Source organism: Sphingorhabdus contaminans (assembly GCF_007280415.1).
Lineage (GTDB): Bacteria > Pseudomonadota > Alphaproteobacteria > Sphingomonadales > Sphingomonadaceae > Sphingorhabdus_B > Sphingorhabdus_B contaminans.
The window spans coordinates 1,425,763-1,539,804 of the sequence record NZ_VKKU01000001.1; the positions used below are offsets into that span (position 1 = coordinate 1,425,763).

The window sequence follows — 114,042 nt, forward strand, 5'->3', positions numbered from 1 at the left end:
CTGGCGCCAGATCGAACGGCTGATCATCATGCTCAGCATCGAAACGACATTGGGCACCATTCATTAAACGGCACTTCTGGCCGGACCTTTAGCCGTCCGGTTTCTAAACCTCATCCTCCAGCGACAGAAGCGAGGCGTTACCGCCGGCGCTTGTTGTATCCGTGCTGGTCGTGCGCTCGGCGCAGAAACGGTAAAGATAGTGCGGACCGCCGGCTTTCGGGCCGGTGCCCGATAGCCCCTCCCCGCCAAAGGGCTGACTGCCCACGACCGCGCCGATCATGGAGCGGTTGATGTAGAGATTGCCGACCCGCGCCATCTGCTCGACGGCTTCACTGCTGCGTGCGATGCGGCTGTGAAGGCCCATGGTCAGGCCGAAGCCCTTGGCATTTACGCGTTGCACCGTTGCGTCCAGCGTTCCGGCCTTCCATGTCGCCACGTGAACGAGCGGGCCGAACCATTCATTCTGCAACTGGTCAAGGTCATCTAGCCGGATGACCGTGGGCGGAACGAACAGGCCCTTGGCCGGAACGGTCACGCTGTGGAAGATGCGGTCTTTCACGCTTTGGCGATAGGCCATCAATTTGTCGTACGATGCCTGGTCAATGACAGGACCGATATCGGTCGCCGGATCGGACGGGTCGCCGACATTCAGGCAATCCATCGCACCGCGCAGCATTTCGAGCGTATGGTCTGCAATATCTTCCTGCAACAGCAGCAGGCGCAGCGCGGAACAGCGTTGTCCAGCAGACTGGAAGCCGGAGATGATGACATCGCGCACGACCTGCTCCGACAATGCGGTGGAATCGACGATCATCGCGTTCAATCCGCCCGTTTCGGCGATCAGCGGCACCAGAGGCCGGTCGTCGTCGAGCAAGAGGTTGCGGGCAATGGCCTTGGCCGTCGGGACTGACCCTGTGAACACGACACCGGCAATCCGGTTGTCCGAGGTCAGTTGCGCACCGACATCGCCCGCGCCGGTAACAAGCTGCAGCACGTCGTCGGGCACACCCGCCTGATGCGCGAGTGAAACGGCAAAGGCAGCGATGGCGGGCGTTTGCGGGGCGGGCTTTGCGACCACCGCGTTGCCCGCCACGAGCGCCGCGGCGACTTGCCCCAGAAAGATTGCAAGCGGGAAGTTCCACGGGGCAATGGCGATCCAGACCCCGCGCCCTTCATGGCGCAGCACATTGCGTTCGCCCGTCGGCCCGGGCAGCTCGACCGGCACCAGATCGGCAACTGCGCGGGCAGAATAATAGCGGCAAAAATCAATGGCCTCTCGCACTTCGGACAGCGCGTCGGGGATGGTCTTCTTCGCCTCCTGCACGGCAAGCGCCATCAGCTTGCCCCGGTTTTCCTCCATCAGATCGGCCAGGCGGTCCAGACATTCGGCGCGGGTGTAGAGCGATGTCGACGACCATGCTGGATAGGCGGCGAGCGCACGGCTGACAGCATCATGGGGGCCGGGTCCGGCGGCTATGGCAAGCTTTGCAGGGATAGCGATTTCGCTGGCGGTTGCGGCCAATATGGCGGCATCGTCCAGATCGAGGCCCTGGCTGTTCATCCGTTCGGGCTGGAACAGGTCTGCGGGCAAGGCGATGGCGGGGTGGCGCGTGCCGCCGACCGCCATGACTTTTTCCACCGGATCGGCGAGCAATTCGTCTTCGCTGACCGACTGGTCGGCGAGCTGGTGGACAAAGCTGCTGTTGGCGCCATTTTCCAGCAGGCGGCGGACGAGATAGGCGAGCAGGTCGCGGTGGCCGCCGACGGGGGCGTAAGTCCGGCAATGATAGCCTTCCTCCTGCACCAGCCGCTCGAATAGCCCCTCGCCCATGCCGTGCAGCCGCTGGAATTCAAAATCCCGCCGGTTGCCGGCCCAGTGCACGATGGTCGCGATGGTCAGCGCATTATGGCTCGCCAGCGCCGGGCGGATATGCGCGGCGTCGAACATGTCGCGGGCGCAGGCAAGGTAGGACACATCGGTCGCCGGCTTGCGGGTGAAAAGCGGGAAATCGCTGAGCCCGCGTTCCTGCGCATGCTTGATTTCGCTATCCCAATAGGCGCCCTTGACCAGCCGCACCTGCATGATCCGCCGCGTCTCCGCACCCAGCGCGTTTGCCCAGGCAATGGTCGGCCGCGCGCGCTTGGAATAGGCCTGTACCGCCATGCCCAGCCCGTCCCAGCCGTTGAGCGCAGGATCGCGTGCGACGCGCTCGATGATTTCAAGGCTCATCTCCAGCCGCGCCGCCTCTTCCGCATCGACCGTCAGCTGAACACCCAACGCCGCCGCCTGCCCCGCCAGTTCGCGGACCATCGCGGCAAGTTCGGGCACACAGGTCGCCGCCTGCGCGGTTTCGTAACGGGGATGCAGCGCCGACAGCTTCACCGAAACGCTATGCCCGCGCTGCGCATTCTGCCCGACCGAGGCAATGGCATTGGCATAGGCGTCGAAATAGCGCTCGGCATCGGCCCGCGTGCGCGCGGCCTCGCCCAGCATATCGAAGCTGGCGGTAAAGCCCCGGTTTTCCTTGGTTTCCATCCGCTTCATGGCTTCGTCGATGGTCCGGCCCATGACAAAAACCTGCCCCATCAGCCGCATCGCCGCGCCCACGGCCTGCCGCACAAAGGGTTCGCCAGCCCGCGCGATGAGGCGTTTCAGGCTACTGTTGCTGTCACCCAGCACCGCCTTGCCCAGCACCAGCCCCCAGGTCGCGCTGTTGACGAGCAGGCTCGACGACTGCCCCTTATGCCCGCGCCAGTCCGCATCGGTCAGCTTGTCGGCGATCAGCAGATCCGCCGTCTCCGGGTCCGGCACGCGCAAAAATGCCTCGGCCAGCGACAGAAGCGCCGTCCCCTCTTCCGTCCCCAGCCTGTATTCCTGCAAAAACTGGTTCACCCAGCCATCCGACTGGGCTGCGCGCAGGTCCTGCAGCAGGTCGCGGGCAATCGCCACAATCGCATCCCGGTCCGGCGCCGCCATTTGCGCGCCGACAACCAGCGGCGCCAGCACCTCGGGCTCCGGCATACGATGAAAGGGGCGGATGGCGGCGCGGGCGGAGTCGAGTGTCAGTGTCATGCCCCGCGCTTTGCCGGATTATGGCAGGCCAGACAAGTTTCAGTTGTAACGAAAAAGGCCAGCGCCGCCTGACGATGCTGGCCCACCCCCGAAGAGGTTCGGTTTCACCCCGCGGCTGAGAAGGTTCAGGGACGCCGCGGGGTGAAATTCTTAAGGTTTAGCGGTAACGACGGCGGCAGTTGCTATCAGCCTTGTCGATCGCACGACCGGCCAGCGCACCTACAGCGGCACCAATGATGCTGCCCTCGGTCTTGTTACCGCGACGGGCGACTTCGTTACCCAGCAGGCCACCTGCAACCGCACCGATGATTGTACCGCCTGTACCCTTGTCGCAACGTGCGTTGCCACGGTAATAACGGTCACCCCGGCGATAATCGCGGCGGTCGTAACGGTCATAGCGGTCGTCGCGGCTGTAATAGCCATCGTCGTCATAGTGGCGACCGGCCTGTGCAGGGGTTGCGGCAAAGCCGGTTACGGCAGTGGCTGCAAGCACCAGTGCGCCAATGCTCTTGCGAAATTGTGTCATATCTGTTCTCCAGCTTTTAACGTCAGGGGCAATGTGTTTTCCCAACGATGCTGTTATGCAATGCCGGTCTTGAGCCTAATCTGAATGCGTTTGTTATCATTCGTTCATGTTTATGCCGTTTAAGATTAACAACCTTGGAGTCCTATGATTTCGCGACTGAAGCGCCCGCTCATCCTCGTTTTGCTGGCCATTTTGTCGGTCGCGGGCGTCCGCACGATCACCATCAATAACAGCCAGGACATCGCGTTCCGGCCGTTGGACCTTGACCCGGCACACCCCGGACCGCGCCGAATCGGGGAGCTTGTTTTCGAAAATGCATGGCAACTGGATAGCCCGAATGAAAATTTCGGCGGCATATCCGCCCTGACTCGGCTGCCGGATGGCCGATTTATCGGTGTCAGTGACGCAGGAACGCTGATCGGATTCGGCCTTTCCAATGATGAACGGATGGATCGCCCCTTCATCGCCCCCTTGCCCGGTTCCACAGGACCCGATCTTGATTACAAGGATCGCGACACCGAAGGAATCACCTACGACGCACAAAGCGGGCAGTTTTGGGTGAGTTACGAGGTAAATCACGCGATTCGCCGATTCTCCCGCTCCTTTTCGCGTGTAAGCGGAGTTGCCCGCCCTGCGGAAATGCAGGACTGGCCCGCAAACCGGGGGGCGGAGGCGTTGATTCGCCTGCGCGATGGCCGGTTCATCGTCATTGCCGAAAGTGTCGATGATGGAATTCATCCGGCGCTGCTGTTTTCCGGTGATCCTGTGGAAAAAGGTTCGGTTGTCAGCCGCTTCACCTATCGCCCACCCGCAGGCTATCGCGTGACCGACGGTGTCCAGTTAGCCGACGGCCGCCTCGCGATGCTGCACCGTTCGATCAGTCTGCCCAATGGCTTTGCGGCCAAGATCGGCCTGCTCCCCCTTGCATCACTTGCCCCGGACAAGACGGTCGAAAGCCGCATCATTGCAACATTAGCGTCACCGCTGCTGGTCGATAATCTGGAAGGGATCGCCACCGAAGAAAAGGACGGAAACAGCTTTATATGGCTGATTTCCGACAATAATTTCTTCGTTTTACAACGGACAGTCCTGATGAAATTCCGTCTGGCGGAAAGAGACAAAAAGAAAAAACCGGAGGCGGAACCCGCCCCCGGTTTTGAATCTCTGTAAAAAACAGCCGCCGAAGCAGCCGTCCGAAATCAGGCCGCAGCCTTCTGCTTCTTGGCGATTTCTTTCTTCACCTTGCGGGCGTTGGCCGAAAGCTTCTCGTCCGAGGTTTTCAGCAACCAGTTGTCGAGGCCGCCAACATGTTCAACTGAACGCAGACCGTGGGTCGATACCTTGAACTTGTAACCCTGCTCCAGCGTATCCGACAACAATGTTACATTCTGCAGATTCGGCAGGAATGTACGCTTGGTTTTGTTGTTGGCGTGGCTCACATTGTTGCCGACCAGACGGCCCTTGCCGGTGAGTTCGCAAATGCGCGACATGATATCTATCCCGTTAAAAAAGATGTGGTGCGGAATCACTGTCCCGCGAAAGTCGCTGCCCCTAACCTTCCGGGCCCGAAAGGTCAAGTCGCAGATATAGCCAAATGCGCCATTGTCGGGTAGCGGAAGGACATGTCTTTGTCCAATGCCCGCAAAATGATGGAAGAAGCACTGGCCCTCGCCCGTCAGGCCGCGCAATCGGGCGAGGTTCCGGTGGGTGCCATCGTGGTCCGGGACGGGCAGATCATAGGACGTGGCGCAAACCGCCCCCTTGAAAGCCATGATCCCACTGCCCACGCCGAAATCATCGCGCTGCGGCAGGCGGCAGCAGCGATGGGTAACGACCGGCTGACCGGATGCGAGCTATGGGTCACGCTTGAACCCTGCGCCATGTGCGCCGGCGCAATCGCCCACGCCCGCATCGCCCGCCTTTATTACGGAGCCGACGACCCCAAAGGCGGAGCCGTCACCCACGGCCCCCGCCTGTTCGACCAGCCAACCGTACACCACCGGCCGGAAATCTACGCCGGCATCGCCGCCGATGAGGCAGCGGCGTTGCTGAAAGCCTTTTTTGCGGAGCGGCGGTAGGGCGGCTAACGTGGTGTTTGCGGAAAGGTTGGGCCGATTTTTTCGCTATAAGGAAAAAGGGAAAAAATGAAGAAGGCGTCGTTTACGCCCAACCCGTGACCCTGAATTTAAAAACCCCCGTCACCCTGGGTTTCAAAGCCTCGTCACCCTGAACTTGTTTCAGGGTCTTAGTTTTCAACGTCGCAGGACTAAGACCCTGGAACGTAGTCACCGAAGGTGAAACGAGTTCAGGATGACGGTTATTTTAAAGCTGAAAAGCCTCTCTCCCAACGGGAGAGGGGCCGGTTCGACGAAAAAGAATGACCCTGCACAAATTGCCTTGCGCTGGTGGATGGGTCGTGCCGATTTTTTCGTCAGAAGAAAAAAAGAGAAAGAAGGAAAAAAGCAGGTTGAAATGCATCCCGCATCCCACATCCGGCTCGCCTTTCTTCTTTCTCTTCTTTCTTCCAGATAATCCTCTGGCACTAAGATTTGGTCAGACTTGAGCTGAATGGATGACCGCTTTCATTGTACTGGGCGGGCAGCGGGAATGTCTGAAATGTTGCGGGAAGCGGACATTAGCTTGCGGCGCGTTCAAACTGTGCTGTGAACGTTTGAAATGCGATGCCGATCATCTGTTGATCTAGTTTGTCCCAATGTTCCTGATAAATCGGTTCGACAAATGCCCCATCCACATTGCAAAGGTTTGCCCACTCCGCATCGGCGCATCCATTTTCCCAAACCGTGAGCCTCCCAAACTCCTCCACATCGCCACCAATCCAACCGTTCGATTCTATTCTCGGTCGCTCAACGGTGAAGGTAACTGCTCTGTTATTTGTTGCCTTGCACACTTCCACTCTAGTCACGAGCGCGCTGCCTTGATGCAACAATTGTTGCTGCTGTGAGCATGCCCAAGCTACAAACGCTGAAAGCAAATGATTGGGTTCCTTGCTCAACACTTAATCCTAAAAATTGCCTGGTCAGCTTAATACGCATATGTTGGGAAACCTACTTATGTCGGCAATGTTATCGTTTCCTAAACGTCTGACTCAAACGCCAAAGAACCACGGTCATTATGACCATAATGTTGTGGGAAGCTGACATGCCGTAAACTTATCGGCAACCAACATTCTGATACCATTAACTCTAAAGACCGGTCAGGATATCCAGATTTTCAGTGGAGTAGGTCGATGAAAAATGCAAGTTCCGACATAATCTTCACGCACGTCCATCCGGCTTGGAAAGACAAAGCTGATTATATTTTTCGATGCAAGATCCCTACTGAATGTGAACCCGATGAGTGGGAGCAGATGTGGGGTAAGGTAGTAAGCGAAAATACTTTTATAGTCTGTTGCATACCTTTCTTTTTATACGGGCTCTCGATTGGTGATAAGATAGTTGTCAGCGACGCAAAAGACATTGAAGTTGTTGAAAAATCCGAAAACACCACGATACGCATCTGGACTGGCAAGACCGAAACAGATCTGGATGAAGAATTTATGTCTAAGGTCCTTCGTATTTGCGATGGCGCTGAGAGGCATTCGGATCAACTGGTAGCCCTCTACGTCACGAGGTTGCGCTATCCCAATATGCTCGGTTTGTTAGACAGCGAAGCAGCAAGAGCGGGTATTTTATACGAAATAGCGGAAAGCCGATTTTAAGTTCAAAACTTCAAGCAACGGCAGGTAAGTTGTCGTGTCCTGAAGGTCCGCTTTAGTTGCATATTTCCCGAAAGCCGCCGACGTACAGCACAATAGGATTTAGTTCAGTATCTTCCCCCGACATCCCATCCGGTGAGATTCAGCGCGAAGTCGCCAAAGGCACGGACCGGCCCTATGTCCGGCGAAAAGCGATTGACGAAAACATAGCCTTTGGAATCGACGCCTTCCACGATCCACTGGCTACCATCTGTTCCGAGATCGCAGTTTGTTGCCCGCAGTTCGAGAATTTTCGTTTTGGATAAGATTAAGTCAAGTTTCGCTAACTCCAAAGATGTAAGGGGGCGATCTATTTCCCGCTCGATGGTTCCCGGTTCATATCCGCCTTGACCAGACAGCTTCTTCGCAACCAATCGGGCGTTACTGCCCGACCGCTCTATGCGGACAATCACAGGATGGTCAAAAGTGGGCAGCCAAGTAAACCGCAGCGTCGATGCTTCTGCCGAAATAGTTTTGGTGGATCGCTCGTAAAGCGAAGGCTCGCCAGCCGCATCCCAGTGCTTGGAATACCATTCATTTTCGAAATCATAAATTGTAGGGAAACACTCGGGGTAACCTTTGTGTTCGCAAACCTGTGCTGGCTTCCCAAAGGACTCTGGAAAATAGTTTGTCCCGCCTTTGGAAGGCTTGATGGCGAAATCCTCCCCCGGAAGCTTCGCACAACGGCGATCAATTGCAGGCAAACGTTGTTCAATATTTTGCGGTAAAACTTGTTCAGCAGTTGGCGGCAGGACCTTATCGGAACCGCAGCCGGTCGAAAACAATGTTAAAATGATCGCTGCTGATCTCATTCGTAAGGTTCTATGCTTCAACAACATTTGGTTCAAGCAGCTATGAGGGGCGACAGGCAAGCGTTCGCATCATGTAAATACAGGCGCTTTCAAACCGCTATTCCTATGTCCGCAATGTTGTCGTGTCCTGATAGTCCAGTTTCGATTTGGATTTCCCGTTAACAGACATCATTCCCTTCTCTCCCTTAATGGAGAGAGGGCGTCTTTTTCCTTATTCCCTTTTTCCTTCTGACGAAAAAAGAAACAGGACGCCTCACCCGCTCAAATTCGCCTTGAAAAAGGCCAAAGTCCGCGACCAGCTCAGCTCTGCCGCCGCTTTGTCGTAACGCGGCGTGCTGTCATTGTGGAAACCGTGCTGCGTGCCGGGGTAGAAATGCACTTCATAGCGTTTCTGGTTGGAAATCAGCGCCGCCTGATAGGGTAGCCAGCCTGCGTTGATGCGTTCGTCCGCTTCGGCATAATGGATCAGCAACGGGGCCTTGATGGCGGGGACTTCTTCGGCCTTGGGCTGGCGGCCATAATAGGGGACCGATGCGCCGAGGTCGGGATAGGCCACGGCGAGCGCATTGCAGACGCCGCCGCCATAGCAGAAGCCGACGGCACCGACCTTGCCCGTGCTATCCTTATGATCGCGCAGATATTCAAAGCTGGCGAAAAAATCCTCCAGCAATTTGGCGGGATTGAGCTTGGCCTGCAATTCCCGGCCCTTGTCGTCATTGCCGGGATATCCGCCGACCGAGGAAAGGCCATCGGGGGCGAGCGCCAGATATCCGGCCTTGGCCAGACGCCGCGCGACATCCTCGATATAGGGGTTGAGGCCGCGGTTTTCGTGGATGACCAATACCGCAGGCAATTTGCCCTTTGCCTTGACCGGCCGGGCGAGCAGGCCGTTGATGCTGCCATGGCCCTCGGGGCTGGGCACCGTCACCCGCTGTGTGACGATCGCCGGATCATCGGCCTTTACCTGCTGCGCCAGCGCATAATCGGGCGCGAGTTGCTGCAGGATCATCAGGCCGGTGACACCGGCGGCGGCGAACTTGCCCGCCTCCCGGATGAATTCGCGCTTGGTCAGCTTGCCATGCACATAACCGTCAAAAATTTCGAGGATATAGGGATGGAAGTCGCTGGCTTTCATGCGCGGTGACGCGTCGGCTTCGGCCATCCCTATTCTCCCTTTTTAATGTACGAAACGTGCGACAACGTCGCGGTAGGACCGGCTGACCTTCACCTGCGCGCCGGATTCAAGCACGAGGAAACATTCGCCATTGGTGTGCGGTTTGACCTGACGCACCTGGTCCAGATTGACGATGGTGCTGCGGTGCACCCGCTGGAACGTGCGGGGATCGAGGCGTTTTTCCAGATCCTTCATCGTCTCGCGCAGGATCAGCGAATTGTCCGCGGTGTAGATGCACATATAGTCGCCCGCGGCGTCGATCCGCTCGATGCTTTCCACGTCGACACGGAAAATCTGGCCGCGATCCTTCACATTGATCAGCTTTTCAAAGCGCGTGGACGATACATCGTCATCGATCGGTCCCAGATTGTCGGCGGCATTGGGCGCAACTTCGTTGATGACAGTGCGCAGCCGTTCCAGCTCGTCCGTATTGCGCTTGTTGGCCAGCCGGGTACGGACGCGTTCCATGGTGTCGGCCAACCGGTCCGGCTCGACCGGCTTCATCAGATAATCGACCGCCTGCGCCTCAAAGGCCTTGATCGCATGTTCCGAATAGGCGGTGACGAATACAAAGAGCGGGGGATCGATGTCCATCACGCCCTGCACCACCGAAAAGCCGTCAAATCCGGGCATCTGGATGTCGAGAAAGACCAGATCGGGCTTCAATGTCTTGATCTTCCGGATTGCCTCACGCCCGTTATGGCATGTGGCAACGATTTCAATATCGTCAAACGCCTGAAGCCTCAGTTCGAGACCCTGGATGGCCAATTTTTCATCATCAACCAATATTGTACGAATGCTCATGCGGTTTTCATTCCTTGTAATGTTGCCCCCGCTTGATTGTCTTCGACCGGTATAATGCGCGTCTGATAAGGCAGTTCCAACAAAACCTCAAATCCGCCGCTTGCTTTCACATAATATTCAAACCGCTGGTCGTCACCATAGGCCTGCGAAAGCCGCTCGCGCGTGTTCGCCATGCCCACCCCTGTGGACAGGCTGTGATCTTGCTGCCCCGGCTGCAAGCCCGGGCCGGTATCGGAAACGGTGATGCGAACCCTTTGGCCGACGAGTTGAGCGGTGACCGAAATGTCCGCGCCCTCTTCTTTCGGGGTCACCGCGTATTTGATGGCATTTTCCACCAGCGGTTGCAGCAAAAGCGAGGGCACCAGCGCGTTTTCGACCGCCGGTTCAATGTTGAAAAAGGTGCGCAGCCGTTCTTCGAACCGCATTTTTTCGATATCGAGATAGAGTTTCAGCGTCTCGATCTCCTGTGTCAGCGGCACCTTCGCTGCCGCCTCGTTGATGAGGGTGAAGCGCAGGAAGGACGACAGGCGCGACAGCATGGCGTTCGCCTGCTCGGTCTGTTTGAGGAGGACCAGCGTGGAGATGCTATTGAGCGTGTTGAACAGGAAATGGGGGTTGAGCTGATACCGCAGCATCGTCAGCTGCGCGCTGGTCGCCTGCGCCTCCAGCCGCATCATCTGGTCCGCCTGCTCTTCGGCGCGGACGAAATAGTTGATCGCGTAATAGAGCGCCGACCATGCCCCTACGAGAAGGCCGTCCTTGAAGATCGCACCCAGCAACAGTTGCGCAAACGGTGTATCATCTGCTCCCCCACGAATGGTTTGAACCACCCAAGTATCAAGATAGGCATACACTAATGAAGCCAGCACAACTGAAAGTAGGGTGGCTCCCCAAGTAACGATTGGTTGCTTTTCAATTACATAACGATAAACTACCGACAATATTAGTGTGATTGAGTATCCAGTTACGGCAGAAATCAGCACGGGAACTAGGAAGCTCAAAGGCTGTCCATTGGCAATAACGGTTACTGCATACAGTGCAGTCGCCCCGCCCCAACCAGCTGAATGCAAATTCCAGAATGCACGGTTCTTGTTCGAAAAGAAAGGTTGGTCGGACAACTCTAGGACAGCCATGGTCAGGTATCTAGCCGCATTTTGCGCCCGCATGAAGCCCTTGTTTCACACAAAAGGCATGATAGCATGGGAAAGGAGAGGAAGAGTCACATGGATAATCAGGACGATCGCGCCACTTTTCACGACATGTCGCAAAGCACGCAGGAAGATTGGCAGATCATCATGCGGCACAATATCCCCTTCGCCCAAAATGGCGGAAAGCGGATATTGGACCATTTGAAGCTGCTCGACGGCGATTTTGGCGGCTTTGCGGTGGACCGGCTGACCCATTCGCTGCAAACCGCGACCCGCGCCCATCGCGACGGGCGGGATGAGGACTATGTCGTCATGGCCCTGCTGCACGATATCGGCGACACATTAGGCGCGGCCAACCACCCCGATATCGCGGCGGCCATCCTGAAACCCTTCGTGTCTGAAAAGCTGCACTGGATTGTGCAGCATCACGGCATCTTCCAGGGACATAATTTCTTCCACCATCTCGGGCTCGACCGCAATATGCGCGAACAGTTCCGGGGGCACCAATGGTTTGCCGACACCGAAGAATTTATCGACAAATATGACTGCCCCGCATTCGACCCGGATTACGATACCCTGCCGCTCGAATTTTTCGAACCTATGGTGATGAAGCTGTTCAAATATCCGCTGAACAGCATCTACAAACGGGCGATGGAGAGCGAAGCGGCGGAATAATCCTTGCCGATCACCCCGCCGTTCGGCATCTCCAGCTTATCTTCCCAGCAGGACCCGCGCCTGTCCGGCGATCTGCGCGAGCATGGCGGGCGTTGGCATTCCGGCCATACGGGCGCGATCAACCATCGCCTTGAACGAGCGGACGCGGCTTTCGTTATCCGCAACCCAGCCCTGCGTGTCGGCCAGCGGCTTCTTCGCGGCACGGCGGCGCAGGAAGTCGAGGCGCATGGCCTGGAAATCACGCGCCAGTCCGGCGACGAGCAGACGCTCCCACGGGTCATGCGGATCCATCTGCATCGCGGTCCCCTGCGCCCAGCCAATGCCCAGCGCGTCGCCCAGCGCGGTAAAGGCCTGCGTCAGTGCGGTAACATCAGCCTTCTGCGTCGCCGACAGCGCGGCAAGTCCGATCGCGCCGTCAAGCTGAGCCAGTTGCACCAGACGGTCCACAATCTTGCGGGGCGCGCCATGGTCGACCAGCCGTGCACCAAAGCTTTCGGTCTGGTGGCGGACATCGGCGGGCAGAAGGCTATCGAGCGACCCCGACAATTTCTGAACAACCGGGCTGTATAGCGCGGTTGCCGCACCCACATCGCGTCCCTCGGCCGCATTGCGGATCAGGTCGGCCATTTGCGCGCGTACCTCGACAGCGGTCTGGTTGAACAGCAGCAGACGGGTCGATTCCGGCATTTCCGCCGTATCAATGGCCTGCCACAACGACGGCAGGTCGTAGATCCGCTCCGCAATGGCAAAGGCCGCCGCGACTTCACCAAGGCCGCAGCCTTCCTCTTCCGCCAATTCGAACGGATGGAGCAGACCGAGACGGTTGATCATGCGGTTTGCAAGCTTGGTCGCGATGATTTCCTTGCGCAGACGGTGCGCCGAAATCGCCGCCTTGTGCTTTTTGACCATAGCCTCGGGGAATGCCGCGAGCAGTTCGCCTTCCATCGACGGGTCGAGAGCAAGCGGCGCGGCCTCAACACCATCCTGCGCCGCCAGTTTCGCGGTGGACAGCAATACGGCCAGTTCGGGCCGGGTCAGACCCTTGCCCTCGCTTGCGCGGCGGAAAAGCTCGTCATTGGGGGCGATACCTTCGACAACACGGTCCAGACGGCCTGTGCTTTCAAAGGTTTCGATCAACCGGACATAAGCGGGCAAATCGCCTGCCCCGCCGGTTTCGGCAATGGACAGCGCCAGCGTCTGCAGGCGGTTATCCTCCAGCACCAGATGCGCGACCGCATCGGTCATATCGGCCAGCAATTTGTTGCGGACCGGTTCCTTCAGCTTACCGGCACGCATTTCGGCGTTGAGGGCGATTTTGATGTTCACCTCATTATCGGAACAATCAACGCCGGCGCTGTTGTCGATAAAGTCGGTGTTGATACGCCCGCCGCGCAAGGCAAAGCCGATACGTCCTGCCTGCGTCACACCCAGATTGGCGCCTTCGCCGATAACCTGCGCCCGCACGTCGGCACCGTTGACGCGGATGGCGTCGTTTCCGGGATCGCCCACGTCCAGATGGCTTTCGCTCTTGTCCTTGATATAGGTTCCGATACCGCCAAACCACAGCAGTTGGACAGGCGCCTTCAATATGGCGGTCATCAGTTCCGAAGGTTCGATTTCCTTGGCATCAATTCCCAGTAGGGCGCGTATTTCCGGCGTTGTCTTGATGCTCTTTTCGCTGCGGGCAAAAACACCGCCGCCCTTGGAAATCAGCTTGGGATCATAATCCAGCCAGCTTGAGCGCGGCAGGTTGAACAGGCGCTGACGCTCTTTCCAGCTTGCTGCAGGATCGGGATCGGGGTCGAAGAAGATATGGCGGTGGTCAAATGCCGCCACCACTTTCAACGCCTTGGACAGCAGCATGCCATTGCCGAACACGTCGCCCGACATGTCCCCGACACCGGCGACGGTCACAGGTTCCTTCTGCACATTGATGCCCATTTCGGCAAAATGCCGCTGTACCGAAAGCCAGCCGCCCTTGGCCGTGATGCCCATCGCCTTATGGTCATAACCGACGGAGCCGCCGCTGGCGAAGGCATCGCCCAGCCAGAAATTACGCTCCAGCGCGATGGCGTTGGCCGTGTCGGAGAAGGTTGCCGTTCCCTTGTCGGCCGCGACCACGAAATAGGGATCTTCACCGTCATGGATGACGACCTGGTCGGGGTGCACCACCTTGTCGTTCACGATATTGTCGGTGATCGACAGCAATGTGCGGATGAACAGGCGATAGCTTTCGGTGCCTTCCGCAAACCAGGCATCACGGTCAACCCGCATATCGGGAAGCTTCTTGGGATAAAAACCGCCCTTTGCCCCTGTTGGAACAATCACCGCATTCTTGACGCGCTGTGCCTTCATCAGGCCAAGCACCTCGGTGCGGAAATCATCGCGGCGATCGGACCAGCGCAGGCCGCCACGGGCAACCGGACCGGCGCGCAAGTGGATGCCTTCGACGCGGGGCGAATATACAAAGACTTCGCGCCAGGGGAGCGGCGCGGGCAAGCCCGGAACCTTCGCACTGTCGAGCTTGAACGCAAGCGCATCGGCGCCAGCAGGTGCAAAGGCGTTGGTCCGCAATGTCGCACGCACCACGCCCAGATAACGGCGCAATATGCGGTCCTCATCAATCGCAGAAACTGCCGAAAGACCTGATTCTATCGCCTTGATATATTTAGCCGAATCCTTTTCCCGGTCGCCCGACAAGGCGGGATCGTGCAGTGCATGGAACAGGTTGATGATCGCGCGGGTAATACCTGCATTTTTGGACAGGGCCGCCACCGCCGTCGGCATGCCGTAGGTCACACCGGTCTGGCGCAGATAACGGTACCAGGCGCGCAGCAGGATCACCGATTGCGGCAACAGCGCAGCCACGGTGACCAATTGGTTGAAAACGTCATTCTCGGCCTTGCCGTCGAGAACCTGGGTCAATGCACCTTCCAATATGGAGGCGCGTTCCATCACACTGGCGACATCACCACCGCGCAGGCCAAGACGGAAGTCATGAATATAATTGCCGTCGCTCAGGGCCGTTGGCGATTCTTCCAGGACGTCGAAACCGAAATTTTCCAGCGCAGGCACCATATCGCTCAACGGCATGGCACCGCCCTGGCTGAACACTTTCAGACGCAGCATTTCCCCGTCGCTGGAAAGGCGGGTGACTTTGCTATGGTCCCGTTCCATCTGCAACAGGCCGAGCATATCGCGGGCCGCTTCGTCGGAACTGTAGCTGGTACGGTAATTATTGGGGAACAATGCCCCGTAACGGACGATCATCGCGGCAGCGCGCTTTTCGTCGGTCAGGCGGGCAAGCGAGGCCTCAACCGCAGGTTCCCATCCACGGACCATCAATTCCAGCTTGTCGTCAAGCTTGGCTTCGTCGACCTTCTGGTCGCGGTCCGGAAGGTCGAGCGTGTAGCGCAGCAGCGCGATGCCGCCATCTTCGAGGCTGATCGACCAGCCCAGCAGCCCGCCCCCCGTGGCCCCGGTGAGCATATCTTCGATCTGTTTGCGCATTCCGGTCGACACATCGTCGCGCGGCAACCAGACGAAAATATAGAGATGCCGTCCCAATGGCGAACGGATCGCGAGCAATTTGGGCCGTGGCCGGTCGGTCAATGACATGGCGGTGAGCGTCACGCGCTCCAACTCCGCCAGCTTCAGCGACACCAGCAAATCATGCGGCAGCGACGTCAGCACATGCGTCATCGCCTTGCCGGCATGGCCCGACGGGTCAAAGCCGAAGCGTTCCATCAACGTAGCAAGATGGGTGCGCAGGACAGGGATACGGTCAGGCGCGGTCGCGAGCGCTGCGCTGGTCCACAGACCTGCGGTAATCGACAGACCAGTAATCGTGCTTCCCTCGCGCACCGGAACGACGACCAGATCCAGTTGCACATGGCGGTGCACGCTCGATACGCGGTTGGCCTTCAGGATCAGCGGCGCGCTGCCGCCTTCTTCAAACCATTTGATGGCAAGGCCGATGCTCTGTTCCGACAGGATCGCATCGTTGCTGACGCGCGAAAGACCCAGACGCTTCGACCGTTTGCCGTCCCGCGAAAGATTTTCATGACCAAGCACGGTCATGTTGTTTTCAAGGAACCAGCGGACAAGCGCTGCGCCTTCGCCATCGGGCAGACTGTCGGCATCTTCGGACATGGCGCCCAACATCTTGCGCCAATCGGTCACCGCGCCGCGCACATCGCGCAAAACGGCGTGCAGATTTTCTTCAAGCGCGCGACGTTCCTTGGCATCAACGCGGTCCGTCTCGAGATAGATGAACGATTCGCGGGTGGCCGACGAATCGCGTTTCCGGCTGACCGATTGCAGCACGGCCGCATCGTCGCGCACCGTGCTCAGCACCGGATGGATCAGCCGCTTAACACCGATAGCCTTTGCCGCGACCGCCGCGGAAATCGAATCCACCAGAAATGGCATATCGTCATTGTTTATCGCGATGCGCATCGTCAGACGGCCATGTGGATCGGTAAAGCTGTCGAGCGCGAGAGCGGCATTGCCCACCTTGCGTTGCTGCGCAACCTGCAAGGTGAATCGCGCCGCTTCTTCGCAGGCTTTGGCATCAAACCCTTCATTCTCTCCCGGAAGGGCGCTGTCCGCGAAGGCGGATGCCATCGCTTTCAACAAGGTGGCATCTGTTTTAGCGACAGTTTTTGATGCTTTGGCAACAGCCATGAATTCTACTCCTGAGCCCACGAAATTGGGGATTGGTCATGGTTAATACGACGCAATCCATTGTAATTTTATTTCAACGCTTATGCCTTCGTTCGTCGGGCTATTCAAGTTACGTCGGTAGCGGGTTGCGGTCACCAATTTGCCTGTGTAGCGTCGCCCCATGTCAAAAGGGCCGGAGGGAAGTATATGGATAAGCGTCTGACATTATGGATTTTGGTCGGGATGATCCTGGGTATCATCGTTGGCTATGCCGTCCATATTGGTGTCGCCCCCGACAGCGCAGCCTTCGAAAATCTCAGCAAAACCTTCAAATTGCTGTCGGATATTTTCCTCAATCTCATCAAACTTCTGGTCGCGCCGCTGATCCTGTCGACGATTGTCGTGGGTATTGCGCATATGGGCGACAGCAGTGCGCTGGGCCGGATCGGATTTCGTGCGATTACCTGGTTCATCATCGCCAGTTTCATCTCCATCGGGCTCGGGCTTTTGATGGTCAATATCTTCCAGCCCGGCATCGGCGTGCCCGTCGGGCCCGCGGCCGACGCGGCCGCAGCGGTTGGCGAGGTGAAGAAACTCGACTTCTTCGAATTCATTCTGTCCATCTTCCCCAAAAACGCGTTCGAGGCGATGGCCACGAACAATATTTTGCAGATACTGGTCTTCTCGCTTTTTGCAGGCGTTGCCCTGTCGGCACTAGGTGAAAAGGGTGCGCCGCTGATCCGCGCGGCCGACGCGCTAGCCGAGATGATGCTGCAGATTACGCATTATGTGATGCGCTACGCCCCGGTCGCCGTGTTCGGCGCATTGGCAAAGGTGGTTGCCACCAGCGGTCTTGCGATCCTTGGCAGCTATCTCGAACTTCTCGCCGAATTCTACATGTCGCTGGTCATTCTCTGGGCGATCCTGCTCTTCATCGGCTGGATATTCCTGCGCAAACGGATCTGGACGCTTATCCGCTATATCCGCGAACCGCTGCTGATCGCCTTTTCGACCGCTTCGTCCGAAGCTGCACTACCCAAGCTGTTCGAACAGCTCGACCGGTTCGGTGTGCCGCGCCGGATTTCGGGCTTCATGCTGCCGCTGGGCTATAGCTTCAACCTCGACGGATCGATGATGTATATGAGCTTCGCGACGATTTTCATCGCGCAGGCTTATGGCATCGACCTGCCGATTATGACGCAGATCCTGATCCTGCTGACGCTGATGATTTCGTCCAAGGGCGTGGCGGCGGTTCCCCGCGCGTCGCTGGTCGTGATTACCGGCACGCTGGCGATGTTCGGATTGCCGGTCGAAGGTGTGGCGTTGATCCTGGCAATCGACCAGTTCCTCGACATGGGCCGCACTGCGACCAATGTGGTCGGCAACGCCGTGGCGACGTCGGTCATTACCAAGTGGGAAGGCATGCTGGAGGTCGAAGAGCCGGAATTTGTCGAGCCGCCACACGCCCCTGCCCATACGGCAGCCGCCGGCAAACGCGGGCTGGACCTCGCCGAAGATATGGTCAGCGATACGCGCAGCAATAAAAGCTGAGTTCAGGCGGGCAGCTTGTGTCCGATGAGGGTGCCCTTCGCACCCCTGCTGTCGAGCGTGAAGCGCATCATATGATGTTCCCGGCGCCAGCGTCGTGCCACAACGCGCTCGCCCGGGCGTGCCGCATCGTCCAGCAACACGCGCCCGCCGGGCCGGATGCGCGGAAACAGGCTCGCCGCCGCACCGCGGACATAGGGGTGTATGGCCCAGGGCGGGCCGTCAACGATGAGAAGGTCAATATCGGCAGGCACATCGCTTAACTGGTACCAATGCCCCGGCCAGCCGGCGGGCGATGGGCCCAGCGGCGCATGGCGGATATCCACCGACAGGCCGTTTTCGCGTACCCATTGCTGCGTCACCGAGGCGAACTCGCCATGCTGGTCATAGCTGACCAGCGATCCGCCGCCGAATTTTTGCAAGGCGCGGGCGATGATGAATGTCGACGCGCCGCAGCCCAGCTCGACCACCTGATTTGGCCGCATTTCTTCGATGGCGCGCGTGATATGCCACAGGAAATGGGTATCGGCTTTCCAGCTTCCCAGATTGGGCAAAGCATCGGCCGGCAGGTCGAGATAGGCAAGCAACGCCGCCTTATCCTCTTTGCGCCCGCCATGCAGGCTGCGCAGCAGCCACGGCCACTGGATTGCACCATAGGCGGTCACCATGGCACGGTCACCCAGGCTGAGGTCGAGCCCAATATCGTCAAGCGGCATCAGGGCCGTAGTTTCGCGCGTAGTCATGTCCCTCGCACATGGGCGCGCGGAGGGCTTGGGACAACACGCCATTTCCGTCCTGCCGCGTTTAAAGAACGGTTCAAAGCGGATGCATTCCGAATATTTCGGGCAAGGCCCCGACTTTTGTCGCGAACGCTTTGACAAAGGGAAAATTTGCCCGATAAACGGAAGGAGAGAAGAGGAGAGATGAATGCGTGATGCAGCGTCGCGAGCGGGCGAGAGCAGTTTCGATTCGGGGGCTTCCCCACTATGATCGCAAAAGCATCGACCACCCCCCGCCTGATGCTCTGGACATTATTGATTGTCTACACTTTGAACTTTCTGGACCGCCAGATCGTCAACATTCTCGCCGAGCCGATCAAACGCGATCTGCAACTGAGCGACACCGCGCTTGGTCTTCTGGCCGGCCCTGCCTTTGCCGTCTTCTACGCGGTGCTCGGCATCCCCATCGCCCGCTATGCCGACCGCGCCTCGACCAACCGCGTGACGCTGATTTCCGTTTCGCTCGCCCTCTGGTCCGCCATGACCGCGCTGTGCGGCGTGGCCCAGAATTTCGTGCAGCTCCTGCTCGCCCGCATCGGCGTCGGCGTCGGCGAGGCCGGATGCACACCTGCCGCCCATTCGCTCATCACAGATAGTGTACCGCCTGAAAAGCGGTCGTCGGCTATCGCCTTTTTTGGCCTCGGCGTTCCCATTGGCAGCCTGTTCGGCCTGATCATCGGCGGCATCGTCAACGATCTTTACGGCTGGCGCGCCGCGCTCTTTCTTGTGGGCGCGCCGGGACTGCTGCTGGCGCTGGTCCTGCCCATGATCATCCGCGAACCCCGCCGCACCGACGGCCCTGTTCGCGACGCGGCGCAGAACGGACCAAAGAAGGCCGAGCTGCGCGTCGGTGAGGCGTTCCGCGAAGTCTTCACCTCCCGCGCCTATCTCTACATCTTCATCGCCGCGTCCTTCACCGCCTTCTTGAGCTACGGCAAGGGTCTGTGGACGATCAGCTTCTTCATCCGCAGCCACGGGCTGTCCACGACAGAGGCGGGGCTGTCCATGGCGGTCGCGCTGGGCATTGCCGGGGTTATCGGGACCCTGCTCGGCGGGAAAATGGCGGACAAATTCGGTAAGGAAGACAAGCGCCACCTGCTCACCTTCCCCGCCTTCGGCATGGCTATTGCCGCACCGATCCTGTTCCTGGGCTATTGGGTGGATGACTGGCGGGTGGCAGTCGCGCTGCTGATCGTGCCTACTATCCTCAACTCCGCCTATTACGGACCGGCTTATGCCTGTGTGCAAGGCCTCGTCCGACCGGAGGCGCGAGCCATGGCCGCATCCATGGTGGTGTTCGGACAGAATCTCATCGGCCTTGGCATGGGCCCGTTGCTGTTCGGCATGCTGTCCGATGCGCTGATCCCCCTCGCCGGGCAGGACAGCGTCCGCTGGGTCCTGTTCGGCGCAGCCTGGCTGGGGATCATCCCCGCCTTCTTCTTCTGGCGCGCAAGCCTGCGTCTGAAGGCGGAGTTGAAGAGCGGTTAGTTAGTCCGCAAAGGGATCGCGCACCAAAATCGTGTCCTCACGCTCAGGCGAGGTGCTGACCAGTGCGACCGGCGTTTCGATCAGTTCCTGCACGCGGCTGATATATTTGATTGCCTGCGCCGGAAGGTCCGCCCAACTGCGCGCACCGGCGGTCGTTTCCTGCCAGCCGGGCATTTCTTCGTAGATCGGCTCGACAGAGGCCTGATCCGCGGCATGGGCGGGCAGATAGTCATAGACTTTGCCATTGAGGCGATAGCCGGTGCAAATCTTGATCGTATCAAAGCCGTCGAGCACGTCGAGTTTGGTCAGCGCAATGCCGGTCACGCCCGAAACGGCGCAGCTTTGCCGCACGATCACGGCGTCAAACCAGCCGCAGCGGCGCTTGCGTCCGGTGACGGTACCAAATTCGTGGCCACGCTCGCCCAGACGCTGCCCGGTTTCATCCTCCAGCTCGGTCGGGAACGGCCCGGAACCGACACGCGTGGTATAGGCCTTCACAATGCCCAGAACAAAGCCGGCGGCACTGGGGCCCAGACCCGATCCCGCCGCCGCCGTGCCAGATACGGTGTTGGAACTCGTGACAAAGGGATAGGTGCCGTGATCGACGTCGAGCAGGACGCCCTGCGCGCCTTCGAACAGGATCCGCGCACCGGCCTTGCGCACCTTGTTCAGCCGCTTCCACACCGGTTGCGCATATTCAAGAACGAAGGGTGCGATTTCCTTGAGGTCCGCAATCAACCGCGCCCGGTCCACCGGCGGTTCACCAAATCCGGCGCGCAGCGCATCATGATGCGCGCACAGGCGGTCAAGCTGCGAATCCAGTGCATCGAGATGCGCCAAGTCACAAACGCGAATGGCGCGGCGGCCGACCTTGTCTTCATAAGCAGGGCCAATGCCCCGTCCGGTCGTGCCGATCTTGCCCGAACCCGCCGCTGCCTCGCGCAAACCGTCAAGGTCGCGGTGGATCGGAAGGATCAGCGCGCAGTTGTCGGCGAGCGCAAAATTTTCGGCGGTAATCGTAACACCCTGCCCGCGCAGCTTCGCCATTTCATCGCGCAAGGCCCAGGGGTCGAGCACCACGCCATTACCGATGATCGACAATGTGCCGGTAACAATGCCCGAGGGCAGCAGCGACAATTTATAGACATTTTCGCCGACCACCAAAGTGTGTCCGGCATTATGGCCGCCTTGGAAACGGACCACGGCATCGGCCCGTTCGGCCAGCCAATCAACAATCTTGCCTTTACCTTCGTCGCCCCATTGGGCGCCGATCACGGTTACGTTCGCCATTCAAAATTCCCTGACTGAAGGGCCTTTTTCTGCGCAGAAGGATTTTTCTGCGAAGGGATTCGCCGTGCGTCCCGTTATGACTATGGACACAAAACGTCCACCCTAAAGCGTCAATGGAGGCAAAAGATGCGTAAATGGATTTTTGGTGGTGTGGCACTGGCTATGGTGGGCACCTGTGCAGTCGCCCAACGCGGACAGCGTCTGCCGACGGAATGCCGTCAGGAAGTCGTGCAGCTCTGCGGTATCAACCGCGATGCGATGCGCGGATGCCTGCGCGAAAAATACAGCCAATTGTCGGAAAATTGCCAAAGCGAATTGCGCGCCCTGATGGCGCAGCGCGGCGAAGGCGAAGCTGCCACTGCCCGCGCGACCGGCGGCACCGAACTGGCCTATGGCACCCATGAATTGCAAAAGCTCGATTTCTGGCGCGGGCCGCAGGACAAGGCGCCGCTTGTCATCTTCGTCCATGGCGGCGGCTGGAAACGCGGCGACAAGAACAACGCCACCGGCCAGAGCAAGGCTCCGCACTATCGCGCACAAGGCTATGCTTTTGCCAGCATCAACTACCGTCTGGTCCCCGATGCGACGGTGGAGCAACAGGCAAGTGACGTCGCGGCCGCCATCGCCTATTTGCGCAGCAATGCACGGCGACTGGGCATCGACCCCGACCGCATCGTCCTGATGGGCCATAGTGCCGGCGCGCATTTATCGGCACTGGTGGGCACAGACCCTGCCTATCTGCAAAAGGCAGGCCTGCCGCTATCCGCGCTAAAGGGTGTCATCCCGCTCGACGGCGCGGCCTATGACGTGCCTGCACAGATGAAGGACGGCGCGGCGATCATGCAGGATACGTACAAGCAGGCCTTCGGCCTCGACCCCGACCGGCAAAAGGCCTTGTCACCCTATTGGCATGCGCCTTCCCCCAATGCGCCAGCCTTCCTGATCCTCCATGTCGACCGCGAAGACGGCGCCCGCCAGTCCGCCGCCCTCGCCGACGCCTTGCGCAGAAACGGAACGGCGGTGAAGCTTCAGGCGTTCGAAGGAAAGGGCCTGCGCGGACATATGGAAATCAACCGCAAACTGGGGGATACGGATTATCCCGCAACGGCGGTGGTGGATGCGTGGTTGAAGGAGGTTTTCGGGGGGTAAGCGACGGATTGACCTCCAAACAATCGGGGCATCCTTCGTCACCGGCTTTCGCTAAATCTGATGCGGCTATGGCCGCATCAGTCCTTTGAAAAAGCGCGTGTCACGATGAAGTCTATTACCTTATCGCCCATTTCCGTCCCAGGTGTAACTATGTCGAAATGGTCATTTCCGCCTTGCAATACCTCAACATGGTCACCGGCCGCTTTTGCTTGTTCGGCATAGGGTGACATAAAAGGCGTGAAGGCACCCTGTACCAACAACTGCCGAATACCGAGCGGCAATTGGCTGGCTGGCGAAGCGAGTTTATACTCGGCTGCGCGAGCTTCCGGTGCGCCACCCATTAGAGCGGTGATAACGGGCTTTCCACATGCCTGCGCGTCTACGCCAATAAATGGTGCAAGTGCCGCCGGGCCGTCGATTTGCACTGCTGATACCGGCATTACCTTGGGTGCAAAAGCAGGTCCAAGCTTTGCACGCGAAGCCCCCCAAAGCGCCAGATGCGCGCCCGCGGAATGTCCGACGATTGTGACCTTCTTCAAATCCAGCGGGTGAGTTTTTGCCAGATCGACAAGGTGGTCGATACCAGCACCCACATCTTCAAAGGTGCCGGGCCAGCCGGCACCTGCATCACCCAGCTGCCGGTACTCGATATTCCAGGTTGCAATACCCCGCTTTGTAAGTGCTTCGGACACGGCGGCCATGCCTGCCAGCGTATCAAAACCTTTCGTCCAACAGCCACCGTGAATGACAACGGCGACAGGGAAAGGGCCTTTGCCCTCGGGAAGGCGCAGCTGTCCGCTGCGTAAGTCATCAGAACCGTAGCGCAATGTGGAGGTCGGTGCCTTTGCCTTGCTGGCGGCGAGTTTATATGCTGCCTGCGTGTCGTCCTGTGCTTGAACCATTACGGCCGGCGAAATCATCATCAGGCCACAAACCATTAACGTTCTTATACTCACGACATCCTCCCCAAAAATGCGCCATCGATTTCGGCAGATTTCAAATTCCTAAGCAAGCGGCCGATAATTGCCAAGACCGAACCGACTGCTTCAACGGGAACTGCGCGCACGGATTTATATGGCCGCGTCCATGTTCCGTTGCAACACTCCATGAACAAAATCCCGCTTCGCGCTCCTGTCAAAGGGCGATACACAACCCTATGCGAATCGAGGGTAATTATCGTGAAGACGGTCACGCCACCATAAGGGGTCTGATCCCGCCGGAAGTGGCGGCGAACCTGTTTCGGCAGATCCAGATCGACCTTGAAGCGGCCGGAAAGAACTTCAACAGCTTTGCCAAGGAACACCAGCTGTCCAACCGGCATACGGTGGATATTTCCGGGCATTTCTATCGTCCGCTGACGACTTTTTTGTGGGGCCTGACCCCGATTATGTGCGAGTTGACGGGCGCCGATCTGCTGCCGAGCTACGATTATTTCCGCATCTATCAAAAGGACGATGTCTGCCGCATCCATTCGGACCGCCCGTCGTGCGAACATAGCGTATCGCTGACACTGGTTTATAGTGATGACAAAGCCTGGCCGCTGGAAGTCGGTTCGATCCCCGTCGCCGGTGAAGGGCCTTGCGTCGATGATTTCGGCGACGAGCCCTATAGCGCCGTCGCCATGCAGCCGGGCGATGCGGTTCTTTATCGCGGCATGGATTTGCGCCACGGACGCATGACGCCTAACCCCAATCGCTGGTCCGCGCATCTCTTTCTGTTCTGGGTCGAACGGAATGGCAAGTTCAAGCAGCACGCCTTTGACGAGGAACGGCTGCGTTCGGAACTGAAGCGTGTCAGCAATCTGGACGTGTGACCAACCGGGTGCGTCCCTGCCCTTGGGTGGTCAGACCGGCTCCGCCCGCCCATTTGTAAGCACATAGGCACAATCAAGCGCCCGGGCATTGTCGGTCTCGTCAAGGGCCGCGACCGTGATCCAGCCTTCGCCCCGCATCTGCGCCGCTTTCGACGCCAATGTTCCCAAGGGTAGGAACAGGCGGCGGTTTTCGTCCTTTTCGGCAACGATGTCGATCAGCGGATCGGGGTAAAGCGAGAAACCGGTGGCGACTTCGACACCGCCGCCGGTGCGGGTTATCGCATAGGTGCCGCCGCGGCCAAGTGCGGCGGTGTAGCCCTTGGCAAAAAGGGTGAAGCCGAACCAGCTTTGATATTCAAAGCCATGCCGTTCGGTGGGGTCGAGTGTGATCGTGGCCCGATCGCCGAGCGATTCCGCGATGGACTCCAGCGCCCCGATCCGCGACGCGAGTGCGCCGCCCGCATCGATAGCGCGCAGTTTTTGCACCGCTTCGGCAAAAGGACCGGTCGCCGCCAGCAAGGGCAGATAGGCATCCGCCCCCAGGGCGCTCAACCCGCCTGCATCCTTCATATCCAGTTCGGACCGCACCGCGTCGATCTTGTCGGGGGACAAAGGCAGGGCCTTGGTGGCGAGTGTTTCGACAAGGTCGGGCAAGGTGAAATCGACGGTGATGTCCTTCACCCCCGCCGCCTCCAGCGCCTCGACCGCGACGGTGACAATTTCCAGGGCAGCGGCCACGCTTTCGTTGCCGATCAGCTCGGCGCCCAATTGCGTAATCTCCCGCTCGGGCCGCAACTGGCGGGCGCGTAGACGCAGTATCTGGCCATGATAGCACAGGCGCAGCGGACGCGGGGCATCGGCCATGCGGGTGGTGGCAATACGGCCGACCTGCACAGTGATATCCCCCCGCAGGGCAAGCGTATGACCGGAGACGGGGTCCGTAAAACGCAACAGGCTGTTGCGCGTTGCGCCCCCGCTGCGTGCGGACAGGCTGGCCTCGAACTCGGCAATCGCCGGACTGACGCGGCCATAACCGTGCGACGCCATGACGTTCAGCATGGCGCGGGAAACCCGAATGGCAGCCTCCGCCTGCACAGGCAGGCGGTCGCGGAATCCTTCGGGTAAAAGATCGGGCGATATGCTGGTCATGCGGGCTCTTTACGCGAAAACGCCGATGGGAAAAGCCCCGATCAGAATTTAAGCGCCTTGACCGTTTTCACACCGGGCAATTTGCACAATTGCCACAGCACCGGCTCTTCGATTTCGGAGTCCATCGACAACAGCAGCACCGCCTCGCCGCCGGCACTGCGGCGGCCGAGGTGGAAGGTGCCGATGTTCAACCCCGCCTCGCCCAGGGTCGTGCCGACGCGGCCGATGAAACCGGGGGCATCTTCGTTGACGATGTAGAGCATATTGCCCTCCAACTCCGCCTCCAGGCTGATCCCGAAAATCTCGACAAGACGCGCTTCGCTGTTGGCAAAGAGGGTTCCTGCGACCGAGCGGGGTCCCTGGCTGGTGTTGACAGTGACGCGGACAAGCGTGTGGTAGGCACCGGGCTTGTCATGGCGCACTTCGCGGATGTCGAACCCTCGTTCCTTGGCAAGATAGGGCGCGTTGACCATGTTCACCGCGTCGGAGAAGCGGCGCATGAAGCCCGACAGGACAGCGGCGGTAATCGGCTTGATATTCAGCTCCGCCGCCGCGCCTTCGACTTCGATCGCCATATTGTCGAGATCGTCATGCGCCAGCTGGCCGACCAGCGAACCCAGCTTTTGCGCAAGGTTCATATAGGGCTTCAGCTTCGGCGCTTCTTCGGCCGACAGGCTCGGCATGTTGAGCGCGTTGGTGACGCCGCCATTGACCAGATAGTCGGCCATCTGTTCAGCGACCTGCAGCGCGACATTGACCTGCGCTTCGTTGGTCGACGCGCCCAGATGCGGGGTGCAGATGAAGTTGGGTGTACCGAAAAGCGGCGATTCCTTGGCGGGTTCGGTGGCGAACACGTCCAGCGCCGCGCCCGCGACATGGCCGCTGTCCAGCGCCTCTTTCAGCGCCGCTTCGTCGATCAGGCCACCACGCGCGCAGTTGATGATGCGCACGCCTATCTTGGTCTTGGCCAGATTTTCCTTCGACAGGATATTGCGCGTCTGATCCGTCAGCGGCGTGTGCAGCGTGATGAAATCGGCCTTTGCCAGCAATGTGTCGAGGTCGGCCTTTTCCACACCCATTTCCACGGCACGCTCGGCGGTCAGGAACGGGTCGAAAGCGACAACCTTCATCTTCAGGCCCAGCGCGCGGCTGGCGACGATGCTGCCGATATTGCCCGCGCCGATCAGGCCCAGTGTCTTGCCGGTGACTTCCACGCCCATGAAGCCGTTTTTCGGCCAAAGGCCCGCCTGCGTCTGGGCATTCGCCTCGGGCAATTGCCGCGCAAGTGCGAACATCAGGGCGATGGCGTGTTCGGCGGTGGTGATTGAGTTGCCGAACGGCGTGTTCATCACGACGACGCCCTTGGACGATGCGGCGGGGATATCGACATTGTCGACACCGATGCCAGCACGGCCAATGACCTTCAAATTGGTGGCAGCATCCAATATGGCCTTGGTAACCTTGGTCGAGCTGCGGATAGCAAGGCCGTCATAGTCACCGATAATGGCCGCCAGTTCTTCAGGCGTTTTGTCGGTGATCACGTCCACATCACAGCCGCGTTCGGCAAAGATCTTGGCGGCGTTGGGGTCCATTTTGTCGGAAATAAGTACGCGAGGTTTTGTCATGTCATGTTCCTGATTTTGGGTCGTCGTCATCCCCTGCCTAAACAGGGGAATCGGTATTCCCGCTCTTGCGGGGACGAAAATGCGCGAGGGTTAAGCCTTGGTCTCTTGAAAGGCCCAGTCGAGCCACGGGCCGAGCGCCTCGATATCGGCGGTATCGACGGTTGCACCGCACCAGATCCGCAGACCCGGTGGCGCGTCGCGATAGCCCGCAATGTCATAGGCAGCGCCCTCGGCTTCGAGCAGCGCGGCGAACTTCTTGATGAATGCCTCGTCCGCGCCTTCGACAGTCAGGCAGACCGAAGTTTTCGACCGTGTCGCCTCATCGGCGGCAAGATGGCCCAGCCAGTCCCGTTCGGCGACGATCTTGCCAAGCGCGGCGGCGTTGGCGTCCGAACGGCGCATCAGACCTTGCAATCCACCGACGCTTTTCGCCCATTCCAGGGCAAAAATCACATCTTCGACGGCCAGCATCGACGGGGTGTTGATGGTCTCGCCCTTGAAAACGCCTTCGGCCAGCGCGCCTTTTGACATCAGGCGGAAAACCTTGGGCAATGGCCATGCGGGCGTGTAGCTTTCCAACCGCTCCACCGCGCGCGGGCCGAGGATGAGAACGCCATGCGCGCCCTCGCCGCCCAGAACCTTCTGCCAGGAGAAGGTCGTTACATCGAGCTTGTCCCACGGCATGTCATAGGCAAACACCGCCGAGGTCGCATCGTTGAAGGTCAGGCCTTCGCGGTCATCGGCGATCCAGTCGCCATTGGGAACGCGTGCGCCGGATGTCGTGCCATTCCAGGTGAAGACGACATCATTGCTGAAATCGACCGCCGACAAATCGGGAATTTCGCCATAGGGTGCATTCAGGACGGTGGCGTTCAGCTTGAGCTGTTTGTTGACATCGGTAACCCAACCTTCACCGAAGCTTTCCCAGGCAAGCATTGTAACCGGCCGTGCGCCGAGCATGGTCCACATGGCCATTTCGATGGCACCGGTATCCGAACCGGGCACAATGCCGATCCGGTGCGTATCGGGTACCTGCAACACGTCGCGCATCAGATCGATGGCAAGCTGCAGACGCGACTTGCCGATCTTGGCGCGGTGCGAGCGGCCCAGTGATTCGGTTGCTAATTTGGAAGCTTCCCAACCCGGCGGCTTTGCGCAGGGACCGGAAGAAAAATACGGACGCGCCGGCTTTGCGGCGGGTTTACTGATAGTCATGTAAGCATCTCCTTGCAGAGAGCAGCGCGGCGTTGGGACCGCGTGGCCCGGAGCCGCGTTTAAGCGCGGCCCCGGTTTTGTCAATGACTATCGACGTGCGGGTATCAATATCCCTGCTTACGGAACAGCACCTCACCGCGCCGTGCAACATAGAGTTTTTCCAGTGTGACGGGGTGGAAATAGGCCTCGACACGGTCACCTTCGGGGGTGCTGCCATAGACTTCATAGCAACCGCCATCGACCTTGGACTTGCGGACGGTCCAGCCTTCCTTAGTCAGCTTTTTCGTCAGTTCGTCCTGCGTTTTCCAGCCTGATACTGGGCCGGCTTTGCATTTGATGACGCCGGTCGCCGAAGCGGGCACCGACACCAGCGCAACGGCAGCAGCGGCGGCAAGCGAAAGGGGGATAAAGACGCGCATATTCATGCTCCTTTGGGTTGGGGTTTGGGGGAAAGAAAAAAGCGTGCGGCCACGAGTAGCACCAGTGGTACAAAATGCACCAGAGCCGGGACCAGGTTGTTGTGGATGAAAATCCAGTGGACAAGAACAAGGACTGCCGCCGGGTAGACCAGACGCTGGAGCTGCTTCCACCCCGCTTTCAACCGCCGCATCGATGCATCGTTGCTGGTCAAGGCCAACGGTACGAACAGCAGCATCGCTGCCCATCCCGTCCAGATTCCCAGTGCCCAGAATTCGGCAAGGATATCGTCCAGATTTCCCATATCTATCAGATAGAAAATCAGATGGAGCACCGAATAGGCAAAGGCCGCCACACCCAGGGCACGGCGGCGTTGGACGAGCCAATTGAGCCAGGGTTTAGGCCCCAAAAGAGAGACAAGCGGGCTCAATACCATCGCAAAGATCATCAGCCGCGCCGCCCATTCGCCTGTGGGATGCAGCATATCCATCGCAATCACATCGCCGCCCACATAGCGGCGCAGCATCAAAATTGCCGGGATCGCCAGCAATAACCAGAAGGTCGGCTTCTTATTAAGAATGATTCGCAACACTCAACCCCGTTACGGTGTGCCCTCTGGGCTGGCAATGGCCAATTTGTAACAAAGCTTATCCCCCAAGGTGCGGCCAATGGTTCGTTTCCCGCGCCCGCATACCATAGGACCACCATTTTCCGGTTCGCCTGAACGGGTAATGACGCTAAATAGCGTCACAATGCAAAAGCGCTTTACTCTTCCTCTGGTCGTGCTCCTCGCCACCCTAACGCTTTCGGGGTGCGGCGGCCGGGAAGAACGGGATATTCCCCGCGTGACCAACGACAGCTTCAGCAGCGCCGAGTCCCGCAAATGCCTTGCCGATCTGAAAGCGCAGTCGGTGCGTTTCCAGGTCCTGCCCAACCAGTTGAGGGGCGGCGGATGCCGGACCATCGACACCATCAAGGTTCTTGATCTGGGCACCGAGACTGCGAATCTGGGCCCGATGACCTGTCCTTTGGCGGCAAATTTCGCAGCATGGGCGCGTTATGCGGTTCGCCCCGCCGCCAGACAATATCTGGGTTCGGATGTGGTCCGCATCGAAACATTCGGCACCTATAGCTGCCGCAATGTAAATGGTGGACGTTCGGGTAAATTGTCCGAGCATGCCTTTGCCAATGCGGTCGATGTCTCGGCCTTCATCCTGCGTGACGGACGGCGGATTTCCCTGCTGAACAACTGGAACGGCCAGCCGCAGGAACGGGCCTTTTTGCGCCGCCTCCACCAGTCCGCCTGCAAGCGGTTCGGCACCGTTCTCGGCCCCGAATATAATGCACAGCACGCCAACCACTTCCACTTCGACATGGCCAAATCGATGAAGGATGGCTCTGCCTTCTGCCGATAAGGGGTGGCAAAATGCCGACGGCGCGGGTAAACCCGTGCTAATGAACGATACAAAAATAACCGACCGCCGCTTCTACAAAGCACAGCAAGAAGCGGATTTCGCGGAACAACAGCTTTCCACACCCCAGACACGCAGCAAGTCGTACCGGCTTGCCTTTCAAGACACCGATTTCCTTCTGCGTGAGGATTTGCGTCCGGTACGGTTCCAGCTGGAACTGCTCAAGACCGAGATGCTGCTTGACGAAGCCAATATCGGATCAATGCTGGTGATTTACGGATCGGCGCGCATCCCTGAGCCGGAAAAGGCTGACGCCCTTTTGGCCAATGCGACCGATGACCGCGCGCGCATTATCGCCGAGCGAATGAAGGAAAAGTCGCGTTTTTACGAAGAAGCACGGACTTTGGCGCAACTTGCGAGCCAGGCAAATGTGACCGATGAAGCGGGACGGAGGCATTTCGTTGTCTGCTCGGGTGGCGGACCGTCCATCATGGAAGCGGCCAATCGCGGCGCGCACGATGTCGGCGCCGAATCTGTTGGCCTGAACATAGTTTTGCCGCACGAACAGGCACCCAACCTTTTCGTTACCCCGCGCCTCAGCTTCCAGTTCCACTATTTTGCCTTGCGCAAGATGCACTTCCTGCTGCGCGCCCGCGCGGTTGCCGTGTTTCCGGGCGGTTTTGGCACATTTGATGAATTTTTCGAACTGCTGACACTCGTCCAGACCGGCAAGATCAAGAAAATGCCGATCCTGCTGTTCGGCAAGGAATTCTGGAATCGCGTCGTTAATTTTGAAGAATTGATGCTCGAGGGCGTAATCAGCCCGCCAGACCTCGAACTCTTCCGCTTTGTGGAAACTGCGGATGAGGCATGGTCGGCAATTTGCGAATTTTACGAAGTGGGATTTTAGGGTCAGGGCCCCCAAACCCCATTTCGTTTATTTCAATGTCGCGAGATATTCGACCAGCGCTTTGCGGTCGGCGGGATCGCTGATTCCGGCAAACATCATTTTGGTTCCGGGTGCCCATTTGGCGGGCGCCGCTATGAAAGCATCCAGAGCGGCATCATCCCAGACACCGCCCTTTCCTTTCAGGGCGTTGGAATAGGTAAAGCCCTGCACCGAAGCAACGGCCCGTCCGCTTACACCGTGCAAGCCCGGACCGATGCCGTTCCGGCCATCGGGCGTGACGCTGTGGCATGCAGCGCATTTTTTGAAGACGTCGGCGCCCGATTTGGCAACGGCTGTGGCAGGTGCGGCGGCAGGAGCAGCCTCTGTGGAAGCCGATTCGGATGCAGCAGGGGCCGGCTGGCTGGATTCGCCACAAGCCGCCAGAAGCCCGAAAGCTGCTGTTAACAGAAACGCATGAGTCTTCATGGGCGTAATCCCTGCTATTTTATTTTGCGGGGGCAGCGGCTGCATCGGCTGCAGGCGCTGCGGCGTCTGCTGCTGGCGCAGTACCAGCGGCAGCAGCAGCTTCATCCGCAGCTGCATCCGCCACGGCGGCCTCGACCGGTGACGGCAATGGCAGGTTTGAACCTTGGCTGTTCAAGTAGAGCAGCAACGCTGCGCGTTCTTCCGGATTACCCAAACCGGCAAAAGTCATTTTGTTGCCGGGTGCATATTTTTTTGGATTCGTGAGCCACTCGTTCAACGCTTCAAATGTCCAGGTACCACCCTTCGACTTCAGCGCATCGGAATAGGCAAATCCGGCATGGCTGGCGAGCGGCTTGCCAACAGTTGCCCACAGATTAGGTCCAATACCGTTAGGGCCGCCCTGCGCGATCGTATGGCAAGCGGTGCATTTTTTGAAAATGGCTTCGCCTTTGGTCATGTCGGCAGTTGCCATCATATTGCCAATAGGAACCGCCGCTTCGCCGCCGCCTTCACCGGACTCAACGCCTTGTATCGCATAGCCAGGCTCATGCGGCGCGGGGCTGTGAAAATACATGCCCGAAGCGATGCTCAATCCCAGCGCGGCGATACCACCTGCCAAAACCCAGCCTGCGATTGTGTTACTGCGATCATCCATCGATTGTCTGCCCTGTTATGCGGTTTGATGCATGCGGCTATTGAAGCCGCCAGATTCCCTGCCCCTCTAATAGCGCAAAGGGAGCCGTGCAAGAGCGGAAATCCGGTCTTGCCCGATATGATTCCGTCCCGTAACGCCACGCCATTATGGATAGCTATCCCGCCCCTGCCCTCGCCAAGGTCAAAGAGATGACCGCCATTGCCACCGCAGACCCTGCGCGCGCCGTCGCATTTCAGGGCGCGCCGGGTGCAAATTCACATCTGGCAGCATTGGAATATGACCCCGAATGCCATCCCCTTCCGTGCTTTTCCTTTGAAGATGCGATCGACGCGGTGAAGGACGGGACAGCCGCCCGCGCGATCATTCCCATTGAAAATTCGCTGCATGGCCGCGTGGCGGATATCCATTTCCTGCTGCCCGAATCAGGACTCAGCATCATTGCCGAACATTTCATGCCGATCCGCCACTGCCTTATGGCCAAGACGGCAGATGCCAAACTGACCACCGCGATGAGCCATCCGCAAGCCTTGGGTCAGTGCCGCCACTATTTGCGCGCGCATGACATCATTCCTGTGGCCTATGCCGATACCGCTGCGGCAGCCGCCTTTGTCGCCGCCAATGACGACCCGTCCGCAGGCGCAATCGCGCCGCCTATTGCCGCCGATATGTATGGCCTTGTGGCTATCAATGACGGTGTGCAGGACGATGCCAGCAACACGACACGCTTCGTCGTGCTATCGCGCGAGCCTGCAACACTTTCCGCAACCGACGGCACGTTGATGACAACCTTCATCTTTGAGGTGAAGAACATCCCTGCCGCCCTCTACAAGGCGATGGGCGGTTTTGCGACGAATGGCGTCAATATGACGAAGCTCGAAAGCTACCAAAATGGCGCCAGCTTTGCCGCGACCGAGTTTTTCGCCGACATCGAAGGTGCGCCCGGCGACGCCGCCGTCGACCGCGCGCTGGACGAGTTGCGTTTCCACTGCAACTCGGTGCGATTGCTGGGAACCTACAGACAGACCCGCAAACGCGGTTAGGCGCGTTCGAGCGCCATTTCGCGCGCTGCATATAGGGCGGCCAGAAACTGGTCGGCGGCACGATCCCAGGTGAACTGCGCGCCATAACCGGCCGCGGCCGTTCGGCTGCACCGCAACGCCCGGGTTATCGCATTTGACAGCGATTCCGATACGGCCCCGACTGGTTCCGCAAGGTCGTCAAACGGTCCGAAGCCATCTGCCCCGATGATATCCAGCGGACCTGGCACCGGATAGCCTGCCACCGGCACACCGCAAGCCAGCGCCTCGATCATTACCAGTCCGAACGTGTCGGTTTTGCTGGGGAAGACGAAAACATCAGCTGCGGCATAGGCCTGCGCGAGTTCCGTGCCGCTCAAGCTGCCCATGAACAGGGCATCGGGGTAGCGCCGTTTCAACTCTTCGAATGCCGGGCCATCGCCCACGACCACTTTGGTCCCTGCAACCGCCGCGCCGAGAAAACTCTCAAGATTCTTTTCGATCGCCACGCGGCCGACGGAAAGCAAAATGGGCTTGGGCAATGCCGAAAGCACCGGATGCGGGGTAAGGTTAGGCTTGAATATCGCCGTATCAATACCGCGCGTCCACGGACGGGTATGCGCTATGCCTCGGCTTTCCAGCTCTGCACTCAAACGCGGCGTCGCCGACAGAACGGCGCGTGACGATTTATGGAATATACGCATGACCGGCCAGAAATAGTCGGGCGACAGACCCGTGCGCACCGATGCATAATCGGGAAAGCGGGTGTGGAAGGCCGTGGTGAAAGGTATTTTGTGCACCATGCACCAGCGCCTTGTACTCCAGCCAATCGGCCCTTCGGTCGATATATGGACGATGTCCGGCGCAAAATCGGCCAGTTTCTTGCGCAGGCCAAAGCGCGGCGCGACGGCAAGGCGTATCTCACCATAGCCGGGACAGGGAACGGTGCGAAACTGGTCGGGGCTCATGACGCACACTTCATGACCGCGTTCGCGGAGCAGCTTTACAGTCATCTCCAACGTGCGCACCACGCCGTTGATCTGCGGACGCCAGGCGTCCGTTGCTATCGCGATCCTCATGCCAGGGCCTTTTCGCGCCGTGCTTTCTGTTGACGCTGGCGATTATGTTCGGCCCAGTCGACAATCGACATGTTCCCGAACTTGTCTTCGACCAATGCGGTGCAGCTTTCGACCCAGTCGCCGTCATTATAATAAGTGACGCCATCAAAATCGCGGATTTCGGCATGGTGGATATGGCCGCATACAACGCCATCGACGCCCCGATCCAATGCCGCGCGCGCCACCGCCTCTTCATATTTGCCGATGAAGGACACCGCATTTTTGACACGCATTTTCAGATAGGAGGAAAGCGACCAATAAGGCAGATGCAGCCTGCGCCGGACCGCGTTCAGCCACACATTGGCCTTGAGCAGAAAAGTGTAAGCGGTGTCCCCGAGAAAGGCCAACCATTTGGCGTAAAGGACGACGCTGTCGAACATATCGCCATGGGTGACCAGCAACAACCGGCCATCGGCGGTTTCATGAATGGCCTCATGCACCAGTTCGACCCCGCCAAAGCCAAGCCCCACATAATCGCGGAACATCTCGTCATGATTGCCCGGCACATAGACAACCCGCGTACCCTTGTGCGCCATCTTCAATATGCGCCGCAAAACTTCATTGTGGCTTGATGGCCAATACCAGCCTTTGCGCAGCCTCCAGCCGTCGACAATATCGCCAACGAGATAGAGCGTATCGCACTGGATGCTGTGCAGAAAATCGAGCAGCAATTCCGCATTGCACCCCGATGTTCCCAGATGGACATCCGATATCCAGACGGTGCGATATTTCTGTTTGGGTTGGAAACTGCGCGGTTCCTGTTCGTGAAACCAATCGGGCATTTTCGGATCGAAGATGCCGCCCAGCGGGTTTTTGGTCAAAACGTCTGTCATGATTTTCCCAGTTTTTGCCTTAACTGGAACTGCCGGATAGCCGCCATGCATTACGCGTTCACGTCGTCAGCATGACAGTTTCGAGTCAGTTCCAGTTTTTCTGTGACAATCAGAACCTGGCGCCGACCCGGATGCAGAAGACGATCTGCCGCCGCGGCTATGCGAATGCGTTTCGCCGAGGGACCTTCTGCCGTCTTTTAGCGTTACGCTTTTCCCCACTTCAGGAGAAAACAAATGGCAGACCTTTCCCAAATTCAGGAACATGCGGAAGTTATCGGTGCGGACGGTGTTCATGTCGGCACGGTGGACCGCGTTGTCGGAAACCGCATCAAGCTGACCAAAGACGATAGCGGCGAAGGCCGGCATCAGGGGCATCACCACTATATCAGTGGCGGCCTTGTTGCGGCGGTCGAGGATGGCACTGTGCGCCTGTCGGCAAATGCCGATGTGGCGGTGACGTTTGAAGAAGAGGAAGGCGAAGAAGCCACGTCCTGACAAGCGTCGGGGCGCGGCTTGTATCTACCCTATGTTAATGCGCTGCGCCCCAGCTTGGACCTGTCCCGATTTCCACGCCGAGCGGAACCGTCAGTTTGACCAAAGGTTCGGCGGCATTGGCCATCACCGCCTCTATCACCTTGCTGGCGGCGGCGACGTCACCTTCGGGCAATTCGAAAACCAGTTCGTCATGCACCTGCAGCAGCATCTTCACATGGGGCAATCCCGCCGCCTCTAACGCGGGGCCCATGCGCACCATCGCACGCTTGATGATATCGGCACTGGTACCCTGGATCGGCGCATTGATCGCGGCGCGCTCGCTTCCCTGCCGCTCCGCCTGGTTTGCGGATTTGATCCGCGGGAACCATGTCTTGCGCCCGAACAAGGTGGTGGAATAGCCACATTCGCGGACCGTAGCCAAAGTCTCCTGTATATAGTTGGAGATTCCCGGAAAGCGTTTGAAATAGGCGTCGATAAGCGCCTGTGCCTCGTCCGGTGTGGATTCAAGCCGCTTGGCAAGGCCCCAGCGCGAGATGCCGTAGAGGATCGAGAAGTTGATGGTCTTCGCGCGGCCACGGGTGTCGCGGTTCACCTCGCCAAACATTTCCTGCGCGGTGCGGGCGTGGATATCCTCACCCTTTTCAAAGGCGTCACGCAAAGGTGCGACATCGGCGAAATGCGCGGCAAGGCGCAGTTCGATCTGGCTATAGTCGGCCGACAGGATGACATTGCCGGGCTCCGCCACAAAGGCATCGCGAATCTGACGGCCCATTTCGGTGCGGATCGGGATATTCTGCAAATTGGGATCGGTCGACGACAACCGCCCGGTCTGCGCGCCGACGAGTGAATAGCTGGTATGGACGCGACCGGTTCTGGAGTTGATCTGTTCCTGCAGACTGTCGGTATAGGTCGACTTGAGCTTCGCCAATTGCCGCCAGTCCAGCACCTTGCGCGCGATTTCCACGCCCTGCCCCGCCAGATCCTCCAGCACGGTGACATCGGTGGAATATTGGCCGGACTTGCCCTTTTTCCCGCCCTTGAATCCCATTTTTTCGAACAGGATATTGCCCAGTTGCTGCGGGCTGCCGATCGTGAAGGGCTGCCCTGCCAGTTCGTGGATTTCCTTTTCAAGGCTTTCCATCTGCGCGGCAAATTCGCCGGACAGGCGGGCGAGTACGGCCCGATCAACCTTGATACCCGTGCATTCCATTTTCGAAAGGACCGGCACCAAAGGCCGGTCGACCAGTTCATAGACGGTCGTAACCTTGTCCGGGCTGAGCCGCAATTTCAGATGGTGCCACAGGCGCAGGGTAACGTCCGCATCCTCCGCCGCATATTTTGTCGCTTCGGAAAGCGGCACGGCGGCGAAACCGATCTGGCTTTTGCCGGTGCCGGTCACGCTTTTATAGCTGATGCATTCATGCCCCAAATGCAGCCGCGCCAGTTCGTCCATGCCGTGGCCATGGTCACCGGCGTCAAGCGCGAAGCTCATCACCATCGTGTCGTCATAGGGCGAAATGGTGAGGCCGTGCTGCGCCAGGACGCTGATGTCATATTTGAGATTCTGGCCGATCTTCAGCACGCTCGGTTCGACCAGCAGGGGTTTCAACCGCGCGAGCGCCTCGGCAAAGGGAATCTGCTCGGGGTTCTCGGCCAGTAGGTCGGTGCCTCCGTGCCCCAGCGGCACATAGCAGGCCTCGCCCGGCGCCACGGCAAGGCTGAACCCGACCAGTCGTGCCGTCACCGCCTCCAGACTGTCGGTTTCGGTGTCAAAGGCGACCAGTCCCGTTTCCATCGCCCGCGAAATCCAGTGATCGAGCCGGTCGGCTGTCGTCACGCATTCATAGGCATTTACATCAATGGGCGGCATCGCAGGTGGCAACGCGGCCTGTCCTGCAACCGGCGCATTTGCCGCGCCATCCCCCTTGTTCGTTGCCTTGGGGTTTCCGGCAATGGCCTTGTTGGCGGCGGCCGTATTGGCCACCTGACCGATGCGTTTCAGAAGCGAGTTGAAACCGTGATGCTGCAAAAAGGCAGCCAGAGGCTCTTCGGGAATAGCGCCCAGCTTCATATCCTCCAGCGGGATCGGCAAGGGGCAGTCTTCTTTAAGCGTCACCAGCACCTTTGAAAGCCGCGCCTTTTCCGCATGCTCGATCAGATTGTCACGCATCTTCGACGGCTTCATATCGGGAGCAGCGGCAAGGACGCTTTCCAGATCGCCAAATTCCTGGATCAGCTTGGTCGCGGTCTTTGGCCCGACGCCGGGGACGCCCGGGACATTGTCCACGCTATCACCCATTAGCGCCAGCACATCCCCCACCTTTTCCGGGCCGACGCCGAATTTTTCGAACACCTCTTCAGCGCGGATGCGCTCATTCTTCATGGTGTCGAACATGTCGACACAGGGTTCGACAAGCTGCATCAGGTCCTTGTCGGACGATACGATGGTCACATGCCAGCCGGCAGCGCAGGCTGCCTTGGCATAGCTTGCGATCATGTCATCCGCCTCGACATTCTCCTCCTCGATCAGGGGCAGAGAAAAGGCGCGCGTGGCATCGCGGATCATGGGGAATTGCGGGCGCAGATCCTCCGGCGGTTCCGGCCGGTTGGCCTTGTACAGGTCGTATATTTCGTTGCGGAAGGACTGCGAGCTTTTGTCCAGAACCACCGCCATATGGGTCGGGCCATCGGCCTGATGCAGATCGTCGGCAAGCTTCCACAACATGGTTGTGTAGCCGTAAACGGCTCCCACAGGTTCCCCATGGATATTGGTCAGTGGCGGCAGGCGATGATAGGCGCGAAATATATAGGCGGAGCCATCAACGAGGTAGAGATGCTTCTGTTCGGACATAGCGCAAGCGATAGCAGCGGCATGCCGCCGCGACTATCGTGAAATGCGCGCCATGCACCCAAAAGCTGTGGTAAAAACGGATTTCAGCGCGGACAAAGCAGCGTCCGAAGGTCAGGCGCAGAAATTTGGCGTCGCGGGGCTTTCCATGCGCAAGTCGGCTGCCTTTCCACCGTGCATGCGGACAAGCCGGGGATGTCCTTCGGCCATATAATGCCAGCGGAAAAAGCGGAATGTCATGATCCGGCCCACCGTCACGGCCCCCATGCGTTTGTGCGACAATATGGATGGCAGGTTGTAATCGGCGATCCAGCTCATCGACCAGCGCCGGTCATGGGCCTGCAACCATTGGGCAGTCCCCGCCCACAGCGCGGCAAATCCCCTGCCCATCCGGAACTGCGGCTTAATCCATAGCCCAGCATCCCACCCCGCATCGGCGGGCACATGAAAGCGGATCGGCATCGCGTCTTCTTCAAACGGACCGGCGCCCACCCAGGTTACGCCGACCAGTTCGTCCTTGCGGTTGAACGCGGCGAGACAGGTCATGCCCTGTGCAAAGCGGAGGCGCTGGACCGCCGGGCTGATGTCGATGCTGTGCTGTTCCAGTTCGGCGGCGGACATGGGCGCTACCCTGAACCCGCGCGGCATTTCGGGCATGCCGGATACGGGTACGGCAACCAGAAGCAGGCGGCTATATCCGATCATGCCCGCCTTCGCCGCAAGCCGCGCGGCTGCGTAAGACAGGATGCCGGCGGCACCTAACAACTTTAAACTGCTTATGTCCGGCACAAGGGGCTCCGTCGGTGGTGCCGAAAGGCCATAATAGGATTTTGAAAATAAATTCTGAACGCGGCGGCATCTGTCTGATTTCGAAATCAGCTTGTCGCAATGCGTGCTTTGTGAGAGCGATGCACCCCGATGGATGATTTCAACCATATCGACATGATGGCGCGTGGGGGTGCCATTTCCCTGTTCATGCTCTGGAGCTGGATTTTGCTCCGCGATCATGGCCAGTCCCTTGCGGCCCGCCTTGCTGTCCAGATGAACGCCGCGATCTGTTGCTATTTGCTCGTCACGACGGGCTGGTACCGGGAACCCAGTTTGGTGGGGCTGTTTCTGGCCCTTGGCGCAGGGGCCACGCCCGGGCTGTTCTGGCTGTTTACGCGCGCCTGGTTCAGCGACGAGGACAAGGTAAAGCCGGGGGCGGTCTTTCTCGTCATATTATCCGTTATCAACACGGGCGTCACCCAAATGACATCGGCAGAAGACGGCGCGATCAATATGGTGTCGGGCGTCCTGTTTCGTATTGCCATGCTGGCCTTTGCCGCCGCGGCGTTCTGGGAAGTATGGCGCAGCCGCGAAGGCGACCTTGTCGAACCACGGCGAAAAATGCGCCCGCGCCTTATCGCAGTGGTCGGATTTTACGTCATCGTCATCGCCTTTACCGAGGTCGCGACGCATAACGGCCTGGCGGACCGGGTGATGATCCGTATTGTGGGAAGCACGATCATTTTGGTGGTACTCGCCTTTTGCGCCGCCCTGTTCCAGATGCGTCAGGCGGACCTGTTCGGCCCCAGCCTGCCGGTGCAACGGAGCGCCGCGGCAAAAACGCATGCCGATGACGGATTGTCCGAAAAATTGCTGGCACATATGGCGCGCGAAATGGCGCATCGGGATGAAACCATGTCGATCGCCAAGCTGGCCCAGCAACTGGGCGAGCAGGAATATCGGCTGCGCCGGACAATCAACCAGCAACTGGGCCACCGCAACTTTACGTCATTCCTCAACGGTTATCGCCTTGCCGAAGTGAAGGCGGCGCTTTCAGATCCTGCGCAGAAAGACGTGCCGATCATCACCATCGCCCTGGACGCGGGCTTTGGGTCCCTGGGGCCATTCAACCGCGCCTTTCGCGAAGCAGAAGGCATGACGCCCAGCGCCTATCGCGCTCAAAAGGCTGGTTGATTTCAAAATCGGCTAGTCACATTCGGAATATGAAGGGCATAGTCGCCGCCGAACGGGCAGATGGCCAACATCAATTGCCCAAGGATAAATGAATGAACACCGGAATTCCTCCCCTCGATATATTGCTGACCAAAGGCCAATATGTTTTTGCCTTTGACTTTGGACGCTATCTGATTGCCGCAGCCGTCACATTTTCCATTGTATGGTTGCTGCGCCGGACCGCATTGCGGCAGCGCAAGATCCAGTCGCGGGAGGCAAATGCTGCCGATATGCGGCGCGAGTTTTTGCAATCCATGCAATCGGCAGTGGTATACACCATTGGCGCCGCGTTCCTGATCTGGGGCAGCCAACATGGCATCTTTAAAAAGTTCGACGGCAGCTTCGGGCTCGGCACGGATTTGCTGATCCTCGCCGCGATTATCATCGCGCATGATGCCTATTTCTACTGGGCACACCGGTTCATGCACCATCCCAAATTGTTCAAGCATTTCCACCATGCCCATCACCGGTCGATTACCCCGACCCCCTGGGCGGCTTACAGCTTCGCCATTCCGGAGGCTGTTGTCATGTTCATGTTTGTGCCCATCTGGCAGTTTTTCGTGCCGACGCCCGGCTGGGTCATGTTTACATGGCTGAACTTCCAGATCATCCGCAACGCCATGGGCCATGCCGGTTTCGAATTTTTCCCGCGCTGGTGGCTTGCGACGCCTTTGACGAGCTGGATCAATACGACTGTGCACCATGACTTGCACCATCATGGCGGTTTCAACACCAATTACGGTCTGTATTTCACCTGGTGGGATAAATGGATGGGGACGGAACACCCCAAATATCACGCGAAATTTGCCGAGGTTGTAAACCGTGGCAGGGAAGTTGCGGCCCATTCCGACCCGATCCAGCCGGACGCGGTCCGCGCTTAGGGTGAGGACCTAGGGTCGAGACCTAGGGCGCTTCGTCACCCCAAAGACGGTCGGTTTCAATAAAGCCGTAGCGCCCTGCATTATCGAAGCGGCACCAACCCTTGTCGCATTCGTCAATTGTGCCGACAACACCGGGTTCCACGCGCCATGCGATGCGCGCGGTGGGTTGCGGGGTTTCGCGCAAGGCGGCGATGCTACTGCCGACGACAAGCGCGGTGCGCTTCGGGCTGAGCAAACGGACATGCATCCAGCCCTGATCGCCGTCGGGATCTTCGACCTTGCGCCAGACGCTGTGCACGGCAACAACCTTAACCGGCATATTCTGGCGCTTATAGATCCATTTCACCGGAAATTCGGTGCTCGGTCCCGTGCGCATCCGCGCCTCGGACTCTTCAATGGAGGCCCAATAGGGTGTCTTTTGCTGCGCCTGTGCATTCAGAGCCACCGCACCGAAAAATGCCGCGCACAGAGCAACACCTTGCCAAATGATTTTTGCCTGATTTGCCATTATCTTACCCCAGTGCCGTACTCTATACTGTAAGGTACACCGACAGTGCAACCATCCTGTCTTGACGTCAGCGCGAAATCCGCTTTACTCGCCGCATGCCCGAACTCAGCCGCATCGAACGACCACGTGTCCGTGTCACCCGAAAGCTACTGCCCGCTGTTGAACAGCGCATGGCCGAATTGTTCGACGCGACCTTCAACGCAGACGACACGCCGATGACCCGGGCAGAGCTCGCGTCTGCCATGGCGGATTGCGATGTGCTGGTGCCGACGGTGACCGACCGGATCGATGCCGACCTGATTGCCGCAGCCCCGCCCCGGTTAAAACTGATCGCCAACTATGGCGCGGGCGTGAACCATATCGATTTGTCCGCTGCCAAGGCCAAAGGCATCATGGTGACCAACACGCCGGGTGTCTTTACCGACGATACCGCCGACCTCACCATGGCACTGATCCTCAACGTGCCGCGCCGTCTGGGCGAAGGACACCGCCTGATGCGCAGCGGCGCATGGCAGGGCTGGAGCCCGACCGGAATGCTGGGCCACCGTATTGGCGGCAAGACGTTGGGCATTATCGGCTTTGGCCGGATTGGCGAGGCGGTTGCCATACGCGCCAAGGCCTTTGGCCTGAATATCATCTACAACAAACGCCACCGTCTTCCCGCCAGTGTCGAAGAAGAACTGGGTGTCAGTTTTGAACCCGATCTCGACCGTCTGGTGGGCCGTGCCGACATCATCTCGCTGCACTGTCCACTGACATCGGAAACCGACAAGATCATCAATGCGGAGCGCATCGCGTTGATGAAGCCGGACGCCTATATCATCAACAGTTCGCGCGGCGAGTTGATTGATGAAGTGGCATTGATGGACGCATTGGAATCCGGGCGCATCGCTGGGGCGGGGCTTGATGTCTACACCCACGAACCGGCGGTTGACCCACGCTTGTTTGCCATCCCGAACGTCGTCCTCCTCCCCCATCTGGGCAGCGCGACTATTGAAGGCCGCGGTGCCTCGGGGGAACGTGTGATTGCCAATATCCGGATGTGGGCCGACGGCCATCGGCCGGCTGATCAGGTTCTAGAAGGCTGGACCTGAGCAATTTTCGTTCTCGAACGCGGCGTTAACCGTAATTTTTGGCATTGAGCATCCGTCCCGCCTGTCTTAGGACGCGCTACAGAAAAAAAGGGGTGGAGCGGACATGGCCAATAAGATTCTGAGTGCAATATGTGTTGCCGGTGCTTTTTTGGCAGCGCCTGCCTTCGCCCAAGATGCCGTCATCGCGCTGCCCGAAGCCGATAGCGGCGACAGCGCATGGATTTTGACCTCGTCCGCCCTGGTCCTTTTGATGACCCTGCCCGGCCTCGCGCTCTTTTACGGCGGCCTTGTCCGCGCCAAGAATTTCCTGTCGGTCCTGATCCAGTGCGGCGCCATCGCTGCGCTTGCCTCGGTAATCTGGATTGCGGTGGGATACAGCCTCGCCTTCTCGGTCAACGGCAATAGCTATATCGGCTCGCCCGAAAATTTCATGTTCAACGGCCTGCTCGACTCAGTCCGTGAGGACCAGACAATCGGCGAACTCGCCTTTGCGCTGTTCCAGATGACCTTTGCGATCATTACCCCTGCCCTGATTGTCGGGTCATGGGTGGAACGGGCGCGTTTCGGTTGGGTCGTTGCCTTCAGCGCGCTCTGGTCATTGCTCGTTTACATCCCCGTCACCCGTTGGGTCTGGGGCGGCGGATTTCTTGCCGAACAGGGCGTGATCGATTTTGCAGGCGGCATTGTGGTGCACACCACGGCCGGCATCTCGGCGCTTGTGGTGGCATTGATGCTGGGCAAGCGGATCGGATTTCCCAAGACCCTGATGCTGCCGCACAGCCCTGCACTGACGGTGGCGGGTGCGGGTCTTTTGTGGGTGGGCTGGTTTGGTTTCAATGGCGGATCGGCGCTCGCCGCCAGTGACGCAGCGGCCAGCGCGATCATCAACACCCATGTTGCAGCATCGGTCGCGGCGCTCGTCTGGATTTTGATTGAGCGGTTCAAGGTCGGCAAATCGACAGCGGTCGGCTTTGCCACAGGTGCAGTCGCAGGGCTGGCGACCATCACGCCTGCCGCCGGAACCGTCGGCCCCGGCGGTGCCATCATCATCGGGTTGCTGGCCGGCCTGGTCTGCTTCTGGTGCGTCGGCCTGGTGAAGGGGACGTTGAAGATCGACGACTCCCTTGATGTCTTTGCCGTCCATGGCGTCGGCGGCATGCTCGGCTCGCTCCTGCTTGCCGTCTTTGCCAGCGAAAGCTTTGGCGGTGTCGGCTATGCCGAAGGCGCAGGCATGGCGACTCAGCTTTGGGTGCAGCTAAAGGGTGTCGCGATTGTTGCGGTCTATTCCGCGGTCGTCACCCTGATTATCGGCTATATGGTGTCGATGGTCCTGCCCATGCGGGTCAGCGACGATCAGGAACGCGACGGGCTGGATATTTCCAGCCACGGCGAACGCGCATGGGATCTGGATTGATTTTGAACGATCAGCAGGTTTGAAGGGTTAGCTGCCGGAACAGCGTCCGGTCCAGCATTTCGTCAAATTTGCAGCCGAGCCGGTTGCCCTCCGCCCAGACTGCCGTTGCGCTGATGGGCTGGCTTCCGGCCAGACGCAGCCAGATCCGGTCGCCGACATCGATACCCCCGTCGATCAGGACGCGGCAGCCATAGACCGACAGATCGACAAGGCTGGCCTCAAGCGGGGGCTTTGAGCGGTTGCGGACGGTTGCCTTTCCCAGCAGCACAGGATGACGCTGCGCCTCCCGCTGCTCCAAGCGCGCGGGCGCTACCTTTCGATATTGCGACGTCATGTACCCCATCAACATCCCCTTGCCGCAAAAAATAAGCGAACAAGGTCAATAATCGGTAAATGACCGCCGAAATTAATCCCCGGTCAGGATGCGATCCACAAGCTGTTTCACCGTCGGAACGAAGCCGTTGGAATAAAATGGATCCTTCCCGAACAAATAGGCACTGTGCCCTGCGAACATCAGATTTTCGTCGATGGGCGCGCCATGGACGATGTTCTGAAGCGCCTTCTGGATACAGAAACTGCGCGGATCGGCGAGCCGGCCGGTGCTGTTATTGTCATGGTCCTTCCACGACGAGAAACCGCAATGCGATAGACAGCCCATGCAATCCTTCTGGTCCTTGCGGATAACCTCGCCTGATTCCGGGGTTACAAAGACCAGCGTGTCGTCCGGCGTCTTCAGCGCAACGGTAAAGCCCCGCGCATGCCATTCGCGTGCCTTCATCAGATCCGCCGGTGTCACCCAGAAATTCTTGCCCTTCACCCCGACATCAAGCTGGAGCGTGTGGTCAAGATCGGCTGCCTGCGTATAGGAAATCTGGCGGTCGGACCGTGCCTGCAATTCACGCAAAAACGGATTGATGACCGCGCTCGAATAAAATCCGGTTGGCGAGAATTGGTGCAGCAAAACGCCATCTTCGGGGATTTGCGTCAGCGCATCTTTCCACCCTTGCGGAATGGGGCTTTCCTGGGTCAGCAACGGACGCGTGCCGAACTGGAATGCAATCTGGCCGAGCTCGGGATTGTCGATCCAGTCGTTCCAGTCACGCAAATACCAGACGCCGCCCGCCATAACGATGGGCACCTCGTCGGAAATGCCCTCTGCCCGCATGACATCGCGCAGCGCTTTCACCCGCGGATAGGGATCTTCCGGGCTGCGCGGGTCTTCGGCATTGGAGAGGCCGTTATGGCCACCTGCAAGCCAGGGATCTTCATACACGACCGCACCCAGCCATTCGGGCACCTTGTGATAGGCGCGTTTCCACAGGGCACGGAACGCACGGGCGGAACTGACGATAGGCAGATAATAGACGCCATATTGCGCAGCAATTTCGGACAGCTTGTACGGCATGCCCGCGCCGCATGTCACGCCTGTCACCATGCCGCGCGTTTCTTCGAGAACGCCGTGCAGGATACGCTGGGCACCGCCCATTTCCCACAAAACGTTAATGTTGATGGCACCCTTCCCGCCGGAAATTTCGTGCGCCAGCTTCACCTGGGCTATACCGCCCCTGATGCCATAGGCGACCAGCTCTTCGTGGCGTTCGGCGCGTGTTTTGCCCAAAAAGACCTGCGGAATCATATTGCCGTTTTCGTCATAGCTGTCGGCGTTCACAGCCGACACCGTACCGATACCGCCAGCGGCAGCCCAGGCACCCGAACTTGCATGATTTGTTGCAGCGACGCCCTTGCCGCCTTCGACCAGCGGCCAAACTTCACGGCCACCATATATAATGGGTTTCAGACCCTTGAACACAAACACAACCCCTATGTATTGCAATCGGCGCACGATAGCGCCTTCCCCTTACTCCATTCATTCGCCGCTAACTGAAACATTCAGGCTTGTCGCGCAAAATCGGCGCGCCTCATCGCAGAGCCGTACAGCTGCCTGTAGCGGGCGAACATCGTATCCTCATCATATTGCGAACAGGCGATAAACCGGTTCGCCTCCCCCACTTTGCTGCGCAGCACGGCGTCCTGCGCCAAAGCGGAAATGGCGTTGGCCAATCCTGCTTCATCTTCGCGGTCCACGATAAACGGACGATTTTCCTTTGAAACCATGTTGCGCACATCCCCGACATCGGTCGAAACGGCGGCGATACCGCTCGCCATCGCTTCAACCAGAGAAATCGGATATTGTTCACTGTCCGAGCTTAACGCGAATATGTCGAACAGACGGATGTAGCGCGCCGGGTCTTTCAAAAAGCCCGGCATCATGACCCTGTCCTCAATACCCAAGCGCTGGGCCTCGGCCATGATGGACGCGCGTTCCGGTCCTTCTCCGGCAATGGCGAGGCGTATATTGGGCCCTGCGGCAGCAACCGCACGGACGAGGCGCGGCAAATTCTTGACCGTCCGAAGTCCCGCAATCGTGCCCACCACAATCTCGCCTTCGCGTTTTTGAAAACCCGGGAAAGATCCGCGTTGCGGGCGGCGGTTATAATGGTCGGTGTCGATACCGTTGGGAAAGCGGCAGATTTTGTCGAGCGGCTGGTGCCATTGCGTGCGCGCGATTTTTTCGAGTGTCCGCGACGGTACAACAAGCGAATTTGCGCGCTGCAACGCAATGGTGCGAAACCAGTTACGCCGCTTTTTCAGACGATCGATCTCGTCATGGTTGAAGCCGTCTTCATGGTGGATCAATTGCGGCAAACCCATGGCCTGCCCCAAAAGCGTGCGCGCCATGACCCCGTCCATCGAACCCCAATTATAGCTGAGCACCAGATGGAATTTCTTCATATAGGTGGCCAGTTTGCGGTACCGGCCCATGCCGGGCATCCCGGCCAGCGATGGTGCAGCATCTTTGGGCAGGGTAAATTTGATCCGCTTGTCAATGGCATCCGCTGCGCCATAGGCGTCGGGGACCGCCGACAATATGGTATGTTCCGCCTGATCGCCGAAATGGTTGATCAAGCGTACCGTGCGCGATTCCTGTCCGCCCAGATTGAAACTGCTGTGCAAATGAAGGATGCGTACTGCCGCCATGCTTGCCTTTCCCGTGCGTCCCGCCCAAACGGGACCGATGCATATTAACGTCCTGCCCTCCCCCTATCGCCCCGATCCAAAAATCGCCAGCCTTGGTGCAAAAATTGGTGATCCCGTCCGATCTGCCGACTTTCCCCGGACGATCCTTAGGTACCGCAACGATCTGTGGGCATCGACCGTCGGCCTGGATTCGCTGAGCGACGATCTGTGGGTGCAGCATTTTGGCCGGTTCGTTCCGCTTCCCGATAATATGCCCGAACCGCTGGCGCTGCGGTATCATGGGCATCAATTCCGCGTCTACAACCCGGAAATCGGCGATGGCCGGGGCTTTCTGTTTGCGCAGTTACGCGACGGACTGGACCGCTTGCTCGATTTCGGCACCAAGGGTTCGGGCACCACGCCCTATAGTCGCCGCGGTGACGGCCGGCTGACGCTAAAAGGTGGTGTGCGCGAGATATTGGCGACCGAAATGCTCGAAGCCCTCGGCGTCAACACATCCAAAAGCTTTTCGCTTATCGAAACCGGCGAGGAACTGATGCGCGGGGACGAACCATCGCCAACACGCTCTGCAGTGCTCGTCCGCCTGAGCCACAGCCACATCCGGATCGGGACCTTTCAGCGCATGGCAGCCGAAGGTGACAGCGAAAGCATGGAAAGGCTGGTCGCCTTTTGTTTGACGATTTTATACAATGAAACGCCCGGCGATAATCCAGCGGCGCAGTTGCTCCACCTTGCTGTCGAGCGTATCGCCGATCTTGCCGCATCCTATATGGTCGCAGGCTTTGTGCATGGCGTGCTCAACACCGACAATATTAACATCACCGGCGAAAGCTTTGATTACGGGCCCTGGCGGTTTACCGAATTTTGGGACCCGCATTTCACCGCCGCCTATTTTGACGAAACCGGACTTTATGCCTTTGGACGCCAGGCAGAGGCGATGCACTGGAATCTCGGACAATTGGCCGTCTCGCTTCGGCTGCTGTGTGAGGCACCCCCATTGATTGAGGCTTTGGAACGTTATCCTGCCCTTTTCCAGGCGGCGATCATCAGGCGCTTTTTATGGCGGCTTGGCCTTCAATCCCGAGGCGATGAACGCGACCGCGAGCTGGTCGAGGCTGCGGAACGGGCAATGGCACGCGGCAAAATACCGATCGACATTTTCTTTCACGGCTATCGTGGCGGACGGCTGCCCGATACGCGCCAAAGCGGCGAATTCAGCGACGCTTTCGAAGCCATATTGGCCGACTATCGTCCGGCGGTTGAGGATACACACCCCTATTGGACTGCCTCCACGCCGTGCTCCATGCTGATTGCGGAGGTTGAACAAATCTGGTCGGCCATTGCCGAAAAGGATGATTGGGACCCGTTGATGCAGAAAGTCGAAGCGATTAGGACAATGCGGGAGGCACTGTCGGCAGTAAAGGGATGACGTATTTTGCCGTCTTGATTTACCCGATGTAAAACTATTTCAGCCATTTCATGGTAAACCGGTATTAACCATCATAGAACAAGGCGCATTTTGTCCGAATTAATATCCTTTGAACCCGCAACAGGTGCCGAGCTTTGGCGCGGGCAGACAAGTGATGTCGACACGGAAGTGGCAAAGGCGCGTGCGGCATGGTCAAAATGGGCCGCTGCGCCTCTATCGGAACGTATCGAACGCATCCGGATTTTTGCAAACCGGGTTCGTGCAGACCTCGAACAATTCGCCGACACCATCGCGCGGGAAACCGGAAAACCTCTTTGGGAAGCGCGCACCGAGGTCGAATCGGTCGTCAACAAGGTCGATATTTCCGTCCGCGCCTATGCCGACCGGACATCGCAACGGCGGCTGGACGGCAAGGTAGGCACGCGCACCGCGCTTCGGCACAAGCCGCACGGGGTGCTGGCCGTATTGGGGCCCTATAATTTTCCGGCGCATCTGCCGAACGGGCATATCGTTCCTGCGCTGATCGCGGGCAACGCGATTGTATTCAAACCGTCCGAAAAGACACCTGCCACCGGCGAAATGCTGGTCGATTATTATCATAAGGCCGGAATACCCGAGGATGCGGTTCGCGTTGTGCAGGGCGGTCCCGACATCGGCAAAGCGCTGTCCGCCCATGCCGACATTGACGGCCTGCTGTTCACAGGTTCCGCACAGACGGGCATTGCCCTCAACCGTCAGTTTGCCCATCGCCCTGACAAAATTCTCGCGCTCGAAATGGGCGGCAACAACCCGATCATCGCGTGGGACACCCGCGACATCCACAGCGCCGCAGTTTTGATTATCCAGTCCGCATTCCTGAGCGCAGGGCAACGCTGCACTGCCGCCCGCCGCCTGATCGTCAAGGATACCCTTTATGACCAGCTTGTCGGTGAAATAAAAAAGATCGCGGACCGTCTGATCATTGGTGACCCGCATAGCGAGCCGCCGCCATTCATGGGGCCGGTCATCGACAAGGATGTGTGCGACAATCTGATTGAAAGCTATCTCGCGCTGATGAGCAGGGGCGGTCGCCCGATCAAGCATCTGAAGGTCGCCGAACAGGGACGTCCCTTTCTGACACCCGGTATCATCGACGTTACCGATATGGACGATCGCCCGGATATCGAGCTGTTCGGGCCGCTTTTGCAGGTCATCCGGGTTCCTGATTTTACCTCGGCGATTACCGAGGCGAATAATACGCGTTTTGGTCTTTCCGCGTCGCTGATTGGCGGAACGCCCGAACAATATGACGAATTCTGGGCGAATAGCCGCGCGGGTATCGTCAACTGGAATGCCCCCACCAATGGAGCATCCTCCTCCGCACCCTTTGGCGGGGTCGGACTGTCGGGCAACCATCGGCCGAGCGCTTATTATGCCGCCGACTATTGCGCCTATCCCGTTGTTTCTTCGGAAAATGATGTGCCCAAAGCGATGCTTGGAATTGGCCTGAAGGACGAGGAAGTCGCACCGGTCCTGATTGAGGAATAAGGCGATCACACCGGGTCCCTAAAGTTCTTCTAGGGTGAAGCCAATATATCCTGATTTGATGCAGTGCATCCCAAACGCCATCTTGCGGCAATGGAAAAAGCACATGTCTATCTGGTCGGCGCGGGTCCCGGTGACCCTGAACTGCTGACACTCAAGGCCGCGCGCCTGATCGCGACTGCGGATGTGGTCGTGCATGATGGTCTGGTTGACGATGCCATTATGGCGATGATCAATCCGGCTGCCCGTCTGATTTCCGTTGCCAAGAGCCGGTCGAAGCACACGGTTCCGCAGGACGGAATAAACGCCATTTTGGTGCGTGAGGCCAAGGCGGGGCATATGGTTGTCCGGCTTAAAGGCGGCGATCCCTTTATCTTTGGCCGCGGCGGCGAAGAAGCCGAAGCCTGCCGCGACGCAGGCGTGGCCGTGGAAGTCGTTCCCGGAATCTCGGCGGCGATGGGCGGTGCGGCAGCATCGATGATGCCCCTCACCCACCGCGACGCATCCAGCGCGGTGACCTTCGTTGCCGGACAGTGCAAGGGCCTGACGGACCAGAATTGGGCGGGCCTTGCCGGAAAAGGCCGTACGCTTGTCATCTATATGGGCATCGCGACCGCCGCGGACATTACCGAAAAGCTGATTTCGGATGGCCTGTCCCCCGACACGCCGGTTGCGGTCCTTGAACGCGTTACGCGGCCGAATTCGCGCGCCTTGCGGACCATCCTGACCGATCTTGGCGACATGATTGCGCGCGAAAAGGTCGCCTCGCCGGCGATCATCGTTGTGGGTGATGTCGTCCTGAAATCCGATGCCGAAGACCGGCTTATCCATATTGCTCAACAGGCGGAGGCACTGGCGTGAAATTACTGACCGGAAATGAATTGGGATCGGGTGCCGTCACCTGGTGGACCGGCAATGGATGGTCCATCCATGTCGAAGACGCCGTGGACGTCGGCGAAGGCGGCGAATCCATTCTGCACGCCGAAGAAGGCGCACGGCGGGTGAATGCGCCTTACATCATTGATGCAATAGCCACACCCGAAGGTCCGCGCCCGGCCCATATCAAGGACCGCGTCCGCGCCCTCGGCCCCACGGTCCGCCCCGACCTCACCCTCAAGCCCGCCGACCCGGCGGCAGGCGACTGGATCATCTGACATGTATAAATATGACAATTACGACCAAGCCATCGTCGACGCCCGCGTGGCGGAGTTTCGCGATCAGGTGAACCGCCGCATGGCGGGCGAGATCACGGAAGACCAGTTCAAGCCCCTGCGGCTGATGAACGGCCTTTATCTGCAACTGCACGCCTATATGCTGCGCGTCGCCATTCCCTACGGCACGCTCGACAGCCGCCAGATGCGGATGCTGGCGCATATCGCGCGCAAATATGACCGGGATTACGGCCACTTCACGACCCGGCAGAATATCCAGTATAACTGGATCAAGCTGGAAGAATGCGCCGACCTTTTGGAAGAATTGGCGAGCGTTGAAATGCACGCCATCCAGACCAGCGGCAACTGCATCCGCAACATCAGTTCGGACCAATATGCAGGCGCGGCGGCGGACGAGGTTACCGACCCGCGTCCCTGGGCGGAATTGCTGCGGCAGTGGTCGACCTTCCACCCCGAATTCAGCTATCTGCCCCGCAAGTTCAAGATCGCGGTAATTGCATCGCCCGAAGATCGCGCCGCGATGCGTCTGCACGACATCGGCCTGGAACTTGTGCGCAAGGATGGCGAGCTCGGCGCCCGCGTGTTTGTCGGCGGCGGCATGGGCCGGACGCCGATGATCGCCCCGGAAATCAACCCCTTTGTCAAGGCCGACGATCTGCTGAGCTATATCGAGGCCTGCCTGCGCGTCTACAACCGCTATGGCCGCCGGGACAATATCTACAAGGCGCGGATAAAGATCCTTGTCCACGAAATCGGTGCCGACGAATATCGCCGCCAGGTCGCCGAAGAATTCGCCCATGTCAAAACGCTGGGCATCGACCCGCCCCTTGCCGAGCTGGAGCGGATCAGCGCCTTTTTCGCAGCCCCCGCCTTCGACGCGGCGGATGTGGAACCGGACCGCAGCGACCCCGATTTCGCTGTCTGGCTGGACCAGAATGTAAAGCCGCACAAGCAAGCTGGCTACGCCATCGTCAATATCAGCCTGAAGCCCATTGGCGGCATTCCCGGTGACGCGTCCTCTGCGCAGATCGACGTGATGGCGGACCTGGCCGAAAAGTACAGCTTCGACGAACTGCGCGTGACCCATGCGCAGAATATCGTACTGCCGCATGTCGCCAAGCGCGACCTCTATGCGGTATGGCAGGCATTGCGTGACGCCGATCTGGCCAACGCCAATCTTGACCTCATCAGCGACATCATCGCCTGCCCCGGTCTTGATTATTGCAGCCTCGCCAACGCCCGTTCCATCCCCATCGCCCAGAAAATTGCCACCCGCTTCGCCGACGCCGAGCGGCAGCGTGACGTCGGCGAGCTGAAGCTTAAAATCTCCGGCTGCATCAACGCCTGCGGCCACCATCATGCCGGTCATATCGGCATATTGGGCGTGGATAAGAAAGGCGTCGAAAATTACCAGCTCACGCTCGGTGGATCCGGCGCAGAGGATGTGTCGATCGGCAAGATCACCGGCCCCGGATTTGACGAAGACGGCATCGTCGATGCGGTCGAAAAGGCGGTCGAGAAATATCGTGAGCTGCGCGAAGGCGACGAGCGTTTTGTCGATACCTACCGCCGCGTTGGCATGGACCCGTTCAAGGAGGCGATCTATGGTTGAGTTCCGCTATCGTGACGATGAAGTCACCGAACAGCCTTCGGTCACACTGGATGCCTTTCTGGACCAGTCGAACGCCTCGGCCGTGCGGCTGGAACCCGATGACGATGCGCGCAAGCTGATCCCTTTTCTGGACCGGCTGACCCTGATCGAAGTCGCCTTCCCCAAATTCCGCGATGGCAGGGGCTATAGCTCCGCACGGATCCTGCGCGAGGCTGGCTACACCGGCGAATTGCGTGCACAGGGCGATGTTCTGGTCGACCAGATCGCGTTCATGCGCCGCTGCGGTTTTGACAGCTTTGCGCCCGAAGGTTCGCTGAACCCCGAGGCGGTCGAGCGGGCCCTGTCGACCTATGACCAATATTACCAGAAAGCCGCGGACGCAGCCGTACCTGTGTGGAAATTACGGCATGGGTGAGCAGGTCCGCATCATCGACCGTATCGACACGCGCCCCCGTTATACGGAGGCCGATGCCGTTCGCCTGAACAACATGTTCCGGGGGCGCGATACGGTGGAGATGCTGACCGTCCTGCTGAAAGAAAATATGCTGGGTGACGCGGCGATCGTGTCCAGCTTTGGCGCGGAAAGCGCCGTGTTGCTGCACCTGATCGCCAGTATCGATCCGACCGTACCGGTCCTGTTTCTCGATACCGGAAAGCATTTTCCCGAAACCATCAGCTATCGCGAGGAATTGCAGGAGCTTATCGGCTTTACCGATCTCAGGAACCTGACGCCCGACCCTGCCTTGCTGGCGGAACGGGACGGCACCGGCCTGCGCTGGTCCTATGATCCCGACGGTTGCTGCGAAATCCGTAAGGTCTTACCGCTCAAGGCTGCGCTTGCCGGTTTTGATGCGCAATTTACCGGCCGCAAGGCGTTTCAGGCCGCCACCCGCAAGGCATTGCCGCGCTTCGAGATTGAAGAAGGCCGCCTGAAGGTCAATCCACTGGCCGATTGGGACAAGGCCCGTCTGGATGCCTATATGGCCGAACATAATCTTCCGCCGCATCCGCTGGTGGAACAGGGCTATCCTTCCATCGGCTGCTCGCCTTGCACCAGCAAGGTTGCACCGGGCGAAGACCCGCGATCGGGCCGCTGGAAAGGCTGGGACAAGGTCGAGTGCGGCATCCACAGCGATGTCTCGTCGATAGATGATGGCGGAGCGAACGATCCGATATTCTGATGGGTGGTTGGGGGTGCACAGTCCAGAGGTACCCCAACCCTTTACCCCTCATCCACACCGTCACCCTGAACTTGTTTCAGGGTCCATTTGTCAGTCCATTCCCGCCCTGTCGTGACACGCCATACAGTTCCGCTCGGCTGGTTTTTCCTTAACACAACGGGTGCAATTGCGCGATGGACCCTGAAACAAGTTCAGGGTGACGTTATCTATTAAGAAAACATTGGCCGCCAGGCCTAGGCGGAGTTGGAGAGGGGCATCTCCAACACTTCAATCCTTGGGAAAGAAATATTCCTGAATTTCCGCGGCAATCCGCGCGGGGCGCAGCGTCTTGGCGTCGATGCAGCACCAGCTTGATTTGACTTCGGCCAGAACTTCCTCGCCACGTTTGATCACCGTGTCGTAAAAGGAACGGGCACCCTGCACCTTTTCCAGGACAACCGTGGCAATCACATCATCTTCCAGGAACGCAGGCTTGCGGTACGTGATTTCGTGCTTCAGCGCGACCCACAAATATTTCGCCGCCGTCTCGGGCGGCGCCAGTTTGTTCCAATGTGCCAGCACGGCTTCCTGTACCCAGTTCAGGTAGCGGGCGTTATTGACGTGCCCCATGAAATCAATGTCAGCGGGCAAAACACCAATACGGTGCAAATGGGGGAGAGCGTTTGGCATATTGTCCCTGATATGGCGGTTTTGCGCCCGGTTTAAAAGGGCAATGAGGCCATCTTCCATGAATTTGCTACGAATTGTTTACAGTGTTGTAAATTTGTACGCCTTCGCGTGCCGATTATTCCCGAAATCCGATGGGAACTTGCAAGTCGGACACTGCCAACCCACATCAGGGCCATGACCGCACCCCAAAAAACCCGGTGGACCGATTCATCCGCATATCGATGGGCCATGGTGATTCTGGGCTGGGCACTGGTTATCTCCGCACCGCTGGTCAGCTGGCTGCCGGGCCCGGGCGGACTTGCCCTGTTCGTCATTGGCCTGGGTGTAATTCTGAAACATTCACTCTGGGCAAAGAAGCGGTATTCGCGCCTGTCCAAACAGCATCCCGAATATGGCCGGTGGGCCGACTGGGCCTTGCGGCGGAGCAAGGTGCAACACAGGCCTCCTTTTCCCGATATCAAACGCGACATCATGCACCTGTGCCGACGCGATGATATTGGTATGAAACTGCCCTGAGCGTGTTGACTTTTGCTCGCCCCACGCATAATGGCCACGTCAACAAAGGCGGTCGCTGGACAGATTCGGCGGCCCTTTTCATTTCATACCGACTAAAAACTAAGGATTACAGTCATGAAGCGCACTTTCCAGCCGAGCAATCTCGTGCGTGCCCGTCGCCACGGTTTTCGCCTGCGCATGTCGACCGCATCTGGCCGCGCCATCCTGAACGCGCGCCGCGCACGTGGCCGCAAGAAGCTGTCGGCCTGATCCAGACGACGGCGGACCGCGATATGCGCGGTTACAGCGTCATTAAAAAACGGTCGGATTTTCTGGCCGCCAACCGGGGGAAGCGTTACGCAACTCCCGGTTTTGTTTTACTGGTAAAGGACCGGCAAGACGATCAGCCTGACATTCGCCTCGGCATCACCATCACCAAAAAGGTGGGAAATGCCGTCGTTCGCAACAGGATGCGCCGCCGTTTTCGCGCACTGGCCCAGGAAATGCTGGCCGAAAAAGGCAAGCAGGGCGCTGACCATATCCTGATCGGACGCGATGGTGGCATTGAACGCGATTTTGCAGCGCTGCGCGCCGATATGGCAAAGGCGCTGGAAAAGCTCTGCGCATGATTGCACGGGTCCTCATATTGGTCGCGCGCGGCTGGCAATTGGGACCGTCGCGCATCCTGCCGCCAAGCTGCCGCTACAGCCCGAGCTGTTCGGCCTATGCGATAACGGCGCTTCAAAAATATGGCGCAATTAAGGGTGGCTGGCTGGCCATCAAACGGCTATTGCGCTGCCAACCTTGGGGCGGTCACGGGCACGATCCCGTGCCATGAACCGCCCAAAAGCTAGAATAACGGGGAAAGTTAAACGTGGACGATAAGCGTAACCTGATAATTGCCGTATTGCTGACGGGCCTCATCCTGTTCGGCTGGCCCTATGTCGCCAGCACGTTCTTCCCGACTGCTGTGGCACCGGAACAGAGTGTGACGCAAAAGGCGGCACCGGCAAATGGTTCAGAAACGACCCCTACGGTGATTGCTTCGGCCGCTGCCCCCAAAAATCTGCCACTCGGTACTGCTCTGCGGAACAGTGCGCGTATTTTAATCGAAACACCCAAGCTCAAGGGCTCGGTCAATCTGGAAGGTGCCCGCATCGACGACCTTCAGTTGCTGACGCACCGCACCGCATTGCCGAAAAATTCACCGCCGGTACGCCTGCTCGCGCCGTCCGGAACGGCAAAAGCGCATTTTGCCCGCTTCGGCTGGGTCGGCAAAGGTGTCACAGTACCGGACGACAAAAGCATCTGGACACCCAGCAGCAACATGCTGACACCCGAAGCGCCCGTCACACTCAGCTGGGTAAATCCTGAGGGCCAAAAGTTCGAAATCGTCCTCTCCGTTGACAAAGACTATATGATTACCGCCGAACAACGTTTCACCAACGGATCGGCGACGGAAGTCGAGGTCGCACCTTTCGGCCTTCTGAGCCGGAACGGCCAGTCACCGGACCCCGATTCATGGAACATCCATGTCGGTCCGATGGGTGTGTTTGACGGCACACTGACCAATGTAAATTATGACGAAGTGATTGAGGCACCAAAGGGTGAACTGGATTACCAGACCACCGGCGGCTGGCTTGGCGAAACTGAAAAATATTGGCTCGCCGCACTCATTCCCGACCAAAAGGTGAAGATCAATGCCTCGTTCAAGACCAAGGACGGCTTTTACTGGTCGCAAATGGTCAATGCGAACCAGACCAAGGTAGCGCCCGGCGCGACCTTTACCCAGAAATCCCGCCTGTTTGCTGGCGCAAAGGAAGTCGAGACACTCGACATGTATGCAAACAAGCAAGGCATCCCCTTGCTGGATTACTCCATTGACTGGGGCTGGTTCTGGTTCCTCGCCATTCCTTTCTTCTGGATCTTGCACTGGCTGTTTGGCCTGTTCGGTAATTTCGGTGTGGCCATTATCGGCCTGACCATCATTGTCCGCCTGTTCATGTTCCCAATCGCGCAGAAACAGTTTGCGTCGATGGCGCAGATGCGTGCCGTACAGCCGAAGATGAAGGCTCTGCAGGAACGCTGGAAGGATGACAAACCCCGTCTGCAGCAAGAGATGATGAAGCTGTACAAAGATGAAAAGGTCAATCCGCTCGCCGGATGCCTGCCCATCTTGCTGCAGATTCCGATCTTCTTCGCCCTGTACAAGATTCTGATGCTGTCGATTGAAATGCGGCACCAGCCTTTTGCCCTGTGGCTCAAGGATTTGTCGGCACCCGATCCGTTGACCCCGGTCAACCTGTTCGGCCTCCTGCCCTTTGATCCGCCAACATTCCTGGCAATTGGCGTGCTGCCGATCCTGCTCGGCGTAACAATGTGGCTGATGCAGAAGCTCAATCCGCAGCCCATGGACGAAGTGCAGAAGCAAGTCTTTGCGATCATGCCCTGGTTCTTGATGTTCATCATGGCGCCGTTCGCGGCAGGACTTCAGTTATACTGGGTGATGTCGAACCTGATTTCGATTGCGCAACAGAAATGGCTCTATTCCCGCCATCCGATCCTGAAGGAACAGATGGCAAAAGAAGCCGAAGAGAAAGCACGCGAAAAGGCGAAGGCATCGACGTGAGAGACACTGTCCACGCACAAGCTGTCACGCTGAACCGGGTTCAGGGTGACAACCTGTGGGTGCAGGCTGGCGGCATTTGATATGAACGACATGACGTCCAAAATCTTCTCCGGACCCGTTACCTTTTTGAAATCCGCCCCAAAGCTGGAATTTCTGCCGGATCCGGTCGTCCCTGAAATCGCCTTTGCCGGCCGGTCCAATGTCGGGAAGTCCAGCCTGATCAATGCGCTTGTCAACCGCAAGGACATGGCGCGCGCCTCCAATACGCCTGGCCGCACGCAGGAACTGAACTTTTTCGATGTGGGCACACCGCCCTTGTTCCGGATCGTCGACATGCCGGGCTATGGCTATGCCAAAGCACCGCTGAAGACCGTGCAGCAATGGCGCTATCTGATAAATGATTATCTGCGTGGTCGCACGGTGCTCAAACGGGTGTTTCTGCTGATCGACAGCCGTCACGGTATAAAGGAAGTCGACCATGAGATCATGAAAATGCTCGACACCGCAGCAATCAGCTACCGCATCGTGCTGACCAAGACCGACAAGATCAAGGCGAGCGAGCGCGAGGCGGTCGAGGCGGACACGCTGGCGAAACTGCGCAAGCATGTTGCCGCCTTCCCCGCCCTCTCGGTCACCTCTGCCGAAAAGAAGGGCGGGATTGAAGATTTGCGGGATGCGGTGTTAGAAGCAGTCGCATCATGACGCTCAAACTGGTTATCGGTAACAAAGTCTATTCAAGCTGGTCGCTCCGTGGCTGGCTGGCGGTCAAGCAATCGGGACTGCATTTTGAAGAGGTCGTTGTCCCCTTATATGATGCCAATTGGGATCAACGGAAGCGCGAGGATGATGTGGCACCCTCGGCCGGCAAGGTTCCGATTCTGTGGGACGACGATGTGGTCGTTTGGGATAGCCTCGCGATCATCGATTATCTCGCCGACAAGGTGGGCCGCGACCGCTATTGGCCCAAGGACAATGCAGCGCGCGGAATGGCGCGTTCGCTATCGGCCGAAATGCACAGCAGCTATCTGTCGTTGCGGCGCGAATGTCCGATGAATACGCGCAAGAAATTCGAAAATATCACCGTATCCGCCGAAACCCGCGCCGATGCCGTCCGCATCCTGCAAAACTGGGCCGAGGCACGTTCCCGCTTCGGTCAGCAGGGCCCCTATCTGTTCGGGACATTCAGCGCGGCGGACATCATGCTGGCGCCTGTGGTGACCCGCTTTGTAACCTATGGCTTCACCCTGCCCGGTTTTGCCCAAAGCTATGTCGATGCCATGATGGCGCATCCCTGGATGGAAGAATGGTATGCAGCGGCAGAGCAGGAAAGCTGGGTGATCGAGCGGATCGAGACAGCGGTAACCTAAATTAGCCGCGTCGTGGGATAGGGCGTACCGTCCTTGTGGAAATAACCTTCATCGCTGAAGGTCATGTCGATATCCGAATAGCCCCCGCCTTTACTCCGGTCACCGGTACCGATGGCGATGAAAACGCAATCCTGATCGCTGCGGTTGACCAAATGATGGCCGTTGCGGACACCTGCAGGCCAGGCGGCAACATCGCCCGGGCGCATCGGGGTTTCGCCGTCATCTTCGATCAACACCGCTTCGCCCGAGAGCATGATAACAAGCTCATCCTCACCCTCGTGCCAGTGCCGTTGCGATGACCATCCGCCCGGCTTCAGAACAACGTGGCTCGCGCCCATCTGGGTCAAACCCGCAACCGGGGCAAGCCGGCGCCACCAGCGGCCTTCGACTGCTTGGTTAAAAGGTTCGGGGTAGCCCGTCGCATTGCTTTGCGGGATGCTGTCGATATCGAGCTTAGGCATGTCCTTCTCCTATCCGCACTGGGCGCGGTGCAGCAGTTTCTGGTCGGCAAGTACCAGCGCCATCATGGCCTCCACCACCGGCGCGCCGCGAATGCCGACGCAAGGGTCGTGGCGGCCCTTGGTGACGATATCGGTCGCCTCGCCCTCGCGCGTGACGGTCTCGACCGGGGTCAGGATCGACGAGGTCGGCTTGAACGCGACCCGCACCACGACGGGCTGCCCGGTCGATATGCCCCCCGCAATTCCGCCGGCATTGTTGGCGAGGAATTCAGGCTGGTTGGACCCGGCCGTAGAGGGCCGCATCCGGTCGGCATTTTCCTCACCCCGCAGGCGCGCGGCTTCAAAGCCTGCACCGATTTCCACGCCCTTGACGGCATTGATGCTCATCATCGCGGCGGCCAATTCGCTGTCGAGCTTGGCGTAAAGCGGTGCGCCCCAACCGGCGGGGACACCTGTCGCGACACATTCGATCACAGCGCCCAGCGATGAACCGGCCTTGCGCGCCTCGTCCACCAACTTTTCCCAGCGGGCAGCCGCAGCCTCGTCGGGGCAGAAGAACGGGTTCTTGGCGATCTGCGTGACTTCGAAATTGTCGCGGTTAATCGCATCGCCGCCGATTTCGGCGACATAGGCGATGATTTCGACATCAGGGATAACCGCCCGCGCCACCGCGCCCGCAGCCACCCGCGCCGCCGTTTCTCGCGCGCTGGACCGGCCACCGCCGCGATAGTCGCGGAAACCATATTTGGCGTCATAGCTGTAATCGGCATGGCCGGGGCGGTACGCCTTGGCGACGTCGGAATAGTCCTTGGACCGCTGGTCCACATTTTCGATCATCAGCGAAATTGGCGTGCCCGTCGTCCGGCCTTCGAAAACACCCGACAGGATACGCACCGCATCGGGTTCCTGCCGCTGCGTCGTGAAACGCGAGGTTCCGGGACGGCGCTTGTCCAGAAAAGGCTGGATATCCGCCTCGCTCAGCGCCAGGCCCGGAGGGCAACCGTCGACCACCGCGCCCAGCGCGGGCCCATGGCTTTCCCCCCATGTGGTAAAGCGGAATACGCGGCCGAAGGTGTTAAAGCTCATGTATCATTCCATTTGCGCAAAAGCGGATGCATATTCTGCCTTGCCCCTTTGCGGCAGAGCGAGGCCGCTGTCCAGATGCACCGCCATGAAATGCGGGCCTGCGAAAGGTGACATATAGGGCTTGGCAAGATCCGGACAATAGCCGAACCGGGGATAATAGTCTGCATGTCCGAGCACAAAACTGATCTGCACTCCCTTTTCGCGCAACATCGTCAGCCCTGCGCGGATCAAAGCGGCACCGATGCCGTTTCGTTGCTGATCCGGCCGGACCGCCAACGGCCCAAGTCCCGCCGCTCGCAACCGATTACCGTCGGCTTCTACACGCATGCAGCTAAATATTACATGACCCAAAAGATCGCCGTCCCGTTCCGCGATCAGACTGGCGACCACATCATCTCCGGCGTGAAGTGCCCGAACAAGGTCCGCTTCACCATGATACCCCATGGCCGTGGCCGAAAAGGCAGCCCTGTGCAAGTCGGCGATAATATCCAGATCGTCGTCTTGTGCCGAACGAATGATCATCGGGAGCCGGAAGAATCGCCGCTTCGCGTCTTGCGATACTTCACCTGTTCCTTGCCAATCCATGTCCGCACCGCGCGGTAGAGGATCAGGGTCACGGCAAGGGCTAGCACACGCGCCGCATGTGGATGGCCCAGCGTGGAGCCGATGCGTCCGCCCCAGACAAAGGCGCCAACCACCGCACCGAAACCGGCCATCGACACAAAGGCATCAAGGATCGGGGGCAACCCTTCCCAATAATGTCTGGCATGCCAATATCCGTGCACACCCACCAGCAACGCACAGCCAACAAGCAGGAGAACCAGCTCGTTGCTATGGCCGGTGATTATCACGAAAGAGCGATATCAGGAGCATCCTCCTGCTTCATACCCACGGTGTGATAGCCTGCATCGACATGGTGCGTCTCGCCGGTCACGCCCTTGGACAGGTCAGACAGGAAATAAAGTGCGGAGGCACCCACATCGTCGATGGTCACATTTCGGCGCAGCGGCGAGTTATACTCGTTCCATTTCAGGATATAGCGGAAGTCGCCGATACCCGATGCGGCCAATGTCTTGATGGGACCAGCCGAAATCGCATTCACGCGGATACCGTCAGGACCCACATCATTGGCCAGATATTTCACCGATGTTTCCAACGCCGCCTTTGCAACGCCCATGACATTGTAGTGCGGAACGACCTTTTCCGCGCCATAATAACTGAGCGTCAGCATGGAGCCGCCGCCCTCGCCGGTTTCCGGGTCAAAGGGTTTCATCAAGGCCGCAGCCCGCTTGGCAACCGCGGTGAAGCTGTAGACGCTGATGTTCATCGTCATCAGGAAATCGTCGAGGCTGACATCGAAATATTTGCCGCGCAGGGCTTCTTTGTTCGTAAAACCGATGGCGTGGACGACGAAATCGATCGTCGGCCATTTGTCGGCCAGCGTCGCAAAGGCGCGGTCCAGATTGGCCATGTCGGAAACATCACAATCGATCAGAAAATCGCAGCCCAATTGTTCGGCCAGCGGACGGACCCGCTTTTCCATGACTTCGCCCTGATAGCTGAAGGCGAGTTCGGCACCTTCGGCCTTCAATCGTTGGGCAATACCCCAGGCCAGCGACTTGTCATTGGCAAGGCCCATGATCAATCCGCGTTTGCCTGCCATCAATCCGCTCATAATATCCTCATTTATCCAAGAGTTCGCTTTGGCGCCCTCTTAATCCATTTTCATGCGCGTTGGCCAGAGCCGCATTCAATTGTGCGCCAGTTACCATCCCCAGTCCGATCAAATAAAAGAAGATCAGCGCCACCATCACGCCGGCAAGGCTGCCATAGGTCACGTCATAGTTGCTGACCGTCGACAAAAACACAGGCAGCAAAGCCGTACAGCCCAGCCACCACAGGCTGACCAGCGCCGCCCCCGGCCATTTGGGATAGATCGGATCCCTGTATTTCTGCGGCGTCAGCCCGCGGAAGATAAGGTAGATTGCCACAAACAGGATCAGGAACGGCACGAACCGACCCAGCGCAAAATATCCCGCGACATTCTGGGCCTGCGGAATGAAGCGGTAGACCAGTTCCTCTATTGCCGTCACCAGAACCTGCGCACTGAATGCGATCATCGCCAGAAACACGGCGACAACTACCGTCCCGAGCGACCCCAGCCGATATTGCCAGAAATAGAGATGCGGCTGCGTCCCGTAGGAACGGTGCATCACGTCGCGGATGGTTTCGATCAGGCTCGCCGTTGTCCAGAGGCTGACGGCTGCGCCGAACCAGAGCAAGGGGCCGGAGCGCGCTGTCATGGCGCTCTCGACCGGACCGCGCAGGGCATCGGCGACGCCCGGTGGAACTGTCTGGAAAAAGGCGTTGATCAGCGCAATCCCCGACTGCGTCTGCCCGAAGGCCCCTGCAATTGCGGCAGCGACAATGCAGAAGGAAAAGAGGACAACCAGCGACAGATAGGCAAAATTGCCCGCATGGACAAAGCCTTCGCTATAGACACCGACGAAAACGCGCTTCGCCACCTCCCGCACCTGTTGTGGAGTGTTGAGATGCGAGAACCATCGGGCCTCGCTTTCACCATGCAACGAAGGACTATGCGCACGGGCCTCTGGTGAGAGGGGCGAGTGCTCAGACACCCATATCTACCCCGACCGTTTCGCCCGAAACACATTCCGCCAATTTGGCCAGTTCTGCAGGATCGGTCGGCAGATGGATCATCAGGCTGACAAGCTGGTCGCCGCGGTCGCCATTTTTGGTGGTGAAGCCGCGTCCCTTGATACGCATTGTCGTGCCGGAATTGGTCTTGGGCGGAACAGTCAGCATGACGGCCCCATCCACGGTGGGCACCTTTACCTTGCCGCCATTGATTGCGACCTTCAGCGATATGGGCAAATCAATACGGATATTGTCTTCGTCGCGCACCAGATGCGGATGACGGCCGATCTTCAGGGTAACCATCGCATCGCCATTGCCGCCAGGCCCCGGCTGTCCCCGTCCCGGAATGCGGATCTGCTGACCTGCGACAACACCCTTGGGCAATTTGAATTCAACCGTCTTGCCATCCCGCAGGGTAATCCGCTGCGGCGTCAATGTTGCTGCGTCGGTGAAGGAAACAAGATGTTCATAAGCGATATTCGCGCCCCGCGCTGGCTGGGCTTGTTGGGCGCGTCCTGCACTTCCCGGGCGGGCACTGCCGCGCGGAGGCGGGCCGGAACTACCGCCAAAAATGCCATCAAAAATATCACCCAGATCTATGCCGCTGCCGCCAAAATCGAATGTTGCGCCCGTGGGGCCCCGGCTGCTGCCGCCGAAATCGCTGCCGCCAAAACCGAATGGCGCGCGAGGCTGGCCGTTTTCGTCGATTTCCCCGCGATCATATTGACCGCGTTTTTTGGCGTCGGACAGCAGGTCATAGGCACGCGTTACTTCGCTGAAACGCTCGGCAGCTTTTGGATTATCCGCATTTTTGTCTGGATGCAGTTCCTTGGCGAGCTTGCGGTAGGCGCTTTTAATCGCCTTTTCATCCGCGCTCTTTGAAACGCCCAAAATGGAATATGGATCGGCCATGCTTGTCCCTGTATTAGCTATCTACCACTCTAAATCGGCATTGTTGCCAATAAGTCAACTCGGGACCGTTGAATTTTCGGGCCTTCCTTTACATGTGGCGCGCAATATCAGGTATAAAAGCAGCCCCAAGGGACCAACCATGAGGACGAAGAAGAGGATCGGAATCTGGACCAGTCGGGAATAGCCATGCCGGTCGGCATTGCGCGCAACCCACAACCCTACGAACAGATCAAAGGCAAGATAGTGGATCCAGCCGATTGTTGTCCCGCCCGGACTGGAAAACAAAGCCATAACGCCTGCCAAGGTGGTCAAACTGGGCTGGGGCCCGCTGGCGGTTCCGCCATCGTCAATCCATCCGGCCATCAAAGGCACGATTAGCGCCGCATAGGTCAACGCAAGCAATCCGCAGCCCATATAGAAGACATAAGGCAGCACCCTGTCCCGCTGCGGCGCGAATGCGAGTATCAGCCAGCCGACAAGCGCCCAGCTATTCGTCCAACCGAAAATGCTTTCCCATGGCATAGTCATGCCGTCCCCCCTTTTATCCTCGGTCAGTCTAGCCTATCGCTGCGATATGGAAAGACCTGATCCCTTCACACTGTTCGATCAATGGTACGCCGAAGCGCGCGCCAGTGAAATAAATGATTCCAACGCAATGGCGCTCGCCACCGCAGGTGCCGACGGCCTGCCCTCTGTCCGCATGGTGCTTTTAAAAGGGCATGGCACGGACCTCGGCAGCCATGGCGGTTACATATTCTACACCAATTTTGAAAGCCGCAAAGCCGGACAATTGCTGGAAAATCCGAATGTCGCCCTGCTGTTCCACTGGAAATCCCTGCGCCGCCAGATTCGGATCGAAGGGGCCGCAACCCCCGTCGCGGACGCGGTCGCCGACGCCTATTTCGCAACCCGCTCGCGCAATTCGCAGCTAGGCGCCTGGGCATCCGACCAGTCCCGCCCCCTTGCGGACCGCGCGACATTCGAGGCCCGCTTTGCCGAGGTCGAGGCCCGTTATGCGGGGCAAGACGTCCCCCGCCCACCACATTGGTCAGGCTGGATGGTCAGTCCAAAGCGCATCGAATTCTGGCAGGATCGCGAATTCCGGCTGCACGAACGCTGGCTTTATGAACGCACGGCAGACGGCTGGACGAGCGGAATGCTCTATCCGTGAGCCTTGCGCATAACCATCATCATGAAATGCATGGTTCGCTGACCACTCGGGCGGCCATTGCCAGCGTGTCGATGGCGCTCTTCCTGCTCGCGCTTAAGATATTTGCCGCTGCTGAAACCGGGTCTGTGGCGCTCTTGGGATCGCTGGCCGATACGGGCTTTGACGTGCTCGCATCGTTACTGACGCTGTTCAGTGTCCGCTATGCCGCCCGTCCGGCGGATGACAACCACCGGTTCGGCCATGGCAAGGCAGAGGCGCTTTCGGCGCTTATTCAGGTCATATTGGTGATCGTGTCCGCCATATTGATCGGCTGGCGTGCGGTCGACAGGCTTGGTTCGGGTGAAACGACCGCTCATCCCGAATATGGCATTGGCGTCTCCATCATCGCCATTGTCGCAACGCTGGGCCTTCTCGCATATCAGCGGTATGTCGTCCGCAAGACCGGATCGGTCGCGATCCATGCCGACCATGTGCATTACCAGTCCGACTTGCTGCTCAACATTGCCGTCATCACCGGCATTGCGCTTGAAACATTCCTGCATGTGCGGGGTGCGGATCCCGTTTTCGGGATCGGGATTGCGTGCTGGCTGCTCTGGGGTGCCTACCGCGCCGCGCAACTGGCGCTTGACCAGTTGCTTGATCGCGAGTGGCCTGAAGAAAAGCGTCAGCGGTTCATCGAAGTCACCATGCGTCACCCGGAGCTGCGCGGTATCCACGATATGCGCACCCGATCAAGCGGGGCGCATGATTTTTGCCAATTTCACGTCTGGGTCGATCCGAATATGACTGTTTTGCAAGCGCACCGCATCATGGACGAGGTTGAAGAGGCGTTGATGCACGAATTTCCCGGTGTCGAGGTGCTCATCCACCCCGACCCGGAAGGACATAAGGATGAACTTGGCTACATCCCGTCCGAAACAATTGAACATCAGGATCACGACCATGACTGACTTGCCCTATTACCATGTCGATGCGTTCGCAGACCGTCCGTTTACCGGCAACCAGGCAGCCGTCATGCCGTTGGAAGCATGGCTGGATGATGCCGTGCTGCAAGCCATTGGCGAGGAAAACAACTTTGCCGAAACCGCCTTCACCATTCCCGATGCAACCGGTGAGGCAGATTTTGAACTGCGGTGGTTTACGCCTGCCGTTGAAATCCGTCTGTGCGGACATGCGACACTGGCCAGCGGGCACATTTTGCTCCAGCAGTTTCCGGATAAGGACCGGATCACATTCCGCACACGGAAGGCCGGAATATTGGAGGTGCGCCGTGAGGGCGACAGCTATTCCGTCGCCCTGCCCGCCATTCCCACCGACCCTGTCGACATTCCGGAAATGATGGCAGCTATGGGCGGCAAACCATTGTCCATGCTCCGTAATCCTGATCATTATAATGTCTTCCGCTATGCCACAGCTGCAGAAATTCTGGCCTTAAAACCCGATATGAAGGCCCTTGCGGCCTTTGGCGATGACAGCTTCACCGCAACCGCGCCCGGCACCGACACCGATGTCGTCAGCCGCGTTTTCGTGCCCGGCGCCGGCGTCGACGAAGACAGCGTCACCGGCAGCGCGCATGCCGTGCTGACGCCCTATTGGGCGGCGGAACTTGGTCGCAACGATTTCACCGCTTATCAGGCATCGGCGCGCGGCGGCTATCTCGGCTGCCGTCTGGATGGCGACCGGGCATGGCTGTCCGGGAAATGCGTGACCGTCGTAAAGGGCACATTCAGCTTGGGTTGAGCACCAAGCAGGGCTTACTAGAAAGAAGGAACATTTATGTTGAAATCAATTGCTGTCGGCGCGTCCATCCTGTGCGCAACCGTTGCATTCGCACAGCAACCGCCCCAGCCCCCCGCTGGCGGCAGGCCGAGTATCGAGCAGATTTTCGGATTTCTGGATGCGGACAAAGATGGCTTTATCGCCAAGGAAGAAGCGCGCGGCCCGATGGCGCAGCATTTCGAACATATTGACGCGGACAAGGACGGAAAGATCTCGCCCGAAGAATTGAAGACCGTAATGGAAGCGAGGCGCCCGCCCGAGCCGGCCAACGACGAAGCGGACGACTAATATCCGGTGTCGGGGACGGTCCTTGAAGGGACCGTCCCCAGCGCCTTTCTACAGGGACCGTCTCTTCAGAGACCGTCCCCTATCAGTTAACCGACGGTTGCCTTACGGATGACACCCGGATTTGCGGGCGGTTCGCCCTTTGGCAGGGCATCGATATGTTCCATGCCGCTGATCACCTGTCCCCAGACCGTATATTGGCGGTCGAGGAACGTTGCATCGTCAAAGCAGATGAAAAACTGGCTGTTGGCGGAGTTTGGATCATTGGTCCGTGCCATCGAACAGACTCCGCGCACATGGGGCTCCGCGTTGAATTCCTGCGCGAGATTCGGCTTGGACGAACCGCCCATGCCGGTGCCATTGGGGCAACCGCCCTGCGCCATGAAGCCGGGGATTACGCGGTGGAACTTAACACCGTCGTAAAAGCCTTCGCTGGCCAGTTCCTTGATGCGTGCAACATGGTTCGGCGCCAGATCGGGGCGCAGCTTGATGACAACGTCGCCGTCATCCAGGCTAAAAGTGAGGGTTTCGTCTGACATGATGGCTCCTTACGATATGAATGTGCGTGCCCTAGGCGATGCAATCGTCCGGGCCAAGCCAAAATCATTGCATTTTGAACTTGGACGCTTAGGAGAAGGCCATATTCCATCCAGCAACCCGAGGGGAGGCCGCACATGACCAGCGAACCAGCCGATCCCGAAATCCTTGACAATGACGTCATGGAAACACTGGACGAAGACAATAATCTGACCCGCGACTTTGTGGACCGCGTTCTCGACGCTGTCGAATCGGGCGATCATGACGAAGTAAGGCGGCTGGTCGAACCGCTGCACGAGGCGGATATCGCCGACCTTCTGGAACAGACCCCGTCGGACCAGCGCGGCGTGCTGGCCGTGGCGATGGGCGACCTGATGAGCGCGGATGTGCTGGCCGAGGTCAACGACTATGTCCGCGAAGATATCATCGACGCGCTGCAGCCGGCACAGGTCGCCGATCTGGCTGGGCAGCTCGACACCGATGACGCCGTTGCGATCATCGAGGATATGGAGATCGAGGACCAGCAGGCCGTTTTGGCCGAGCTGGACCCCGAAGACCGCGCGGTCATCGAAGACGCGCTGTCCTATCCGGAAGAATCCGCCGGCCGTATCATGCAGCGCGAACTGGTCGCGGTGCCGGAGCATATGACGGTGGGCCAGCTCATCGATTATCTGCGCGACCATCAGGACCTGACCACGGAATTCTGGGAGGTTTTCGTCGTCGACCCGCAGCACAAGCCGGTCGGCACCTGCAAATTGAGCTGGATCATGCGCAGCCAGCGCAAGGTGCCGGTCAGCGAGGTCATGAAGCGCGAGCAGACCCTGATCCCTGTCGACATGGACCAGGAAGAGGTCGCCCTGCGTTTCCAGAAATACGCCCTGATTTCCGCCGCGGTGGTGGACCAGAGCGGACGCCTGGTCGGTGTCATCACCGCCGACGATATCGTCCACATCATTCAGGAAGAAGCCGACGAGGACATTTTGCGCCTGTCGGGTGCCGGCGAAGGCGACATTAACGAGCCGATTGCCGACAGTTACAAGGCCCGCGTCCGCTGGCTGATCGCCAATCTGGGCACCGCCATGGTCGCCAGCTTCATCATCGCGCAATTTGGCGCGGCGATCGAGACAATGGTGGCGCTTGCGGTGTTGATGCCGATTGTCGCGTCCATCGGCGGAAATGCCGGGACGCAGACGCTGGCCGTCACGGTGCGCGCACTTGCCACCAATCAACTGACCCAGTCCAACACCGTACGCTCCATATGGCGCGAGATTCGCGTCGCGCTGCTGATCGGGGCGACGATTGCGGTTATCGCGGGACTTGGCGCAGGCTTTATCTTCAGCAACTGGCTGCTCGCGGGGGTTATCGCAGCGGCGATCCTGTGCAACATTGCGCTTGCCGGCCTGTCGGGCGTCGCGATACCGGTGCTGCTCGACCGGCTGGATCAGGACCCGGCCGTTTCAAGCTCTATTTTCGTCACCATGATCACCGATTCAATGGGCTTCCTCATTTTTCTGGGACTTGCGGTCTTTAGCGGTCTTGCGGGCTAACCCTCCCCTCCCCAGATAGCGTCCATGCCCCTCCACATGACCAAAATCGCCTTTGGCGCGACCAGTCCGGCCGATCTGAAGGCGCGGCTGGCCCGTTATTCGCAAGAGGGCGAAGTGCGGCTGACCACCCGCTACCTGCCCAAGCGGGTTGCGGAAATGACGGGCGGATCGCTGTACTGGATTCACGCCCACACCCTCATCGGACGCAGCCCGATACTTGGCTTCATGGAAAACGGACAGGGCCGCTATTGGATCCGCATCGAGCCGCGTCTCATCCCCGTGCGCGGCATTCCCAAGCGCGCGCATCAGGGTTGGCGTTATCTGGAAGACAAGGACGTCCCGCCCGATCTCGGCGACGGGGAAGCCGATGCCCGCGACGTGATGCCGCCAAAAATGCTGGGCGAGTTGATGAAGATGGGGCTGGTTTAGGCCGCTTCGCGTTTGGCCAGAACCTTGCCGATCACGCCGGCAAAAGTCTCCGCAATTTGCGCCCCCGGAACCATGAATTTCTGGTCAAAAATGATCGCCGGAACGCCGGTGATATTTTCGTCCAGCCATTGCCGCTGTTCGGCCCGCACGCTTTGTGTCAGGCTTTCGTCCAGCATCCATGCATGCGCAACCGAAGCATCCATGCCCTGTTGCTCCGCGATTTCCGCCAGCACTGCCATATCGCTGACATCGCGGCGGTCCTGGAAATAGGCCTTGAACAAGGCCATCTTCAACGCCGTCTGCGCTTTCCAGCCCCGTTCGGCACCGAACACGGTCAACAGCTTGTGCGCCATGAACGTGTTATAGATCCGCATCCCCTCACCATAGTTGAAGGAAAAGCCGACACTTTCGCCAATATCCGACAAACGCTGCCGGTTGGCGCGGCTCTGTTCGGGCGTGCTGCCATATTTGCGGGCGATATGTTCGGCGGTATCCTCCCCCTCCGGCGCCATATGGGGGTTGAGTTCGAATGGATGCCACCATGTTTCGGCAGCGACCGGCTGTTCCAGCATGTCGAGCGCCATCTGCACCTGACGGTATCCGATGATGCACCAGGGGCAAACGACGTCCGAGACTATGTCGATCCGCAACGGGGTCATGCGCTGACCCAATGCTTCAAAAGGCTGTGCGCAATCGCAAAAGGAGGTGGCGCGTTGAAACGCCGCCCTTCTTCATTGGCAAGCGCGGCCCGCGCCTCGTCCCTGGTGACCCACATCGCATCCTCCAGCTCGTCGGTGTCGAGCGTAATGGCATCGTCCTGTGCATCCGCGACACAGGCAATCATCAGTTGCGCGCCGCCAAAGGGCCAGGGCTGGCTGGTGACATAGCGCACCGCACCACAGGTGACCCCTGCTTCCTCATGGATTTCGCGACGTACCGCTTCTTCGATGCTTTCCCCGGGCTCCAGAAAACCCGCAAGTGCGGAATAATTGCCGGGCGGGAAGCGGGTCTGCCGACCGACCAGCGCCCTGCCTTCATATTCGGCGAGCATGATGACTACCGGGTCGGTGCGCGGAAAATGTTCTTTCCCGCAATTACCACATTTGCGGCCCCATCCGGCGCGGAACATTTCCGTCAGATGTCCGCATTTACCGCAGAAACGGTGGCCATTATGCCATTCGATCAGGCTGCGCGCTGTTCCGTAAATGGCCGCATCCTCGGCCGGAAGCATGGTCAGCGCCCGCCAGATTGCCGGCGAACGGAACATGCCGCCATCCGCCTCGACCAGCGGAACGAAATGCGGCTTGCCATCCGACAGCCCCAACAGGATCAGTTCTTCCGATCCGGTCAGTTCGGCAATCGAGTGCCACAGCAATCCCCCTTCGGACGCAACGAGCGGATCGAGCCCGTCCAGACCCAATATCCGGGCGCGCCAGTCCGCCAACAAAGCGCCATAGGCCTCCACATCGTTCCGGACGCGGTCAGCCCGGTCGAGCGGGGAACCTGTAAAGCCCGGATTCATCGGTTAGGCGCCCTGTATGCCCAGATCGGCCAACACCCATTTCGCAAAATCCTCATGGAACGGGTAGACATTGCTCGGCACATATTGCGCCATCAGAACCGCACGCACCTTGCGACGGGAATCGACGAACGCCACGGTTCCTGCTGCACCGCCCCAGCCGAATGTGCCTTCAAACGCACCCTTGCCGACGCGGCCACCGGCACCATTGCCTGCGCCGGCAATGAAGGTACCATCTGTTTTCACGCCAGCGGGCAACAGGTCAGACATCGCCAAAGCGGCAGTTTCCGGCGACATAACGCGCACGCCGTCCAGCTCCCCGCCATTTTGCAGCATGTGCAGGAACCGGTCATAGTCATGTGCGGAACAGACGAGACCCGCACCGCCAAAGGCAAAGGCAGGCTTGTCGAGATAGATGCTCGTTGGACCGGGATCGATCGGAATCAGGATGCCATTTGCAGGCGCATAATTGGTGACCAAACGCTTGGTCTCCGATGCCGGAACCTGGAAATAGCTGCTGGTCATCTTGAGCGGATCGAACAGGCGCGTCTTCAGGAACGCGTCAAAATCCATGCCGCTAGCCACTTCAATCACGCGACCCAAAAGATCAAGCGAGATGGAATAGCTCCACTTTGTGCCTGGCTCCGCAATCAACGGCAGTTTCGCAACGCGTTCGGCAAAGGTCTTTAGATCGGGTGTCGGCGCAGGTACCGCAAAGCCCGGGATAGGGAAACGGCTCATGACTGCCGGATTGATGCCATTTTCATTATAGGCCTTCAGCAAGGGCCCCTTGGTGATGATGCTGTAGCCCAGTCCGGCCGTATGGGTCAGCAAATGCCGTACCGTAATCTGGTTTTTCGCAGGCACGGCAGCCATGCTGTTATCGGGATCAGTCAACACCGTCATATTGGCAAATTCGGGAATGAAATCGGCAATCGGCTGGTCGAGCTTCATTTTCCCGTCACCCACCAATAGCATCGCGGCAATGCCGGTGACCGGCTTGGTCATGGAATAGACCCGCCATAAGGTGTCCGCATCGACGGACGTCGTGTCGCCCTGTGCAATGGTGCCCATGGCGACGATATCTGCGGGCATCGCGCCCTTGCCGATCGAAGCCAGCAGGCCCGGCAATTTTCCGGATGAGATATAGCTTTCAAACTGCGCTTTGATGGTCGGATATTTATCCGCCGCCGCACGTGCCCATGCGCCGGCCGGCATGAAGGCCGTTGCTGTGCCGGCCAACGCCAGAGTGCTGGTCCAGCTCAGGAAGCTGCGTCTGTCTAAAGTCGACCGGACTATTGCGCTGTGTTCCATCATCTCTCTCCTGATGCCAATGCCACTTTTGTTGCCTTGATGAATAAGGTCGGCAACCCCGCCTTGTCGAGCGAATTTACGTCCCACCACTCCCCTTCAAGTGGCGGATTGGGCCCATGCGGCCATGCCGTAACGGCAACCTGCAGTTCCAGCGAAAAATGCGAGAATATATGGGTAATGGCGGGCAACCGTTGCTCCCATTTAGCCGGAAATGGCGGGCACATATTTCCGTCGGATTTCGCGTTCCAGCCATCGTCGGGTAAGGCGCGCATCGCGGCCAACATTCCGCTGTCCTTCCGCTTCACCAGCCACACCTTGTCGCCACGCCGAATCCAATAGGCGGTGCCCTTGCGCACAGGACGCGCCTTTTTGGGTTGTTTGACCGGATAGGCTTCTGGATTTCCGTCCTGGCGGGCCTGACATCCATCCGCCAGAGGACACCGGTCGCACGCAGGCGCCTTTACCGAACATATTCCGGCGCCCAGATCCATCATCGCCTGCGCAAAATCGCCTGCACGGTCAGCAGGCGTAATCCGGTCCATCAACGCTGAAATTTCAGGCTTGGCCTGCGGCAAGGGAGTTGAAAGGGCGAAAAGGCGGGATACGACCCGTTCGATATTGGCATCCACGACAACCGCACGCTGCCCAAAGGCAATCGCGGCAATCGCAGCGGCTGTGTAAGGCCCGATGCCCGGCAGTTTTTTCAGCGCATCCTCGCTCTGCGGCAGTTCGCCGCCATGTTCGGACACCACCGTCCGTGCGCATTTCAGCAAGTTGCGCGCCCGCGCATAATAGCCCAGCCCCGCCCATGCCGCCATCAGGTCGGCATCGTCACAGGCGGCAAGTTCGGCGAAATTCTTCCATCTGTCGGTAAAGCGCGCAAAATAGGGCATGACGGCCATGACGGTCGTCTGCTGCAACATGATTTCCGATAGCCAGACATGATAGGGGTCCGGCCACCCCTGCCCCGGCCGTTTCCGCCAGGGCAGATCCCGCGCATGAACGGCATAATGCGCCAGAAGAAGGGCTGCGATATCCCCAGTTTTCTGGTCAGAATGTTGGACGTTGGGCATTGGAAATGGCATGAATGAGCCAATGGACAAAGGCAAGACTTCAGACAGCAGTGACAAGAAAACGCGCGTGCTCAAACCCTATCAACGCCCGCGCGGCGGGGAAGCACGGCAGGTGTCCGCGCTGATGCCCGAAATCGGACGTGCCGCATTTCGCAAATTCGGCTTTGTCCAAAGCTCTGTCGTCAGCCGGTGGGACGAAATAGTCGGCGCGCGTTACGCCGCAGTCTCCGCCCCCGAATCGATCCGCTTTCCCATCGGCAGAAAATCCGACGGCACATTGGAACTGACGGTGGAAGGCGCACATGCCACCATGATCCAGCATGTTTTGCCCGAAATCATCGAACGGGTGAACCGCTTCTTCGGCTATGGCGCCGTCGCGCGGGTCAAAGTGCGTCAGGGTTCGGTAGCAAAGCCTGCAACGCCAAAGCCTTCTGTGCAGCCCATGTTGAAACCAGTCCCGCTGGAATTGGGGGAATCCTTGCGCGAAATTGGCGATCCGGAGCTGTTCGCGGTGCTGGAAAGCCTCGCAAAAAGCCTTGCCAAAGACGACGAGTAATTCCAGATGATTGGGCCTCAAATTTCATCTAAACAGGAAAACATGTCGCACATCATGAAATCGGGTAGCATCCTTGTGCTCGGCGCCTTTGCGCTCGCGGCAGGCACTATGGCGGCGACACCCAAAAAGAACTGGCTATTGACCTTTTCCCTTACGGACAAAGGGGCCCATGTCATCGGCAATCCGGCGGCCCCCAACAAGGTCGTCGAATATCTCAGCTATACCTGCGGGCATTGTGCCGATTTCGAGATGAACCATTCGCCTGCATTCAAGACGCAATATGTTGCCACGGGCAAGGCGAGCCTCGAAATTCGCAACTTGCTGCTAAACCCGATTGATCTCACCGCGGCCATGCTCGCACGGTGCGGCGGGAAGGGCCGCTTTTTCGGCAACCAGAAGCATCTGTTTGCCACACAGTCCGTCTGGCTCGGCAAGGCGAAGAATATCTCTGCCGCCACCCAGGCCCATCTGAAATCCGAAAATTACACCGCCTATATGACGGGCGTGTATAATGAAATCGGCCTTGGCCCGATCATGCAGCAGCGCGGCATCTCACCGGTACAAGCCAAAGCTTGTCTTGCCGACAAGGCGGCACTGAAAATCGTTCTGGACCTGACCGATGGTGGCGCCGCCGCCGGGGTGAACGGGACGCCGACATTCATGATAAACGGCGTGTTGCAGGACCATGTCCACAGCTTCGCCGATCTGAAAGCCAAAATGAAATAAGCCCCTCCGGGAAAATGAAGGACCATTTATGCGTATCAAGTCACTTTTCATAACCGCCGCCGCCGCCCTCGCCCTTGCAGCCTGTGGTTCGGGTGATAGCGCGGGCGCGCCCAAGGGTGAGCCTATTGCAAAGGTTGCAGCCCCTGCCGGCAAGGCATGGACCGATGTGGTCACCAAGACCGAAGTGGGTGGCTATAAAATGGGCAACCCCGATGCGAAATTGCAGCTTGTTGAATATGGCGCGATCACCTGCCCGGGATGTGCGCAATTCTCGGTGCAATCGACCGTAGAGCTGAACGAGATTGTGAACACCGGCGTGGTCGCAATGGAATTCCGCCCCTATCTGGTGCACGGGGTTCAGGATATTCCGGGCTTCCTTTTGGCCGCCTGTAGCGGTCCGGAAGCATTTTTCCCGCTGACCGAACAGCTTTATGCCGAACAGCAGAGCTGGCTCAGCAAGATCAGCACGGTGACCGAGGCCGACCAGCAGGCGATGCAGAAAATGACGCCCGAGCAGATCTCGACCTTGCTCGGCACCAAAATGGGCCTGATCGATTTCGTCAAATCGCGCGGGATCAGTGAAGATCAGGCAAAATCCTGCCTCTCCGACAAAGCCGCCATCGACGCGCTGATTGCTTCGACCGAAAGAGGGACGAAGGAAGACGGCGTGACCGGTACGCCTTTCTTCCTGCTTAACGGGGCCAAGCTGGACGCCAGTTCCTGGAATCAGGTGAAGGGCAAGCTGGTGGAAGCCGGCGCGCGCTAAGGCTGACCTCGGGGGGTGGTTGACATGCAGGACGCGGCGATGGGGATAGCCCCTTGCGTATAAAGAAGCTGAAACTTGTCGGCTTCAAAAGCTTTGTCGAGCCTGCCGAGCTGAAGATTGAAACGGGACTCACGGGCATTGTGGGTCCCAATGGATGCGGCAAGTCCAACCTGTTGGAAGCCATCCGCTGGGTCATGGGCGAAAGCAGCCCGAAATCCATGCGCGGTGCCGGAATGGAAGATGTCATCTTCGCCGGCACTGCATCCCGCCCGCCCCGCGACTTCGCCGAAGTAACGATCTCGGCAGAGCGCGGCTTTGACGACGCGGCGAATGACGAAGATCAGGAACTGGAGGTTACCCGCCGGATCGAGCGCGGCGCAGGCTCTGCTTACCGGTCCAATGGCCGCGATGTGCGGGCCAAGGATGTGGCGTTGATCTTTGCCGATGCGGCAACGGGTGCGCATTCCCCTGCCCTTGTCAGCCAGGGACGGATCGGTGCGATCATCTCCGCCAAGCCGCAGGAACGGCGGCAAATGCTGGAGGAAGCGGCAGGCATCTCCGGCCTGCATGTGCGCCGCAAGGATGCCGAACAAAAACTCCGCGCGGCCGAGACGAACCTGTCCCGGCTGGCGACGATCCTCGCCGATATGGACGCCCGCGCCGGGCAATTGCGGCGGCAGGCGAAGCAGGCGGAACGCTACCGCAAGCTGAGCCGCGAGATTTTGCAGGCCGAGGCGCAGCTGATCTATGTGCGCTGGCAAGAGGCAAAGGCCGCCGCCGACGCCGCCCGCGCCGAAGCCAATGCGGCGACGGCAGAGGTTGAAAAGGCGAGCGCGCAGCAGCGCGAACTGAGCGCGGCGCAGCAGAAGGCTGTGGGCGAACTCGCCGAGGCGCGGGCCGTTGCGATGACCGCCCGCGATGCGGCGAGTGATCTGTCCAACCGGCTGGTGCAGATAAAGAGCGACCGGGACCGCATCATCCAGCGGCAGGCCGATCTTGCGGCGCAGGCGGCGCGCATGGCCGATGATGGCGCGCGCGAAGACCGGCTGACCCACGACGCGGCCGATGCCCTCGCCCGGTTGCAAGGCGAAAATGCCGAGTTGAACCAGGCGATCAAGACGCAGGAAGAGGAACGCCCGGCGCTCGTCCGCCTTGCCGAAAATGCGGAACGGCAGGTCCGCGAAAGCGAGGTTACGCTGGCGAAGGCGCTGGCCGAGCAGGCGCGGGCGGATGCCGAGCTGCGTGTCGCCGACGCCGCCCTTGCCACCGCGGCGGCACGGGTCGAGCGGGCCGAACGCGACGCGGCACGGCTGGACGAAGAGCAGGACCGGCTCGGCAGCGAGGCCGAATTCGCCGCTGCCAAGCAAGAGGCGGCGGAGGCGGTTGTCCGGCTCCAGCAACAGGCCGAAGACGGCCTTGCCGCCATCGCGAGGATCGAGACGGACCGCGCCGCCCTGGTCGGCGAACGCGACGCGATCCAGAGCGCCTATGCAAGCGCCAAGGCCGAACTGGCCGCATTGCAATCCGAACAGAACGCCCTGTCCCGCGCGCTCAGCAAATCGAGCGGCGACCGCGCGCTCGACCGCATCAAGGCCGCACCCGGCTATGAACGCGCGCTTGCCGCAGCATTGGGCGAGGATGTCAACGCGATGATCGGCGGCGCAGCGGGCCGCCGCTGGCTGGGGCGCAGCGCCGAGCTGCCCTCCATCGCGGGAGCAAGGCTGATCGACCATGTCGAGGCCCCGCCAGAACTGCACGCCCGCCTGTCGATGATCCGCGTTGTCGACACAGACGACGGCACCGCCCTGCTGCCCGGCGAGCGGCTGGTGACGAAGGACGGCAAGCTGCGCCGCTGGGACGGATTTGCCGCCGACGATGACGGCGCGACTACGGCAGAGCAACTGATACGCCAGAACCGGCTGAACGAACTGGCCCGGCAAATCCCGCTTGCGGAAGCCGCTTTGCAGCAGCAATCCGAAACCGCCGACCGGATCGCCGCGCAGATTGCCGAAACACAGGAAAAGCACCGCGCATTGACAGGTCAGCAGCAGCAGACCGAGACAGACCTGCGCCACGCCCTGCGCGCCGCCGACCAGGCCGAAGACGCCCTGAACCGGCTCCAGCAGGCGCGCAGCGCCCTGCAGGAACGCATTGCAACCGCACGGCAGGATATTGCCACGGCACAGGCCGAGCAGGACGAGGCGCAAAAGGCGCGCACCGCCCTTCCGGCGGGTGACCACCACAGCGCCCTGGTCGACAAGCTGACGTCCGAGAATGAGGCGCTGCGCCAATTGCTGGTGCGCAGCCAGGCCGACCTGTCTGCGCATGACCAGCGGCTGGCACAAACGCGTGAACGCCGCGCCGTCGCCATGGCGGAAATCCGCAGCTGGCAGGATCGCGCAGGCGAAGCCGAACGCCGCATCGCCGAAATGAACAAGCGGTCGACCGAGATCGCGCAAGAGCTCGAAAGCCTCGCCGGACGTCCCGAAATATTGGAACGCGATATCGCCGCGCTCGAGGATGACCGCGAAAATATCGCCGAAAAACTGGCGCAATTGCAGGTGGCCGAAAACAACAGCGAAGCGTCGCTGAAGGCGCTCGAACGCGATCTTGCCGCGGCAGCCGAAGCCCTGTCCGTCGCCCGCGAAGCCCGCGCCGGGGCCGAAGCGCGCGCCGAAAATCAGGACCAGCGCCGGATCGAGATGGGCCGTATTTCGGGCGAGCGTTTTGAATGTCCGCCGCCGGTATTGCCCGAAAAGCTGGAATTTGACGAAAATGAACTGGCCGATGCCGCAACCCAGTCGACCCGGCTGGAGCGGTTGCAGAGCGAACGCGAACGAATTGGTCCTGTCAACCTGATCGCCGCAGATGAGCTGGCCGAACTGGAGGAACAGCAAGGAACGAGCCTCAAAGAAAGCGAAGAGCTGACGCAGGCCATCCACCAGTTGCGCGGATCGATCGGCAGCCTGAACCGCGAAGGCCGCGCCCGATTGCTGAGCGCCTTCGAGGCTGTCGACGGCCATTTCCGGCGGCTGTTTTCCACCCTGTTCAACGGCGGGCAGGCGCATCTCGCGCTGATCGACAGCGACAATCCGCTGGAGGCTGGCCTCGAAATCTTTGCGCAGCCCCCGGGCAAGAAATTACAGTCCCTGACCCTGCTGTCGGGCGGGGAGCAGGCCCTGACGGCGGTCGCCCTGATCTTTGGTCTGTTCCTGACCAACCCCGCGCCGATCTGTGTCCTTGACGAAGTCGATGCGCCGCTGGACGATGCCAATATCGAACGTTTTTGCGATCTGCTCGACGCCATGACGCGGGAAACCGATACACGCTATCTGATCGTAACGCACAATGCCGTGACGATGAGCCGCATGCACCGCCTGTTTGGTGTGACGATGGTCGAACAAGGGATAAGCCGGCTTGTTTCGGTTGACCTTGGCGGGGCGGAGCAATTACTGGCCGCGGAATGACTTTACACGGCCCCATCACCAATAGCTTCATTTCGCAGCGCCTGCGCCTCAACTATGTCGACTGGGGCAATCCCGACGCACCGCCTTTGTTGCTCGTCCACGGTGGACGCGACCATGCGCGCAGCTGGGACTGGGTGGCCGAAGAATTGCGCCATGACTGGCACATTATCGCACCCGATCTGCGCGGCCATGGCGACAGCAGCTGGTCGCCCGACGGCAATTATGAAATGTCGGCCTTCGTTTACGACCTTGCCCAGTTGATCCATCAATTGGGGTTGGCCCCGGTATCGATCATTGCCCATTCCATGGGTGGCAATATCGCCACGCGCTATGCCGGAATCTTCCCCGAAAATGTCCGCAAACTGGTCAATATCGAAGGGTTGGGCCTGTCGCCTAAGATGCAGGCCGAACGCGATGCCATCGGTATCCAGAAACGGTTCCGCCAATGGATCGAAGACAAACGCAACGCCGCGGGACGCACACCCAAGCGCTATCCCACGATTGAAGCCGCTTATGACCGGATGAAGGCGGAGAACAGCTATCTGACCGATGAGCAGGCCCGCCATCTGACCGTGCACGGAATCAGCAGGAACGAGGACGGCACCTGGAGCTGGAAGTTCGACAATTACCTCAACATCTGGGCCATATTCGATATGCCGCGCGAGGATTTGCTCAGCATCTGGCAGTCCATCACCTGCCCCATGCTATTGCTTTACGGCGAAAAAAGCTGGGCTTCCAACCCGGAAAAGGACGGCCGGATCGAACATTTCCCGACCGCCAAAGTCATCGAATATGAAAATGCCGGCCATTGGCTGCACCACGACCAGTTCGACCGGTTCATGGCGGATGTGAAGGCGTTTCTGTAAACGGAACGCGATAGAGGCAGTTCCCTTTTACCTGTTTACAGCCGGTGTCGGGGACTGTCCCGAACCCCCGCAACTCCCCTCTCCCCTTTAGGGGAGAGGTACGCAGTCTTATGGCTTTAGCCATTAGACGGAGTGGAGAGGGGGAGTTGGCGCATTGCCCTCACCGTCGAGCCCCTCACCAACTGCGCCTAGGCCTGTCGGCCAAGTCTCCGTATCCTCTCCCCTGAAGGGGAGAGGGAAGCGTTGACGCTGTCCCCCACACCACAACTCACCCAATCATCGCCTTTAACGTCGCAACCTTGTCCGCCTCCTCGGCCGGCTTGTCGCGGCGCAGGCGGGATATGCGGGGGAAGCGCATGGCGATGCCGGATTTATGCCGTTTCGATTCATGCACGGCGTCAAAGGCGACCTCTAAAACCAGAGTTTTTTCTACTTCGCGCACCGGACCGAAACGGGCGACGGTGTTGGTGCGTACAAAACGGTCCAGCCATTTCAGTTCGGTATCGCTGAACCCCGAATAGGCCTTGCCGACGGGCAGCAAGGTCCCATCCTCGCCCCAGCAGCCAAAAGTATAGTCGGAATAATAGGACGACCTTTTGCCGCTGCCGCGTTGGGCGTACATCATTACGCAATCGGCAACCAAGGGTTCGCGTTTCCACTTATACCACAGTCCGACCTTGCGTCCGGCCAGATAAGGCGCGTCCCGCCGTTTCAGCATCACGCCTTCAATCGCGGCCTCACGCGCTGCCCCGCGCAATTCGGCAAGATGGTCAAAATCGCGCGCCTCGATCAGCGCGGACAGATCGAAACGGGCCGGATCGAGTCCGGCGGCAAATCGTTCCAGACGATCGCGCCGCTGGGTCCAGCCGAGACCGCGCATATCCTCTGCACCGTCAAACAATATGTCGTAGAGCCGGACAAAGACCGGATATTCGGCCTGCATGGCGGCGGTTACCGTTTTGCGTCCCAGCCGTTGCTGCAACGCATTGAAACTGGCCGCTTCCCCGCCCTGGACATCCCCGCGAACGAGCAATTCCCCGTCAACCACGCCGATGCCGGTAAAGGTGGCCGCTATTTCAGGAAAGGCCGCCGTCACCTCGTCCCCGCCACGGCTGAACAGACGGGTTTCGGTGCCGGTGGCGGCGATCTGAATACGGATACCGTCCCATTTCCACTCGGCAGCAAATTCCGAAAGGTCGACCACCCCGTCGTCCAGGGGATGCGCCAGCATGAAGGGCCGGAAAAAGGCGCTGTCGGCCAGATTGGGTCGCTCCGCCCGCCCCTCGCCCCAGGCAAATAGCTCGGCATAGGGCGGACGCAGGGCGTGCCAGACCTCCTCCACATCGTCGACCGACAGACCGAAACCTTGCGCAAAGGCGGTTTTGGCGAGCCGTGCCGAGATGCCGACGCGCATCCCGCCGGTCGCCAGTTTCAGCAAGGCATAGCGGCCGTCGGCGTCCAGCCTGTCCATCAGTTCGGCCAGCACGGAAGGCGCGCGCGCACGGCTGGTGGCGTTGAGCAGGTCGATTATCTCGGCCACGCTGGGCGGTGCTTTTGCGGTCTGCTGGTCCGGCCACATCAGAGCCACGGTTTCGGCGGTGTCGCCGACATAATCGCGACTCATCCTGAAAAGCAGCGGGTCGAATCTTTCTTCCGCCATGGCGCGGATGGCCGATGCCTTCACAGTCGCAATGTTCAGCGTTCCGGCCAATGCCGCCAAGGCCCAGCCGCGGTCGGGATCAGGCGTGGCGCGCAGATAATCGGCGATCAGGCGGATTTTTGCATCGCGCGAACGGGTGTAGACCAGCGCATCGACAAGGGCGGCAAAGGCCTGCATCAGCCTTCATCCTCATCTTCGCGTCCGACCAGATCCAGTGCGCGCGCCTTCAATTGATGCAGTTCGCACCAACGGCCCAGCGCATCGGTCCGGCCATGGGTAATCCATGTTTCGGAAGGGCGCAGTTCCAGCAAGGTTCCTGTCAGTTCGTTCCAGTCGGCATGATCCGAAATCACCAGCGGCAATTCGACATTACGCTGCCGCGCACGCTGGCGCACACGCATCCAGCCCGACGCCATGGCGGTGACAGGTTCGGGCAAACGCCGCGCCCAGCGATCGTTCAGCGCCGATGGCGGGGCAACCACGATACCGCCCCGCAATTCACCCTTGGCGAGGCCCGTGGCGGGGATCAGTTCGCCCAACGAAACGCCATGCGCCTCGTAAAGGTCGCACATTTTCTGCATCGCGCCATGGATGAAGACGGGCGCGTCATAACCCGCCCGCCGCAGTTCGGCGATGACCCGCTGCGCCTTGCCCAAGGCATAGGCCCCCACAACGACGCAGCCATCGGGATGGGCGTTGCGGGTATCAAGCAGCTTTCGGATTTCGTCTTCGATGGGCGGATGGTTGAACACCGGCAGGCCAAATGTCGCCTCGGTAATCAGAACGTCGCACGCCACCGGTTCGAACGCCGCGCATGTCGGGTCATGCCGTCTTTTATAGTCGCCGGTGACAATCACGCGCTCGCCCGCATGTTCGAGCAGGATCTGAGCCGACCCCAAAACATGGCCCGCCGGATGGAAACTGATCTTTACGCCATTGGCCTCAAAACCGTCGCCATAGGGTACGGGCGTTCCCATTTCGGTGCCATAACGCAGCGCCATGATGGCCAGCGTCTCCGGCGTTGCCCAGACCGTGCCATGGCCGCTGCGCGCATGGTCGGCATGGCCGTGCGTGACCAGAGCGCGCGCCACCGCCTGCGACGGGTCAATCCACATGTCGGCGGGGCGAACGTAGATGCCGTGCGGGTGCGGTTCTATCCAGTGCTGGGCGGCGGTGCGGGGGATTGGGCGTTCCTTTTTCTGATAGTCATATGGTGGCGGGTATCTGGAAATCAAACCGCGCAGGGCCCGGAAGGTTCACCCTGCTTAGGGTAAATCCGCAACACCGCATTTTCCCTTATGCATTCCTCCTCAAATGCGCGTTCTGCCGCACTTTCATACATGGGGTATAGACGAGGCGACATCGCGAACATATACAGAACAAATGACCCAGTTACAAGTGACCGAGAAGCTCGCCATTCTGGCGGATGCCGCCAAATATGACGCGTCCTGTGCCTCCTCCGGAACCGTAAAACGGTCCAGCTCAAAATCGGGCGGGATTGGTTCGACCGAAGGTATGGGCATCTGCCATGCCTATGCGCCCGACGGGCGATGCATATCGCTGTTGAAGATCTTGCTGACCAATAGCTGCATCTTCGACTGCCATTATTGCATCAACCGCAAAAGCTCCAACGTCCGCCGCGCGCGCTTTACGCCCAAGGAAGTCGTCGACCTGACGTTCAACTTTTACAAGCGCAACTATATCGAGGGACTATTTCTTTCGTCAGGGATCATCAAAAGTTCCAATTACACGATGGAGCAGATTGTCGAGGTTGCCCGAAGCTTGCGGGAGGATCATGACTTTCGCGGCTATATCCATTTGAAAACCATCCCTGATGCCGACCCCGAATTGCTGGAGGCGGCAGGGCGGTATGCGGACCGTCTGTCCATCAATGTGGAATTGCCGACGCGCGAGGGGCTGAACCGTCTTGCGCCTGAAAAGTCCGAAGAACGCATCGAAGGCGCGATGGGCGGTCTGAAGACGTCGATCCTGGATGGCCGCGACGCGAAGAAGAAATACCGGAGCGCACCGAACTTTGCCCCCGCCGGCCAGTCAACGCAGATGATTGTGGGGGCCGATGCCGCGACCGACAGCGATATCGTCCGCCGAGCCAATGGATTATATGACCGCTTTGGCCTGCGCCGGGTCTATTATTCGGCGTTCAGCCCGATCCCGGATGCGAGTGCGGTTCTGCCGCTGCAACGCCCGCCCCTGATGCGCGAGCACCGGCTTTATCAATCCGACTGGCTGATGCGCTTTTACGGCTTTGCCCCGCAGGAGGTGGTCGATGCGGCGCAGGCCGATGGCATGTTACCGCTTGATATCGACCCCAAGCTTGCCTGGGCGCTGAAACATCGGGGGCAGTTCCCTGTCGACGTCAACCGCGCGCCCAAGGAGATGTTGTGGCGCGTGCCGGGTCTGGGAACGAAGGCGGTGAAGGCGATCCTGAAGGCGCGGCGCTGGCGCAGGCTGCGGCTGGAGGATGTGGGGCGGCTGACGGTTTCCATTGCGAAAATACGGCCTTTCCTGATTGCCGATGGCTGGACGCCGGGGGCGCTTACCGATCTTGAACATCTGCGCACCAGCATCGCGCCCAAGACGGAGCAGTTGGAGCTGTTTGCATGATTACCGCGCGGATCGCGGCGGAGGATGATTTTGACGGCTGGCGCAACCAGTGCCGCGGGCTGATGCGGCTGGGCGCGCGCCCGGCGGATGTGGTCTGGCAGGTGGGCGAGCAGCGCACGGACCTGTTTGCCAGCCCGGAGGCCAGCCTGGACGCGGCGCCCATCGGTGTGCCCAAGGGCTTTGCCGAACTGGCGCGGTCGGTCATCTGCCATTCGGACCCGGAACGATTTGGTATGCTCTACCAGTTGCTCGTCGACCTGAAGGCGCGCCAGCGGCACATGGGGGACGAGGCCGACCCCCTGCTCCGCAAGCTGGAGATGATGGCGAAGAATGTCCGCCGCGACATCCACAAAATGCGCGCTTTCCTGCGCTTCCGCCGGGTCGAGGAGGATGGTGGTGAGGAGCATTTCGTGGCCTGGTTCGAACCCGAACACCACATCGTCCGCACCAACGCCGCCTTCTTCGTCCGCCGCTTCGCAGCCATGAAATGGTCGATCCTGACCCCCAGCCTGACCATCCACTGGGACCGTCAAAAACTGCTGGAAGCTTCAGCCAGGTTAAAAACCGACGCACCGACAGAAGACAATGTCGAAGAACAGTGGAAGACTTATTACGGCTCCATCTTCAATCCAGCCCGTCTCAAGGTAAACGCTATGCTGAAGGAGATGCCCAAAAAATACTGGCACAACATGCCCGAAACCGCGTTGGTCACAGAACTGATCCAGTCAGCACGCAACCGGGAGGTGGCCATGATCGAAAAGGACATTGTACCCCAAGCCGCCGAAACGCTCAGCACCCTTCGCACCGAAGCCGAGCGCTGCCGCCGTTGCCCGCTCTACGGCCTGGCGACGCAATTGGTCTTTGGCGAAGGCCCGGCAAATGCCCGGCTGATGTTTGTCGGCGAACAGCCCGGCGATCAGGAAGATCGCACCGGTCGGCCTTTTGTCGGTCCGGCGGGACAGATATTTGACGCTGCACTGTTGCAGGCTGGTGTGGACCGTAACCAAAGCTACATCACCAACGCCGTCAAACATTTCAAATTCCGGCCCGAGGGCAAAAGACGTATCCACGAACGTCCCAATGTTGGCGAAATCAACCATTGCCGCTGGTGGTTGAAGCGCGAGATTGAACTGGTGCAACCGGAATTGATCGTCGCGCTGGGCGCCACCGCCGTACGCAGCCTGACAGGGCGGGCGATGCCAATCACCGCCAACCGAGGACGAATGGTCGAAAGCCTGGAAGGCGTTCCGGTCTTGGTTACAATCCACCCAAGCTATTTGCTGCGCCTGCCGGACGCCGATTTGGCGGAACGGGAACGGATGCAATTTGTGGACGACCTGCAAGCTGCGCGGAGGCGCCTGTCCCGATAAAGTCGGCCTCTCACGCAACTTTCAAATGGAACAGCAGGCATGTCTCCGGCTGGGCATGGGGCAATTGCATCCCGGCCTGTATCAATGCCGCCCCGCTGAACACTGCACCGGCACCGGAAAGATCAAGTTTCTCGATAAGCGATGGGGCCTTCACTGCTTGCCATCCATCGGGCCAGATGAGCGAAAGATGATAGCTACGCACCGGGTCGAGACCTGCAAACTGCAGCCGCCCCGGCAAAACATGCTGGTCACCGGTCATATAGCAGAACGAAAAAAGCGCTTCGGATTTGTCCCGCGCCACAATTCCACTGGCAAGATGCTGGGGCGCGGTGTCGAGGCGGTAGATCTCGCCATCATGCAGCAAAGTGCGGTGCCGCTTATGCAAGGCGATGGCGGATTTGAGTTGGGCCAGGTCTGCTTCACGCTCGGTCAACAGATTCAATTCCAGACCCATGTGCCCTGTCAGGGCTGTCGCAGCGCGCATTGCCATAGAAATGCGGCGTCCGGTCACATGGCAATGGGCTGGCCCGACATGGCAGCCCAAAATTTCGGGCGGCAGGAAAAAGCTCGCGCCGCGCTGGATATTCTGACGATCCAGCGCGTCATTGCTGTCGGAAGTCCAGACCCTGTCGCTGTGCGCCAACACGCCCATATCCGCCCGCGCCCCACCCGACGAACAGCTTTCGATTTCAACCTGCGGATGCGCGGATCGGACACGATCAAGCAACGCGTAAAGTGCATGAACCTGCGCAACCGCCCGCACCGCGCCGTCCAATCCGCCAGGGTGGCTGAGATCGCGGTTCATATCCCATTTGATGTAACGGATATCATGGTCCCGCAAGACGGCGTCGATCCGGTCGAACAGATAGTCAGCCACTTCTTTCCGGCTGATATCGAGCACATATTGGGTGCGAAAAGGAACCTGATCGACACCTTCCGCGCCCAACACCCAATCCGGATGTGCGCGGTACAGATCGCTGTCCGGATTGACCATTTCCGGTTCGAACCAAATTCCCATTTCCATGCCCAGACCGGTGACATGGTCCACAAGCGGTCCCAGCCCTTCAGGATAAACGGCCTCCGATACGACCCAGTCCCCCAGTCCGGCGAGATCATTCCGACGTGCACCGAACCATCCATCATCAAGCACGAAGCGTTCAACACCTATATCCGCCGCTTTTGTGGCAAGCTGTTTGAGCTTGTCAGTATCATGGTCAAAATAGACCGCTTCCCAGGTATTGTAGTGAACCGGCCGGGGTTTGGCCCGCATTTCGGGGCGCAACAATCTGGATCGCACATGCTGGTGGAACTTACGGCTAAGTCCGCTAAAACCTCTGTCGCTGTACGCGCCGATAATCTCAGGGCTGGCGTAACTTTCACCCGGCGCAAGTCGGATTTCGCCGGGAAAAAGCAGAGCGCCCAAGCTTGCAATCAAACGCCCGTCGGTCAGTGTATCGACACGCAGTCGGTGATTACCACTCCACGCCAGATGCAAGCCATAGACTTCACCCGCACTTTCATTTGTATCCGCCGTCGCCAAAAGAAGCGCCGGGTAACTGAAATGCGATGTCCGCCCACTGCGATTTTCACGCACATAGCTGCCCGATGTCCGGGTAATCCGCTCCCGACCGAATTCCTGCGTCCAACGGCCGGTGAAACCGATGATATCGGTCATGCTCTGTGGCAGCTCGAGGCAAGCCGTGGCCATCTCGTTCAAGTCCAGCGGTGCAGCACCATAGTTGGTCAAAGTGGACGCGATGCGCAGCACCCCGGAGTCCGGTTCAAGATCGAAATTGTATTCGAGACCAAGCCGGGTCTGCTCATCACGACAGACAATTTTTCCACTGTGAGAACCCGTTACCACTTTGGCGACCCGGAACAGGCTGCCCCAGTCCTTGCCAGCACGATGCGCGGCCAAACCCTGGACCATCGGGTGACCAAGTCCGGCCTCCATCGCAAGAGACAACGGCAGGGAAACATCCGCAACGCCATGCATTCCCTGTCGAAGCGAGAGCCGCTCAACCTCTTCGCCCGAAATGTGTTCGCCAAGTTTTGGTCCCCAATACAGCAAGAAAGGCGACGCGCCGGGCGCACATGCGATCAGAAGAGTGCAGTCGACCGCGTCGAGCCGTAAATGGTGCAAAGGACCCTCCCGTGTTTTTATTGACGTTTGTTACAATATCTGATTTGTCACATTGTCTTTTCAGGGACATGGTCTAGTTTCGCAATCAAATAAAGCGTGCAGGCGCAGACCTGCATACGAATTTTCTCGGGGGAGAGCCAATGTTTGAAACCACGAACAGTGCCGCGCAAATAGGCATATTTGTAGCTCTCACCGTCTTGATCGCCCTGCTGACCTATTGGAAAGTTCACGGCAAAGGCGCCAATCGCACCGAAGAGTCTGGATCGACAAAAGAAGTGTTTCTGGCAGGCGGCGGTCTGACATGGCTGTTCGTAGCAGGTTCGATCACCCTGACCAATTTATCGACTGAGCAATTGGTCGGGATGAATGGCAATCAGATGCTCCTGCTTGCCTGGTGGGAGATTTGCGGTTTTGTCGGCTTGTTGATCCTCGCCTTTATATTCGTTCCAATCTACTATCGGAACAATTGTACGACGGTGACCGAGTTGCTGGAACGGCGATATAATGGCGGCAGTATTCGAACGGTAATCTCCGCGCTTTTCCTTCTCGGCAACATTTTGATTTATCTGCCCGCTGCGCTTTATTCGGGCAGCCTCTTTCTCAAATCCATGTTTGGCGTGGATTGGTCGCTGCTGTGGTTTGCTGCACCGATGGCGATTATCGCGGCGATTTACACTATTTCCGGCGGCCTGCGTGCGGTTGCCGTAATGGACACCTATTCGGGCATCGGCGTCTTGGCGATCGCCTTTCTGGTAGTTATTCTGGCTCTGGCTGCTGTGGACTTTGACCTGTCTACGGTACCAGCAGAGCGGACATCAATGATTGGAAGCATTGAATCCCCCATCCCGTTCCACACATTGTTTACCGGGATGATCTTTATCCAAATATTTTACTGGTCGACTAACCAGAACATCACCCAGAAGGCGATGACGGCACCCACCGTGCGGGAAGCACAAAAAGGTGTTTTGGCTGCTGCAATTGTCCGCATACTCATTATCCCCGCTATCGTCGTCATTCCGGGTGTTGTGGCGTACAAGTTGTTCGGCAGTTTAGGCGATGCCGCATATGGCAAGCTCGTCGCGCATGTTTTGCCGGGATGGATGTCAGGGGCATTTGCCGCAATGATGGCGGCGGCGGTTATCGCCCATACCAGCGCCATCTTGAACAGTTCTGTCGCGCTGTATTCGGTCGACTTTCATGACAAATTCATTCGTCCGGTTGCCAATCACTGGCGGCTTGCGGCGGTTGTTTCGGTCGTCTTGACCATAACGTCGATCCTGCTTGTTCCGGTATTCGAAAACGCGAAAAGCATCATCAACCTCCTACAGCAACTGAACGGCCTGTCGTCCATGCCGATATTGTCCGCTTTCATCGCTGGATTACTATTCCGGAACATGGATGCCCGCGCTGCTATCGCCGGTTTAGTTTGGGGCGTCGCTCTTTATGCGTTCCATAATTTCATTCTTTATGTTCCCGACACGCTTTACCCTGGAGAAACTTTTTACCAACATATCGGCATCGGTTGGCTGCATTATATTGATGTTATGGCGATTGTTTTGGTTACATGTGTGCTAGTGGCTCTGGCCGTCAACCGGTTCATTTTCGGGAACAGGGCCGTTTTTATCTGGAGCAAGGAGGGACGCCGTCTCGCGGCGCTTGAGGCATGAGCAAAAAAATATTGGTTATTGATGAAGGTACAACATCGACCCGTGCCGTCTTGTTCGCGGCAACTGGCGAGGCCTTAGGCAGTTGCCAGCGCCCGCTTACTCAACATTATCCATCTCCGGGTTTGGTCGAGCATGATGCCGAGGAAATCTGGAACCTCACGCTTGAATGCGCGCGTGAAATGGTTGCTAAGGCCGGTGGCGCAGATCAGATTGCGGGCATTGGAATTACAAATCAGCGTGAGACAATCATTTTCTGGGATGCACGAACGGGACATCCCCTTTCCCCGGCAATTGTGTGGCAGGACCGTCGAACGGCTGACCAATGCGTTGCATTAAGGGAGCAAGGCGAGGAACCAGTTGTTCAGGCGAAAACAGGGTTGCTGTTAGATCCTTATTTCTCCGGGTCCAAAATCGGCTGGGCTTTAAACAATTGGCCACAACTTGCCGAGGCTGGGGACCATCTTCGCGTGGGTACCGTTGAAAGCTATCTGGTTTTTCGTCTGACCGGCGGGGCGCATATCAGCGACGCCAGCAACGCGTCGCGTACCGCCTTGATGGCCATTGGCAGCGGAGGCTGGGATGACGGGTTGACTGACCTGTTTGGTGTGCCGCGTGATATCTTGCCCGAAATCACCGATTGTGCTGGCCAGTTGGGAACCACAAAAGCGGACCTGTTCGGAAGCCTCATTCCCATAACAGGGATGGCTGGAGACCAACAGGCGGCAACCATTGGCCAGGGATGCTTTGCCATTGGCCAGACCAAGGCGACTTTTGGAACCGGAGCCTTCGTCTTGACCCAGACCGGAACCACATTGCGCCAGTCAAAGCACCGGCTACTATCAACCGTGCTCTACCAAATTGGCGGCGAGCGTCATTATGCGCTGGAAGGTTCGGTATTTGTCGCGGGCAGTTTGGTTCAGTGGCTGCGCGATGATCTGGGATTGATCGGCAGTGCAGCAGAAACCGAACCTCTGGCACGAAGCGTGCCCGACAATGGCGGGGTCTACCTTGTTCCCGCCCTGTCTGGACTGGGCGCCCCGCATTGGCAGCCTAATGCACGAGGAACGATCGCTGGACTGAGCTTCTCCGCCAAAAAGGCTCATATCGCTCGGGCCGCGTTGGAAGCTATGGCGCATCAGACGCATGACCTTAAAACCGCGTTTGCCGCCGATGGTGCGGATTGGGCGGAGTTGCGTATCGACGGCGGAATGGTTGCAAACGACTGGATGGCCCAAGATCTCGCGGACATATTGGCGATCAATGTAGAGCGGCCAGCTTTCATCGAAACAACCGCGTTGGGCGCGGCAATGCTCGCGGCTGTAGGCGCGGGACTTTATCCCACATTAGAGGCTGCGACTGTAATGCGCGGAGGTGTCACACGATTCCAACCGGCAATGCCCGATACCGACCGGCAGACGAGACTGAGCGGATGGGGTGATGCGTTATCGCGCGTTCTGGCGCCGTCGTCGTAACGGCAGATTCGATACAACTGAGGTCACAACTGGCGTTTCTGCAAAAGTTTACGGCATTTTAACCATCATTGGGCATTCTGTACCCGACTAAAAAGTCGCGACGTACATCGACAGGACCCAATGATGGATAATTTGCGCGGATTTGAGCCATATGGATCGGACTATCAGGCCGATGTCCCCGGTTATGCCGTATTCGACGATGAAGACGCCGCGATTGAGGCACCTCCCGTCGTTTCGACCGATGAACGGCGTATGCAGGTGCGCGCGTACAACTTTTGGACCGCGCAACTGAATGACAAAAATTATCCTTCAATTGAAGAACTTGACCCGGCGGCTGTCGAAGATTTCCGCGATTACAGCGTCCTTCTGGACTTTACGTCGGGAATTGAAAATCCCTCCATCGAATATCTGGGTGAAAAATTACGTTCGGAATGCGGACTGAGCGATGATGTAACTTATCTGGATCAAGTCCCCAGCAGATCCCTGCTATCGCGCATAACCGATCATTATCTTCAGATTATCGCCAACCGCGCACCGATCGGGTTCGAGGCAGAATTCATCAACGACCGCGGCGTTAACATCATGTATCGCGGTATCCTGCTTCCCTATTCTTCGGACGACGACACGATCGATTTCATTTACGGAGTCATCAACTGGAAAGAAGCGGTGGCTATTGAGATCGCTGCGCCGTTGCAGTTGGAGGTCGAACAAGCCCTGGCCGCCGCACCGCCACGGCAGGAACATGTTCCGGTATGGGCCGATGGCCCCACCGCCGGGCATCTTGACGATGTACCGGAAGATGAGCAGTTCGCGGACGAACTTGAACTGGACGAAGCTTATGCCCTTGCAGAGCCGCAACCCGACGAAAACTCATCGCTTGCCGACTGGCTGGACGCCGCGCGCCAGAGCGCAGACAGCGCCCGCGATGCCGATATGCGGACCCGGGAAGCACTTTACCAAGCTATTGGCCGCGCACACGACTTTGCACTGGTAGCCGCGAAATATCCTGCCGATTATGCCGAGTTACTGAGCGATGCTGGATTGGTTGCGCAAGAGCGCGCAAAGTTCACACCGATTGTAAAGCTGGTCTTTGGTGTCGGTTACGACAAAACCCGCCTCACCGAATTTGCCACCGCGCTGCAGTTCGCGGACCGAAATGCGGTGCCGATGGGCGGTCTTGCAGAGATATTGTCCAAGCATGAGGGTGGCCTCAAAGGCGTCATTGCTGCCGAGCGCCGCGCCAAGAAAGTAGCGGCTGGACAGCATGTTGCACAAGCGGCTGTGGATCCCCGATCGCGTCTGCGTACCGCACGTGCACGAGACCTGAGCGAATTCGCCGGATCGGGCGAGGAATTTGTCCTGCTCGTCGCCCGCCGCGATGCGGATGGCAATGTCGCAATTGTGGGTGCGGTTGATGCCGATGCCGCATTGACCGAAAAGGCGCTACGCAAAACTGCCGTCTGACTTGTTTCACATCGCATAAGCACGTAACGCTGTGGTCCGATGACTGACAGCCTTGCACTTGCGTACGCCCAAAAACTGATCGCCTGCGAAAGCATTACACCCGCCACCGGATCGGTGTTTGATGTGTTGGAGGAATTGCTGATTCCGTTAGGCTTTGCCGTAGATCGGTTCCTGTCGGGAACAGGGGATCAAAATCCGGCACATGGTGCGCCTGTTGAAAATCTGTTCGCTATACGAAAGGCACCCGGACGCCATTTTGCATTTGCAGGGCATCTGGACGTCGTTCCACCCGGCGATGGCTGGGGCAGTGACCCTTTCATTCCGGAGATCCGGGGTGACCTACTTCACGGACGTGGCGCAGTAGACATGAAAGGCAGCATTGCGGCCTTTGTGGCTGCCTTGCGTGATATCTCGCCGGATGCAGGCACGATCAGCCTCATCATTACAGGCGATGAAGAAGGGCCTGCAATTTATGGCACACGTGCGCTGATTGAACATATGCGTGCAAACCAGTCTATTCCCGATTTTTGCCTCGTCGGCGAACCCACTAGCGTCCATCGCTTGGGCGACATGATGAAAGTGGGACGACGCGGGTCGGTAAATATGTGGATATCCGTGGCCGGAACGCAGGGGCATGTTGCCTATCCGCACCTCGCCGATAATCCGATCCCACGACTGGTTAAAATTCTGACTGAGATAGAGGCGATCCATCTTGATGATGGCACAGAGTGGTTTCAGCCGAGCAATATCGAAATCACCGACATTCAGGTCGGCAACAAGGCGACGAATGTCATCCCGGCTAAAGCAGATGCACGCCTGTCGATCCGCTTCAATGACCTGCAACGGGGCGAAGATCTGGTGGAACGCCTTCGCACTCTCGTCGAGGCTGGTGGAGGTACATTGACTGCAATGATTTCCGGTGAGGCTTTTCTGACACCGCCTGGCGAATTGTCCGCTGCCATTTCTGAAGCAGTCGAGGCGATCACGGGTGTTCGGCCAGAAGCTTCAACTACAGGTGGCACATCAGATGCGCGTTTTCTGACACATATTTGTCCGGTCGTTGAATTCGGACTGTGTAACGCAACGATGCATAAATTGGACGAAGCTGTTGCAATCCCCGATCTAGAAGCTTTGACCGAAATCTATCGGCGGGTTGCGCTCAAAATCCTGGGCAAAGCTTAGAAGGGATCAATTCGTCAGCCCTTCAGGATGATGTACAATGCACCGGTGCCTCCATGACGCGGATGCGCATTACGGACCGCCGAAATATGACGGGCATGCCGCGAAGCACCAAGCCAGTCTCGAACAACCGCAGCAATTGCTCCCCTACCCTCCCCACTAGCCCTGTCATGGCTGCGTGGTTTCCCCGTGACGAGTAGTATAACTTTCAAATTTTGCGCGATGGCTTGTTCCAGGGCACCATCCAGGCGGGAGTAAGCACGCGTCAAATTTGCGTCATGCAAATCGATACTGATGTCGGGAACGATCGCTCCACGATGAATACGCCAATCCCAATGGCCATCCAGATTATGATGTCGCGGCGGTGCTGTGTGTTCGCTTCGCTTTGCCGGCGTCACCACTGTTGCTTTACTTGCGACGGGAGCTGTGACCTTCTGCAACTTACCCGATGACTTTGCCGCAGGCTTGGAAGGCTTAGCTTCCACATTTGGTCGCGCAACATGCAACGGTTTTACCGTTTCTATCACCCGACCCCATAACGCCTTTTCCACATTGTCCAGCCGCCGGACCATAGCACGGTCTACAAGCCAAGCCGGGCGACCGCCGCCTTGGGCAAGAATATCAACGCAGATCCACGCGCGGCCATTCCCCCCGCAATAGCGCGGGCTCGGTCGCCGGCACCCCAGAAAGTATCAACGCGATTTGCGCCCTTGATCGCTCCGCCAGTATCTTGAGCAATCCAAATCCCATTTGGTTCTGCACGGTCCATGGAAAGCCATAATGGCGCACCCAAGGGAATGAACTTCACATCGACGGCCGCGCTTGCCTCACCAACCACGGGATAGCCCATTGCGCCCAAAGGTCCTGCGCCAGTCAATTCCCGGAAAAAGACGAAGCTTTTGTTTTCCTGCATGATCTTGCGTCCTTCATCGGGGTTGGCACGCAGATAAGTGACGATCCCTTGCATCGAACCGTCGGTGATCAGCCCGCGATCCTTCATCAAACGGCCAATTCCGGTATAGCCTCGGCCATTTTGCGATTCATAACCGATCCGCATCACGCCGCCATCCGGCAGCTTCAGTCTTCCAGACCCCTGAATTTGCAAAAAGAAAAAATCAACCACATCATTCGCATAGGCAATTTCCAGACCACGACCGGCAAGCGAACCATTTTCGATAGCCGCGCGGTCATCATATTGCACAAGCTTGGATCCGGTAACCTTGCCGCGAATACTCTTGCCCTTCAAATCGTCGCTAAACAGCCCGAGATCGACATCAATCAAGTCTGCAGGCCGCTTGTAAATTGGCACTTCGCAACCCGGTTGGCGGGTTCGGCATCCCAGAATTTCGGGCTCATAATAACCCGTTGCGAACGCCTTGCCGTCTCCGACTTGCACCGCGTCCATATAGGCCGCGAAGAAGGAAATGGCATCACCTGTCCAAGTTTTTACTGCGTCACAGGCGTCTACCCAATCCGCACCTTGCGTAAGGCCACTATTGTCGGTGCGCCGGACGAGCCCCGGGCAACTGGTCCGAAAACTGTCCATCGCCAGCTTTGATTTACGGGCATCTACTTTGAGCGATCCGATTTCAGGTCCCCGAACGACACCCAATGTTGCTGCGGTGGTCCCATCCCCCGGTTGAGCCGCCGCGGGTAACGTAGGTTCAGCAGTCGAAGGAATCGGCTTTGCCGGTCGGTCGACGGTCGCCGGTTGGGATGTTGACGGCGATGCGACACCGCCATTGGGAATGATGCCACCGGAGCAAGCCGACAGCATCAATGCCGAGATCGAGAGAATTATCAGCGCGCGTTTCATCGCGCCGGTGAATCAGACCGAGTCGGTTTCGTCAAGCTTCCAGTTACGGTCGCCGGATTTAACGTCCCGCATAAACGTCCAGATGTCATGCGTTTCCACTGCATCGGTCATCGAACCGCCGATGATGTTTCCATCGGCGTCCTTTACCAGTGCCGCGATATCGGCATCAAACCGAACCGTCACGCGCGCCATGGGATGATCGAAGGTAGCGTCCAAAATGCGCGCCTCGTCAATGCGGACCAAACGGTTTTCGAGAGTTTCACCGCGTTCCGAACGACCGTCGATCGCCTCGGAAAAGCTTTGGTACACGTCATCATCACAAAGGAAACGAAGGGCTTCCTTGTCGCCTTTCCAATAGGCTTCCAACACCATTTTATAGGCAGATTTCGAGCCTTCCAGGAAAAATCCGGCATCAAAGGTGCGATCGGCATTTGCAATGGCCCGTAGTCCGCTCTGCGCGGCAAGATCGGCCACGCTGACATCTGTTTTCGGCAGGGCCATACCCGAATCACCCGACGGCAGCGGCTGGCGCACCATTGTCGGTGTGCTCTCGATCGGTTGACGTGCAACAGGCTCTTGCTCATGTCCGGTGCGTTTACCAAGCACCGAATAGAGACGAAGTCCCAAGAAAGCTGCAACAAGAGCAAGCAATACGATAGTGAAAGTCACAACGCCTCCATGCGCGAAAAACATGGACGAATGATTAGCGCTGAATCCATAAAATCCGGTTTCAGCTCCGCCCTAGCACGCATATAAGCACTATACGGGATAGTTTCAAAGGGCTTTACCCAAAGAAACTTCCGTTCTGCCGCAACAAAACACAGCGATTGCCCTTTTTTCGTGCCCCTGCTAGGCGCTGCACCCAATCGCGGATGCGGCAGCGCATCCCGTTATCAGGCTCAGGCCCCAAACAGGAAAGCACTACAGAACATGGCCGAAGAAGAAGGCACAATCGTTTCAGAGAATATCAAAGCCAATGGCGAAGATACCGCACCCGCCGTCGGTATGCTCAATCAATATATCAAGGATTTGTCGGTCGAAAATCCACAGGCACCACATAGCTTCCAATGGGATGTCCAGCCGCAGATTGATGTTCAGGTCAACATCAAGGTCAATGCGATCAATGAAGAAATTCACGAAGTCGCGCTGACGCTTGTCGTCAAAGCGGAGAGCGAGCAAGGCGTCCATTTCTCGGTCGAACTTGAATATGGCACGCTGTTCGGTCTTCGGAATGTAACCGATGAGCAAGCTCATCCTTTCCTTTTCGGCGAGGCACCGCGCTTGATGTTTCCGTTCGCCCGCCGCGTTGTTGCGGATGCCGTTCGCGACGCCGGCTATCCGCCGCTTGTTCTTGAACCGATCGATTTCAATGCCCTTTATGTCCAGCAGATTGCGCAAGCCGCACAAATGGCAGAGACCCAGCCTGCTGGTGAAGCCTGAAACCGGGCTTAGGGGAACTGTGATTTGAGCCTGCTCAAGCACACGTCGACGATCGCTGGATTCACGCTACTTAGCCGGATTTTCGGCTTCGTTCGTGATATTCTGCTCGCTCGTGTGCTTGGCGCGGGTCTGGCCGGTGACGCTTATCAGCTGGCGTTCACTCTACCGAACACGTTCCGCCGCCTCTTTGCCGAAGGCGCATTTTCGGTTGCTTTTGTTCCCATGTATTCGCGGAAACTGGCGGGCGAAAATGGGGAGGAAGAGGCTGCGCGCTTTGCGGATGATGTTTTGTCGGTATTTATCTGGGTGTTGCTCGGATTTTCGGCTCTGGCAATGATTGCTATGCCCATCATTGTCCTAGGCTTGGCGAGTGAATACCAATCGGTACCAGGCAAGTTCGAACTGTCCGTATTCCTAAGCCGTGTCACATTCCCTTATTTGTTCTTCATCAGCCTGGTTGCGATGCTTTCGGGGCTGTTGAACGCAAGATCGCGTTTTGCACCGGGTGCCATCGCCCCCGTCCTGTTCAATCTGGTTTTGATAGGCGGCATTATTACGGGTTACCTCTGGCGCGGTGAAAGCGGCGATGACCAATATGTCGTTTATGCGCTGAGCGCGGCAGTATCCCTTTCGGGCCTTGTACAGCTTATTTATCTATGGTGGGCCGTCCGGCGCGCTGGTTTGAAGCTGCACATCAAGCGGCCAAAACTGACCCCCGAGGTCAAGCAACTGGGCATGGTCATTTTGCCAGCCACATTTGGCGCAGGAATTTACCAGATCAGCCAGTTCGTCGACACCTTCTTTGCAACGTCGCTGCCACAAGGGTCGCTGACCCTCCTCAAAATGGCAGACCGGCTGAACCAGATGCCGCTTGGTATTGTGGGAATTGCCTTGGGCACAGCCATATTGCCCATGCTCTCGCGCCATATTCAAAGCGACGACAAGGCAAACGCGCAAAATCTGCAATCCGATGCCTTTGAAATGGCCACGCTGCTGACTTTACCTGCTGCGGCGGCATTAGCAATTTGCGCACCTGCATTTGTGAATGCCTTTTTTGTCGGAGGAAAATTCAAGCCAGAAGACGGCGTCATCATGTCCTATATCACCATGGCGCTCGTTGCCGGATTGCCGGCCTATGTGATTGTCAAAATCCTCAACCCGGGATTCTTTGCCCGGTCCGACACGAAAACGCCGGTTTACACCGCCCTCATTTCGTTGATTTTCAATATCATCCTCAATCTGTTTGTCGTTCGTGCCTACGGTATTGTGGGCTTGGCGGCCGCGACAGCCTGTTCGGCAACTCTCAACTGCCTGTTGCTTTATGCTGTCCTCCACAAGCGGGGCTGGTTTCATTTTACCGCGCAATTGGGCAACCGAATCTTCCGCCAGCTCTTGGCAACAGCAGCGATGTCAGCTGCTCTGTGGTGGATGATGGGTATATTGCTCCCCAATTTCTCCAGCGACATCTTAACCCGCATAAGTTCGCTCATGCTTCTGGTAGGCGGCGGCATGGCGATATACTTTGCCGTGGGCTATCTTGTCGGCGCGCTTGACAAGGACCGTGTCAATCGCCTGCTTCGGCGTACCGGTCCCCCAACAGGAGAGGCTTAAAACATGCGCGTCGTTTCAGGCATCCAGCCAACGGGAAATCTTCATCTCGGTAATTATCTGGGCGCCATCCGCAACTGGGTGAAGATGCAAGATGAAATGGAATCGCTCTATTTCCTTGCCGACCTGCATGCGCTTTCAATGCCACATAATCCCGCAGAACTGACTGCGAACACGCGGGAAATGGCAGCTGCGCTGATTGCTTGCGGTCTCGACATTAACAAGGCCATATTGTTCAATCAGGCACAAGTCCCCGCGCATGCCGAATTACAGTGGCTATTGAACGGCACCGCCCGCATGGGCTGGCTGAACCGCATGACGCAGTTCAAGGATAAATCGGGCAAAAACCGCGAAGGCGCGAGTATTGCCCTCTTCACCTATCCGGTGCTGCAAGCGGCAGATGTCCTGCTCTACCAGGCTACTCACGTTCCTGTCGGCGAAGATCAGAAGCAGCATCTCGAACTCGCTCGGGACATCGCGCAGAAATTCAACAATGATTATGGCAACGGCACCGAGATTTTCACTTTGCCTGACCCCATCATCCCCAAGTCGACGGCTCGCATCATGTCGCTGCGGGACGGATCTGCAAAAATGTCGAAGTCAGATCCAAGCGACATGAGCCGGATCAACCTTTCCGACGATGCAGATACGATCCTGACCAAGATCAAAAAGGCAAAAACAGATCCGGAACCTCTTCCGTCCGAACCTGCGGGGCTAGAAGGACGTCCGGAGGCACAAAATCTTGTCGGCATTTATGCCGCTTTTGCAGAAGAGAGTGCAGATGCGACACTCGCCCGTTTCGGCGGCCAAGGTTTCGGTGCATTCAAACCCGCATTGGCTGAAATCGTCATCGAAAATTTTCGGCCCATCTCGGAACGCTTTAGTGCACTGAAAGACGATCATGAGCAAATCGATGCTGCTCTTGCCAAGGGGGCCGCAAAGGCCCGCGAATTGGCGGCGCCAACCTTGAAAGCCAGCTACGCGGCCCTTGGCCTGTTGCGTTAAGACCGGAACATAGCGTTCAAGATAAAGTTATCACTTTAACTTTGGAGCGCTGTTGTAAATGCAAGCTCCTGAGTTTGTCAGGATTAGTTACACCGCTGTTAAACAACGGTTCATCGACATAGTAACAAAATGCGATCATAACGGCCGAGTGCAACGTCGAGGATTCTAAAATGAAAAAATTTGTGTCGCTCCTTCTCGTCCCCGTCGCAATGTTGGGGCTCAGTGCGTGCGCAACTCCATTTAAGGCGGATGTGTCGCGTTTTCAGGAACTGCCTGCCCCACAGGGTCAATCCTTTACTATTCGCGCCGCAGATCCCGCGAACAATGGTGGTATCGAATTCGGCCAATATGCCTCGCTTGTTTCCACCGAATTGCAGGAAATCGGATATACTCCGGCAGCACCAGGCACGGTTGCGGATATGACGGTCACCCTAGGCTATGGCGTTGACCAAGGCAAAGAGCGTACCATTGTCCGTCAAGATCCCTTCTATGATCCCTATTGGGGGTTCAGCGGCGTATATCGTCCCTATGTCGTCCGGACGCGCCGGGGTGGCCGTTACATTGTCGGCTATTACGACCCGTTTCTGTACAGTGGCTTTAACCGACCTTATGATGTGGACAGTTTCACCGTCTACACAGCCAATATCGACCTGAAAATTGATCGTGCGAACGACGGCAAAAGACTGTTTGAAGGTAAGGCGGAAGCGAAATCGCGCTCCAACAAGCTGCCCCATCTGGTGCCTAATCTTGTTGAGGCGATGTTTACAGGTTTCCCAGGCAACAGTGGCGAAACTGTCCGAATATCCATAGCGCCGGAAGAAAAGCGCTAAACTTTAAACGCCGCAACCGAGCTCTGACTTGCCATAGGCCGCGCCTTCGCCGCGCGTGGCACTGATACCGGCGTAGAGCTCGGTTGACGGAAATGTCCCGTCAGCCCCTACGCGGTAGCCTTTGCTACGGAATGTTTCGATGACCTTAGCGGCCGGATCAGAGAAATAGAGTGACTGCGCCTCGTAATGCTGTCCGATGGCTGTCAGTGACAGACCCTCGAATGATCGTTGCAATTTGACATACGCACTTTTGCCTTCTGCGGCAGCATAGGCTTTCTCGCGCGCCTCTTCGTCGACAAATTCCTTACTCTCAAGCTCCGCCCATTGAGCGCGAAGTCGGGCCGCAATTTTGGCAAATTCTGCATCTATATCGCTACCGAAGCTGCAGGTTTGGGGATTGAAACGGATTGCTACTGGCTTCCCGCCCAATCGCGCCAAAATGGCTGCACCGTCTGCCAGATATCCGACGCCACCTTTGCCAAGCTTGACTTCAATAAAGTCATTCGTCGTCAGGCCAGCCAGTGTCAGTCTGGTCCCGCTGCTGACCCGTTCAAGCAGCCCACTAGTCGTATCGGGCTGTATCCAGATATCAAGCGCACTATCGGCGGTCCATACGCGGTCATTCAAGGGTTTCGATATCTCAGGCGGCTGGAATTCTGATAGATTTATAACCGCGATGAACCCTTTACCGTCGGAAAGTTCCAGCCATTCGCTGCTACCATCCATCCCCAATTTCACCACGCCTGTCACTGCGCTGCCTCGGGGAAGTTTTCCGAGGATTTGGCTGCCAACCGTGGTGGCACGGTCGCGAATATTGGCCTCGGTCATTGCGAACAACTGCTTGGATTCCAGGGTCGCATCCACCGCAGTGCTGGCCGTGGTTTTTTCTCCAGTGTTGCTTCCCAGATCGTCGAGAATGAAAAGCCAGAAGTAAAGGGCACCAACCGCCAGCACGCCGCCTGCGGCTACCGCGGGAAACAGCCAGCGTTTTTTTTGGGAGCTCGACTTAGAAATGGGTTCGACCTTTTCGGTGTTGGAGGCTGCTTCTAGACCGCGAATCGCTGCAGAGGCAAGGGGCACACTAGCCGGAGATGCGGGTTCGTCTGCAGCCGTTTCGACAGCGCCTAATGGCGACCCGCATTTGGAACAGTAATGCGCAGTTGGCGGATTGGCTGTGCCGCAAGACGTGCAGAATGTGACCATGTTTATCCCCCGAATCCGGACAGGATAGTGGATAAGCTGTGGATTAGCCGTTGAAAAGCGGTGTTTAAGCCGGGAAAACCGATGTTACGCTTCGAGCTGGCGCAACAGAGCGCGAACATCATTGTCCATATCGCTATCCTGTTTCCGCAAGTCTTCTACCAGTCGCACGGCGTGGATGACGGTGGAATGGTCTCGTCCTCCAAATTTCCGGCCAATTTCAGGGTAGCTGCGGGGTGTCATGACCTTGGCAAGATACATTGCCACTTGCCGCGGACGAACCACAGCGCGTGCACGACGCTTGGACGACATCTCGCTACGGTCGATGCGGTAATATTCGCAGACGGCACGTTGGATCTCATCGATGGTAATACGGCGACGACAAGCGCTGAGAATATCTTTCAATTGCTCTTCAGCCAAAGTGCGCGTCACGGGTTTACCCGTTAGTTGTGCATAGGCGAGAAGCTTGTTCAATCCGCCTTCTAGTTCACGCACATTACGGCTGATGGTACGCGCAAGAAACTCCACAACATCTTCACCTACCTGTGTGTCAGGCATTTGGGCGAGACGCTGTTGCAGGATCAAACGCCGCAGTTCGAGATCTGCTGGCTGAATATCGGCAACCAGACCCATCGACAGGCGCGACAAAATCCTTTGGTCAACACCGTCTAGTGCTTGCGGTGCACGGTCGGCTGCTACAACAAGACGTTTCCCTGCCCCGATAATGGCGTCGATGGTGTGCAGAAATTCTTCCTGCGTAGATACCTTACCGATAATGAACTGGATATCGTCGATCAGGAGAACGTCCACTGCACGCAGGCGCGCCTTGAACTCCATGACTTCCTTGCGCCGCATTGCGGTTACAAATTCCATCATGAACTTCTCGGCCGACATGTAGATAATCTGCGCGTCCGGATTAACCTCGGCATAGGCATGGCCAATGGCGTGCATCAAATGGGTTTTGCCCTGCCCGGTCGCAGCCTGAAGATAGAGGGGGTTGAACAGCGGCTTGTCCTTCGCCGCAACACGCTCCGCTGCACTCAGCGCCAGCACGTTGGTCTGCCCTTTGACGAAATTGGCAAAGGTCATCCGCGGATCAAGTGCCGACCGCACGGGCAATACTTCTGCCATATGCTGGGCAGCGGGCCGTTCGGTTACACCCGACGGACGCAGCATTTCCACGCGCGCGGCACCGGGACGGGTGCGGATTTTAAGCTGCTTGACGTTTTTGTTAGTCGAAACCCAGGCAAGCCGCAAACGGTCGGCATAATGGTCGGAAACCCAGCTTGCGGAAAAATCGGACGGCAGAAGCAGTTCCAAGGTTCCAGTCAAATCACAGAAATCGCCCAACGTAATGGACCGAATCCACTGCCCATAGATCTGCGCGCCCAAGTCGCGACGCAATCCGGAGGAAATTATCTGCCAATCAGCCTCAAGGCGCGTGGAATGCGCAGCTGCGGCATTGCCGTCTGTCGATTGACCGGAACTGTTTTGCGATACAATAATATTACCGGTCACCTTGTGCGAGCCCCTCTTTTCCACCCCTAGCCAGCACATCGAAACCGCGCGCTATCTGCCTTCACGTCAAGCCACAGAAAACCCCAGCCCACTTGTCGCCAAATGAAGCTCAATCTGTGTCCAAATCTCAATGTGAGGCACTGCCCGACTGTCGTCACGCGATGCTGGAAACCTTTTCTTAGACGTCTCCAAACGAGTCGAGCAAGGGGCGCATTGCAAAAAAAATGAAATAAATGCTGTTGACTCTGCGCAAGCCAAGCAAAAGCGTAAATTTATTTTTAATCACCTGTTTTAGCTGTTTTTTCTTCCGTGCAAAACGGCACCGATCTCCCGAATCGCGGGAAATCCTTGGGTTTGCTTTATGACAGCACGCCTAAAGAAAAACCCGCCTCAGTCAGGGCGGGTTTTACGCATTGGTATCCGACTGTCCGGACGAAGGTAAACTTGTTTAGGCGAGCGCGCCGACAGCCTTCGTCAAACGGCCAAACTTCCGCGATGCGGTATTCTTGTGCAGAACGCCCTTGGAAACTCCACGTGCCAACTCAGGCTGCGCTGCGGCCAGTGCTTCAGTAGCAGCGGCCTTGTCGCCAGCTTCGATTGCCGACTCCACTTTCTTTACGAAAGTACGAATGCGGCTGACGCGAGCGCCATTAACTTCGGTGCGACGCGCATTGCGACGGATACGCTTTTTTGCTTGCGGCGTATTGGCCATTTTAGTCCTCAAATTTCGTTAGATACGGGCCTCATCATGTGATGCTTACCCGTTGAAGGAGCCGCCCTTAGCCTCGGGTTTCAGATTCGTCAACCTGCAAATGCCCCAAACAAGCGCTCTAGCGTTGGCATTTCGCACAATAAAATGTGGAACGCCCTGCATCGACACGTCGCTTGACCAGCGCGCCACAATGGCAGGCGTCCCGTTCCCGACCATAAACGCGCCAATCCTTCGCAAAATAGCCCAATTCGCCATCCGGTGCCGCAAAATCGCGCAACGTCGAACCACCCGCCGCAATCGCAGACGTCAGTACCTCCTTGATGGCGCTTACCAGCTTCTCAAGCCGGGGCCTGCTTATCTTTTCCGAAGGTGCATCGGGCGCGATTCCCGCCATGTGCAGAGCCTCGCAAACATAGATATTGCCCAGACCTGCAACGATATTCTGATTCAGCAGCATCGCCTTGATTGGTGCTTTGCGCCCCTTTAGCGCCTTTTGCAAAACAACAGCGTCAAAGGCGTCCGAAAGAGGCTCCGGACCCATTTTTTCGAAAAAGCGGTAGTCGGACAATTTGCCGGTCGGGACGATATCGAGCGAACCGAATCTCCGGTGGTCGTTTAATGCTACGATGCGTCCTGTTGCGGTCTCGATCAGAAAATGGTCGTGTTTTTCCAATCCTGCCGGATCGACGCGCCACCGGCCCGACATCCCCAAATGGAAAATCAGTACATCGTCGCGGTCCGTGTAAATCAGCCCATATTTGGCACGCCGCCCTAATCCCGTGATTGTGGCGCCGGTCAACCGTTGGCGCAAATCCTCCGGAATCGGCCACCTGAGATCGGCACGGAATGTTTCGGCGCGCGCAATGCGCTGACCGTCGAGGACTTTGCGTAAACCGGCAACGGTTGTTTCAACTTCGGGCAGTTCGGGCATCAGCCCACGCTATGCAGGCGTACCCCGCAGTCTGTCCATTTCTTTATTGCAATCAGTGAAGGATTATAGAGAGACAATTCGGTCAAGCGCAGCGATGCTTTTTGCACGCATCAGCCTTTGCGGCATGCGCAACTATCGGCTAGGGACTTGCGCGATGACTGAAACTGTATCCTTTGGCTACGAGCAGGTGAGCCCTGAAGAAAAGACCGCGCGCGTTGGCGGCGTCTTTTCCAATGTCGCACGCAAATATGACATCATGAACGATGCCATGTCCGGCGGGATGCACCGTCTCTGGAAAGACAAATTCGTCCGGCGGGTGAAGCCGCAAGCGGGTGAGGACATTCTGGACATGGCCGGAGGAACCGGCGACATCGCCTTCCGCATGGAAAAGTCAGGCGCACAAGTAACTGTGTCCGATATCAATGAAGACATGCTGGAAGTCGGCATGGAACGGGCAATGAAACGCGGCATCGACACGTTGATCTGGTCACCGCAAAACGCCGAAAAGCTTACTTTCCCGGACAAGCATTTCGACGCCTATACGATTGCCTTTGGCATCCGGAACGTCACCGATATTCCCGCTGCATTGAAAGAAGCGCACAGGGTGCTGCGCTATGGAGGCCGGTTCTACTGTCTCGAATTTTCGACCGTCGAATGGCCGGGGCTGGCGCAGGCTTATGATATATATTCGGAACGCCTTGTTCCCAAATTAGGCAAGGCCATCGCAGGCGATGAAGACAGCTACCGCTATCTGATCGAGTCGATCCGACGTTTTCCCGATATGCAAAATTTCAAGCGCATGATCGGTGAAGCCGGTTTTGTTCAAACCAAGGTCGAACCAATCATGGGCGGACTTGTAGCGATACATAGCGGCTGGAAAGTGTGAAGATGCACTTTGGATCAACTCCCCTTCCCCGCGTGGGAGGGGCCATAAAAATATGACCCGGCCGGCGACCCACATTTTGCGTCTGCTTAAATGGGGGCGGATCCTTGCCCGCCACGGCGCGCTGCGCGCGATCGAAGCGGACCGTAACACCCCGCCGCAGGTAAAAAGGCTCTGCCGGATAGCGCGCTTTGGTACAATCCAGCCAAAGGTGCCGGATTATGCCGGCGCATTCCGGGCGATCGGTCCCGCGGCCATCAAGCTGGGCCAGACACTCGCGACACGCCCGGACATTATCGGGGTTGAAGCCGCGCAAAATCTGCTGATGCTTCAGGACCAGTTGCCGCCTGCACCTTTTGACGAGGTCTATGCGCAGATCGACACGAGCCTGAACAAACCCGCTTCCGAACTGTTTGAATATATTAATCCCGAAGCAGTCGGTTCCGCTTCGATAGCCCAGGTGTATCGGGCACGCACCACCGAAGGAAAGGAAGTGGCAGTCAAGGTTTTGCGTCCGGGCATTCGTGAACAATTTGCCCGTGATATCGAAACCTATGAATGGGCGGCCGCGCATCTCGAGGCTCTTGGTGGCGAAGCGGCGCGTTTACGGCCTCAACTGGTTATCGCCAACCTCAAAAGATGGACGCTGCGCGAACTGGATTTGCGTCGCGAAGCCGCCAGTGCCTCGGAACTGAAAGACGCCATGGTTGCGGTGGATGGATATATGATCCCGGCAATCGACTGGGATCGCACGTCGGGACGCGTGCTCACGCTGGAATGGATAGACGGGATAAAAATCTCGGATATCGAGGTACTTAAAGCAGCAGGTCACGACCTGAACAAAATGGCCGCAAAACTGGTCCTGACCTTTTTGCGCCAGGCGATATCCGAAGGCTATTTCCATGCCGACATGCACCAGGGCAATCTTTTCGTCCGCGCAGATGGCACTATTGTCGCGATCGACTTCGGGATCATGGGCCGGATCAACCGGCAGGCACGCTTTTGGCTCGCCGAGATATTATATGGCCTTACCACCGGCAATTATAAGCGTGTCGCCGAAATACATTTTGAGGCGCAATATGTGCCCAGCTACCATAATGTCGACGAATTTGCGACCGCACTGCGTGCCGTTGGGGAACCCACACGCGGCAAGCCAGTGAGCGAATTGTCCGTCGGACAAATGCTCGACAGTCTTTTCGCGATTACCCGCGATTTCGATATGCAGACCCAGCCCCATCTGCTCCTGTTGCAGAAGACGATGGTCATGGTCGAAGGTATCGCCACATCGCTCAATCCCTCCATAAATATGTGGGACGTGGCCGCTCCCTATGTCCGTGACTGGATCCGGGGCGAATTGGGGCCGGAGGCGATGCTCGCCGATGGCATCAAAAAGCAGACAGATACATTGAAAATGATTCCGGACATCATCCGCAGACTTGATGAACAGCTGCCGCGCAAGGGCGGCGCGCCGGAACCTCCTCCCCTGCCCCAGGTCGAGCTGATCTGGGAACGCCGTTCAGGCAGCGGATGGTGGCGTTATGCTCTGGTCGCCATCGTAGCAGCGGCATGTGGCGCCGCTGGAATGTGGGCGCTCTAATGCGCTTGTGCCGTGCCGGTTGGACAGTCCACCAGTGCACATTGCCGACAGCCTTGGCCAAATAATTTGCGTTGACGGCCTTCGATAGCGGATTAAGCGGTTAATCATGGAAACCAAACGCATCCTGCTAATCGTTTCGGGCGGTATTGCTGCCTATAAGGCACTCGAACTTGTGCGGCTGCTGAAACGGCAGGGCATAGCAGTGCGCGCCGTCATGACGCAAAGCGCGACGGAATTCGTAACGCCCCTGTCGATGGGCGTGATGACTGAGGATCAGGTCTATGGCGATATGTTCGACCTGAAAGAAGAACGCGAGATCGGTCATATCCAGTTGAGCCGTCAGGCTGATCTGATCGTCATATGCCCTGCAACCGCAAATATCCTTGCCAAGATGGCTGCGGGCATCGCTGACGATCTCGCCACAACCATATTGCTGGCTACAGACAAACCCGTGCTGGCAGTTCCCGCAATGAATGTCCGCATGTGGCAACATGCTGCAACACGACGCAATCTCGCGACATTGCGCGACGACGGTGTGACGATCATGGAACCCGATTCCGGCGCGATGGCCTGCGGTGAGTTCGGTCCCGGACGCTTGCCGGAACCGCCAGCTATAGCGGAACGCATTTGCGCGATGCTTGGACACGGTTTTGATCCGGCCCTGGCAGCAGGACGCGCTCCCACGACCCTGCAATCACAACCCGACTTTGCGGACATCGCGCACCGACCGCTTTTCGGGAAGCGTGTTCTGGTGACCGCGGGCCCGACGCACGAAGCGATTGATCCTGTCCGCTATATTGCCAATCGTTCGTCCGGCCGGCAGGGTTTTGCAATCGCTGCAGCGGCAGCGGAAATGGGCGCGGAGGTCACATTGGTGGCTGGGCCTGTCCATCTGGTTACACCGCCGGGCGTCATTCGTATTGACGTTGAAACGGCGCTTGAAATGCATGCGGAAGTCGAAAAGGCCCTGCCGAGCGATGTGGCTATCATGGTTGCAGCGGTTGCCGACTGGCGGGCGTCGGACACACCAGACCAGAAAATAAAGAAAGATGGCAAAGGCATCCCGCCCCTGACATTAACCGAAAACCCTGACATCCTTGCAAGCCTTGCGAAGCATAAGAACAGACCCGGACTGCTGATCGGATTTGCTGCAGAAACGGAAAAGATTGTCGAGCATGCGCAAGCGAAACTGGCGAAAAAGGGATGTGACTGGATTGTGGCCAACGACGTATCAGGCGATGTCATGGGGGGTGCGAATAATGCCTTTCACATCGTCACAAAAGAGGGGGTCGAAAGTTGGCCCGATAGTCCGAAAGACGTCATTGCCCGCAAATTGATGGAAAGGGTTGCCGATGCGCTCGCCCAAGGTTGAAGTACAGGTTAAGCGGCTGAACCACGGCGCAGGCCTGGCAATGCCTGACTATGCCACGGCCGGGGCCGCCGGAATGGACATCTGCGCCGCCGAAAGCCTTACTCTGCGCGTCGGCAAGCGTCATGCTGTGGCTACCGGTTTCGCCTTTGCCATTCCTGAAGGCTATGAAGTCCAGGTGCGCCCGCGTTCGGGCCTTGCCCTCAAACATGGCATTACCTGTCTCAATACCCCTGGCACCATCGACAGCGATTACCGCGGCGAAGTGAAAGTCATTCTGGCCAATCTGGGTGAGGATGATTTCCCGATTGCCAAAGGTGACCGAATTGCCCAAATCGTGGTCGCCCCTGTCACGCATGCCACAATGGTTGAAGTCACTGAACTGGACGACACAGAACGTGGTGCAGGAGGCTTCGGTTCTACAGGTGTATGAACGCCCAAAACTTGACCGTTCCATTTGCCCGTCCGGCATGTAGATTTACCTTCATTTTGCTCTATAGCGCCGAATGATGGCTGAACTGTCCGACCACCAACTTGATCGTTATGCCCGGCATATTGTCTTGCGCGACATTGGCGGTGCGGGACAAACCCGATTGCTGGACAGCCACGTCTTTCTTATTGGTGCAGGGGGTATTGGCAGTCCCGCAATCCAATATCTCGCGGCGGCCGGTGTAGGTACCATCAGCGTTGTTGACGATGATGTTGTGTCCCTTTCCAATCTGCAGCGGCAGGTGTTGTACAGCGAGACCCAGATTGGCGAGGCCAAAGTCGCCGCGGCAGCAGCGGCAGTTGAGAGGATGAACCCGGATGTCACCTTCCACGCAATCCGAAGTCGGATTGACCGCGAAACCTCGCCGGATATTCTCAAGGATATCGATGTGGTTATCGACGGCAGCGACAATTTCGCGACCCGCCTCATCGTCAATGACCTATGCTTAGCCGCACATGTCCCGCTCGTCAGTGCAGCCATCGGCCAGTTCCATGGACAGATCGGTACCTTTACCGGATGGCAGGAGGATGCTCCCTGTTACCGCTGCTTTGTAGGCGATGCCCATGACCCCGACGATTGCGATGATTGTGCCACCCAAGGGGTTTTGGGCGCAATGTGCGGCCTGATGGGGAGTTTCGCCGCGATGGAAGCGATCCGTTCACTCACGGGCTTTGGTGACAATCAAAAGGGCAGGCTGCACATTTTTGACGGAATGACGCCCTCCATGCGCAGCATCAAATTGCCCAAAGATCCTGCATGCGGCAGCTGCGGCGTACAAAAAGCCTAATATTGTTGTTGTCTTAGCATCTGTTCTACCCAGGCCGGCACAATTTCGGTCGCGGGTCCATGCCGGCTTTCGTCGAACCAATGGCTGCCCTGACTTGGTTCAAGATTGAGTTCAAGTGTTCGGACGCCCTGCTCACGCGCCTCACGGACGAAGCCGGCGGCGGGATAGACGGCGCCTGACGTTCCAATACTGACAAACAGATCGGCGCGGTTCAATGCGGCGTAAATTTCGTGCATTCGGTACGGCATTTCGCCGAACCAGACAATGTCCGGCCGCATCCGTCCGGCTATACCGCAGGCTGGGCAAGCCGGACGGTCGATGAGCTTCCCATACCAGCGATGCCGGCCGTCACAGGCAAGACACCAGGCGTTCAGATGTTCGCCATGCATATGCAAAAGGCGCCCGGCCCCTGCACGCTCGTGCAGATCGTCCACATTTTGCGTGACGATAAGAAGACCGCCTTTCCATTCCGCATCCAATTGGGCAAGCGCCTGATGGGCCGCGTTGGGTTCCACTTCCTGGATACGGGCCCGCCGCATATCGTAAAAACGCAACACAAGTTCCGGATCGCGCTCAAACGCTTCGGGCGTGGCAACATCCTCAACCCGATGCTGTTCCCACAATCCGCCCGCGCTGCGAAAAGTATCGATACCGCTTTCGGCACTGACACCCGCACCGGTCAGGATTACAATGTTGCGTATTTCTTTTACCTATGTCCCAATCTTAAGCCGAACTTGTTTCAGCATGCTAATCTAGTAAGACCTTGGATTGAAATCACCAGTGGTGAAACAGGTTCGGGAAAAAGAGCGATGAAAATTGGCATTATCGGCAGCGCAGGGCGTATGGGGCATGCATTGGTGGCAGCAATTGCCGAAGCTGGCCAGGACTATGCAGGTGGTGTCGACAAAGGTGACGATTTGACGGCATTGGTCGCGGCGTCGGATGTGCTGGTCGACTTTTCCAGTCCACATGCTTTGGAAGCGAACCTGGATGCCTGCGTCGCGGCCGGAAAACCCATAGTGATCGGCACTACCGGCCTCGAAGAACGCCATCATTACCTGATCGACGATGCCGCACGTGACATTGCTGTTTTGCAGACCGGCAATACGTCGCTGGGTGTCACCATGCTGGCAGCACTTGTTCAGCAAGCTGCCGCTCAATTGGGCGATGACTGGGATATAGAGATTGTCGAAATGCATCACCGACACAAGGTCGATGCGCCCTCCGGCACCGCTACGCTGCTGGGTGAAGCAGCGGCAAAAGGACGCGCGATCGACCTTAAATCGCATAGCGAAAGAGGCCGTGATGGAATTACGGGTGCCCGGAAAGCCGGAAATATCGGGTTTGCAAGTTTGCGCGGCGGAAGCGTTGCCGGTGACCATAGTGTTATTTTCGCGTCGGACAACGAACGCATCGAATTGATCCACCGCGCGGAAAATCGGGCCATATTTGCCACAGGCGCGGTAAAAGCAGCCTTATGGCTGACACAACAGAAAGCCGGGCGATACAGCATGCCGGAGGTTTTGGGGGTCTGACCGGTTTATTCCAGCGACGCCAAATGGTTATAGACATTTGGTTCGGAAAGATTACCCATAGCAAGGGGCTTCGGGGGTTGTCTTGTGGATATGGAAATCGAACCAGAGCAGCGCTTTGGCTTTAGCGGCAACTGGCGCGAATTTGCTCCAATCGCATTGTCAAATGCGCTTCTGACACTTGTTACATTGGGGATTTACCGTTTCTGGGCGATCCGGCGTGAGCGCGAATATCTCTGGAGTCATACATGGTTTCTGGATGAGTGGCTGGAATGGACCGGAACGGCAAAAGAGTTGTTCGTCGGTTTCATATTTGCCGCAATCCTGCTTGGTGGACCATTGCTTATTTTGCAGTTCGGTATTCAGGCCCTTGCCTTTCGAGGATATGGAACCGCCGCCATTGCCGTCAGTGTTGCGACGCTCCTGTTCTTCAATTTTGTAGTCGGTGTCGCGCGCTTTCGGGCGCTGCGCTACCGCCTCAACCGTACATATTGGAAGGGAATCCGGGGCGGGTCCGATGAACCGGGATGGGCCTACGGCTTTTCCAACCTGTGGAAATGGGTCGCCAATTATCTCAGCCTAGGTTCCGCCGTTGCATGGTCCATGACGACGTTGTGGAACGACAAATGGAACCAGATGAGCTTCGGGAACATCCCTTTCCGGTCCACAGCAAAGGTGCGACCTGTGCTCGTACCGTTTATCTGCCTGTATCTGACGCCGATCCTTCTGATGATCGTCACGGTCACTTATATTTTGGTGCAGGGGACAATGATCCAGGGTGTGTATGTCTTTATCGATGCGCCGCCCGCGATCAGGCTGGCATTTTTTCTGTTGATTACATTCCTGATCTACACGCTGATTTCGCTGATTTTTGTCATCTACTATGCCGCCTTTTTCCGCAATGCGGTGTCCCAATTGTCCTGGGGTGATCTGCGTTTCTCGTTCGAAGCGGAAGGCGGGGAATGGTTTATGCTGTTTCTAGTGGACGCACTGATCATCATCGCAACCCTTGGAATTGGCACCTTTTTCCTAGGCTACCGCCACTGGGCCTTTTTTGCCAAGCATATGGCCGTCCACGGCGAACTGGACGGAACGGTGCTGCAACAAACCTCCACACGTAGTGAAAAATATAGCGACGGTTGGCTGGACGCGATGGATATTGGGGCATTCTGATTTACCTAAATTCGGCTATGTGCTCATGTGTTTCGTGACCCTACAAGGCGATGTATGAAAAAGGCCGATATCTTTGAATTTTACCGGCGTCTTGCCGAGGCTAACCCTGCACCGGAAACCGAGCTGGCTTATGGCAATGTGTATCAATTGCTGGTTGCGGTCGTATGTTCGGCGCAATCTACAGATGTCGGGGTAAACAAGGCAACAAGGCGGCTGTTTGAGGATGTAAAGACGCCCGCACAAATGGTGCAGTTGGGCGAGGCAGGGCTGAAAGAGCATATAAAGACAATTGGCCTGTTCAACGGAAAGGCCAAAAACGTCATCGCCTTGTCGGAAATCTTGGTTCGCGAACATGGTGGAGAGGTGCCAGCCGACCGCGACGCGCTGGAGGCCTTGCCTGGGGTCGGCCGAAAAACGGCAAATGTGGTCATGAACACGGCATTCGGTGCCGAAACCTTCGCCGTCGACACGCATATATTCCGCGTCGCCAACCGCACTGGTCTGGCACCCGGCAAAACGGTCCTTGCGGTGGAAAAAGCGCTCGACAA

At 58.1% G+C, this 114,042-nt stretch carries 113 protein-coding genes (2 of these 113 cut by a window edge); 61 read left to right on the forward strand and 52 right to left on the reverse strand.

What is annotated here, in order from left to right:
• Positions 1-67, forward strand: the 3' end of a protein-coding gene (locus tag FOM92_RS06870; RefSeq protein WP_143776010.1) for a hypothetical protein. 143 nt of this gene lie to the left of the window's left edge; only the last 67 of its 210 coding nucleotides appear in the window; the start codon falls outside the window, past its left edge; its stop codon occupies positions 65-67.
• A 36-nt stretch (positions 68-103) separates the two neighbouring features.
• Here the strand turns inward: FOM92_RS06870 and FOM92_RS06875 are convergent, their stop codons facing one another.
• Both FOM92_RS06875 and FOM92_RS06880 read right to left on the reverse strand, forming a co-directional pair.
• Complete coding sequence (locus FOM92_RS06875; protein WP_143776011.1) at positions 104-3,073, reverse strand: L-glutamate gamma-semialdehyde dehydrogenase; 2,970 nt, start codon at positions 3,071-3,073, stop codon at positions 104-106.
• A 157-nt stretch (positions 3,074-3,230) separates the two neighbouring features.
• Positions 3,231-3,599 carry a glycine zipper 2TM domain-containing protein gene (locus tag FOM92_RS06880; RefSeq protein WP_143776012.1) on the reverse strand — a complete coding sequence of 123 codons (369 nt, stop codon included), beginning with the start codon at positions 3,597-3,599 and terminating at the stop codon, positions 3,231-3,233.
• Between the two features lie 144 nt (positions 3,600-3,743).
• On the opposite strand from FOM92_RS06880, the gene FOM92_RS06885 reads away from it, so the two are divergent.
• On the forward strand, positions 3,744-4,769 hold the full coding sequence (locus FOM92_RS06885; protein WP_143776013.1) for an esterase-like activity of phytase family protein: 1,026 nt from the start codon (positions 3,744-3,746) through the stop codon (positions 4,767-4,769).
• A 29-nt stretch (positions 4,770-4,798) separates the two neighbouring features.
• Here the strand turns inward: FOM92_RS06885 and rpmB are convergent, their stop codons facing one another.
• Positions 4,799-5,089: a 50S ribosomal protein L28 gene (gene rpmB / locus FOM92_RS06890; RefSeq protein WP_143776014.1), complete on the reverse strand. Its 291-nt coding sequence runs from the start codon at positions 5,087-5,089 to the stop codon at positions 4,799-4,801.
• A gap of 132 nt (positions 5,090-5,221) precedes the next feature.
• Between rpmB and tadA the strand changes: the two genes are divergently transcribed.
• Both tadA and FOM92_RS06900 read left to right on the forward strand, forming a co-directional pair.
• Positions 5,222-5,677 (forward strand): tRNA adenosine(34) deaminase TadA, encoded by a 456-nt coding sequence (gene tadA / locus FOM92_RS06895; RefSeq protein WP_143776015.1) that lies wholly within the window; start codon positions 5,222-5,224, stop codon positions 5,675-5,677.
• 232 nt (positions 5,678-5,909) lie between these two features.
• Positions 5,910-6,131 (forward strand): hypothetical protein, encoded by a 222-nt coding sequence (locus tag FOM92_RS06900; RefSeq protein ID WP_143776016.1) that lies wholly within the window; start codon positions 5,910-5,912, stop codon positions 6,129-6,131.
• Between the two features lie 103 nt (positions 6,132-6,234).
• Here FOM92_RS06900 and FOM92_RS06905 read toward each other — a convergent pair whose 3' ends face one another.
• The gene (locus FOM92_RS06905; protein WP_143776017.1) at positions 6,235-6,612 is read right to left on the reverse strand and encodes a hypothetical protein; all 378 of its coding nucleotides are present in this window, start codon (positions 6,610-6,612) and stop codon (positions 6,235-6,237) included.
• Between the two features lie 234 nt (positions 6,613-6,846).
• On the opposite strand from FOM92_RS06905, the gene FOM92_RS06910 reads away from it, so the two are divergent.
• Positions 6,847-7,317, forward strand: coding sequence for a DUF4265 domain-containing protein (locus FOM92_RS06910; RefSeq protein ID WP_143776018.1), 471 nt, complete (start codon positions 6,847-6,849; stop codon positions 7,315-7,317).
• A gap of 104 nt (positions 7,318-7,421) precedes the next feature.
• Here FOM92_RS06910 and FOM92_RS06915 read toward each other — a convergent pair whose 3' ends face one another.
• From FOM92_RS06915 to FOM92_RS06930, 4 genes are all read right to left on the reverse strand, one after another.
• A complete protein-coding gene (locus FOM92_RS06915) occupies positions 7,422-8,165 on the reverse strand; it encodes a hypothetical protein (RefSeq protein WP_143776019.1) in 744 nt (247 codons plus the stop codon).
• Positions 8,166-8,418: 253 nt separating this feature from the next.
• Positions 8,419-9,327, reverse strand: a complete 909-nt coding sequence (gene yghX / locus FOM92_RS06920) for a YghX family hydrolase (RefSeq protein WP_143776020.1) — start codon at positions 9,325-9,327, stop codon at positions 8,419-8,421.
• A gap of 15 nt (positions 9,328-9,342) precedes the next feature.
• Positions 9,343-10,143 carry a LytR/AlgR family response regulator transcription factor gene (locus FOM92_RS06925; RefSeq protein ID WP_143776021.1) on the reverse strand — a complete coding sequence of 267 codons (801 nt, stop codon included), beginning with the start codon at positions 10,141-10,143 and terminating at the stop codon, positions 9,343-9,345.
• A complete protein-coding gene (locus FOM92_RS06930) occupies positions 10,140-11,276 on the reverse strand; it encodes a sensor histidine kinase (RefSeq protein ID WP_143776363.1) in 1,137 nt (378 codons plus the stop codon). The genes FOM92_RS06925 and FOM92_RS06930 overlap by 4 nt, the downstream gene beginning before the upstream one ends.
• 90 nt (positions 11,277-11,366) lie before the next feature.
• Between FOM92_RS06930 and FOM92_RS06935 the strand changes: the two genes are divergently transcribed.
• Positions 11,367-11,966 carry an HD domain-containing protein gene (locus FOM92_RS06935; protein ID WP_143776022.1) on the forward strand — a complete coding sequence of 200 codons (600 nt, stop codon included), beginning with the start codon at positions 11,367-11,369 and terminating at the stop codon, positions 11,964-11,966.
• A 36-nt stretch (positions 11,967-12,002) separates the two neighbouring features.
• On the opposite strand, the gene FOM92_RS06940 is transcribed toward FOM92_RS06935, so the two are convergent.
• Positions 12,003-16,652, reverse strand: a complete 4,650-nt coding sequence (locus tag FOM92_RS06940; protein ID WP_143776023.1) for an NAD-glutamate dehydrogenase — start codon at positions 16,650-16,652, stop codon at positions 12,003-12,005.
• 186 nt (positions 16,653-16,838) lie between these two features.
• On the opposite strand from FOM92_RS06940, the gene FOM92_RS06945 reads away from it, so the two are divergent.
• The gene (locus tag FOM92_RS06945; RefSeq protein WP_143776024.1) at positions 16,839-18,182 is read left to right on the forward strand and encodes a dicarboxylate/amino acid:cation symporter; all 1,344 of its coding nucleotides are present in this window, start codon (positions 16,839-16,841) and stop codon (positions 18,180-18,182) included.
• 2 nt (positions 18,183-18,184) lie between these two features.
• On the opposite strand, the gene FOM92_RS06950 is transcribed toward FOM92_RS06945, so the two are convergent.
• Positions 18,185-18,922 (reverse strand): class I SAM-dependent methyltransferase, encoded by a 738-nt coding sequence (locus FOM92_RS06950; RefSeq protein ID WP_143776025.1) that lies wholly within the window; start codon positions 18,920-18,922, stop codon positions 18,185-18,187.
• A 243-nt stretch (positions 18,923-19,165) separates the two neighbouring features.
• Here FOM92_RS06950 and FOM92_RS06955 point away from each other — a divergent pair, with 243 nt between their 5' ends.
• Complete coding sequence (locus FOM92_RS06955) at positions 19,166-20,446, forward strand: spinster family MFS transporter (RefSeq protein WP_246087181.1); 1,281 nt, start codon at positions 19,166-19,168, stop codon at positions 20,444-20,446.
• On the opposite strand, the gene FOM92_RS06960 is transcribed toward FOM92_RS06955, so the two are convergent.
• Positions 20,447-21,736 (reverse strand): adenylosuccinate synthase, encoded by a 1,290-nt coding sequence (locus tag FOM92_RS06960; RefSeq protein ID WP_143776026.1) that lies wholly within the window; start codon positions 21,734-21,736, stop codon positions 20,447-20,449.
• Positions 21,737-22,063: 327 nt separating this feature from the next.
• On the opposite strand from FOM92_RS06960, the gene FOM92_RS06965 reads away from it, so the two are divergent.
• Positions 22,064-22,885, forward strand: a complete 822-nt coding sequence (locus FOM92_RS06965) for an alpha/beta hydrolase (protein ID WP_143776365.1) — start codon at positions 22,064-22,066, stop codon at positions 22,883-22,885.
• A gap of 77 nt (positions 22,886-22,962) precedes the next feature.
• Here the strand turns inward: FOM92_RS06965 and FOM92_RS06970 are convergent, their stop codons facing one another.
• Positions 22,963-23,841: an alpha/beta hydrolase gene (locus FOM92_RS06970; protein ID WP_143776027.1), complete on the reverse strand. Its 879-nt coding sequence runs from the start codon at positions 23,839-23,841 to the stop codon at positions 22,963-22,965.
• Between the two features lie 200 nt (positions 23,842-24,041).
• Here FOM92_RS06970 and FOM92_RS06975 point away from each other — a divergent pair, with 200 nt between their 5' ends.
• Positions 24,042-24,698: a hypothetical protein gene (locus FOM92_RS06975; protein ID WP_143776028.1), complete on the forward strand. Its 657-nt coding sequence runs from the start codon at positions 24,042-24,044 to the stop codon at positions 24,696-24,698.
• 30 nt (positions 24,699-24,728) lie between these two features.
• Here FOM92_RS06975 and FOM92_RS06980 read toward each other — a convergent pair whose 3' ends face one another.
• From FOM92_RS06980 to FOM92_RS07000, 5 genes are all read right to left on the reverse strand, one after another.
• Positions 24,729-25,847: an ATP phosphoribosyltransferase regulatory subunit gene (locus tag FOM92_RS06980; protein ID WP_143776029.1), complete on the reverse strand. Its 1,119-nt coding sequence runs from the start codon at positions 25,845-25,847 to the stop codon at positions 24,729-24,731.
• A gap of 41 nt (positions 25,848-25,888) precedes the next feature.
• Positions 25,889-27,472: a phosphoglycerate dehydrogenase gene (gene serA / locus FOM92_RS06985; RefSeq protein ID WP_143776030.1), complete on the reverse strand. Its 1,584-nt coding sequence runs from the start codon at positions 27,470-27,472 to the stop codon at positions 25,889-25,891.
• A gap of 90 nt (positions 27,473-27,562) precedes the next feature.
• The gene (locus FOM92_RS06990; RefSeq protein WP_143776031.1) at positions 27,563-28,687 is read right to left on the reverse strand and encodes a phosphoserine transaminase; all 1,125 of its coding nucleotides are present in this window, start codon (positions 28,685-28,687) and stop codon (positions 27,563-27,565) included.
• 104 nt (positions 28,688-28,791) lie between these two features.
• Positions 28,792-29,106, reverse strand: coding sequence for a PepSY domain-containing protein (locus FOM92_RS06995; RefSeq protein ID WP_246087182.1), 315 nt, complete (start codon positions 29,104-29,106; stop codon positions 28,792-28,794).
• A gap of 2 nt (positions 29,107-29,108) precedes the next feature.
• Positions 29,109-29,693: a protein-methionine-sulfoxide reductase heme-binding subunit MsrQ gene (locus FOM92_RS07000; protein WP_211347357.1), complete on the reverse strand. Its 585-nt coding sequence runs from the start codon at positions 29,691-29,693 to the stop codon at positions 29,109-29,111.
• 142 nt (positions 29,694-29,835) lie between these two features.
• On the opposite strand from FOM92_RS07000, the gene FOM92_RS07005 reads away from it, so the two are divergent.
• On the forward strand, positions 29,836-30,519 hold the full coding sequence (locus FOM92_RS07005; protein ID WP_425473375.1) for an extensin family protein: 684 nt from the start codon (positions 29,836-29,838) through the stop codon (positions 30,517-30,519).
• A 40-nt stretch (positions 30,520-30,559) separates the two neighbouring features.
• Positions 30,560-31,426, forward strand: coding sequence for an LOG family protein (locus FOM92_RS07010; RefSeq protein ID WP_143776368.1), 867 nt, complete (start codon positions 30,560-30,562; stop codon positions 31,424-31,426).
• Positions 31,427-31,453: 27 nt separating this feature from the next.
• Here FOM92_RS07010 and FOM92_RS07015 read toward each other — a convergent pair whose 3' ends face one another.
• Together FOM92_RS07015 and FOM92_RS07020 are read right to left on the reverse strand one after the other, a co-directional pair.
• Positions 31,454-31,891, reverse strand: a complete 438-nt coding sequence (locus FOM92_RS07015; protein WP_143776033.1) for a c-type cytochrome — start codon at positions 31,889-31,891, stop codon at positions 31,454-31,456.
• Positions 31,892-31,910: 19 nt separating this feature from the next.
• Positions 31,911-32,546: a c-type cytochrome gene (locus FOM92_RS07020; RefSeq protein ID WP_143776034.1), complete on the reverse strand. Its 636-nt coding sequence runs from the start codon at positions 32,544-32,546 to the stop codon at positions 31,911-31,913.
• A 146-nt stretch (positions 32,547-32,692) separates the two neighbouring features.
• On the opposite strand from FOM92_RS07020, the gene FOM92_RS07025 reads away from it, so the two are divergent.
• On the forward strand, positions 32,693-33,586 hold the full coding sequence (locus tag FOM92_RS07025; RefSeq protein WP_143776035.1) for a prephenate dehydratase: 894 nt from the start codon (positions 32,693-32,695) through the stop codon (positions 33,584-33,586).
• Here FOM92_RS07025 and FOM92_RS07030 read toward each other — a convergent pair.
• Positions 33,583-34,641 (reverse strand): glycosyltransferase family 4 protein, encoded by a 1,059-nt coding sequence (locus FOM92_RS07030; RefSeq protein WP_143776036.1) that lies wholly within the window; start codon positions 34,639-34,641, stop codon positions 33,583-33,585. The genes FOM92_RS07025 and FOM92_RS07030 overlap by 4 nt on opposite strands.
• Positions 34,638-35,462 (reverse strand): UDP-2,3-diacylglucosamine diphosphatase, encoded by an 825-nt coding sequence (locus tag FOM92_RS07035; protein ID WP_143776369.1) that lies wholly within the window; start codon positions 35,460-35,462, stop codon positions 34,638-34,640. The genes FOM92_RS07030 and FOM92_RS07035 overlap by 4 nt, the downstream gene beginning before the upstream one ends.
• A 285-nt stretch (positions 35,463-35,747) precedes the next feature.
• On the opposite strand from FOM92_RS07035, the gene FOM92_RS07040 reads away from it, so the two are divergent.
• A complete protein-coding gene (locus FOM92_RS07040) occupies positions 35,748-36,008 on the forward strand; it encodes a DUF2171 domain-containing protein (RefSeq protein WP_143776037.1) in 261 nt (86 codons plus the stop codon).
• Positions 36,009-36,042: 34 nt separating this feature from the next.
• On the opposite strand, the gene polA is transcribed toward FOM92_RS07040, so the two are convergent.
• Together polA and FOM92_RS07050 are read right to left on the reverse strand one after the other, a co-directional pair.
• Positions 36,043-38,859: a DNA polymerase I gene (gene polA / locus FOM92_RS07045; RefSeq protein WP_143776038.1), complete on the reverse strand. Its 2,817-nt coding sequence runs from the start codon at positions 38,857-38,859 to the stop codon at positions 36,043-36,045.
• Between the two features lie 111 nt (positions 38,860-38,970).
• Complete coding sequence (locus FOM92_RS07050) at positions 38,971-39,645, reverse strand: GNAT family N-acetyltransferase (RefSeq protein ID WP_143776039.1); 675 nt, start codon at positions 39,643-39,645, stop codon at positions 38,971-38,973.
• A gap of 129 nt (positions 39,646-39,774) precedes the next feature.
• Between FOM92_RS07050 and FOM92_RS07055 the strand changes: the two genes are divergently transcribed.
• Together FOM92_RS07055 and FOM92_RS07060 are read left to right on the forward strand one after the other, a co-directional pair.
• The gene (locus tag FOM92_RS07055; RefSeq protein ID WP_143776040.1) at positions 39,775-40,818 is read left to right on the forward strand and encodes an AraC family transcriptional regulator; all 1,044 of its coding nucleotides are present in this window, start codon (positions 39,775-39,777) and stop codon (positions 40,816-40,818) included.
• 92 nt (positions 40,819-40,910) lie between these two features.
• Positions 40,911-41,738 carry a sterol desaturase family protein gene (locus FOM92_RS07060; RefSeq protein ID WP_143776041.1) on the forward strand — a complete coding sequence of 276 codons (828 nt, stop codon included), beginning with the start codon at positions 40,911-40,913 and terminating at the stop codon, positions 41,736-41,738.
• A gap of 22 nt (positions 41,739-41,760) precedes the next feature.
• Here FOM92_RS07060 and FOM92_RS07065 read toward each other — a convergent pair whose 3' ends face one another.
• The gene (locus tag FOM92_RS07065; protein WP_143776042.1) at positions 41,761-42,246 is read right to left on the reverse strand and encodes an SH3 domain-containing protein; all 486 of its coding nucleotides are present in this window, start codon (positions 42,244-42,246) and stop codon (positions 41,761-41,763) included.
• 95 nt (positions 42,247-42,341) lie between these two features.
• Between FOM92_RS07065 and FOM92_RS07070 the strand changes: the two genes are divergently transcribed.
• Positions 42,342-43,340: a 2-hydroxyacid dehydrogenase gene (locus tag FOM92_RS07070; RefSeq protein ID WP_143776043.1), complete on the forward strand. Its 999-nt coding sequence runs from the start codon at positions 42,342-42,344 to the stop codon at positions 43,338-43,340.
• Between the two features lie 103 nt (positions 43,341-43,443).
• Complete coding sequence (locus FOM92_RS07075; protein ID WP_143776044.1) at positions 43,444-44,754, forward strand: ammonium transporter; 1,311 nt, start codon at positions 43,444-43,446, stop codon at positions 44,752-44,754.
• Between the two features lie 10 nt (positions 44,755-44,764).
• On the opposite strand, the gene FOM92_RS07080 is transcribed toward FOM92_RS07075, so the two are convergent.
• From FOM92_RS07080 to FOM92_RS07090, 3 genes are all read right to left on the reverse strand, one after another.
• Positions 44,765-45,097 (reverse strand): PilZ domain-containing protein, encoded by a 333-nt coding sequence (locus FOM92_RS07080; protein ID WP_170226808.1) that lies wholly within the window; start codon positions 45,095-45,097, stop codon positions 44,765-44,767.
• Between the two features lie 63 nt (positions 45,098-45,160).
• The gene (locus tag FOM92_RS07085; RefSeq protein ID WP_143776370.1) at positions 45,161-46,564 is read right to left on the reverse strand and encodes an NAD(P)H-dependent flavin oxidoreductase; all 1,404 of its coding nucleotides are present in this window, start codon (positions 46,562-46,564) and stop codon (positions 45,161-45,163) included.
• A gap of 80 nt (positions 46,565-46,644) precedes the next feature.
• Positions 46,645-47,793 carry a glycosyltransferase family 4 protein gene (locus tag FOM92_RS07090; protein ID WP_143776046.1) on the reverse strand — a complete coding sequence of 383 codons (1,149 nt, stop codon included), beginning with the start codon at positions 47,791-47,793 and terminating at the stop codon, positions 46,645-46,647.
• 37 nt (positions 47,794-47,830) lie between these two features.
• Between FOM92_RS07090 and FOM92_RS07095 the strand changes: the two genes are divergently transcribed.
• The 7 genes from FOM92_RS07095 to FOM92_RS07125 all read left to right on the forward strand — a co-directional run bounded on the left by FOM92_RS07095 (position 47,831) and on the right by FOM92_RS07125 (position 54,711).
• Positions 47,831-49,222 carry a protein adenylyltransferase SelO family protein gene (locus tag FOM92_RS07095; protein ID WP_143776371.1) on the forward strand — a complete coding sequence of 464 codons (1,392 nt, stop codon included), beginning with the start codon at positions 47,831-47,833 and terminating at the stop codon, positions 49,220-49,222.
• A gap of 87 nt (positions 49,223-49,309) precedes the next feature.
• Positions 49,310-50,749 carry a succinylglutamate-semialdehyde dehydrogenase gene (astD, locus tag FOM92_RS07100; RefSeq protein WP_143776047.1) on the forward strand — a complete coding sequence of 480 codons (1,440 nt, stop codon included), beginning with the start codon at positions 49,310-49,312 and terminating at the stop codon, positions 50,747-50,749.
• 90 nt (positions 50,750-50,839) lie between these two features.
• Entirely contained in the window at positions 50,840-51,607 is a 768-nt protein-coding gene (gene cobA / locus FOM92_RS07105) for a uroporphyrinogen-III C-methyltransferase (protein ID WP_143776048.1), read from the forward strand.
• The gene (locus tag FOM92_RS07110; RefSeq protein ID WP_143776049.1) at positions 51,604-51,900 is read left to right on the forward strand and encodes a DUF2849 domain-containing protein; all 297 of its coding nucleotides are present in this window, start codon (positions 51,604-51,606) and stop codon (positions 51,898-51,900) included. Before cobA ends, FOM92_RS07110 begins: the two co-directional genes overlap by 4 nt.
• Before the next feature lies 1 nt (position 51,901).
• The gene (locus FOM92_RS07115; protein WP_143776050.1) at positions 51,902-53,530 is read left to right on the forward strand and encodes a nitrite/sulfite reductase; all 1,629 of its coding nucleotides are present in this window, start codon (positions 51,902-51,904) and stop codon (positions 53,528-53,530) included.
• Positions 53,523-53,945, forward strand: coding sequence for a DUF934 domain-containing protein (locus FOM92_RS07120; protein ID WP_143776051.1), 423 nt, complete (start codon positions 53,523-53,525; stop codon positions 53,943-53,945). Before FOM92_RS07115 ends, FOM92_RS07120 begins: the two co-directional genes overlap by 8 nt.
• Positions 53,938-54,711 (forward strand): phosphoadenylyl-sulfate reductase, encoded by a 774-nt coding sequence (locus FOM92_RS07125; protein WP_143776052.1) that lies wholly within the window; start codon positions 53,938-53,940, stop codon positions 54,709-54,711. The genes FOM92_RS07120 and FOM92_RS07125 overlap by 8 nt, the downstream gene beginning before the upstream one ends.
• Positions 54,712-54,978: 267 nt before the next feature.
• Here the strand turns inward: FOM92_RS07125 and FOM92_RS07130 are convergent, their stop codons facing one another.
• Positions 54,979-55,380, reverse strand: coding sequence for an acyl-CoA thioesterase (locus FOM92_RS07130; RefSeq protein WP_143776053.1), 402 nt, complete (start codon positions 55,378-55,380; stop codon positions 54,979-54,981).
• 174 nt (positions 55,381-55,554) lie between these two features.
• Here FOM92_RS07130 and FOM92_RS07135 point away from each other — a divergent pair, with 174 nt between their 5' ends.
• The 7 genes from FOM92_RS07135 to FOM92_RS07165 all read left to right on the forward strand — a co-directional run bounded on the left by FOM92_RS07135 (position 55,555) and on the right by FOM92_RS07165 (position 59,871).
• The gene (locus FOM92_RS07135; RefSeq protein ID WP_143776054.1) at positions 55,555-55,896 is read left to right on the forward strand and encodes a hypothetical protein; all 342 of its coding nucleotides are present in this window, start codon (positions 55,555-55,557) and stop codon (positions 55,894-55,896) included.
• Between the two features lie 114 nt (positions 55,897-56,010).
• A complete protein-coding gene (gene rpmH / locus FOM92_RS07140; protein ID WP_143776055.1) occupies positions 56,011-56,145 on the forward strand; it encodes a 50S ribosomal protein L34 in 135 nt (44 codons plus the stop codon).
• A 23-nt stretch (positions 56,146-56,168) separates the two neighbouring features.
• Positions 56,169-56,504, forward strand: a complete 336-nt coding sequence (gene rnpA, locus FOM92_RS07145; protein WP_143776056.1) for a ribonuclease P protein component — start codon at positions 56,169-56,171, stop codon at positions 56,502-56,504.
• Complete coding sequence (gene yidD / locus FOM92_RS07150; RefSeq protein ID WP_143776057.1) at positions 56,501-56,713, forward strand: membrane protein insertion efficiency factor YidD; 213 nt, start codon at positions 56,501-56,503, stop codon at positions 56,711-56,713. Before rnpA ends, yidD begins: the two co-directional genes overlap by 4 nt.
• Positions 56,714-56,749: 36 nt before the next feature.
• Positions 56,750-58,504, forward strand: a complete 1,755-nt coding sequence (gene yidC / locus FOM92_RS07155) for a membrane protein insertase YidC (RefSeq protein ID WP_143776058.1) — start codon at positions 56,750-56,752, stop codon at positions 58,502-58,504.
• 81 nt (positions 58,505-58,585) lie between these two features.
• Positions 58,586-59,206 carry a ribosome biogenesis GTP-binding protein YihA/YsxC gene (yihA, locus tag FOM92_RS07160; RefSeq protein WP_143776059.1) on the forward strand — a complete coding sequence of 207 codons (621 nt, stop codon included), beginning with the start codon at positions 58,586-58,588 and terminating at the stop codon, positions 59,204-59,206.
• The gene (locus FOM92_RS07165) at positions 59,203-59,871 is read left to right on the forward strand and encodes a glutathione S-transferase family protein (protein WP_143776060.1); all 669 of its coding nucleotides are present in this window, start codon (positions 59,203-59,205) and stop codon (positions 59,869-59,871) included. Before yihA ends, FOM92_RS07165 begins: the two co-directional genes overlap by 4 nt.
• Here FOM92_RS07165 and FOM92_RS07170 read toward each other — a convergent pair.
• The 8 genes from FOM92_RS07170 to FOM92_RS07205 all read right to left on the reverse strand — a co-directional run bounded on the left by FOM92_RS07170 (position 59,868) and on the right by FOM92_RS07205 (position 65,516).
• Positions 59,868-60,332: a cupin domain-containing protein gene (locus tag FOM92_RS07170; RefSeq protein WP_143776061.1), complete on the reverse strand. Its 465-nt coding sequence runs from the start codon at positions 60,330-60,332 to the stop codon at positions 59,868-59,870. The genes FOM92_RS07165 and FOM92_RS07170 overlap by 4 nt on opposite strands.
• A gap of 9 nt (positions 60,333-60,341) precedes the next feature.
• Positions 60,342-61,418 (reverse strand): chorismate synthase, encoded by a 1,077-nt coding sequence (aroC, locus tag FOM92_RS07175; RefSeq protein WP_143776062.1) that lies wholly within the window; start codon positions 61,416-61,418, stop codon positions 60,342-60,344.
• A 3-nt stretch (positions 61,419-61,421) separates the two neighbouring features.
• Positions 61,422-61,940 carry a GNAT family N-acetyltransferase gene (locus tag FOM92_RS07180; RefSeq protein WP_170226809.1) on the reverse strand — a complete coding sequence of 173 codons (519 nt, stop codon included), beginning with the start codon at positions 61,938-61,940 and terminating at the stop codon, positions 61,422-61,424.
• Positions 61,937-62,269: a hypothetical protein gene (locus FOM92_RS07185; RefSeq protein ID WP_143776064.1), complete on the reverse strand. Its 333-nt coding sequence runs from the start codon at positions 62,267-62,269 to the stop codon at positions 61,937-61,939. The genes FOM92_RS07180 and FOM92_RS07185 overlap by 4 nt, the downstream gene beginning before the upstream one ends.
• Positions 62,266-63,093, reverse strand: a complete 828-nt coding sequence (gene fabI / locus FOM92_RS07190) for an enoyl-ACP reductase FabI (RefSeq protein WP_143776065.1) — start codon at positions 63,091-63,093, stop codon at positions 62,266-62,268. The genes FOM92_RS07185 and fabI overlap by 4 nt, the downstream gene beginning before the upstream one ends.
• A gap of 7 nt (positions 63,094-63,100) precedes the next feature.
• Positions 63,101-63,943, reverse strand: coding sequence for a YihY/virulence factor BrkB family protein (locus FOM92_RS07195; RefSeq protein WP_170226810.1), 843 nt, complete (start codon positions 63,941-63,943; stop codon positions 63,101-63,103).
• A gap of 106 nt (positions 63,944-64,049) precedes the next feature.
• Entirely contained in the window at positions 64,050-64,988 is a 939-nt protein-coding gene (locus tag FOM92_RS07200) for a DnaJ C-terminal domain-containing protein (protein WP_143776067.1), read from the reverse strand.
• A 54-nt stretch (positions 64,989-65,042) separates the two neighbouring features.
• Positions 65,043-65,516: an ABA4-like family protein gene (locus FOM92_RS07205; RefSeq protein WP_246087184.1), complete on the reverse strand. Its 474-nt coding sequence runs from the start codon at positions 65,514-65,516 to the stop codon at positions 65,043-65,045.
• On the opposite strand from FOM92_RS07205, the gene pdxH reads away from it, so the two are divergent.
• From pdxH to FOM92_RS07225, 4 genes are read left to right on the forward strand one after another with little or no spacing between them, the layout of a single operon-like run.
• Positions 65,515-66,159, forward strand: a complete 645-nt coding sequence (pdxH, locus tag FOM92_RS07210) for a pyridoxamine 5'-phosphate oxidase (protein ID WP_425473367.1) — start codon at positions 65,515-65,517, stop codon at positions 66,157-66,159. The two genes, FOM92_RS07205 and pdxH, sit on opposite strands and share 2 nt — an antisense overlap.
• Before the next feature lie 26 nt (positions 66,160-66,185).
• A complete protein-coding gene (locus FOM92_RS07215; RefSeq protein WP_143776374.1) occupies positions 66,186-67,109 on the forward strand; it encodes a cation diffusion facilitator family transporter in 924 nt (307 codons plus the stop codon).
• Positions 67,102-67,899, forward strand: coding sequence for a PhzF family phenazine biosynthesis protein (locus FOM92_RS07220; RefSeq protein WP_143776068.1), 798 nt, complete (start codon positions 67,102-67,104; stop codon positions 67,897-67,899). Before FOM92_RS07215 ends, FOM92_RS07220 begins: the two co-directional genes overlap by 8 nt.
• 36 nt (positions 67,900-67,935) lie before the next feature.
• Entirely contained in the window at positions 67,936-68,226 is a 291-nt protein-coding gene (locus FOM92_RS07225) for an EF-hand domain-containing protein (protein WP_143776069.1), read from the forward strand.
• 86 nt (positions 68,227-68,312) lie between these two features.
• Here the strand turns inward: FOM92_RS07225 and FOM92_RS07230 are convergent, their stop codons facing one another.
• On the reverse strand, positions 68,313-68,762 hold the full coding sequence (locus FOM92_RS07230; protein ID WP_143776070.1) for a peptidylprolyl isomerase: 450 nt from the start codon (positions 68,760-68,762) through the stop codon (positions 68,313-68,315).
• A 135-nt stretch (positions 68,763-68,897) separates the two neighbouring features.
• Here FOM92_RS07230 and mgtE point away from each other — a divergent pair, with 135 nt between their 5' ends.
• Both mgtE and FOM92_RS07240 read left to right on the forward strand, forming a co-directional pair.
• The gene (mgtE, locus tag FOM92_RS07235) at positions 68,898-70,307 is read left to right on the forward strand and encodes a magnesium transporter (protein WP_143776071.1); all 1,410 of its coding nucleotides are present in this window, start codon (positions 68,898-68,900) and stop codon (positions 70,305-70,307) included.
• Between the two features lie 24 nt (positions 70,308-70,331).
• Positions 70,332-70,736, forward strand: coding sequence for a DUF1489 family protein (locus FOM92_RS07240; RefSeq protein WP_143776072.1), 405 nt, complete (start codon positions 70,332-70,334; stop codon positions 70,734-70,736).
• Here FOM92_RS07240 and FOM92_RS07245 read toward each other — a convergent pair.
• From FOM92_RS07245 to FOM92_RS07260, 4 genes are read right to left on the reverse strand one after another with little or no spacing between them, the layout of a single operon-like run.
• A complete protein-coding gene (locus FOM92_RS07245; RefSeq protein WP_143776073.1) occupies positions 70,733-71,395 on the reverse strand; it encodes a DsbA family oxidoreductase in 663 nt (220 codons plus the stop codon). The two genes, FOM92_RS07240 and FOM92_RS07245, sit on opposite strands and share 4 nt — an antisense overlap.
• Positions 71,392-72,258, reverse strand: a complete 867-nt coding sequence (nudC, locus tag FOM92_RS07250; RefSeq protein WP_143776074.1) for an NAD(+) diphosphatase — start codon at positions 72,256-72,258, stop codon at positions 71,392-71,394. Before nudC ends, FOM92_RS07245 begins: the two co-directional genes overlap by 4 nt.
• A gap of 3 nt (positions 72,259-72,261) precedes the next feature.
• A complete protein-coding gene (locus FOM92_RS07255; RefSeq protein ID WP_342778168.1) occupies positions 72,262-73,572 on the reverse strand; it encodes a serine hydrolase domain-containing protein in 1,311 nt (436 codons plus the stop codon).
• The gene (locus FOM92_RS07260) at positions 73,569-74,642 is read right to left on the reverse strand and encodes an A/G-specific adenine glycosylase (RefSeq protein WP_143776075.1); all 1,074 of its coding nucleotides are present in this window, start codon (positions 74,640-74,642) and stop codon (positions 73,569-73,571) included. Before FOM92_RS07260 ends, FOM92_RS07255 begins: the two co-directional genes overlap by 4 nt.
• Positions 74,643-74,652: 10 nt before the next feature.
• On the opposite strand from FOM92_RS07260, the gene FOM92_RS07265 reads away from it, so the two are divergent.
• The 5 genes from FOM92_RS07265 to FOM92_RS07285 are packed head-to-tail and all read left to right on the forward strand — an operon-like array spanning position 74,653 to position 81,023.
• Entirely contained in the window at positions 74,653-75,198 is a 546-nt protein-coding gene (locus FOM92_RS07265; RefSeq protein ID WP_143776076.1) for a DUF721 domain-containing protein, read from the forward strand.
• 42 nt (positions 75,199-75,240) lie between these two features.
• Positions 75,241-75,924, forward strand: coding sequence for a thioredoxin domain-containing protein (locus FOM92_RS07270; protein WP_170226811.1), 684 nt, complete (start codon positions 75,241-75,243; stop codon positions 75,922-75,924).
• Between the two features lie 28 nt (positions 75,925-75,952).
• Positions 75,953-76,690 carry a DsbA family protein gene (locus FOM92_RS07275; protein WP_143776078.1) on the forward strand — a complete coding sequence of 246 codons (738 nt, stop codon included), beginning with the start codon at positions 75,953-75,955 and terminating at the stop codon, positions 76,688-76,690.
• 53 nt (positions 76,691-76,743) lie between these two features.
• Entirely contained in the window at positions 76,744-80,157 is a 3,414-nt protein-coding gene (locus FOM92_RS07280) for an AAA family ATPase (RefSeq protein ID WP_143776079.1), read from the forward strand.
• Positions 80,154-81,023, forward strand: coding sequence for an alpha/beta fold hydrolase (locus FOM92_RS07285; protein WP_143776080.1), 870 nt, complete (start codon positions 80,154-80,156; stop codon positions 81,021-81,023). The genes FOM92_RS07280 and FOM92_RS07285 overlap by 4 nt, the downstream gene beginning before the upstream one ends.
• A 268-nt stretch (positions 81,024-81,291) precedes the next feature.
• Here FOM92_RS07285 and FOM92_RS07290 read toward each other — a convergent pair whose 3' ends face one another.
• Entirely contained in the window at positions 81,292-82,860 is a 1,569-nt protein-coding gene (locus FOM92_RS07290) for a cisplatin damage response ATP-dependent DNA ligase (protein WP_143776081.1), read from the reverse strand.
• Positions 82,860-83,867, reverse strand: a complete 1,008-nt coding sequence (locus FOM92_RS07295) for a ligase-associated DNA damage response exonuclease (RefSeq protein ID WP_143776376.1) — start codon at positions 83,865-83,867, stop codon at positions 82,860-82,862. The genes FOM92_RS07290 and FOM92_RS07295 overlap by 1 nt, the downstream gene beginning before the upstream one ends.
• 199 nt (positions 83,868-84,066) lie before the next feature.
• On the opposite strand from FOM92_RS07295, the gene FOM92_RS07300 reads away from it, so the two are divergent.
• Both FOM92_RS07300 and FOM92_RS07305 read left to right on the forward strand, forming a co-directional pair.
• Positions 84,067-85,308, forward strand: coding sequence for a putative DNA modification/repair radical SAM protein (locus FOM92_RS07300; protein WP_143776082.1), 1,242 nt, complete (start codon positions 84,067-84,069; stop codon positions 85,306-85,308).
• Entirely contained in the window at positions 85,305-86,678 is a 1,374-nt protein-coding gene (locus FOM92_RS07305) for a UdgX family uracil-DNA binding protein (RefSeq protein ID WP_143776083.1), read from the forward strand. The genes FOM92_RS07300 and FOM92_RS07305 overlap by 4 nt, the downstream gene beginning before the upstream one ends.
• 10 nt (positions 86,679-86,688) lie before the next feature.
• Here the strand turns inward: FOM92_RS07305 and FOM92_RS07310 are convergent, their stop codons facing one another.
• Positions 86,689-88,821: an alpha-galactosidase gene (locus FOM92_RS07310; protein ID WP_143776084.1), complete on the reverse strand. Its 2,133-nt coding sequence runs from the start codon at positions 88,819-88,821 to the stop codon at positions 86,689-86,691.
• 140 nt (positions 88,822-88,961) lie between these two features.
• Between FOM92_RS07310 and FOM92_RS07315 the strand changes: the two genes are divergently transcribed.
• The 4 genes from FOM92_RS07315 (at position 88,962) to dapE (ending at position 94,606) form a co-directional block, all read left to right on the forward strand.
• On the forward strand, positions 88,962-90,488 hold the full coding sequence (locus tag FOM92_RS07315; protein WP_143776085.1) for a sodium:solute symporter family transporter: 1,527 nt from the start codon (positions 88,962-88,964) through the stop codon (positions 90,486-90,488).
• Complete coding sequence (locus FOM92_RS07320) at positions 90,485-91,960, forward strand: glycerol kinase (RefSeq protein WP_143776086.1); 1,476 nt, start codon at positions 90,485-90,487, stop codon at positions 91,958-91,960. The genes FOM92_RS07315 and FOM92_RS07320 overlap by 4 nt, the downstream gene beginning before the upstream one ends.
• A gap of 120 nt (positions 91,961-92,080) precedes the next feature.
• On the forward strand, positions 92,081-93,424 hold the full coding sequence (locus tag FOM92_RS07325; protein WP_342778169.1) for a PAS domain-containing protein: 1,344 nt from the start codon (positions 92,081-92,083) through the stop codon (positions 93,422-93,424).
• A 39-nt stretch (positions 93,425-93,463) separates the two neighbouring features.
• A complete protein-coding gene (dapE, locus tag FOM92_RS07330) occupies positions 93,464-94,606 on the forward strand; it encodes a succinyl-diaminopimelate desuccinylase (protein WP_143776087.1) in 1,143 nt (380 codons plus the stop codon).
• 14 nt (positions 94,607-94,620) lie between these two features.
• Here the strand turns inward: dapE and FOM92_RS07335 are convergent, their stop codons facing one another.
• From FOM92_RS07335 to FOM92_RS07345, 3 genes are read right to left on the reverse strand one after another with little or no spacing between them, the layout of a single operon-like run.
• Positions 94,621-95,175, reverse strand: a complete 555-nt coding sequence (locus FOM92_RS07335) for a Smr/MutS family protein (RefSeq protein ID WP_143776088.1) — start codon at positions 95,173-95,175, stop codon at positions 94,621-94,623.
• 8 nt (positions 95,176-95,183) lie between these two features.
• The gene (gene mltA / locus FOM92_RS07340; RefSeq protein WP_143776089.1) at positions 95,184-96,419 is read right to left on the reverse strand and encodes a murein transglycosylase A; all 1,236 of its coding nucleotides are present in this window, start codon (positions 96,417-96,419) and stop codon (positions 95,184-95,186) included.
• Between the two features lie 12 nt (positions 96,420-96,431).
• Complete coding sequence (locus tag FOM92_RS07345; RefSeq protein WP_246087185.1) at positions 96,432-97,088, reverse strand: Tim44/TimA family putative adaptor protein; 657 nt, start codon at positions 97,086-97,088, stop codon at positions 96,432-96,434.
• 261 nt (positions 97,089-97,349) lie between these two features.
• On the opposite strand from FOM92_RS07345, the gene secB reads away from it, so the two are divergent.
• From secB to FOM92_RS07365, 4 genes are all read left to right on the forward strand, one after another.
• Positions 97,350-97,859, forward strand: coding sequence for a protein-export chaperone SecB (gene secB / locus FOM92_RS07350; protein WP_143776091.1), 510 nt, complete (start codon positions 97,350-97,352; stop codon positions 97,857-97,859).
• Positions 97,860-97,883: 24 nt separating this feature from the next.
• Positions 97,884-99,470: a murein biosynthesis integral membrane protein MurJ gene (gene murJ, locus FOM92_RS07355; protein WP_143776092.1), complete on the forward strand. Its 1,587-nt coding sequence runs from the start codon at positions 97,884-97,886 to the stop codon at positions 99,468-99,470.
• Positions 99,471-99,473: 3 nt separating this feature from the next.
• The gene (gene trpS, locus FOM92_RS07360) at positions 99,474-100,472 is read left to right on the forward strand and encodes a tryptophan--tRNA ligase (RefSeq protein ID WP_143776093.1); all 999 of its coding nucleotides are present in this window, start codon (positions 99,474-99,476) and stop codon (positions 100,470-100,472) included.
• Positions 100,473-100,642: 170 nt separating this feature from the next.
• A complete protein-coding gene (locus tag FOM92_RS07365; RefSeq protein WP_143776094.1) occupies positions 100,643-101,302 on the forward strand; it encodes a DUF4136 domain-containing protein in 660 nt (219 codons plus the stop codon).
• A 3-nt stretch (positions 101,303-101,305) separates the two neighbouring features.
• Here FOM92_RS07365 and FOM92_RS07370 read toward each other — a convergent pair whose 3' ends face one another.
• The 4 genes from FOM92_RS07370 to mutM form a co-directional block, all read right to left on the reverse strand.
• On the reverse strand, positions 101,306-102,505 hold the full coding sequence (locus FOM92_RS07370) for a zinc ribbon domain-containing protein (RefSeq protein WP_143776095.1): 1,200 nt from the start codon (positions 102,503-102,505) through the stop codon (positions 101,306-101,308).
• A gap of 84 nt (positions 102,506-102,589) precedes the next feature.
• Positions 102,590-104,020: a chromosomal replication initiator protein DnaA gene (gene dnaA, locus FOM92_RS07375; RefSeq protein WP_425473368.1), complete on the reverse strand. Its 1,431-nt coding sequence runs from the start codon at positions 104,018-104,020 to the stop codon at positions 102,590-102,592.
• Positions 104,021-104,468: 448 nt separating this feature from the next.
• Positions 104,469-104,732 carry a 30S ribosomal protein S20 gene (rpsT, locus tag FOM92_RS07380; RefSeq protein ID WP_143776097.1) on the reverse strand — a complete coding sequence of 88 codons (264 nt, stop codon included), beginning with the start codon at positions 104,730-104,732 and terminating at the stop codon, positions 104,469-104,471.
• Positions 104,733-104,850: 118 nt separating this feature from the next.
• Positions 104,851-105,663 carry a bifunctional DNA-formamidopyrimidine glycosylase/DNA-(apurinic or apyrimidinic site) lyase gene (gene mutM, locus FOM92_RS07385; RefSeq protein WP_143776098.1) on the reverse strand — a complete coding sequence of 271 codons (813 nt, stop codon included), beginning with the start codon at positions 105,661-105,663 and terminating at the stop codon, positions 104,851-104,853.
• Between the two features lie 154 nt (positions 105,664-105,817).
• On the opposite strand from mutM, the gene FOM92_RS07390 reads away from it, so the two are divergent.
• The 5 genes from FOM92_RS07390 (at position 105,818) to FOM92_RS07410 (ending at position 110,789) form a co-directional block, all read left to right on the forward strand.
• Positions 105,818-106,549 carry a class I SAM-dependent methyltransferase gene (locus FOM92_RS07390; RefSeq protein WP_143776099.1) on the forward strand — a complete coding sequence of 244 codons (732 nt, stop codon included), beginning with the start codon at positions 105,818-105,820 and terminating at the stop codon, positions 106,547-106,549.
• Positions 106,550-106,601: 52 nt separating this feature from the next.
• Positions 106,602-108,143, forward strand: a complete 1,542-nt coding sequence (gene ubiB, locus FOM92_RS07395) for a 2-polyprenylphenol 6-hydroxylase (protein WP_143776100.1) — start codon at positions 106,602-106,604, stop codon at positions 108,141-108,143.
• Positions 108,144-108,249: 106 nt separating this feature from the next.
• Positions 108,250-109,515 carry a bifunctional phosphopantothenoylcysteine decarboxylase/phosphopantothenate synthase gene (locus FOM92_RS07400; RefSeq protein ID WP_143776101.1) on the forward strand — a complete coding sequence of 422 codons (1,266 nt, stop codon included), beginning with the start codon at positions 108,250-108,252 and terminating at the stop codon, positions 109,513-109,515.
• Entirely contained in the window at positions 109,496-109,945 is a 450-nt protein-coding gene (gene dut, locus FOM92_RS07405; protein WP_143776102.1) for a dUTP diphosphatase, read from the forward strand. The genes FOM92_RS07400 and dut overlap by 20 nt, the downstream gene beginning before the upstream one ends.
• 73 nt (positions 109,946-110,018) lie before the next feature.
• Entirely contained in the window at positions 110,019-110,789 is a 771-nt protein-coding gene (locus tag FOM92_RS07410) for a HesA/MoeB/ThiF family protein (protein WP_342778171.1), read from the forward strand.
• On the opposite strand, the gene FOM92_RS07415 is transcribed toward FOM92_RS07410, so the two are convergent.
• Positions 110,786-111,490: an NAD-dependent deacylase gene (locus tag FOM92_RS07415; protein WP_143776103.1), complete on the reverse strand. Its 705-nt coding sequence runs from the start codon at positions 111,488-111,490 to the stop codon at positions 110,786-110,788. The two genes, FOM92_RS07410 and FOM92_RS07415, sit on opposite strands and share 4 nt — an antisense overlap.
• 108 nt (positions 111,491-111,598) lie before the next feature.
• Between FOM92_RS07415 and dapB the strand changes: the two genes are divergently transcribed.
• The 3 genes from dapB to nth form a co-directional block, all read left to right on the forward strand.
• Positions 111,599-112,324, forward strand: a complete 726-nt coding sequence (dapB, locus tag FOM92_RS07420; protein ID WP_143776104.1) for a 4-hydroxy-tetrahydrodipicolinate reductase — start codon at positions 111,599-111,601, stop codon at positions 112,322-112,324.
• Positions 112,325-112,414: 90 nt separating this feature from the next.
• The gene (locus tag FOM92_RS07425) at positions 112,415-113,494 is read left to right on the forward strand and encodes a YjgN family protein (RefSeq protein ID WP_246087223.1); all 1,080 of its coding nucleotides are present in this window, start codon (positions 112,415-112,417) and stop codon (positions 113,492-113,494) included.
• Positions 113,495-113,548: 54 nt separating this feature from the next.
• A protein-coding gene (nth, locus tag FOM92_RS07430; RefSeq protein ID WP_143776106.1) for an endonuclease III crosses the window boundary here: on the forward strand, positions 113,549-114,042 show its 5' portion. The gene runs 175 nt beyond the window's last position; 494 of the gene's 669 nt are visible here — the first part of the coding sequence; it begins with the start codon at positions 113,549-113,551; its stop codon lies off the right edge, out of view.

Coding starts and splice junctions, on each gene's coding strand:
- FOM92_RS07285 (WP_143776080.1), top strand. CDS start 80,154: ATGACTTTACACGGCCCCATCACCAATAGCTTCATTTCGCAGCGCCTG.
- FOM92_RS07025 (WP_143776035.1), top strand. CDS start 32,693: ATGGATAGCTATCCCGCCCCTGCCCTCGCCAAGGTCAAAGAGATGACC.
- FOM92_RS06875 (WP_143776011.1), bottom strand. CDS start 3,073: ATGACACTGACACTCGACTCCGCCCGCGCCGCCATCCGCCCCTTTCAT.
- yidD (WP_143776057.1), top strand. CDS start 56,501: ATGATTGCACGGGTCCTCATATTGGTCGCGCGCGGCTGGCAATTGGGA.
- FOM92_RS06935 (WP_143776022.1), top strand. CDS start 11,367: ATGGATAATCAGGACGATCGCGCCACTTTTCACGACATGTCGCAAAGC.
- mltA (WP_143776089.1), bottom strand. CDS start 96,419: ATGAAACGCGCGCTGATAATTCTCTCGATCTCGGCATTGATGCTGTCG.
- FOM92_RS07425 (WP_246087223.1), top strand. CDS start 112,415: ATGGAAATCGAACCAGAGCAGCGCTTTGGCTTTAGCGGCAACTGGCGC.
- FOM92_RS07120 (WP_143776051.1), top strand. CDS start 53,523: ATGGTTGAGTTCCGCTATCGTGACGATGAAGTCACCGAACAGCCTTCG.
- FOM92_RS07335 (WP_143776088.1), bottom strand. CDS start 95,175: ATGGTCCGGCGGCTGGACAATGTGGAAAAGGCGTTATGGGGTCGGGTG.
- FOM92_RS06955 (WP_246087181.1), top strand. CDS start 19,166: ATGATCGCAAAAGCATCGACCACCCCCCGCCTGATGCTCTGGACATTA.
- FOM92_RS07315 (WP_143776085.1), top strand. CDS start 88,962: ATGTTTGAAACCACGAACAGTGCCGCGCAAATAGGCATATTTGTAGCT.
- FOM92_RS07260 (WP_143776075.1), bottom strand. CDS start 74,642: ATGCCCAACGTCCAACATTCTGACCAGAAAACTGGGGATATCGCAGCC.
- FOM92_RS07075 (WP_143776044.1), top strand. CDS start 43,444: ATGGCCAATAAGATTCTGAGTGCAATATGTGTTGCCGGTGCTTTTTTG.
- nudC (WP_143776074.1), bottom strand. CDS start 72,258: ATGAATCCGGGCTTTACAGGTTCCCCGCTCGACCGGGCTGACCGCGTC.
- FOM92_RS07225 (WP_143776069.1), top strand. CDS start 67,936: ATGTTGAAATCAATTGCTGTCGGCGCGTCCATCCTGTGCGCAACCGTT.
- FOM92_RS06940 (WP_143776023.1), bottom strand. CDS start 16,652: ATGGCTGTTGCCAAAGCATCAAAAACTGTCGCTAAAACAGATGCCACC.
- FOM92_RS07200 (WP_143776067.1), bottom strand. CDS start 64,988: ATGGCCGATCCATATTCCATTTTGGGCGTTTCAAAGAGCGCGGATGAA.
- FOM92_RS07270 (WP_170226811.1), top strand. CDS start 75,241: ATGTCGCACATCATGAAATCGGGTAGCATCCTTGTGCTCGGCGCCTTT.
- FOM92_RS07300 (WP_143776082.1), top strand. CDS start 84,067: ATGACCCAGTTACAAGTGACCGAGAAGCTCGCCATTCTGGCGGATGCC.
- rpmB (WP_143776014.1), bottom strand. CDS start 5,089: ATGTCGCGCATTTGCGAACTCACCGGCAAGGGCCGTCTGGTCGGCAAC.
- dut (WP_143776102.1), top strand. CDS start 109,496: ATGCGCTCGCCCAAGGTTGAAGTACAGGTTAAGCGGCTGAACCACGGC.
- FOM92_RS07065 (WP_143776042.1), bottom strand. CDS start 42,246: ATGGCAAATCAGGCAAAAATCATTTGGCAAGGTGTTGCTCTGTGCGCG.
- FOM92_RS07255 (WP_342778168.1), bottom strand. CDS start 73,572: ATGATGGAACACAGCGCAATAGTCCGGTCGACTTTAGACAGACGCAGC.
- FOM92_RS07030 (WP_143776036.1), bottom strand. CDS start 34,641: ATGAGGATCGCGATAGCAACGGACGCCTGGCGTCCGCAGATCAACGGC.
- FOM92_RS07040 (WP_143776037.1), top strand. CDS start 35,748: ATGGCAGACCTTTCCCAAATTCAGGAACATGCGGAAGTTATCGGTGCG.
- FOM92_RS07055 (WP_143776040.1), top strand. CDS start 39,775: ATGGATGATTTCAACCATATCGACATGATGGCGCGTGGGGGTGCCATT.
- yghX (WP_143776020.1), bottom strand. CDS start 9,327: ATGGCCGAAGCCGACGCGTCACCGCGCATGAAAGCCAGCGACTTCCAT.
- FOM92_RS07390 (WP_143776099.1), top strand. CDS start 105,818: ATGACTGAAACTGTATCCTTTGGCTACGAGCAGGTGAGCCCTGAAGAA.
- FOM92_RS06960 (WP_143776026.1), bottom strand. CDS start 21,736: ATGGCGAACGTAACCGTGATCGGCGCCCAATGGGGCGACGAAGGTAAA.
- FOM92_RS07005 (WP_425473375.1), top strand. CDS start 29,836: ATGACGCTAAATAGCGTCACAATGCAAAAGCGCTTTACTCTTCCTCTG.
- FOM92_RS07400 (WP_143776101.1), top strand. CDS start 108,250: ATGGAAACCAAACGCATCCTGCTAATCGTTTCGGGCGGTATTGCTGCC.
- FOM92_RS07130 (WP_143776053.1), bottom strand. CDS start 55,380: ATGCCAAACGCTCTCCCCCATTTGCACCGTATTGGTGTTTTGCCCGCT.
- FOM92_RS06975 (WP_143776028.1), top strand. CDS start 24,042: ATGCGAATCGAGGGTAATTATCGTGAAGACGGTCACGCCACCATAAGG.
- rpmH (WP_143776055.1), top strand. CDS start 56,011: ATGAAGCGCACTTTCCAGCCGAGCAATCTCGTGCGTGCCCGTCGCCAC.
- FOM92_RS06930 (WP_143776363.1), bottom strand. CDS start 11,276: ATGGCTGTCCTAGAGTTGTCCGACCAACCTTTCTTTTCGAACAAGAAC.
- FOM92_RS06965 (WP_143776365.1), top strand. CDS start 22,064: ATGGCGCAGCGCGGCGAAGGCGAAGCTGCCACTGCCCGCGCGACCGGC.
- FOM92_RS07035 (WP_143776369.1), bottom strand. CDS start 35,462: ATGCCCGATTGGTTTCACGAACAGGAACCGCGCAGTTTCCAACCCAAA.
- FOM92_RS07410 (WP_342778171.1), top strand. CDS start 110,019: ATGATGGCTGAACTGTCCGACCACCAACTTGATCGTTATGCCCGGCAT.
- trpS (WP_143776093.1), top strand. CDS start 99,474: ATGCGCGTCGTTTCAGGCATCCAGCCAACGGGAAATCTTCATCTCGGT.
- FOM92_RS07205 (WP_246087184.1), bottom strand. CDS start 65,516: ATGACTATGCCATGGGAAAGCATTTTCGGTTGGACGAATAGCTGGGCG.
- FOM92_RS06885 (WP_143776013.1), top strand. CDS start 3,744: ATGATTTCGCGACTGAAGCGCCCGCTCATCCTCGTTTTGCTGGCCATT.
- FOM92_RS07325 (WP_342778169.1), top strand. CDS start 92,081: ATGATGGATAATTTGCGCGGATTTGAGCCATATGGATCGGACTATCAG.
- cobA (WP_143776048.1), top strand. CDS start 50,840: ATGGAAAAAGCACATGTCTATCTGGTCGGCGCGGGTCCCGGTGACCCT.
- FOM92_RS07135 (WP_143776054.1), top strand. CDS start 55,555: ATGACCGCACCCCAAAAAACCCGGTGGACCGATTCATCCGCATATCGA.
- tadA (WP_143776015.1), top strand. CDS start 5,222: ATGTCTTTGTCCAATGCCCGCAAAATGATGGAAGAAGCACTGGCCCTC.
- rnpA (WP_143776056.1), top strand. CDS start 56,169: ATGCGCGGTTACAGCGTCATTAAAAAACGGTCGGATTTTCTGGCCGCC.
- FOM92_RS07290 (WP_143776081.1), bottom strand. CDS start 82,860: ATGCAGGCCTTTGCCGCCCTTGTCGATGCGCTGGTCTACACCCGTTCG.
- aroC (WP_143776062.1), bottom strand. CDS start 61,418: ATGAGCTTTAACACCTTCGGCCGCGTATTCCGCTTTACCACATGGGGG.
- polA (WP_143776038.1), bottom strand. CDS start 38,859: ATGTCCGAACAGAAGCATCTCTACCTCGTTGATGGCTCCGCCTATATA.
- ubiB (WP_143776100.1), top strand. CDS start 106,602: ATGACCCGGCCGGCGACCCACATTTTGCGTCTGCTTAAATGGGGGCGG.
- FOM92_RS07370 (WP_143776095.1), bottom strand. CDS start 102,505: ATGGTCACATTCTGCACGTCTTGCGGCACAGCCAATCCGCCAACTGCG.
- FOM92_RS07265 (WP_143776076.1), top strand. CDS start 74,653: ATGAATGAGCCAATGGACAAAGGCAAGACTTCAGACAGCAGTGACAAG.
- FOM92_RS06950 (WP_143776025.1), bottom strand. CDS start 18,922: ATGACTACGCGCGAAACTACGGCCCTGATGCCGCTTGACGATATTGGG.
- FOM92_RS07015 (WP_143776033.1), bottom strand. CDS start 31,891: ATGAAGACTCATGCGTTTCTGTTAACAGCAGCTTTCGGGCTTCTGGCG.
- FOM92_RS07115 (WP_143776050.1), top strand. CDS start 51,902: ATGTATAAATATGACAATTACGACCAAGCCATCGTCGACGCCCGCGTG.
- dapB (WP_143776104.1), top strand. CDS start 111,599: ATGAAAATTGGCATTATCGGCAGCGCAGGGCGTATGGGGCATGCATTG.
- FOM92_RS07275 (WP_143776078.1), top strand. CDS start 75,953: ATGCGTATCAAGTCACTTTTCATAACCGCCGCCGCCGCCCTCGCCCTT.
- fabI (WP_143776065.1), bottom strand. CDS start 63,093: ATGAGCGGATTGATGGCAGGCAAACGCGGATTGATCATGGGCCTTGCC.
- FOM92_RS06915 (WP_143776019.1), bottom strand. CDS start 8,165: ATGAGATCAGCAGCGATCATTTTAACATTGTTTTCGACCGGCTGCGGT.
- FOM92_RS07060 (WP_143776041.1), top strand. CDS start 40,911: ATGAACACCGGAATTCCTCCCCTCGATATATTGCTGACCAAAGGCCAA.
- FOM92_RS07320 (WP_143776086.1), top strand. CDS start 90,485: ATGAGCAAAAAAATATTGGTTATTGATGAAGGTACAACATCGACCCGT.
- FOM92_RS06995 (WP_246087182.1), bottom strand. CDS start 29,106: ATGCGCGTCTTTATCCCCCTTTCGCTTGCCGCCGCTGCTGCCGTTGCG.
- FOM92_RS07125 (WP_143776052.1), top strand. CDS start 53,938: ATGGGTGAGCAGGTCCGCATCATCGACCGTATCGACACGCGCCCCCGT.
- FOM92_RS07180 (WP_170226809.1), bottom strand. CDS start 61,940: ATGATCATTCGTTCGGCACAAGACGACGATCTGGATATTATCGCCGAC.
- FOM92_RS06925 (WP_143776021.1), bottom strand. CDS start 10,143: ATGAGCATTCGTACAATATTGGTTGATGATGAAAAATTGGCCATCCAG.
- FOM92_RS06990 (WP_143776031.1), bottom strand. CDS start 28,687: ATGACTATCAGTAAACCCGCCGCAAAGCCGGCGCGTCCGTATTTTTCT.
- FOM92_RS07170 (WP_143776061.1), bottom strand. CDS start 60,332: ATGCCTAAGCTCGATATCGACAGCATCCCGCAAAGCAATGCGACGGGC.
- FOM92_RS07070 (WP_143776043.1), top strand. CDS start 42,342: ATGCCCGAACTCAGCCGCATCGAACGACCACGTGTCCGTGTCACCCGA.
- FOM92_RS07095 (WP_143776371.1), top strand. CDS start 47,831: ATGCATATTAACGTCCTGCCCTCCCCCTATCGCCCCGATCCAAAAATC.
- FOM92_RS06880 (WP_143776012.1), bottom strand. CDS start 3,599: ATGACACAATTTCGCAAGAGCATTGGCGCACTGGTGCTTGCAGCCACT.
- FOM92_RS07230 (WP_143776070.1), bottom strand. CDS start 68,762: ATGTCAGACGAAACCCTCACTTTTAGCCTGGATGACGGCGACGTTGTC.
- dapE (WP_143776087.1), top strand. CDS start 93,464: ATGACTGACAGCCTTGCACTTGCGTACGCCCAAAAACTGATCGCCTGC.
- FOM92_RS07020 (WP_143776034.1), bottom strand. CDS start 32,546: ATGGATGATCGCAGTAACACAATCGCAGGCTGGGTTTTGGCAGGTGGT.
- serA (WP_143776030.1), bottom strand. CDS start 27,472: ATGACAAAACCTCGCGTACTTATTTCCGACAAAATGGACCCCAACGCC.
- mgtE (WP_143776071.1), top strand. CDS start 68,898: ATGACCAGCGAACCAGCCGATCCCGAAATCCTTGACAATGACGTCATG.
- FOM92_RS07240 (WP_143776072.1), top strand. CDS start 70,332: ATGCCCCTCCACATGACCAAAATCGCCTTTGGCGCGACCAGTCCGGCC.
- secB (WP_143776091.1), top strand. CDS start 97,350: ATGGCCGAAGAAGAAGGCACAATCGTTTCAGAGAATATCAAAGCCAAT.
- FOM92_RS07220 (WP_143776068.1), top strand. CDS start 67,102: ATGACTGACTTGCCCTATTACCATGTCGATGCGTTCGCAGACCGTCCG.
- FOM92_RS07245 (WP_143776073.1), bottom strand. CDS start 71,395: ATGACCCCGTTGCGGATCGACATAGTCTCGGACGTCGTTTGCCCCTGG.
- pdxH (WP_425473367.1), top strand. CDS start 65,515: ATGCCGTCCCCCCTTTTATCCTCGGTCAGTCTAGCCTATCGCTGCGAT.
- FOM92_RS07305 (WP_143776083.1), top strand. CDS start 85,305: ATGATTACCGCGCGGATCGCGGCGGAGGATGATTTTGACGGCTGGCGC.
- FOM92_RS06900 (WP_143776016.1), top strand. CDS start 5,910: ATGACGGTTATTTTAAAGCTGAAAAGCCTCTCTCCCAACGGGAGAGGG.
- FOM92_RS06980 (WP_143776029.1), bottom strand. CDS start 25,847: ATGACCAGCATATCGCCCGATCTTTTACCCGAAGGATTCCGCGACCGC.
- FOM92_RS06910 (WP_143776018.1), top strand. CDS start 6,847: ATGAAAAATGCAAGTTCCGACATAATCTTCACGCACGTCCATCCGGCT.
- FOM92_RS07165 (WP_143776060.1), top strand. CDS start 59,203: ATGACGCTCAAACTGGTTATCGGTAACAAAGTCTATTCAAGCTGGTCG.
- FOM92_RS07090 (WP_143776046.1), bottom strand. CDS start 47,793: ATGGCGGCAGTACGCATCCTTCATTTGCACAGCAGTTTCAATCTGGGC.
- FOM92_RS06945 (WP_143776024.1), top strand. CDS start 16,839: ATGGATAAGCGTCTGACATTATGGATTTTGGTCGGGATGATCCTGGGT.
- yihA (WP_143776059.1), top strand. CDS start 58,586: ATGAACGACATGACGTCCAAAATCTTCTCCGGACCCGTTACCTTTTTG.
- mutM (WP_143776098.1), bottom strand. CDS start 105,663: ATGCCCGAACTGCCCGAAGTTGAAACAACCGTTGCCGGTTTACGCAAA.
- FOM92_RS07010 (WP_143776368.1), top strand. CDS start 30,560: ATGAACGATACAAAAATAACCGACCGCCGCTTCTACAAAGCACAGCAA.
- FOM92_RS07365 (WP_143776094.1), top strand. CDS start 100,643: ATGAAAAAATTTGTGTCGCTCCTTCTCGTCCCCGTCGCAATGTTGGGG.
- FOM92_RS07215 (WP_143776374.1), top strand. CDS start 66,186: ATGCATGGTTCGCTGACCACTCGGGCGGCCATTGCCAGCGTGTCGATG.
- rpsT (WP_143776097.1), bottom strand. CDS start 104,732: ATGGCCAATACGCCGCAAGCAAAAAAGCGTATCCGTCGCAATGCGCGT.
- FOM92_RS07080 (WP_170226808.1), bottom strand. CDS start 45,097: ATGGGGTACATGACGTCGCAATATCGAAAGGTAGCGCCCGCGCGCTTG.